The following is a 115,343-nucleotide window of genomic DNA, read 5'->3' on the forward strand; positions in this document are numbered from 1 at the left end:
CACCAATGATTTACTTCTAGAATTCATAATTTCCAAGTAATAAAAGTGATAACCGATAAGATTAAACGATATTGTTGTTTTATAATTTGGTTGGATTGATGGGCAAAGATGTGCACATTCGGCACTTAATGAATATAACGTATGGAATAAACGCAAAGTAATAACAATAATATTTTTTGATTCCAAGTCTACTGACAAATTGTGGTTAGACTCAGAAGCTATCATTAATCAAAATATCTAAACATACAATTCCGACAGATACAACAAAATTTGCATTTAAAATTAGAAATATGCGCTTAACAGAGTAAAGTTTTCAAAGAACCAACCTCTTTGCCCTAGGTTACAATTAACATGAATCACAAATCGATAACTATATAGTTAATCCTTAAGAATGTCCCATGTTGTTGATAATCAGCATTTAATTGTGAATAACCTTTGTTTTAAGAGTAGTTTAATTGCAAGGTTATTAGTAAATTGGGTAAAAATCTTGCAGTAATAATGAAAGGAACATTACCTAATCAGAATCAACGGAACTTATTCCGACCTATTCTAAAAGATATTATTAACCCTAATCATGAACTGATAATTTTATCAAAGCGTATTGATTGGCAATATTTTGAAGATAGCTTTAGTCCATTGTATTCACATACAGGTCAACCAGGTATTCCAATACGCACCATGGTTGGTCTGTTGTTACTAAAAAGGATCTATAATTTAGGTGATGAAACGGTTATGGTACAATGGGTTCAAAATCCATATTACCAGTACTTTTGTGGAGAAGCAGAGTTTCAATGGGAACCACCATGTGATCCTTCAGACATGGTTCATTTTCGAAAACGTATCGGAGAAGAGGGAGCAGAAAAAATATTGGAAGTATCTATTCACACCAGAAAAGATGAAATCAGAAGTACCAATGACGTTCTGATAGACACAACAGCCCAGGAAAAAAACAAAAGTAACCGTTGCACAACCAAGTAATATTTCTAAAAAATAAGATAAAAGCCATAAAAGTATGCGGATTTGCAAGCTTTTAAGGCTTTGTTTTTTCTGTGTTTTTTGCTTGTGCTTTAAATTATTAAGTGCTTAAATTAACTCTAATTAAGCCAATACACTTCTTCAGGGAATGAAACAGAACAATGGCCTGATTTGTCATTGTTTCAGCTGTTTTATTCATAAATTTCATTAGTTTTTTAAGGTTATAGGCTGTTGCAGACATGTGCATTACCTTATTGGCCTGGGCAATTCCTATAGTGTTGATTTTTCGAAGTCCCATAAATTGTGTTAAGGTTCCGAATACAGGCTCGACTGTAGATTGCCGTTTGCCTTTCATGTATCTGCCGAACTTGCTCTGCACTCTTTTGTTGTTGCGTTTATACTGTTCTACATACACAGTTATTGCGATACGTTTTTCATGGCTTTTGCCCAGGCATTTCTTCTTGATAGGACAGTTTTTGCAATCGCTTCGTTTGGTCAGATAATGATTCTGAAGAGAGTTGGTTACCATTTTTGTTTTTCGAAAAGTAACTTTCTTTCCCATGGGACAAATCCAGTAGTTTTCCTCTTTACAGAAAGTAAATCCTTCGGGACCGCCCTTGTAAGTTCCGTGTGGAGGTATGTAGCTGATAATGTTTTCCTTTTCCAGAAAAGCATAGTTTTCTCCGCTACTGTAACCGGCATCGGCAAGAAGGGTTGTCCACAACAAGCCTTGATTTTAAGTCTTCGCTTTAAACGCTTTGTGGCATCCTGCAAGTATTGATTGTCTTTTTTATCAGCATGGTAGGCTTTTACATCGGTGATCACATGATTGGCAGTATCAACACTGATATTATTTAGATAATTCAGCTTTCTGGCTTTGCCAGGTTTTACGCTGATTCTTGCATCGGGATCGGTTGGACTGTAATGGGTTTTGTTACTGGTATATTTGGCTCCTTTGTTGGCAGCTCCCGGACGTTGATCCTGATTCTTTTGCCAATTACGATTGCGGGATTTTATTTCCTGCAATTCTCTTTTATCGGCTGTAATGATTTGCTGATTGCGAGAAGCCTTATTCTTTTTAGGCTTTCTATCTTCTCTACTCTGGTAGCGAGCTTTTTGAAGATAAGCCTCCAGCTGTTCTTCAGGAACTTTCAGTTCCAAACTATCCATGCTGGCATTGGCTTTTATTGGTGCTGAATCCATGGCCTGAGTATGACCTGCAACCATTCCCTTGTCTACACACATGCTTAAAATATGAGTAAAAACCTCTTCAAATATCTTTTCGGGAAACAGTTGTCTTGTTCTGCTTAAAGTACTGTGCCATGGCAATTGCTCATCGATATCAAATCCTAAGAAAAATAGGATATCCAATCGCATGGAGCAGTGTTCAATTAACTGTCTGTCACTTATGATATTTTCTAAATACCCAACTAAACAGAGTTTATAAAAAACAACAGGATCAATGCTCTTCTGTCCACATTTCCCGTAGTAAGCTTGAGCCTTTTTGTATAAAAAGGATAAATATAAAACTGATCTTAATCTTCGATAGAAATTATTTTCAGGAACTCTTCCGGAGAGTTGAAAGCTGGAAAATAACTTCTCTTGGTAAAGTTTCTTTCCTTGCATTTTTATTTACAAGTTAAGCTATTATCATTGCTAAGTAAAGTTATTATTGTTAGTTTTATAAACAAGTTATCAAGAGTTGTGCAACAGGCACACGAGCGAAAAATAATATGCGATTTAAAAGAATGTATTCCAGTTCGGTTGACAAATCAACCGGAGTAAAATACGATCAAATCGGTAAGCTGGAATCCTACTACCCAAGCAGGGACTACCCAGAAAAGCTTCGGCGAATCAAGTACTATGATTGTGAAACGGATAAGGAGCTAATTTTCCTTACCAACAACATGGAACTTGAACCTACTGAAGTCGCTTATCTGTATAAAAAACGCTGGGAGGTAGAGCTGTTTTTCAAGTGGATGAAACAACACCTTAAGATAAAATCCTTTTGGGGAACAACTATTAATGCTGTAAAAATCCAAATGTATTGTGCGATCATCGCCTACTGTCTTGTTGCCATAATTGGTAACAGATTGAAAGTTGACCGCTCAATCTACGAAATACTACAAATCCTTAGCATATCTCTACTCGACAAAACTCCTGTAAGAGAGGTGCTTACCAAATACGATTGCAAAAATGTCAAAGAACTAAATAATAAACAATTAATAATCAGTGGGTTTTAATCGCCCACCAATGACAATTTGTATATGCTTAAAAGTGAAAAAGACTTTTTAGTTGAACTTGAGGACACTTCTAAAGTACAAAATCAACTATCTAATCATGAAGTAGCAATTAAATTAAAACAGTTAATAGCAAATATTGGTTATTAGCATAAGAAATTAAATATTTAGCTTAGTTCTTCAGCCTAATGTTTCTAGAAATCTAATCGCTTTTCCTTTTTCCAAAGCCTTAATGAAGGCTGTTCCAATAATGGCACCATTTGAAAAGCTTGATACAAGTTGGAAACTTGCCTTGTCTTGAATTCCAAAACCAACTAATGATGGAATATCAAGAGCTGCAATTTTCTTGAAATAAGCCTCACGTTCTTTGCTGACGTGCAAAGCTCCTCCTGTTGTGGCAGCCGCTGAAACCATGTAAAGAAACCCTCTTGCAGATTTCCGGATTGTAGCCAAACGTTTATCAGTGGTTTGTGGTGTTACCAGCAAAATATTGTGAATTCCGGCTGCTTCGAATTTTGCTTTGTAGTCTTCCTCGTATTCCTCCAAAGGCAAATCAGGCAAGATAAGGCCATCAATTCCTACTTTTTGACAGTGCTCCAAAAAAGCATCAACACCAAACTTAAATACGGTATTCCAGTAGCCCATTAATATCAAAGGAATTGTAATGGTTTTTCGAACATCTTTTAGCTGATCAAACAAAAGCTGTAAGTTCATACCATTATCCAAAGCTTGTTTAGCTGCTATTTGAATTACTGGTCCATCGGCCAAAGGATCTGAAAATGGAATACCAATCTCAACCAAGTCAACAGCTTTATTTTGTAAAAGTTGTAAGCAAGGAATGGTGTCTTCCAGTTTAGGATATCCGGCAGGAAAATAGATTGATAGGATATCCTTTTGTTTATTTTGAAATAATTGATCGATTCGATTCATATCTTAAATTGCATTTTTTTATAATTTTGAATAGTTCTAACCTTAAGCCCACTTTAAGGATCTTTTCTAAACGCAACTTTTAAGAGGCTTAAACGGATTCCATAAAAAGAGAGATTTAAAATGGATATATTTCTTAAAACGTTATTAAGCTAGTTGTTTCATGTAAGTTTCCATGTCCTTATCTCCTCTTCCCGATAGATTGACAACAACAACATCCCCTTTCTTGAACTGCAATTTTTCCAATACTGCCAATGCATGCGCCGATTCAAGAGCAGGGATAATGCCTTCTGATTCTGCCAATAATTTTGCGGCATTCAGTGCTTCTTCATCGGTGGCGGACAAAAACTGTGCTCTTCCCGAAACTGCCAAATGAGCGTGTAAGGGTCCGACACCAGGATAATCTAAACCTGCCGAAATGGAATATGGTTCGGTAATTTGCCCGTCATCATCCTGCATTAACATGGTTTTACTTCCGTGGATAAAACCGATATCACCAATGGTAATGGTTGCAGACGTTTCACCACTTTCAACACCCAAACCTGACGCTTCAACAGCCACAAGTTTCACCTTTTTCTCATTTAAGTAATGATAGAAAGCTCCGGCAGCATTGCTTCCGCCACCTACACAAGCAATTACATAATTTGGATTGAAATTTCCTGTCTCTTTTAGCAACTGCTCACGAATTTCCTCTGAAATAATCGATTGTAAGCGAGTTACCAAATCAGGATAAGGATGCGGGCCAACAACAGAGCCAATCAGATAAAAGGATGCTGGATTCGCAATCCAATCCCGAATAGCTTCGTTGGTAGCATCTTTCAAGGTTTGATTGCCCGAAGTGGCCGGAATAACCTTTGCTCCCAACATTTTCATTCGAGCCACATTGGGAGCTTGTCGTTTAACATCCAATGCTCCCATATATACTACACATTGCAGCCCGAACAAAGCACAAACCGTAGCGGTGGCCACACCATGCTGCCCAGCTCCGGTTTCAGCAATAATTCTTTTCTTACCCATGTGCTTTGCCAACAAAATCTGACCAATGGTATTGTTTATTTTGTGCGCACCCGTATGGGTTAAATCTTCTCGCTTCAGGTAGATATTGGTTCCGTATCTCTTCGAAAGATTTCCTGCTTTTGTCAAAGGCGTAGGACGGCCAACATAGTTATTCAACAAGCGGGCGTAATCCTTCTTAAATTGCTCCGAAGATAATATCTTTAAGTAATTCTCTTGCAGTTCATTTACATTCTTTCGCAATAACTCGGGGATATAAGCTCCTCCGAACTCACCGTAATATCCTCTTTCGTCAACTGCATATTCATTTTTGTTCATATCATTCAATTCTAATTTATTAAGAAATACCTCCAACTGATCGGCATTTTTCTTCGCCGGTTGCAACTCGAAGCAAGAGTTCAGATCCAACGCATAAAGCCTTTCGTGAAATAATTGCTTGATTTGCTCTGCATCTTGCCCTCCTATTCCACCGCTCAGAAAAAATGGTGTAATACCTTTATAGTTTTTCAAAATCTCCCAATTGAATTTTCTTCCACTGCCTCCGTAGTTTCTTGTTTTGGTATCGAACAAAAAGTAATCACAAACTGTTTCGTATTCTTTAAAAGTATTAAACTGAAAGCCATTATTCATCTGAAAGGCTTTTAGCACCTCATAACCTGCATCTTTTACTTTTTTGCAGTATTCAACCGATTCACCGCCATGTAACTGCATGGCATCCAGCTTGTACTTCTCTCCTTTTTCCAATAAAGATTCCAATTCTTCGTTCACAAAAACCCCAACTTTACGAATACTTTTTGGAAGTGTGGCAGGGATAGAGGTATCAAATTCTGCTCCTACATATCTTGGTGATTTTGGATAGAAGATAAAACCTGCATAATCGATTGGCAAGTGTGCCAACTCCTTAATATTATTGCTATATTTTAATCCACAAACTTTGATTTTCATTGCTCTTTAATTTTTTATTGAGGAACATTTGTCGAACACCTATGGAGTAACACTAAAACGATATTTCGTTGATGAATTCATGACATGCATCTCCGGGCGAAGTTTGTTTCATGAAGTATTCACCCATCAGGAATGCTTGAAATCCTTTCTCTCTCATTTTTTTCACGATATCGGAACTGCCCAAACCGCTTTCGGCCACACGAATCACATCTTCGGGCAGCTTATCGGCCAATTGAATAGATTTATTAATATCCACAACAAAAGTCTTTAGGTTTCGGTTGTTGATCCCAACCAAATCAACAAATTTATTTACATGCTCCAATTCCGATTCGTCCTGGAGTTCAAGCAGCACTTCCATGCCCAATTCCTTTGCAAGGAATGCAAAATCCTTACATCGCTGCAGTGTGAGAATGGCAGCAATCAGAAGAATCACATCTGCTCCCATGGCTTTCGATTGATAAATCTGGTAAGGATCTACGATAAACTCCTTACGCAATAGAGGAATTTGCAGGGTTTTTCTTGCCGTTTCAAAATCTTCTGTTTTCGCTCCAAAGAAACTTTCATCGGTTAAAACAGAAACCATTGAAACTCCTGCTGCCTGATATTTCCCAAATACTTCATTGGGAGTAACATTACCATTAATCACACCTCTTGAAGGTGACCGACGCTTAAATTCAGCTATTACACCAGAAGCTCCAATTTTCGTGATCGATTCTTTAGCCGAATAACACTTACGCTTGAAATTCTCCTCGCTCATAATTTGGTAAATGGGCTGTTTCATTTTCTGAAGAGCCACCTCTGCCAGCTTTTTCTGAACAATTCGATCTAATATATTCCCTTTTGTGCTCATTTTCTAATTTGTTAATTTCTTCAACACCTTGTATGCTTTTCGCGACTCCAAGGACTCAACTGCTCTTGTTATAGCATCTTCCCTGCTTAATTCAGGATGCAAACAATGAATTGCCAAACCAGCATTCCTGGTCACCACAGCATTCTGCGCCTCTGTCCCTTCTCCTTTCAGTATATTGGTAAAAATTTGAGCTGCCTGTTCTACCGTCTCTCCTCCGTACAATTCTGCAGGTTCCAACTTTCTATGTTTGAAATCTGCAGGTTCCAATAATTCCTCCAAACCATTACCAATCAATTTTACCTTATCTGTTAAGGAAATCTCATCATAACCGTCAATACCATGAATGATGGTATATTTTGAATCTGTTTGCTGTAACAAATACTGGTATAGTCGAGCCAATTCCAAATCGAACACCCCCACAATCTGATGTTTAGGTCTTGAAGGATTCACTAGTGGACCCAACATATTAAAGAACGTACGCACTCCTAGGTTACGACGAATGGGGGCAATATTCTTCATAGCAGGATTAAATAAAGGAGCATGCAAAAAGCAAATTCCAGCTTTATCCAAGTCTCTTTTCAAATCTTCCTCCTTACTTTTAAATTCGTAACCCAAATACTCTATAACATTAGATGATCCACAGAAGGAAGACACACCATAGTTCCCATGCTTGGTTACCATTTCACCTGCTCCAGCTACAATAAACGAAGCCAATGTTGAGATGTTGAAAGTATTTTTGCCATCGCCACCTGTTCCGCACAAATCTACTCCCTTATATTCCGATAAGTCAACAGGAATAACGAGTTCAAGCAATGCCTCACGAAAACCAGTCAGTTCTTCAACCGTAATGCTTCGCATCATAAACACAGTGAGGAAAGAAGTAATTTGAAACTCATTAAACTCCCCTTTTGCAATCTGTATCAAAACCTCCTTAGCTTCTTCTCTTTTTAAGCTTTTGTGTTCGAAAAGATATTGTAGTATATTTTTCATTTTTATAGACATGAGATGTAAGACTTGAGATTAAGAATTGATCCAATTTGCGATCATTTTCATACCATCTGGTGTGAGTACCGATTCAGGGTGAAATTGTACTCCCTCAACATCATATTCTTTATGGCGGATTCCCATAATTGCACCCTCCGAATCACGGCATGTAACCTTTAAACAGTCTGGTAAATCTTTTTCCACTACATTCCAAGAGTGATATCTTCCTGCCTGAAATTCTTTGTCAATTCCCTTCAGCACTACTCCATCAACATCTGTGCGAAAAACCGAAGTCGACACCCCATGATACACAATATTCAGATTCTCGATGCTACCACCAAACACTTCAGCAATGGCCTGCTCTCCCAAACAAACACCCAAAATAGATTTACTTCCCGCATATTCAGTAATCAAATCTTTTAAAATCCCAGCCTCATCAGGTATTCCCGGACCAGGTGACAACAAAATCTTATCGTATTTGTCCACATCCTTTAATTCAATTTCTCTGTTACGATACACATCAATATCTTCAGCACCAAGCTTTCGCAGATATTCTACCAAATTGTAGGTGAACGAATCGTAATTATCTAATACCAATATCTTCATAACTTATATGTTTTGAGCCAATTCCATTGCTTTACGCAAAGCTGCCAGCTTGTTACCTACCTCGTTTAACTCATTCTCCTCGCTTGATTTCTCAACTACTCCCGCTCCAGCTTGATAATAAAGCGTGTTATTCTTACTTAGGAAACTACGAATCATGATGGCCTGATTTACTTCTCCATTAAAGCCAAGCGCACCAATGCAACCACCATAAAAACCTCGTGCTGTTGGTTCATAATCATCAATCAATTGCATGGCACGATATTTTGGTGCTCCTGATAAAGTTCCTGCAGGGAAAGTATCGCCCATCAAGCGGAATGCATTATAATCATCAGGCAATTCCCCGGATACTTTCGACACTAGGTGAATTACATGCGAAAAATATTGCACCTCGCAAAAGGTTTCTACTTTAATGTTTTGCGCATTACGACTCAAGTCGTTTCGAGCAAGGTCTACCAACATCACATGTTCACTCTTCTCTTTTTCATCCTTAATCAATTCCTCAGCCAAAGCTGCATCTTTTATCGAATCTCCAGTTCTTCTAAAAGTTCCGGCAATTGGATGGATGTAAGCTTTCTTGTTTTGGATCTCAATTTGAGCTTCAGGTGAAGAACCCATAATACGGTATGATCCATAGTCGAAATAAAACAAATAAGGTGACGGATTAATAGATCGTAAGGCACGATACAAATTAAAATCATCACCTTTATAGTCTTGAGAAAACTGTCTTGACAAAACAATCTGAAAAACATCGCCTCTTCTGCAATGCTGTTTTCCCTTACTTACCATATTTTTGTAGGCCTGATCAGTCATATTCGACCGTTCTTCTCCTTCCAACGAAAACCGAAAAGCTGGTAAATTCCTGTTTCTCAACAAGTCTGAAACTTCTCTCAATCTAGACTCATTTCCATTCTCCACTAACTCAACAAGTTTTAAAGTGTTGTTAAAATGATTTACTTCGATGATGAAACGATATAGAGAATATCTCATCTGTGGAATTCCAGACTGTTTCTTATTTAAATTAAACTCTAAATCTTCGAAAAAAGGGACTGAATCGTAAGCATTGTAACCAAACAGTGCATTTGCTTTGCTTACATTTTCACTGTCTTCCAAATCGAATTGATTCACAAATGCCTTCAATCGATCTGAAACAAATCTTTTGCCTTTTCCTCTGGCATCAATTTGTTGCTTGTTTCCGAAAACCTCTTCAATCAGATCTCCATCATTTAATTGAATGTTTGCAATTGGTTCTAAAGCAATAAATGAACTTGCATTCTCAGGGATATGATAATCAGAGCTCTCTAAAAGAATGGCTCCAGGAAAACGATCTCGAAGCTTTAGATACATACTTACAGGAGTGATAACATCGGCAAGCATTTCTTTTTTTAGGTACTTAAATCTTATCATGACTAATAGTTATTTACAAATTGATACAAAAAAAGCGACCTACTGAGTTTCAGTAGGCCGCTTGCTTTATCTTTTCCTTCTATTGAATTTAGCACATACGGAGGACACTTCTGCTCATGATATTTGAGAGATTACAGATGTGCCACCACCAATATTTATTATTCAATCCGAACATTTTTTCTGTTTTTGTCTTCACAAATCTAATGAATTATTTTTTCAATATCCAAACGCTAGTTTTCAATTTTTTTTAATTTTATACCCATAAAAACCCCTGCATAGCCTATAAGTGTTGCACTTTAAAACAAATGTGTCTTTTTTATTAATTTTTTATTCCTAATCCCACTTTTATATTATTTACCCAACACCTTATCCTAAAAGGGATAAAGTAATAAAAAGCACTTTTTTTTCATTACCACCCCCAATATCCAATAATACTATTCCTAGAAAACTATTTTTTCCTATCGAAGGCTACACCCCTGTTTTTACAGGCAAAAGAATGAGCTAGATTCATCCAACCAAACGTTAACATTACATTAAGCGATTGATTTAAATTTGCAAGTAAAAAATTAATTCCTACATTTGACAGAGAATAAACGTTCAAAACAGTAATGAAAACAGTATCTACATACACTTCTAACTATTTCTATTTTTGGTTTTACTTTTATCCAACAAGATAAGGGCAAGAATTGATATGTAATAATACGAAAAAAATAAATCAAAGGTCTTGCCCAACAGGTAAGACCTTTTTTTAAATATATTGAAGAATGAGTAACAAAGCATTTACATACCGATTTTACTTTTATTATTTCTGGTTTATCACAAATCGGGCGGGATGCCTTATACCATAACTCAAATAAAAAAGTATAAAAAATCCTGCCTGAAAAGAGCAGGATTTTTTTTGAATATGCAAAACCAAAATTTTAACAAACAATTGAAATGATTCAACCAGCTAACAGAACCCATGTTATTAAAGAGTATTACTTTTCGATAAAACTAAAGGAGATTGCTCGCATGAACAAGGGTGAAGTAAAAGTTTTAAACCTTGGCATTGGTGATCCTGACATGACTCCCTCGGAAGACACCTGGAATACATTGAAAGAAGCCTGTATTCATCCCAAAAGTCATGGATACCAAAGCTACCAAGGAATTCCTGCACTGCGCCAAGGATTTTCGGAATGGTATAAAACTTACTTTGATGCAGATATCAATCCGGATAATGAAGTTCTTCCTCTTATGGGTTCAAAAGAAGGCATCATGATCACCTCTTTGGCCTACCTGAACGAAGGTGATGAAGTTTTAATTGCAGATCCTTCCTATCCCACCTATAAGTCGGTAACAAATTTACTAGGAGGTAAAATCATTTCTTATCCACTTAGTGAAGAACAAAACTGGCAACCAGATCTTGATGAATTGGAAAAAAGAGATTTAACGAAGGTAAAAATGATGTGGATCAATTATCCACATATGCCAACAGGAGCAAGAGCGAGTAAAGAATTGTTGGAAAAGATTGTTGCATTTGGCAGAAAGCACGAAGTATTGATTGTAAATGATAATCCGTACAGTTTTATACTCAATGATCAACCTGTGAGCATCATGAGCGTAGAAGGTGCTAAAGATTGTTGCCTTGAGTTAAACTCTTTAAGCAAGTCACACAATATGCCAGGATGGAGAGTAGGAATGATCTGCGGAAGCAAAGAGCTTCTTGCACCTGTTTTAAAGGTAAAAACCAATATGGATTCAGGAATGTTCTATCCGGTTCAGAAAGCTGCTATTAAAGCATTAAGCCATGACAAAAGCTGGTACGAATCCATCAATCAGGTTTATAAAAACAGAAGAGAACTGGTGTTTTCATTAATGAACTTGATTAATTGTAAGCCAAGTGCCAATCAGACTGGAATGTTTGTTTGGGCTTCAATTCCCGATCAATGCAGCGATTGTTACGAATTGAGTGATGAAATATTAAAACAAGCGAAGGTATTTATTACTCCTGGAGGAATTTTTGGAGAACAGGGAAAAAGATATATCAGAATTTCTTTATGCAGCAGTGAATCTGTAATTAATGACGCAATTCAACGTATCAAAAAATTAAGAAAAAAATAAAACAATGATAGTTTCAGTAATAGGGTTAGGATTAATTGGAGGGTCGATTGCTTTAGACCTAAAGCAACGAGGATTTGCCAGCAAGATAATTGGGGTTGATAATAATCCTATGCATGCGCATCAGGCAAAAAAGCTAGGTTTGACAGATGAGATTCAGGATTTGAAAACGGCCGTTGAATCATCGCATTTGGTTATTCTTGCCATACCTGTAAATGCGTGCATTAAAGCAATGCCTCAAATCATGGATATGGTAGATCAGCAAATTGTAACCGATTTGGGATCGACCAAGGAACAATTGATAGAATCAATAGCAGATCATCCCAAAAGAAAGCAGTATGTTCCGGCTCACCCAATGGCAGGAACCGAATTCTCTGGTCCGAAAGCAGCACATGCAGGACTGTTTGATGGCAAATGTTCTATTATTTGTAATCCTGAAGACTCGGATAAAGATGCCGTTAACATGATTACTGACATGTTTCATACCTTACAAATGCGATGTGTGTACATGGATGCAGAGGTACATGACAGACAAGCAGCCTATGTTTCTCATCTTTCGCACATCAGTGCATTTGCACTTTCCATTACCGTATTGCAAAAGGAAAAGAAAGACAAACACATTTTTGAATTGGCAAGTGGTGGTTTCGACTCCACGGTTCGATTGGCAAAAAGTTCGGCCGAAATGTGGACTCCTATTTTCAACCAGAACAAGAAAAATCTTAGCAAAGTTCTTCAAAAATACATTGATACATTGCAAGAATTTAAAGACAAAATTGAAGCTGATGATTTGGCTGGTGTCGACAATTTAATCCATGAAGCAAACGATATTAGCAGAGTTTTGGATGAAAAAGAACGCAATGAAGCTGAAACCATAAAAAAGGCAAAAAAGAAAAGAAGAGCATAGAAAAAAAGCAAAAGAAATCAATTAAAGCCTTTAACTAATCATTTAAAATACATTAACAGAATACAATCTGAAATTAATATTACACCAAATTTTTAATCACTCGAAAAGAGTTAACACCAGAACAGCATGAACAAGACAATTGAAGTTGCAGACCTTAGCACTTGGCCAATCAAAAATGCAGACAGGCCATTAATTATTGGGGGACCATGTAGTGCAGAAACAGAAGAACAAGTATTGGAAACGGCAAAAGGAATAAAAGCAGCAGGTATTCCAATTTTCCGTGCAGGCATATGGAAACCCAGAACACGTCCGAACAGTTTCGAAGGAATTGGAGCACAGGGTTTAATATGGTTGCAAAAAGTTAAAGCAGAAACAGGAATGTTGACTGCAACCGAAGTTGCCAATGCAAAGCATGTAGAATTGGCGCTTGGTGCCGGAGTTGATATTCTTTGGATTGGAGCCAGAACAACGGTAAATCCTTTCGCAGTGCAGGAAATTGCCGATGCATTGCGCGGAAAAGACATTCCGGTATTGGTAAAAAATCCTATTAATCCCGATTTGGAATTATGGATTGGTGCAATTGAACGATTAAGCGCTGCAGGCATTACCAAATTGGCTGCCATTCACCGTGGATTCTCGACCTACCAAAAATTAAAATACCGAAACGATCCTCAATGGCAAATTCCTATTGAGTTAAAAAGAAGAATGCCAAACTTGCCTATTTTCTGTGATCCTAGTCATATTACCGGAGACAGAAATTTATTGGATGTTGTAACTCAGAAAGCCATGGATCTGAATTATGAAGGTTTAATTATTGAATCGCACTGTAAACCTGAAGAAGCCTGGAGTGATGCAAAACAACAATTGACCCCCAAATCACTTGAAGAACTTTTAGCTAACTTAGTGCTTCGTGATCCTGAAGCTGACAATGAAGTAATCAATAATACATTGGGCGAACTTAGACATCTGATTGATGATTTCGATCAGAAACTTTTGGAATTACTGGAAAATAGAATGCAGGTTGCAAAAACAATTGGTCATTACAAAAAGGAAAACAATATTACTGTATTGCAAAATAAACGTTGGGGACAGATTTTGGAGAAAAGTCTGGAAAATGGAAAGAAAAAAGGATTCAGTGAACAGTTCATCAACAACCTGTTCAAAGCAATTCACCAGGAATCCATCAACCAGCAGGAAGACATCATGAATTCGTAAACCAAGATTAAAGATTTTAGATATGAGAAATTGTTCAAATCAATTCTCATATCTAAAATCTAAAATCTAAGATCTATTTAAATAATGAAAAGCATACACATCGATAATCAAAACAGTACAATTTTGATTGGTGAATCCTATCTTAACACTAGAAAATACTTGCCTGAAAAGAAGTGCTTTTTAATTTGCGATGAAAACATCTATGCTCATTACAAAAGTTTTGTTGATGAGTTTGAGCACATTATTATCGGCTGTGGTGAAGGAATAAAGACTTGGTCATCGGTAGAGAAAATTGTGGAAGAACTGCTTGCTGGTGGTGCAGACCGAAACTCGTACTTATTGGGAATGGGTGGCGGTTTGGTTTGTGATGTCACAGGCTTCGTAGCTTCAGTTTTCATGAGAGGATTGCAGTTCGGATTCATCTCCACTTCTCTCCTATCCCAGGTTGATGCCAGTGTTGGCGGCAAAAATGGAATTAATTTTGGCAAACTCAAGAATATGGTTGGTGTTTTTAATCCTCCACAGTTTGTGATATGCGATACGCAACTCTTAAAAACATTGCCTGAACGAGAAGTGAGAAGTGGCTTTGGAGAGGTAATCAAACATGCTCTTATTAAGGATAAAGATCTTTTTAAGTTTTTGAAAGATAATCAGAATGCACTTCTGAACCTGGATTCTGAACTGATGGAAGATTTGATTTACCGTGCAGTCTCTATCAAAACCGATGTGGTAAACAAGGATCCATTCGAGAAAGGTGAACGCAAGAAACTGAATTTTGGACACACCATTGGTCATGCCATCGAAAACAATTCTGGTTTAACACATGGCGAGGCGGTGTCAGTAGGAATGACTCTTGCAACCAAACTGTCAGAAGAAATGTGTGGGTTAGATATTGAAGAAAGCTCAGAGGTTATTGCACTTCTCAGAAAGTTCAGACTACCCGTTGATCATGAAGTTCCTGCAGAAACCATTAATGAATTTCTGATTAAAGACAAGAAAAAGAATCGATCATCAATCGATTTTATCTTACTAAACGGCATAGGAGAAGCTTGCATAAAGGCAATTCCGATTGAAGATTTAAAAAACAAAGTACATCAATTGTGTGAATCGAAAGTAAAGTGATTGAAACGAGCATGATTAAAATAACGATTAAACACATAGGATAATGATTATTTTGATTTTGCGGCTTCCTTCTGATAACGGAAAAAAATATAAACAGAAATGATAATTGTTAGCTCCTGTTTGGCAGGCATAAAATGCAGGTACGATGGTCATCACAACTTGGTACCCGAAATCAGGGAACTGGTTTTATCGGGAAAAGCCATCCCTTTGTGTCCCGAAGAATTAGGAGGCTTACCTACTCCTCGAATCCCCTGCGAAATTGTAAAAGTTGAAAATCAGTTAAAGGTAATGACAAAAGAACAAACTGATTACTCAAAACATTTCTTAATGGGAGCACAAAAAGTTGCCGATATTGCCAGAACTCTGGATTGCAAACTAGCCATTTTAAAAGCCAATAGTCCGTCGTGCGAGTATGGAACGGTTTACGATGGCAGATTTACCGAAAAGAAAATCAAAGGAAATGGACTAACTGCCGAACAATTACTAAAGCAAGGTGTTGAAATTAAAAATGAATCAAACTTTAAATTGTAAAATCAAAAAACAGCAATGAAAATCGAAGCCTCTGCACACCTAAGCAAATCCGGCAAAGAAATCACGCTTCGTGAAGCAAGAATTTCAGATGCTCATTCCTTAAGAAAGTGCATTCTATCCTATATCAATGGACTTACCATTCCGTTTACAAGAGAGGAGTTTGATAAGTCTGATACCGAAATTGAAAACTGGATTAATGAGTTAAATTCTGCTCCAAACTGTTTATTACTAATTGCTGAATATGAGGATAGGATTATTGGCAATATTGATGTAACATCAAGCAGAAGAAGCATGCTTAAGCACACAGGATACATTAGTATGGGTGTGCATAAAAATTGGCAAAACCAAGGTATTGGCTCCCTTCTGTTTCGGAAAATGATTAATGAGTATGAAAGAAATCAAGAAATTGAACTTTTATGGCTACAAGCATTTGGAACCAACTTGTCGGGTCTACACATGTACAGAAAATTTGGTTTTAACGAAAATGGCAGGCAAAAGAAATTCATAAAAACACATGATAACAAATACATCGACAATGTTATCATGACGAAAGCATTAATTTAAAGTACACAAGATTAACAAGCATAAAATATGAACAATTTCGGAAGAATATTCAGATTAAGCATATTTGGGGAATCACATGGTAAAGGAGTTGGAATAACCATTGATGGTTGTCCGGCAGGAATTCCTCTTACTGAAGAAGATTTAATGAACGATCTGGGTCGAAGAAAATCAGGTGCAAGAGGAACCACTCCACGTATCGAGAAAGACTTACCAGCCATTTTAAGTGGAACTTTTGATGGCAAGACCACGGGAGCTCCTCTCATTATATTATTCAGAAACAAGAACACCCAGTCGAAAGATTACAGCAACTTATTAGATAGTCCACGACCCGGACATGCCGACTTTGTTGCGCAACACAAGTTTGGAAAGAACAACGATTATACCGGCGGAGGACACTTTTCTGGTAGAATAACACTAGGAATTGTTGCTGCTGGAGTTGTTGCCAAAAAGATTTTAGGAGATGTTAGCATTAATGCCAAACTATCCGAAATAGGCGGTAGAACCGATTTTGATGCTGCCATAGAGGAAGCTTTATTGGAACACGATTCGATTGGAGGAATTGTAGAGTGTAAAGCAAACAATCTTCCTATAGGATATGGAGAACCATTCTTCGATTCTGTTGAATCATTGATTTCGCATCTGATATTTGCCATTCCAGCCACCAAAGGAATTGAATTCGGTTCGGGTTTCGAAGCCGCAAAAATGAAAGGTTCGGAGCATAATGACAACTTTATCGATGAAACTGGTAAAACGGAAACCAACCATGCAGGAGGTATCAATGGTGGAATTACCAATGGAAATGAACTGGTTTTTCGTGTGGCCATTAAGCCAACATCATCAATCGGGAAAGTTCAGAATACCATGAATTTTGCCAAAGGAAAAGTTGAAGAACTGCTGATTGAGGGTCGTCATGATGCTTGTATTGCATTACGTATACCTGTAATTATTGAAGCCGCCGCTGCCATTGCATTGGCAGACCTAAAAATGATTAGTCAAGCTAGAAAATAATAGGTCGCTGCATGTTATAATTAAGACCTATGTTTCAATCAATGAAAAGAGATGCCTTTGGGTGTCTCTTTTATTTATATTATCGGGTTAACACCCTGGCAAAGAATAAAAGAAATACCTCCAATTCACTCCGCTTTACAAGTTCCTCAAATTTCCGTAAATTACTTTATCTGTTGACTTTTAGAATATTAACTAAACTTAAACCAAAATGAAAACATACGGAAATCTTATCAGGATTTACACCCTGCTTGTCTTATTTTCTTTTGCAGCTTTTAAAGTAACAGCACAACAACCACAAATTAAAAAGCGAATTGCTGTTTTTGTATTCGAAGATAAAACCGACAAGAGTTGGAGATGGTGGAACAACAAAGGTGTTGGTGATGGTGTTAGCGACATGCTTACCACTGCTTTGGTAAAGTCGGGAAATTACAGAGTTATGGAACGTGCCGAAATTGATCGCATTCTTAACGAGCAAGATTTTGGACAAAGTGGAAGAGTTACGCAACAAAGCGCAGCAAAAATTGGCCAGGTTTTGGGGGTTGAGATTGCTGTAATTGGTTCTGTTTCCGAATTTGGATACAAAAAAGGAGAAACAGGAGGTGCAATTAGAGGCTTGGGAATTGGCGTTTCGAACCAGCAAGCAGTTGTTGGTGTTGATGTAAGAATGGTAAATACCAACACAGGAGAAATTATTACTGCTGAGAATGTGCGAAAAAAGAAATCGGCAAAAGGCCTAAAGCTAAGAACCAACAAATTAAATTTTAGAGATCGTAAAGATTTTGATGAATCACTTGTCGGAAAGGCAGCTCGCGAAGCCATAGAGGATGTTGTTTCGATGATTGATAACAACGCCAATAACATTCCCTGGCAAGCCAAAGTTATCACCGAAAAAGGAGGAATTGTTTTTATCAACTCGGGAAAAGCAGATGGACTTAAAGTTGGCGATGTGTTTGCTGTTTATAGCAAAGGTGAAGATTTGATTGATCCGGACACGGGAATTTCATTAGGAAGTGTTGATAGCAAAATAGGCGAAATAAAAATTACAGATGCCAGCATAGGAAACGGAAAAGCATCTAAGTGTTCTATCCTAAATGGATCGGGATTTACCAAAGGGAATTTTGTGAGGGTGAAATAATTTATTCTTATTAAGAAAGCATATTAAAGTATAAGCCCACTTACAGATTAAATTGTCGGTGGGCTTTCTTAAATGAAACCAATTTATTATTACATTGAATTTCTAATACAAAAGCACATCAATAAACAATCCATGAAAAAACTCATTCTAATTACATCATTCTTTCCAAAAGAAGAGCATGTGATGCCGATTTTGTTACTACCCTTGTCATTGCTTGATTTTTGTGACAGACATAAGTTGCTAATAAATAGCAAGCATAATAAGATTAGTATGATTTTCATTTATTTAGATATTATGAGTTTTTGTAGCTACCACGGTTTTGCTAAAATTTGAGGGCGATTTAAAACTGCCGACTTAGCATGTACCACTTGTGTTTATTTTTACAATTCGTTTTTCCATTTCTTTTTAATAAAGGATCTAATTCCCACACCATAAAAACCAATAATTATTAACAGAAGTGCAAAGACTTCTAATTTTAAGAACAGGTTATGGCTATAGTACTCTAAATTGCTTCCTATTATATTTAATACAAATAATGCTACTCCCAAGTATCCTACAAATTTAATTTGGTTGTAAATACTCCATTCCTTATTGGAGTCATACCACTTTCTATACAAATCATTATCTGGATCAATTAGTACCAATTGTGAAAAATAACTTTGTGATTCTTCAAACTTCTCAAGTCGCTGGCTTATCACACCATTTGCAAACATGTATTTTTCATTAATCTTTGAGTAAAATTCAGATCCTTTTAAACGTTTAACCAGAATGTCCAATTCTTTCAAGTTTTCGCCTGCCTTAGTATAATGTTTCTTGTTATCAAGTGCCAGTATATAGGATAGTTTTATGTCTGCAATCTCTTCTATAGCTTCCAAATCTTCTTTCTCATCGTAGTTTCTAAAGTAAATAAGATTTCTCTCGTACATGTCAATTACAGATTCTGAATCATTCCAATCGACATCTAATATTTCATTATGCAGCTTATTATTCATCCTTTTGTACAATATTTCCTATAGGGCTTGTAACTTGTATCTAAAATAAATTAATGCACTTTCCTCCCCTTCAAATGGCTTATAAGATGCGCTAATTTGTTTTTCGGTAGTAAAGTACAAAACAATAATCCCTCAACATAGTATTCCAATGATTAATTTATCGGCATTTATCCAGCGGATGTCTGGGAGATCAGATTAGTTACGCTTATCAGGTTTTTCTTTCTTACATATGGCTATGCGCTTATTAAAACGAACACTTTCAAGCTTATCAATTCAGTTTTTGACACCACCAAATGGATACACAAAGTTTGAGACACTACCACCAAATGAGTTATCAATGTTATTTCTTGTGCTTTTTACCTTAACACCCGAACTTTTAACGTAAAAAACTGAGGTTTGCGCACTAAAACCTAAGCTTTGAACGTATTTAGCTGAAGTTTGCGCACTAAAACCTGAGCTTTGAACGTATTTAGCTGAGATTTGCACATTAAAACCTGAGCTTTGAACGTATTGAGCTGAGGTTTGCACATTAAAACCTGAGATTGCAACGTTAAATGCTCAACTTTTAATAAAAAACCACGCTTTACATACCTAAAAAGACAGCAAAAAACATAAAAACTTAAGCTTGCAACGTAAAAAGCTGAGGTTTTTACGTTACCAGTTCTCTTTTTAATGTTAACGGCTCAAGTTTTTACGTTCAAAGCTCAGGTTTTCATGTAAAAAGCTCAGGTTTTTACGTTAAATATTGAACTATTTATGCATTTCAATTCACATTCACCATACATTTTTCTCTTATCTTAAATAAGATATTACGACAAAATTACCCATCGCATGATATATAAACCTTTCATCAACTCAATGACACAGACCTCATTACATTACAACCAACATATAAATATTAATAATCATACTAATTTAAATCGAATTTAAATTTCAAATTAACTTTATCATTACAATTAATTAACGCAATTTCTTTGGTAAATTGACATCTCATAAAAATTTATAAAGTTATGGCTCGTATAAAAATCAAAAGTAATGCTAGTTCATTAGCAGATTTATTCGCCAAGATTAAACAAAAACATGAATCGGATGGCGAAACTAGTTTGTTAAATTCGGTAATCGACTTTACTGCATTAGAAGGTAGAGTAAACAACATGATTGATTATCAGAACAAAGCAGATGCAGCAAATCGATTAAAAGAAGAAATGAATGAACAAAAATCGAAATTGGCAAAGGAAATCTCTCATGATATTGCTCAAATTCGTGACTTGTTAAAAGTTCATTACCCTAATGATATCAAAAAGCTTGGTGCTTGGGGATTCATAATCGATGAAGTAAGCAAGAAAAAAGTGGAAGGTCCAGAATAGGAATTTGCACTTTTACAAAACACAGGGATGGTAGAAAAAATCTATCATCCCTTTGTTATACCAGCATGATATCCTAAAGAATCAGAATACCTGTATTCCATAAATCTATTTTCTATTAATTTGATTTGCACTAAGTGCAGCACCAATAATGCCAGCACCATTTTGGAACTCAGCAACCAACACCGGAACCTCTACATCAATTTCCTCTTCGAATCGGTTAAGTTTTTTGCTCGCTCCTCCTCCAATGATAAAATAATCGGGAGCACAAATCAAATTCACATGGTGTAAAAACTCGTTGAATCGCTTCCCCCATTCCTGAAAGCTTAGCTCTTCGTTTTTGCGTACCGAATCGGCTGCATATTTTTCAATAATCTTGCCATCTGTATGGTTCAGCTGTCCCAATTCAAAATTTGGCAACAATTGGCCATTGAAGAATACGCCTGAGCCCAATCCTGTGCCAATGGTAATCATGGCAACCAATCCATCCTTATCCTTACCTACTCCATATCGCATTTCAGCCAAACCGGCAGCATCGGCATCGTTCACCACACTAACCGCCAAGCCTGTTTTTTTACTAAACAGTTCATCAACCTGAACCCCTACCCACGAAGCATCCATATTGCCATGTGCCATGGCCTTGCCATGAGAAATAATAGTAGGAAAACCACAACCCACCGGGCCTGTCCAATTAAAATGATCAACAATTTGTTTTATCACATCTGCTACAGCTTCTGGAGTTGATGGCTGAGGTGTTAGAATTCGAAATCTTTCCGCCAACTGTTCACCCCTTAAAACATTTACAGGAGCGCCCTTAATTCCCGAACCTCCTATATCTATTCCTAATATTTCCATAAATTTTGTTTGTGGATGATTAATGATGCCCAAAAATACAAAAATCAAAGAAAACAAGAAGAGAAAGCAATATTATGAACAGGCCAAGATAGTTCTTGCTGATATGCAAAAGTCTTTCGCCAATTCCAGCAAAACATCAATGCAATCTCCATGTCATGCTCTGACTATAAGCAAGCTGCAAATGTCAGGGTATGACTAATTCAAATCGTTTCTATTAAAAGATTTGTGTGTATTTTCAGATTCCTTTTACAAATCTTCATTTTTCGGATTAAAAATCCTTAGCTCCTATAGCCCTGATTAAAAATCAGGACTAGTGATAGCCGGAACTACGATGCGGACATGATTCCATTACAAGATGGGTGTTCTCAAGATAAGTGAAGCTATACATCGTAAAAATCCACATCATTATCGAATTTGTAACGATTTCTTATTATTATTTCGCCCTCTTCCTTACTTTTATGCACTCAACTGCATTATTGCACAAAACAACAATTAGCAATCATGAATAAAAATTTATTGACTTTCCTGTTTTTACTATTCGGAATTGGTGTTTTTGCTCAGAAAATACCTGTTAATAAGGCAAATTATGAATTACCTGCAAAATTTTCTCCAACCAAACTGAGATCTATGGTATTCTCAACCAAAGTAAATCCACACTGGTTAAAAAGTGGTCAAAAGTTCTGGTATACCTACAAAACTTCGGACGGGTTGAACTACTATTTGGTTGATCCGGTAAGAAATTCGAAAACAAAACTTTTTGATCCGGTAAAAATGGCTGCTGATATGAGTCGTTTGACTGGCGACCCGTTCGATGCCAAACACAAAGACATTAAAAAACTGAAATTTATTAAGAATGAACGATTTATTCAGTTCGAAGTAAAGAGTAAGCTTGCCGAAGAGGAAGAAAAGGACGAAGAAGAAGACGGCGATAAGCAGGAAGAAGAGAAGGACGGAAAGAAAAAGGATAAAAAGAAGAAAATGGTTGCTAAGGTTTGGCATTTCGAGTACGAATTGGCAAGCCGCAAACTGCGTCTTTTAGATGATTTTGAAAAACCGTTGGAACAAAAAAAATGGGCTTCGGTTGCTCCGAATGAAGAGTATGTAATTTTCGCAAAGCATCATAACCTATATTGGATGGATGCTGAGAACTACAAGAAAGCTCAGAAAAATGAAAAAGATACAACTATTGTAGAGCACCAGTTAACAACTGATGGGATAAAGGATTATGCCTATGGCGATACTGGCTATGGCAAAACAAATACTGAAAAAGAGAAAGAAAAAGACGACAGAAAAGCTGCTTATGTAACTTTCTCTCATGATTCGAAGAAGTTTGCACTTATCCGCGAAGACGAAAGAAAAGTGAAAGATCTTTGGGTATTAAATTCGGTTGCCAAAGGTCGTCCAACACTGGAAACCTACAAATATCATATGGCTGGCGAAAAAGATGCTCCGCAATATGAAATGCTGGTATTCGATTTTGATACAAAAGAATCGGTAAAAATAAAAACGGATGCCTGGAAAGACCAGGCTCTTCGTATTTTAAGAACACCAAGAAAAAAATCGAATGCTGATGATGATTTGAAATTTTCGAAATGGCTTTCGAAAACCAGTGATGTAATTTATTTTGTGCGCCAGAGTCGTGATATGAAACGTGTTGACATCTGCTCAGCAAATACCAATACAGGAGATGTAAAGGTAATTATCGAAGAAAGATTGAACACTTACATCGATACTCGCAACCTGGTTACCATTAACGATGGCAAAGAATTTATTCACTGGTCGGAACGCGATGGTTGGGCTCATTTCTATCTTTACGATGCCGAAGGCAATCTGAAAAACCAAATTACATCCGGTCCATGGCATACCGATGAAATTCAAGGCGTTGACGAAAAGAACCGAGTGCTTTATTTTACGGCAAATGGCAAAGAAAATGGAGAAGATCCATACTATTTTCACTTGTACCGTGTAAACTTCGACGGAACAGGTTTGAAGTTGTTAAACAAAGGAGATTTCAACCACGAAATCAGCTTGAATGATCAGAACAATTACTTTGTGAACAATTCATCGAGAGTGAATACTGTTCCCGAATCGAAATTATACGACTCACGAGGTAATAAACTTATGGATTTGGAAACCGCTGATCTTTCCTTGCTATTTGAATCTGGTTACAAGTTCCCTGAGATATTTACAGTAAAAGCCGGTGATGGAATTACCGATCTTTATGGTGTAATGTACAAGCCTTTTGATTTCGACGAAAACAAAAAATATCCAATCTTAACATACGTGTATCCGGGTCCACAAACCGAAGCTGTATACAAGAGCTTCTCAACTCGCATGGATCGTGCAGACCGAATGGCACAATTTGGGTTTGTTGTTGTAACTGTTGGTCACCGTGGTGGTCACCCCGATCGTTCAAAATGGTATCACAACTACGGATATCAAAATATGCGAGATTATCCTCTTTTAGATAAGAAAGTTGCATTGGAACGCTTGGCGAATCGTTACGACTTTATTGATATCAACAGAGTTGGTATTTTTGGGCACTCAGGAGGTGGATTTATGTCGACGGCAGCCATGTTTGTATATCCCGATTTCTTTAAAGTAGCTGTATCGGCTGCTGGTAATCACGATAACAACATTTACAACCGTTGGTGGAGCGAAAAACACCACGGAGTAAAAGAGGTAGTTACCGAAAAAGACACCACTTTCCAATACAAGATTGCAACCAATCCAAGTTTAGCTAAGAATTTAAAAGGAAAACTTCTGTTGGTAACTGGCGACATCGACAACAATGTGCACCCAGCCAACACAATAAGAGTTGCTAATGCTTTAATTAAAGCGAATAAGAGATTCGATTTCTTTATCTATCCAGGTCAACGTCACGGATTTGGAAATATGAGCGAATATTCGTTCTGGCTAAGAGGTGAGTATTTCTGTAAACACTTGTTGGGAGATCATCGCGAAGGAGCCGATTTTATTGAAATGCAGAATGAAAAGCCAAAAACTTATTAAGGTATTTAACGTGAGTTCGACGTAAAATTCTATCCACAGAAAGTTATATTTGCGATAGATTTGCATTAAAAATTTGGAAAGAATAGCGGGCTATTTTGAGGAATTTTTAATGTGAAGATGTCGTAAAGAGAACTTTCCATTAGGTGTTTGCCTGCTTTCGGCATAAATTTCCTCAAATCTTCTTGAAATATCCCGATATTCCTTCGAAAATTTGAGAAAATTTCTACTCAAAATCAGATCAAACTCTGAACGAATTTTACGTCGAACTCACGTTATTTACAAAATAATTTTGATCCCGATTTGCAATGCAAATCGGGATTTTTTTTATGCCTCGAGTTCGATTAATAATATTCGCCAAAGAAAGTCAGGTTTATTCATGATTTGCTTTAAACAATCTGAAAGAATATCGGGATATGTTGAAATTTTTATAATAAAAATTGGGTGAATATGACTTTTCAAAGAATTTAACTGCTTTTGAGTGGAATTCAAGTTTGATGAGTCTTGAACACCAAACCACACATTAAAAACTTATTACAATAGTCTTTTATTCTACGCATTTTTTTAATGAAAATCTACCAGAAATATAACTTTTAGAGCATAGCTCTTCACTTTAAACTCACGTTATTTATTAAACACATAAAACAACTAAAACTATTGTAATGAAAATGCAGAAATTTAATCTAATTTGGGCAATTCCTTTATGGTTTGCCCTTTTTTTTACCAGCTGTCAATCGACGATTGGCAAAGACAATTTTTCGTTTGTATTTATTACTGATGCGCATGTTCAACCTGAGTTTAGTGCAGATAAAGGATTGGCAAAAGCAGTAAAAAAAATAAACGAATTACAACCTGAATTTGTACTTACCGGAGGAGATGAGATTCGCGATGCATTAAGAGTCAATTTCAATAGAGCTGATAGTTTGTACAATTTATACGATAGCATAATGGGTCGTCTTGAAATGCCATTGTATAGAACCATAGGCAACCATGATGTTTTTGGATTGTATGAAGTAAGCAAAGTTGACCCTTCTCACGAATTCTATGGCAAAAAGATGTTTGAAGCAAGAGTTGGCAAAACTTACTATTCGTTTAAGCACAATAACTGGCATTTTATTGTGCTCGACGCTATTGGTTTTACCGAAGATCGCCATTATTACGGCAAAATAGATTCAACCCAAATGCTCTGGTTGAAAAACGAGTTAGACCAAAACAAAACCAAACCAATAGTTATTAGCACACATATTCCTATTTTAAGCATTGGACAACAAATTATGGGAAAACCGACTAGTCCATTTCGCCCCAACGAGGTTGTTACCAATGCTGATGAAGTAAGAAGTTTACTCGAGCAGTATAATGTAAAAATAGTGCTTCAGGGACACCTTCATATTCTGGAAGATATATATTACAATGGTATTCACTACATAACAGGAGGAGCTGTTTCGGCAAAATGGTGGTATGGTCCCCGATATGGAATGCAGGAGGGTTTTCTAAAAATTGATGTGTCAGGTGAAAACTTTACATGGGAATATATCGATTATGCTTGGGATGCAAAAGCTCCTAATCAATCCAAAATTTAATCAATTAAAATCATTCAAAAATCAGAGCCATGAAAGAAAAAAGCATTATCAGGATTTTGATTAAGAAACTGTTATTGTTTGTAATTGGTGTAGTAATCGTAACAAGTGCATTTGCCAAGGTTATAACACCTGTAGAAGACTCGCCAATTGTTGTAACAGGTATTGTTTCAAATGAGAGTGGAATAAGAGTCCCTGGAGTTAATGTTGTGGAAAAAGGGACTTTTAATGGAGTTATAACCGATAAGGAAGGGAAGTTTACCATACATCTTAAGAATGAATATTCAAGTTTGATTTTCTCTTTTATAGGTTACCAAACTCAAATAGTAGAAGTTAGAGGAAACTCACAATTAAATGTAATTTTGAAAATTGAATCGGAGATTTTGGCTGACATTGTTATTACTGGACAAGGAATCGGACAGGACAAAAAACGATTAACTTCTAAAGCTGCTATTGTTAGCGAAGCAACATTAGAAAAGAATGTAAATACTCGAATCGACCAAATTTTACAATCCGAAATTCCCAACCTTCAGATTTCTATGATAGGTGGCCAACCTGGTTCATCTTCCAATATTAGAGCACGTGGGGTTTCTTCAGGCTTTACCAATACCACACCAATAATTTATGTTGACGGAGTTAGAATGGATAATTTGAATGGGCCTTCAGCATTAGGTGCAATTACAGGTTATAGTAATGCTGCCAACAGTTCGGTTGCTAATATACCTGTGGAAAACATTGAACGTATTGAATTTGTAAATGGTGGTGCAGCAACAACCCTATATGGGGCTGATGCAGCAAATGGTGTTATCCAAATTTTTACTAAAAAAGGCACACCTCACAAAATGCATGCTTTTGCAAAAGTAGAAACTGGATTCGAAAAAGCAACCGCTGATTTTTATCATTTTGATGCAACAGAGGATCTTCTAAACCAAAACGGATTTATACAAAAATACAGCCTTGGTATTAAAGGTGGTGGCGAAGCGGTAACATTTAGCTTTACCGGGGGGATGGAGCACAACACTGGTACACGTATTCATAACCAGAATGAGAATAAAAGGTATTTTTTGAGTTTGGGTACTAATGCATATTTATCAAAAAACATTAGATATTCAGGGTCGATGAATTACAACAGCTTCAACTATAACCGAATTCGCAGTGGTAATCTTGGTGGATATACTGGCTTATGGTCGCTTGAAGGAGGAGCAATAAAATCGTTCAGCTTTGACAATAAGCTTGACGAAATGGAACCTGAAGAATATGCACAGCTAAAAGATTTTGTTAGCGAAGCAGAACGCCTTCAAGATCGCACTGCCAAAAACAGACGCTTCCAAATGTCACATTCTTTCGTTTACTCCCCAAACGATAATTTTAATCTTAAAATGCTGGTTGGAATCGATCATTTTACTCAAAGAGAATCTGATATAATTTCAAACGAATACTTGACAGCAACCAATTCTTCAAATGAAAGTTCAATCACGAATACAAAACGTGATTTTCTTGGTTTAACTCTGGAAGCAATTGCAGGTTACAATTTCGAAATTGGTGATTTTAGCTTTAATAATCAGCTAGGATTACAGGGCTTTAGAAACGATGAAGAGCAAGTAGAATATAAAGGAACAAACATTCCTAACGGAGCGGTATCTATCGAAAATGCAGCGAACACAAGTGCTGATCAACGAATTATTGAGTTGGCCAATTATGGTATTTTCTTTAATACCAATATCAATTACTTAGATAAATATACATTTGAGTTTGGCTTAAGAGGAGATAAAAGTGAGGCGTTTGGCGACCAAATCGGCATGCAGTATTATCCTCGTTTAGGTCTTTCTTACCTAATTTCTGAAGAAGACTTTATAGCCGCTAGTAATATGATTAGCAATTGGAAAATCCGCGCTAATTATGGTGAAGCAGGTAATCTACCCCCCGCTTATGCACACGAAAGAACCATAAATTATAGTGGTTACAATGGAGATATTGCAGTTGGCTTTGGTCAGCCTGGTAACTCTTCATTAAAGCCAGAAAAAATTCAATCATTTGAAATTGGAACTGAACTTGAGCTGTTTAATTCCTACCTTACTTTAGGAATAGATTACTACACCTCGAAAACCGTTGATGCATTAATGTATGCACCACAAATTCCATCTACAGGTTCTTCCAGTTTTGCAATTCAAAATATTGGCGAAATTAGTAACAATGGTTTTGAATTCAGTCTTAAGGGAGATATTATCCGCAGCCGAAAATTAACCCTTTCTGCTTTTGCTACTTTAAATACCCTGGAGAATGAAGTTAAAGAACTAAATGGCTTGCCACCTTTTGCCATCAATGGTTTTAGCGAACGAACAATTCAGATTGTAGTGATGGAAGGTGAAAGTGTTGGTGTTTTAAGAGGAAATAAAGCTATTTGGGAAAATAATGTGATAACAGGTTACGATGCTCTTTCTGTACTAGGGAAAACAACTCCAGATATTTATGGAAATTTTGGTATATCATTAAACGTTAGCAATTTCAATTTTTTTATAAATGCCGATTACCAGAAGGGAGCTGCTGCACATAGTTTTGATCGCCAATTCCGTTACGTTTATGGAGCATCCGATGAAGGAATACCACAGGAAGAAATTGAAGCAAATGGCAGGTCGAACTGGCTGGCAATGACCGATCAGTTTGTTGAAAAAACGGATTTTATAAAAGTAAGAACCATTGCAGCAACTTATGCGCTTAATTTGCACAAATATGGACTGAATCAAATAGTGTTTAGTGCAAATGTTATTAATCCATTTAACTTCTCATCAAGTAGTTTCGATCCGGAGGTTTCTCAAGCCGGGAGTAAACTTGGACAAGGATCTTTATCAACGGGTGGTATTGCATACGCAATTGAATCCACTCCGCGTCAGTTTTTATTCGGAGTTAATTTCAAATTTTAAAAATTAAAAATCATGAAACGAATATATTTCTATTGTTTATCTATTGTAATTGCATTATTGCTTCAGAACTGTGATTTGGTAGATTTTACAGATGTTAATAATCCAAATGTTACCGAAGATGTATTCATCGGGCTTGAAAGTGCGCCGGAAGAAACATTAGCTGGACTGGAACGTCAGATGGCGCAAACTTTAAACAGAAACATAGAGTTTGGTGAAATTCTATCAGATAATTATTTTAATAACCGATCGCTAAGCAGTAAAGTTTTCGATAAGCTAACTATCTTAGATTCTGATCAGGATGTAAGATACTTTCAGCAACAAATACATGCACTAAGGGAATTGGCTCTGTTGGGTATTGAAAAAGTACTACCGGCTCATCCTACAACAGACGAAAACATTGTAGGAGAATATTATTTCTTTAAGGGTATGTCAGAATTATTTGCTGGCGAATATTTCACCTATTTTCCTGTTTCTGTTAGTGGTGAGATTGTATCTTCGCAACAAATCCTTCAATTGGCTATTGAAGATTTTGATATTGCCATTAGTAAATCTTCTGACGATGAAAAGTTAACTTCATATAAAATAGCAAAACTAAGAGCTTTATACAACTTGGGAAATACGAATAAAGCTCTAGAACTTGCAAATGAATTGGCATCAAAAAATATGAACTTTTACCGTTCCGCAGCATACGACGGTTTAAATGGATTAAACAATTCATTTCAGTTTTATCTTTTCGATTCGGAACAGGACGAATTTGCTCCGCTTCCTTCTTTAGATTTTTTAGACCCAAAGTTTTTTAACTTGGGATCGCCAACTACAGAACAGCATGAAGTTGCCTATCTGAAAATGGAAGAAGTTTATTTGGTTAAGGCAGAAGCTGAGTTGGCATCTTCAAACATACCAGAAGCTAAAACGGTATTAAAAACACTCCTGAAAATCGTTGATGCACGACCTAAAGTTAATCTTGACGATTCAAGGGAAACAAGAAGCGGTGGAAACAGAGAATCCTTCTTCTCAACAGATCGCGGATCATATCCTTTAACTGCCGATTACGTAGTTAGTTTTGCAGGAGACGATAAAGAATATACGAACCTGATTTTAGATCGCCAAGAAGGTGATATTATTGCTCACCCAATCTCGGGAACATCTGTTTCTGATGCTGTTATTGATGAAGCTCTTTCTGAAGACGAAGTACTTTACTTGATTTATAAAATGCGCCAGGAAATTTTCATTTCCGAAGCTCGCAGAGTTATTGACCTTGGAATTAAATTACCCATTGCCGATTTTGAAGCAATTAGCAATACCAATGTAACTTCTGAACATCTGGTAGCACAAATTCCTGATTTTATCTCAAACTTGGATTTATCTGGTTATCCTCTAGATAATTTTACTAATGATTTAATCAACAAGAAGATTACTATTGACTATGATTTTAACAAATTTCTGGTGAACAACAAGAACACCTCCGAAGTGGTTCCGTTTTTTTAATTTGGCCGAATATTTTATATCAGTATTATAATGAAACTAGCATGATCAAAATAACCAATACCGTGTAAGTTTAATAATTATTTTAATCATGCTAGTTTCAAAAATTTACCTTATTACCCTTCTTTTTGCATCTGAAAAAATTCTAAAAACAAAGTCTAAACGGTTTCTTAATAGCCTGTATCTTAGCTAATGCCATCAACAAAATAGGATATTGTCTTCTCATAAGTATTGGAAAATACTATCTTGCAATATGAAACTAATTCTCGCCATCATTTTAACATCACTCGCTTTAAACAATCCAAGTTCCTTCAAATTTCTACAACTCAAATATCCAAGGGTACGTAATGCTTACGCTGAAAAAGAGCAAGGAATGCTTAAAATTCTCGAAAGCAAAAACATAAAGACCAATCAATTGGAGGTGTATTTGCGTGCCTTTAAATTCGGACAAAAAATTCAGCTTTGGGGCAAAAATAAATCTGACACTAAATTCAAGCTGCTCAAGGAATACAAGGTGTGCCGAAAATCCGGTAAGCTAGGTCCTAAAAGAAAGCAAGGCGATCTTCAGGTTCCTGAAGGTTTTTATTACATCGATAGATTCAACCCGGCAAGTAATTTTCATCTTTCTTTAGGAATTAATTATCCCAACAAATCAGATTTGGTATTTGCTGATAAAAGCCATCCGGGAGGAGATATTTTCATTCATGGAGCTTGTGTAACGGTTGGATGCTTGCCAATTACCGATGATAAAATCAAAGAATTGTATATTTTCTGTGTAGAAGCCAAAAACAACGGACAAAACAAGATTCCTGTTCACATTTTTCCAGTAAAGCTTTCTGATAAAAATTTGAAGATACTTCTCTCCAAATACAGGAACGATACAGATAAGGTTAATCTATGGAAAGCATTAAAACTTGCCTACGATGGTTTTAACCATTCAAAGCAAGTTCCTAAAATCAAATTTCTGAGCAATGGAAGGCATCAATTTGAGGCTCTCAAAAGTAACTAGTGAAACCCCAGTGATATAACATCAAACTTCTATGACATATCAAACTCGTTCCCATTACAAGATTTGTGTGTATTTGTTGATTCCCTTTACAAATCTAAATTGTTCGGATTAAAATCCGTAGCTCCAAAAGCCCTGATTGCAAATCAGGACTAGCAATGTGATTCTGGCTGAATATCACAAAACAATCTACTTTCTGCGTGAATCTGCGCATATTTATCTGCCTCCATCAGCGATGAAAAATGATAATTCCAATCAAGTGAAGAAATACAAATGCCAAGGAAAGAAAGGGACGCTAGCCTAATATCTTATTAGAAAAACAAGCGTTGGTAGAAGAAAAGGGGCACTAGCCCTGCCATCTTCAAAATGCAGCTCGGCCTAGGAAACCATTGAAACCCTCACCCGCGTATCAGCATCAAAGAGCTTTGACATGCCAAACAAGTTCCAGTTACAAGGCAGGTGATTAAGAGGAATAAATAAAGATTTATTAACAAAAAAAACAGTTGTCGACTTCCAATACACCTAAGAATATTTTATTTTCGAATTTTAGTACTGACCATTTACCCACTATATATGTTTTTTATCCTCGGAATATGCATTGCCATTTTTTTGGTTCTCCTTCTCTTGTTCAAAAAAAATAAATCCAGAGCAGACAGGATCTTAAGTTTATGGCTAGTTTTAATGGCAGTTCATCAAGCTATTTTCTACCACCTAATAAGTGGGCAAACTTATGAGTATCCACACCTTTTAGGGATTAATTTACCCCTTCCTGTTCTACATGGAGTGTTACTTTACTTTTATGTATTGGAAGCTACTGGCAAAGGAAATATCAAAGTGAAATATAAACTCATTCACTTAACTCCATCAATATTTCTAGCGATATTGGCCATTCCTTTTTTTATTCTATCAGCTGAAGAAAAAATATATGTCTTCAAAAATGATGGAGTTGGTTTTGAATGGTATCTTTTGATTCATCAGTTTCTAATGATTACTTGCGGAATAACATATTGTATTTGGGCACTCATTCTAATAAAAAAACATCAAAAAAACCTTAAAGACAATTTCTCAAATACCGATAAAAAAGAATTGCAATGGTTAAGATATTTAACCTTCGGACTTAGTTTAATATGGATTTTAGCTATTTTTTTTGATGAAAAAGTTGTATTTGCAAGTATAGTGGTTTTTATTTTGTTTATTGGAATATTTGGAATCAATCAAACAAATATTTTCAAGGCTGAGATAAAAGAATTCGAATCTGAAAATGGATCACAAGCTAAACCCCAATCCAAGACTCTATCTGCAAACGAAATTAAAAAAAGATATGCAAAATCAGGACTAAGTAGTGTCATGTCTGATAAAATCTATCAGCAATTAAAAGAAATAATGAGGCAAGAAGCCATTTACAAAAATGATAACTTAACTCTGAATGAACTGGCTAAATATCTCTCAGTTCATCCAAATCATTTATCCCAGGTAATCAACGAAAAAGAACAAAAGAACTTTTACAATTACATCAATACACTCCGAATCGAGGAGTTTATTAAATTGGCATCATTGCCCGAAAACAAAAAATACACCATGATTTCATTGGCATTTGATTGCGGATTTAACTCAAAATCGACCTTTAATAAGCATTTTAAAGCATTTACATCCAAAACACCAACAGAATACTTTAAAACAGACAAGACTAATAATTAAACAATTACAAATACTAACCTATAGGCACGCACTTCTAATATGTCCGTACTTATAAGCACAGCCTTTAAATGGTTTTTAATTATAGAGTTTTGTCAGAGCTTAAAAATTAAACTTTAATAGGGGAAATTGAAATGAAGAAAATCTTAACGACAGTCTTAATTGTTGTATCTGTTTTAACCGGGAGATCTTATGCCCAAGAAAATTTCACGCTTAGCGGTACCATAAAAGATGCAAAAAACGGAGAAACACTTTTGGGTGCTTCGGTTTATTTTAAAGATACCAACATTGGAGTAATGAGCAATGAATATGGCTTTTATTCATTAACCGTTCCCAAAGGCAAATACACGCTTTGCGTATCTTATCTTGGATATTCCGAATCGAAAAAGGAAATACTCCTTAACAGAAATCAGATCGTAAATTTTGAAATTAATGAGAGTAGCACCGAACTACAGGAAATTGTGGTTAGCGGTGAAGAAACAGAACGAGCGAACATCAGCATTCCACAAATGAGTGTTGCCAAATTGAAATCGGCCACCATAAAGCAAATGCCTGTAGTTCTGGGTGAAACCGATGTGCTTAAATCTTTACAAGTACTGCCGGGAGTAACCAATAGCGGTGAGGCTTCGAGTGGTTTTAATGTAAGAGGTGGTGCAGTTGACCAGAATTTGGTGATGCTCGACGAGGCAATTATCTATAACACCTCTCACCTTTTGGGATTCTTTTCGGTTTTTAATGCTGATGCCATTAAAGATGTAAAACTTTACAAAGGAGGAATACCTGCAAAGTTTGGCGGCAGAGTATCCTCTGTTCTGGATATTCGGCAGAAAGATGGTAATAGCAAAAAATTTAGCATGAATGGAGGTATTGGAGCCATTTCGAGCAGGCTGGCAATGGAAGGCCCCACTTTTAAGAACAAAGGTTCTTTCCTGGTTGCAGGGCGTGGTTCATATGCCCACTTGTTTTTAAAGTTAACAGATAATGACAACAGCGCCTCTTTCTACGATTTGAACCTAAAAACTCATTACGAAATTGATAAAAAGAACAAGCTATTTCTTTCGGGATATTTTGGCCGCGATAATTTCAATATTTCGGATGCTTTTAAATACAGTTATGGAAATTTATCGGGCAATTTACGATGGAATCACATTTTCAACGATCGGCTATTCTCTAATCTATCGCTGATTTATAGCAAGTATGATTATGAACTCTCGTTAAATTTCATGGAATTTGATTGGTGGTCGGATATCAAGAACTACAATTTAAAGTATGATTTTAAATATTATGCGAGCAACAAATTTAAGCTTGATTTTGGAATCAGTGGAATTGCCTATGATTTTAATCCTGGTGAGATCAGTCCAACTTCAGAGACTTCGGCCATTAATTACGACATTTTGGAGCAAAAAAAGGCGCTGGAAAGTGCAGCTTATATTAATGCAGAGCACAAACTTACTTCAAGCTTAACTCTTCAATACGGCTTGCGTTATTCATACTTCGCAAGGTTGGGAGGACAATTCTTATACAATTACCAAAATGACCTTCCTGTTGTTTACAACGAAACTTTAGGCATTTACGAGAGAGGAATAGAAACAGGTACTACGAATTACGATGATTCTGATATCATAGCAGATTTTGACAATTGGGAGCCCAGATTGGCATTGTTATTCAAGTTAAACGAATCAGCATCCATCAAGTCGGCCTACTCCAGAACCACGCAGTACATTCACTTGTTATCCAATACCACATCTGCAACTCCATTAGATGTTTGGACTCCAAGTGGTAAATTCATAAAACCTCAATTGTCCGATCAATATTCCATTGGCTACTTTAAAGATTTTAAGGACAATATCTACTCATTGGAAGTAGAAGCATATTACAAAACTGTTGACAATAGAATTGATTATATCGATGGATCTGATCTGATTGGAAATGATCATATCGAGACGGAAATCTTAAATGGAGAATTAAAATCCTATGGCCTTGAATTCATGCTTAGAAAAAATGAAGGTAGATTTACTGGCTGGTTGGCTTATACTTGGTCAAAATCTGAGCAAAGAACCCCAGGAGGAAGATCTGGAGGACTAGGTATTAACGACGGAGAATGGTACAATTCGGGTCACGATAGAACCCATGATATTTCGTTAACCGGAACATATAAGATTAATGACAAATTGACTTTTAGCTCAAATCTGATATTCCAAACAGGAAGGCCGGTAACCTATCCGAATGGACAGTATCAGTACGAGGATCTTTCAATAGCTAATTATGCCGCTAGAAATTCTAACCGATTGCCTGCATACCATCGTTTAGATGTGGCATTGAGCTACAAACCCAATCGCAAGCCTAACAACAGGTGGAAAGGAGAATGGGTTTTCGGAATTTACAACCTATACAATCGTCACAATGCTGCTTCAATTTCATTTGGACAGAATATCGACACAGGAATTAATGAGGCAACCCGAACGGCTATTTTTGGAATTGTTCCATCAGTTACTTACAACTTTAAATTTTAAGATCATGTTCAAATATATATTCATCCCAATAGCAATTAGTCTTTTACTGTCAACTTCGTGTACAAAAGTGATAGATGTTGATGTACCGGAAGCTGAGCCCAGACTTGTAATTGAAGCATCTATTAATTGGAAAAAAGGAACAACAGGTGAAACACAAACAATTAAACTTAGCAAGTCAACACCTTATTTTTCAGAAAATCAAAATATTGAAGTTACTAATGCCATTGTTAGTGTTACCGATAATACTACCAATCAAGTTTTTGATTTTGTGGATCAAAATAATGGTGACTATATATGCGAAAACTTTGTTCCCATTATTAACCGATCTTACACCCTAAATATCAATGCAGAAGGAGAAAACTACACTGCCGAGGAAAGGTTAAAATCGGTGAGTGGAATAGCAAGAATTGACCAATCGGTTGATGGAGGTTTCGATGATGAAGCAATAGAACTCAATCTTTACATTCAAGATCCACCAAATGAAGTCAACTTTTACATGATTAAAACTTTCGAACGAGGCGATCTACTTCCCGAGGTATTTGATGTGAAAGATGAATTCTTCGATGGCAATGAAATAAAGCTTTTCTGGGAAAAAATGGATGATGATGATACCAATGAAGAAGAGTTTGAGCCTGGTGATATTGTTGATATCGAATTGTATGGTATATCAGAAGCCTTTTACAACTACATTAAAATCTTGGTTGAACAAACTCAATCGGGTGATCCATTTAGTACAGTTCCTGTTGCCTTAAAAGGAAATTGTATCAATTCCTCAAATCCTGATAAAGCACCTTATGGATTTTTCAGATTATCGCAATATGATGAAATGAATTATACAGTTCAGTAAAAATTAAAATCCTGGCCTAAGTGTCAGGATTTTTTCTTATTATTGCAGTTCATGAATAGAACAAGTATTTCTACATATCATTCGGAGTCCGCATACTAGGCAAGTCTTCTGGTTTACCACAAATCAACTTGCCGCAACTTCACTCATAGCATCATATAACTTGATGCCTAAATTTTTATACATTAAATTTCAGTGAAATTAATTCAGCTAACACTTATTAGTTGATGACTAATGCGAACACAATGAATACTTTAAATAAATTGGGATGGTCAGATTTTTTTGAATCATCTCTAAACAATATCGACCATCAGAAAATGACAATTGGTAGGGTATCAACAGTAAATAAATCGAATTGTATTGTAATCCACGAAAGTGGCAGTAAAACTTGCGAGTTAGCAGGGAATCTTCTGTTTGGAATGGAGGAGAATGAAAAGCCAAAAACCGGCGATTGGGTATTGTTTCTAGATTATGGCGATTTAGGCATTATATCACATGTGCTTCCCAGAAAAACCTATCTTTCTCGAAAAAAGGCAGGCAAAGAAATCGCAGAGCAAATTATTGCCACAAATATTGATTATGCCATAGTGGTTCAATGCCTCGAAATTGGTTTAAACCTGCGCAGGTTGGAGCGTACTTTGGTTCAGCTACAAAACTGCAATATTGAACCTATCATTCTGATTAATAAAATTGATTTGCAAATTACTCCTGATCAGAGGGAAATCATGAATTTTATGGAGAACACTTATGGTGCAATTCCAATAAGTGCCGCTAGTCAATTCAATTTGAAATTGATTCAAAGTAAAATTCATTCTGGTAAATCCTATGTTTTTATAGGAGCATCCGGTGTTGGAAAATCATCCATTATCAATGCTTTTCATAAGGAAAGTGATCTAAAAACAGGAGCGATTAGCCAAGCAACAAACAAGGGAGCACATACCACTACTTCCAGAGAATTGTATGTTCTAAACAATGGAGGTATTGTTATTGACACCCCTGGAACCCGTGAATTTGGACTTACAAGTTCAAATGCAGAATCCAGCACATCAGGATTTCATGGCATTGATGATTTGGCAAAAGATTGTAAGTTTCAGAACTGCACACATACAAACGAGAGAGGGTGTAAAGTGTTAAAAGCTGTGGAGAATGGGCATATTTCGGATGAAGAATATGAAAATTTTATGCGACTTAACAGAGAAATGGAACATTATGCCAGTAGTACACAGGACAGAAAACAAAAAGGCAAGAATCTTTCGAAAATCATTAAAAACATGAAGAAATTGGGTTACAAAAGCCGATAAACGATTTGAGACTGTTTCTTTTACAGAGACAGTCTCATTTTTATAGTATTGGCACTGTATTTTCTTTGACAATCTATTAAACTATACTCGTGCCATTGAGAGAAAACCTTCGAATATCAATTCCTTTATCGAGTATGTAATTTCTGTTTACAAGTGAGTACAGCATTTCTCGTGCAAAATATGGTGCCAAAATTACCCCTTTCGTTCCCAATCCATTAAAAACTGCTATATGTTGATTATCTGGATGACAACCCAATACAGGACGACGATCGGAAATCGCCGGGCGAATTCCTGACCAATGATTTAGAATTTTGAAAGGCTGATCAATCAGTTGTTCCAAATGTGAAAGCAAATCAGCTTTTGTATCTAAAACTGTTTTACAATTTTGTTTTGAATAATCGTAAGTGGCTCCTACTTTAAAATGAGAATCACCCATTGGCATCACAAACAGATTCTTGTCTATGATATAATCCTCGGCCAAATTATCGCATTCAATTTCGATTAACTCACCTTTGGTTGGAGTAAAAGGAATATTCTTAAAATAAGGATTTTTAGTTGCATGATGCCCTTCGCAGAAAACAATGGTTTTGGCTGTTACTCCTCGCCAGGTTATATGACCGTTGATGAAACCAATATCCTGATACTTAAAATTGGCTTCAATTAAATTTCCATTTGTCTTGAAAAAGCTTTTTAATTCAGATAACAGCTTAGCCAAATCAACGTATCCCGATTTACTTAGCCTATCGAACAAATTAAAATTATCAATTCCACGCTTTATCCAACTTGTGTCGGCACTTTCCATGTAGTCCGAGAAATCACCATCAAAAATACGTTCGTTCCAAACTCGTATTTCATTTTCGCTAAGAGGTTCAGTAAAATCAATTGGGAAAAGAAACTGTTGTCCAAGTTCCTCCTCTATATCTTTATAAAGATTGGTCATTACAGGCAATAGCTCGTCAACATTCCAATGCTTTGCAAGCTTATCAAAAATGGCTGGATTGTATCTTCTGGTTGCCATATCCGAAGCCATACTTTCATCAGGACTTGATACAATTTTAAACTTTAATCCTGCTTTATACATGTCATAAGCTAACAAAGAACCTGCGATTCCTTGTCCAACAATTAGGAATTGATTTTCCATAAATAGTTTGTAGTTTAAGTCGATTGTTTTTTATTTACGCCTTAATAGCCTAAATGTTTCTTTTTAGTTACAAAGCATACAACAAGCTCCTACACTCCTAATTATTTTAACGTGAGTTCGACGTAAAATTCTATCCATAGAAAGTTATATTTGGGATAGATTTGCATTAAAAATTTGGAAAGAATAGCGGGCTATTTTGAGGAATTTTTAATGTGAAAATGTCGTAAAGAGAACTTTCCATTATGTGTTTGCCTGCTTTCGGCATAAATTTCCTCAAATCTTCTTGAAATATCCCGATATTCCTTCGAAAATTTGAGAAAATTTCTACTCAAAATCAGATCAAACTGTGAACGAATTTTACGTCGAACTCACGTTATTTTAAGAATCTCTTAATATCAATTTCTTCTGATAAAGGATAATCACTTACCGATAAAAATCTTGACATTTCGCGGGCAAAATAAGGAGCCAGCATTACCCCTTTCGTGCCTAAACCATTAAAAATGGCAATGCGCTCATGTAATGGATGTATGCCTAATATGGGTCGTCGATCTGATACCGTTGGGCGAACTCCTGCCCATTGGTTAAGAACCTTGTACGGCAAATCAATTAACTCCTCTAATTTGCTTAACAAATTGCTTTTTGCCTCTTCTGTTACTTCTTCATTCAACTTATCCCAATCGTAGGTAGCACCTACTTTAAAGCGATGATCACCAACAGGCATTACAAACATGTTTTTGTTCAGGATATATTCTTCCTGTAAACCTTCGCAGTATATCTCAAGCAACTCACCTTTGGTAGGCCTAAAGCCCAAATCACCAAAATATGGATTATCAACTGCTCTGTATCCTTCGCAAAACACGATTGTTTGGGCCATAAGACCATGCCATGATATCTGATCATCGATAAATCCCAAATCTTTATAATCAAAATAGGAATCGATTATTAAACCTTCCTTCTTGAAAAACTTTCGAAGCTTCTTCAACAACTTTGGCACGTCAACATATCCCGAATTTGTAATCTTGCCATAGGAATACTCTCCCTTAATTCCTTTGCCCACATTATTTATACCGATATCAGCAATGTAATTGGCTAAATTATCTTCCCCTCTCCGCTCCTGCCACATTTGTTTTTCTTGCTCGGTAAGTGGTTTTATAATGTTCTTCTCATACACAAATTTATGTCCAAGCAATTTCTCCAGTTCCCTATACGTATCAAACATTACCGGCAAACAATCATCCACCATCCAACTCTTTGTTAATCGTTTAAATACAATTGGATTGAACAAACCCGCAGCAATATCCGAAGCCTTTCTAAGTTCAAGACTTGATATGATTTTAAAGTTTATTCCAGTCTTATACATGTTATATGCAAGCAAAGAACCAGCTATTCCTTGTCCAACGATTAAAAACTGTTTGTTCATCTTAAAGTGTGAATTACTTTGGGTGTAATAAGTCGATAAAATAATGAATTCATCAATAAACCTAAACATTTTCGATTAAATAAAGACTCAAAACTCCTTTTTTATTCGCATTTGCTTTGTGATTTATCCAAATGAACTATTTTTGCAATATTTATTTATTCTAAATAGCAATAAAACAAAGCTTCAAATCCCAAAACACAAACTACAGAGCACTTAATTAGTTTAATAAGCATGAGCTTGGGCATTTAAAGCTGGAATACTTGACATTTAAAACATGCAACTGTACAATAAGCTAAGCAAAGAAGTACTAATAAAGGAAATGGAAGCCGAAAACTTTCAGCGCAAAACCATTTCATTTTATAGATATGTGGATTTTGAAAATCCACAGGAATACAGAGATGAATTATTTAAGAAATGGTTTGATTTAAATTGTAAAGGTCGAATTTACATTGCCAAAGAAGGAATTAATGCTCAAATGAGTGTGCCTGAGCACAATTTGGATTCCTTTTTTGAAGATATGAATAGTAGAAAAGAGCTTGCCGAAATGCCAATTAAATGGGCAGTTGAGGATGATGGCAAATCATTCTATAAACTTACAATAAAGGTACGTTCTAAAATTGTGGCCGATGGTTTAGACGATAATGCTTTCGATACAACCAATGTGGGCAAACACCTCTCTCCTGTTGAGTTTCATGATGAACTAAGCAATCCAAACAATATTGTTATTGATATGCGCAATCATTACGAAAGTGAGGTTGGTCATTTCGAAAATGCGGTGTGCCCGGATGTTGATACCTTCCGCGAAGAAATCGACATGGTGGTTAAAGACTTTGCAAAAGATAAGGACAAGAAGTTTTTATTGTACTGTACTGGTGGAGTTCGTTGCGAAAAAGCCAGTGCTTATTTAAAACATCATGGTTTCGAAGATGTTAACCAACTGCATGGTGGTATTATTGCTTATGCACAAAAAATCAAACAACTGGGTTTAAAATCGAAATTCAAGGGAAAGAATTTTGTGTTTGATGAACGCTTGGGAGAAAGCATTAACAACGAAGTAATTGCCAAGTGTCATCAATGTGGCAAGCCTTGCGATACGCATACCAATTGTGCCAACGACGATTGTCATTTGCTATTTATTCAATGCGACGAATGCCGCGAAAAATATAGTGGTTGCTGTTGCGATGAGTGCAAAGAGATTATAGAACTACCAAAAGAAGAAAGGGTAAAACTGCGTGAAAAATTTCAAGATAAATACAGCAAAAGCCAAATTTACAGACAACGAATAAGACCTAAGCTAAAAGATATTGCAAAAGACTAGAATCAATTCGTAAATTCCGATTAGTAAGCTTATACTTGTAAGATGAATCAAAATTGTGAATTTAATACAGAAAGGCTTTTCGTAAAAGACTGGCTTTATAAGAATGATGAAGCTGCAGATCGAATGGATTTTGCAAAAAAAGTAATCAGAATATTAACACCAAAAGTGACCAAATCATTACCTAATGAATGGAAAAAAATAAACACTGTTGCAAAAGCAAACAAGTGGATATTTGACAGGGCTAGTGAAAGCAGTTTTTTATCGGTTTATCTTGAATCAAACCATACTCTAGCAGGCTTCATTTTTCTTTATGAGTCTGAGTCAAAAAACCAAACAATCGATTTGCGATTTGGATATCTTTTGGCTGAATCGGCTTGGAATAAAGGTTTTGGAACGGAACTGATTAACGGATTGGTAAATTGGTGCGAAAAGAATGGTCATGTCAATTCTCTTTCTGGTGGTGTTGAACGAAATAACATTGCTTCCATAAAAGTGATGGAGAAAACAGGATTTTCCATCTCGAAAGAGAGTAAAACCAAGGATGATGTGATTTTTTTCGAACGATTATTTCATTAGTAAATAACGTGAGTTCGACGTAAAACAACACCTCATAAAACAAAGCAGAACAGAATGTCCAATTTTTGGCACAACATACAAACACCTAATTTCTCGTTGGCTCCTATGGAGGATGTTACAGATACATCCTTTCGTGAGTTGATATTGCAAAGCTCTGAAACCAATAAATTACATCTTTTGTTTTCAGAGTTTACTTCGGTAGAAGGCATGTGCCATCCTGTTGGTCGCGGCAAGGTAAAACATCGCTTACAGATTAACGAATCGGAAAAAAAACTTCTGAAAGAAAAAAATGTGAAGCTCATTGCCCAGATTTGGGGTAAAGATCCTGAAAAATATTACAAAACCGCACAATACATTACCAACGAGACTGATTTCGATGGTATTGATATTAATATGGGATGCCCGGTAAAGAATGTTGTGAAAAATGGCTGCTGTTCTGCTTTGATCGATCAGCCCAATCTTGCCAAAGAAATTATATTGGCCACCAAAGAGTCCACCAACTTACCTTTGAGCGTTAAAACACGAATTGGCTTTAAGCAGGTGGTAACCGAATCGTGGATTTCTCATTTGTTAACAACACCTATCGATGCATTTACCATTCATGGCAGGATTCAAAAACAAATGTCGGAAGGATTGGCAGACTGGAACGAAATTGCGAAAGCAGTACAATTGCGAAATGAATTGGCTCCACAGATTAAAATCATTGGCAATGGCGATGTGGATTCGTACCAAGAAGGATTGGATAAATGCAAGAAGTACGGCGTTGATGGTGTGATGATTGGTCGGGGTATTTTTAAAAATCCATGGTTCTTTCAGCCCGATAAAACCAACATGGCTATGGAAGAAAAGCTCGCTTTGCTTCAGGAACACACTCGCTTGTTTGACAAAACCTGGGGCAATTCGAAGAACTTTGCCATTTTGCGTAGATTCTTTAAAATCTACACCAATGAATTTAGAGGAGCTTCGAGCCTTCGCAACAATTTAATGAACACAAGCAATGCAGATGAAGTGTATAATGCAGTGAGACTATTTGTGCAGAACAGTGAATTGTCGCATATGTCTCAACAAAATACATTTCCCGATTAAAAGCATCTGCCAGACTTATATCAAAAAATGAAACGAGTATGGTTAAAATAATTACTTAAACATACACGATAATGATTATTTTGATCTTGCGGCTTACATCTGGCAATAAAATGGAAATTATAAACAGATGTGATTGTACCCATTAGCTCGAGGATCTTAAATGCGTAATAAATCTGCTGTAATCAGACAATAAATTCATTGAAATCGCAGATTGAACACCAATACATAAAACTATTTGCATTATAGGTAAACTTTAGTAGCTTGCTAAGCGCAAATTCTCGTTTCACGCTTCTGCCTTATTGAATTGGAATGCCTTCAGAAATCAGCATCAAAAGTATGTGGCATCGATTTAGAGCAAAACAATAACGAAACTGCGAACAAAAAAATTAAGCTATGATTTTTAACTATATTAACTGGAACCCTAATCCGGAGATCATTAATATTTTCGGATTCTCATTAAGATATTATGGTCTTCTCTTTGTGGGTGGATTGATTGCAAGCATCTACCTCTTAGGATTGATATTCAAAAAAGAAAACATCCCATCGGAGAATTTGGAGAAATTAGCCACTTACGGCATAATTGGTATTTTAATCGGAGCAAGGTTGGGACATTGCTTATTTTATGAGCCATCGTATTACTTATCTCATCCTATGGAAATGATTCTGCCATTTTCTTTTCCTGCCGAAGGTGGAATTGAGTTTACAGGATATCAAGGATTAGCCAGTCATGGCGGTGTGCTGGGTGTACTAATTGCCTTATACATATACTCGCGCAAAACAAAACATTCGATGATTGATACACTTGATTTGATTGCTGTTGTAGCAGGCATAAGCTTGGGTGCAATTCGACTAGGAAACTTTATGAACTCTGAGATTATTGGAATGCCGACTTCAAAGGCTTGGGGTGTGATTTTTGAACAAGTTGATCATGTTCCAAGACATCCTGCTCAATTGTATGAGGCAATCTCCTATTTTCTAATTTTTCGATTATGATATTTTTTTACAATAAAATGCGTGATCGACTCAAAAATGGTCTCCTCTTTGGAATCGCAACAATTTTGTTTTTCACAGCAAGATTTCTAATTGAATTTGTCAAGGAAAATCAGGTAGAATTTGAAGATGGTTTGACTTTTAATATGGGACAACTTTTAAGTTTACCTTATATTGCTGTAGGAATCGGATTCATAATTTACGGACGATTGAAGACCAGGCAAAGCATAAATCCAAAAATATAATTCCTATGATTTTTGGAGGTTTTACACAAGCAAGCAAGAGCTCATGGTCATTAACCTAGCCTATTGCTTTGCAAGGAGTTTCGCCAACTTGCCAACAAGTAACTTTCATCACCAAAAAATACTCACCTCCTGTTAGCTCATTTCAGCAAATATTAGCATATTTAAATTTTTCAAACACTTACTATATTGTACTCACAAAAGCAAGGGACACAAAGCTTGTTTGCTAATGATTCATTTCTGTTTTGATATCCCGTTTTTGATGCTCTCTCTTTAAGTTGAGGGTATCAATATTAAAAGCACAAAGAAATATACCAACAAGGAATATGATAGGATTTTTGATGCTCTGTCTTTAAAAAGCACAAAGAAAAATTTACCACTAAGGAATAAGGAAGGATCTCACCAAGGAACACAAAGCTTTTTTGCTAATGATTCATTTGTTTTTGATGCTCTCTAAGTTGAGGGTATCAATATTAAAAGCACAAAGAAATATACCAACAAGGAATATGATAGGATTTTTGATGCTCTGGCTTTAAAAAGCACAAAGAAATAATTTACCACTCAGGAATAAGGAAGGAACTCAACAAGGCTCACAAAGCTTGTTTGCTAATGATTCATTTCTGTTTTGATGCTCTCACTCTAAGTTGAGGGTATCAATAATTTACCACTAAGGGATACAACAAGGACTCAAAGCTTGTCTGTTTTAGAAACTAATCTGTCTAACAAATTTATTAACTGCCTTGATCGATTAACAATGGCATATTAAAATTCTCTAGGAGCGTTGATCGAAAGGAAAAAGGCCTTTTGAATTTAAAAACGCACTTTGATCGACTGACAATGCCAAAATTAAATTCAAAATGGCCATTGTTCAAGTGACAATGGCCATTTTAAAATTCATACAGACATTGTTTAAGTGACAATCCGCTTTTTTAAATTCAAAAACCGCTTTTCTCAAAAGTCAAAGCCCTAAAAGATTTAAAAGCCCTTTTTCCTTTCGAACAATGGCTCTAGGGAATTTCATAGGGCGTTGTCTTTTGAACAATGCGCCTAGAGAATTTCATAGGGCATTGTCTTTTGAACAACGCCCCTAGAGAATTTCATAGGGCATTGTCTTTTGAACAACGCCCCTAGGGAATTTCATAGGGCGTTGTCTTTTGAACAATGTGCCTAGAGAATTTCTACAGTCATTTTCTCCGACAATGCTTTTTTGTTCTGTTTTCAATTGCCATACTGTTGCAAACCATCCAGACCTAAAGGTATGATATGTTTATTTTGATGCATCAAAATGGCATTGATCCATATTCAACAAACCCAATGCGAATTGTTGCCTGTTGAATCGTGATAATATTGATTATAATTCTTAGATTTGGAATCGTGAATCAAAAATAAGTGCACAATACATACCAATATGGCGTGTATTGTGCACCTTTTTACTCTGAGATAAGAAAAATAAGTGCACCAGTGCACAAATTAATAGTTAGCAACAACCAAAAAGATACAAGAATGGCAGAAGGAATTGGAAAAAGTTTAAAACAAGTAATTGTTGCATTTAAAAATGTTTTAGGAAGACTGATTAGGCAGCATCCTGTGATATTTCTAACATTTATGGCAATAATCACTTATGGTCTTATAATGTTCACAAAGTCAGAACAAAGAATGACTTTTGGACTTTGTATCTTGATATCTTTCGTTTCAATTTTAATTTACACACGAAATAAAAATTATGCGGAGACACTCCTTTCATTTATGTTGGGAGTTTTGACAATTTTTACAATAAAATGGGACACATATACATCAAGATTATTTATTGGATTTTATGTTGCTGTTAATATTATTATCTTTTTCCTTACTTCAATTCGACTTGCAATGAAAGTTGAGACTGAACTTACAGCTGCTGCTTCATATATTGATTTGAATAATTTTAAAAACACTTACAAGAAATTACAGAGAATATCAAAAGTAGATACGCAATATAACGCATTGGGTGGAATTGAAAGAGCAGAAACGATTAAGCATTTAGCATATACTAAAGTTCCAATTGAGGAAATAGAAGAATCGGTTAGAAATATTGAATTAATCAAGGTTGTTTTTCAAACTGACTTAAAAGAGTCCTGTGATTTCTTTAAGACATTATTTTACATTAAGGAAAGAACAGATTCTTATTTTAGCATAACAAATTTATTAGATTTGATAGTAGCTAAACGATTACCATTGACTCCAGAAGAATTCTTGACCATTCTTAATCAGACAAAAAAAGTGATTATAAATAATGTCCTTACTATTGACATGTACTTAAATCTTATTGACGAGTCTGTTTTTGATGGTGAAGATGTTGATGGCATTATTAATAGAATTAAGAAAGAAATGGCAGTTGCTAACAATAGTAACCGTTGCACAACCAAGTAATATTTCTAAAAAATAAGATAAAAGCCATAAAAGTATGCGGATTTGCAAGCTTTTAAGGCTTTGTTTTTTCTGTGTTTTTAGCTTGTGCTTTAAATTATTAAGTGCTTAAATTAACTCTAATTAAGCCAATACACTTCTTCAGGGAATGAAACAGAACAATGGCCTGATTTGTCATTGTTTCAGCTGTTTTATTCATAAATTTCATTAGTTTTTTAAGGTTATAGGCTGTTGCAGACATGTGCATTACCTTATTGGCCTGGGCAATTCCTATAGTGTTGATTTTTCGAAGTCCCATAAATTGTGTTAAGGTTCCGAATACAGGCTCGACTGTAGATTGCCGTTTGCCTTTCATGTATCTGCCGAACTTGCTCTGCACTCTTTTGTTGTTGCGTTTATACTGTTCTACATACACAGTTATTGCGATACGTTTTTCATGGCTTTTGCCCAGGCATTTCTTCTTGATAGGACAGTTTTTGCAATCGCTTCGTTTGGTCAGATAATGATTCTGAAGAGAGTTGGTTACCATTTTTGTTTTTCGAAAAGTAACTTTCTTTCCCATGGGACAAATCCAGTAGTTTTCCTCTTTGCAGAAGGTAAATCCTTCGGGTCCTCCCTTGTAAGTTCCGTGTGGAGGAATGTAGCTGATAATGTTTTCCTTTTCCAGAAAAGCATAGTTTTCTCCGCTACTGTAACCGGCATCGGCAAGAAGGGTTGTCCACAACAAGCCTTGATTTTTAAGTCTTCGCTTTAAACGCTTTGTGGCATCCTGCAAGTATTGATTGTCTTTTTTATCAGCATGGTAGGCTTTTACATCGGTGATCACATGATTGGCAGTATCAACACTGATATTATTTAGATAATTCAGCTTTCTGGCTTTGCCAGGTTTTACGCTGATTCTTGCATCGGGATCGGTTGGGCTGTAATGGGTTTTGTTACTGGTATACTTGGCTCCTTTGTTGGCAGCTCCCGGACGTTGATCCTGATTCTTTTGCCAATTACGATTGCGGGATTTTATTTCCTGCAATTCTCTTTTATCGGCTGTAATGATTTGCTGATTGCGAGAAGCCTTATTCTTTTTAGGCTTCCTGTCTTCTCTACTCTGGTAGCGAGCTTTTTGAAGATAAGCCTCCAGCTGTTCTTCAGGAACTTTCAGTTCCAAACTATCCATGCTGGCATTGGCTTTTATTGGTGCTGAATCCATGGCCTGAGTATGACCTGCAACCATTCCCTTGTCTACACACATGCTTAAAATATGAGTAAAAACCTCTTCAAATATCTTTTCGGGAAACAGTTGTCTTGTTCTGCTTAAAGTACTGTGCCATGGCAATTGCTCATCGATATCAAATCCTAAGAAAAATAGGATATCCAATCGCATGGAGCAGTGTTCAATTAACTGTCTGTCACTTATGATATTTTCTAAATACCCAACTAAACAGAGTTTATAAAAAACAACAGGATCAATGCTCTTCTGTCCACATTTCCCGTAGTAAGCTTGAGTCTTTTTGTATAAAAAGGATAAATCTAAAACGGATCTTAATCTTCGATAGAAATTATTTTCAGGAACTCTTCCGGAGAGTTGAAAGCTGGAAAATAACTTCTCTTGGTAAAGTTTCTTTCCTTGCATTTTTATTTACAAGTTAAGCTATTATCATTGCTAAGTAAAGTTATTATTGTTAGTTTTATTAACAAGTTATCAAGAGTTGTGCAACAGGCACAAAAATTAAAATTAAAGGGCGGTGACGCCCAACTAGATAATGTAATAAAATAACAAACGCAGTACGGTTTTGATAAGGCGGTAGTTGAAAATCACCCTCTAATTTTAGCAAAACCGTTGTGTACAAGCAGGAGAGCCGACTAGACTAGATTAGGAATTGATAAATAAAAACTAATTAGAAAAATAATAAGAATCATGAGAAAAACGATTTTAACTGGATTAATATTAATCACAGTACAATTATTAAATGCCCAAATTAATGCCATAACTGACACAGGAGATGAAGTGATTTTGTATAATGACGGCACATGGAAATACCTAAATGATAGTATTATTAATAATGTTGCTATTCCAGTAAATGAAAAGGAATTTTCGAAAGGAAAAAAGTCAACATTTTTAGTTAAGAGCAAAAAACTAAATGTGGGGATTTGGATTAATCCTAAAAGCTGGAATTTTACGAAAGGTACAGAAAATGATGCTTTTGAATTCCAATTTCAGAAGAAAGGGGATGATTTATATGCAATGTTGATTTCTGAGAAAATGCAGATTCCAATTGAAACCTTGAAAGGTATTGCGATTGAAAATGCAAAAAGTGCAGCACCTGACATTAATGTTATAAAGGAAGAATATAGAAACGTAAATGGAATTCAAGTTTTAATGATGCAAATGGCAGGAACAATTCAAGGTATGAGATTCACTTATTATGGTTATTATTATTCAAATTCAAATGGGACGATTCAATTATTAACCTATACGGGTGAAAACTTATTTAATAATTATCTGGATGACATAGAGGAATTTCTTAATGGATTAGTTGAGATTTAAACAATGCCAGCACACAATCGAGTAGATGGCCAGTGAGCTAACAGCCCACTGGTACACCTCTCACACCACCGTACGTACGGGTCTCGTATACGGCGGTTCGTTAGGTATCAGTGTCATCGCTCTTTACACCAACAACACCTTTGCCCGATTTTAGAATAAGGCTAGACTCAAATAAATGAGAGCTTCCTTATTGAATTTAAGACAACCTAACGTTCAGCCCTTCGCTACTTTGTGAGACCTCCACAGTTTCTATTTGTGGCTCATTTCCCGTAACTACTATGGCTTCTGCTGACTTCTTGTCATAACCAACTCGTGGTTGACAAGATCTCCCCTGGTAAGAGCATTTTCCTTCCTCCAATTCCTGCCTGATCTACTACTTTGGTGTTTCTCTAAAAAAGAGTTAGGACGTCGACATGATGTGCTGCCTTATCCAACCTCATAGCCTCATATCAGGTTCCTGTTCGTCAGTACCGGATTTTGTAGTCTCGCTTCCTTCAGTGCATACCTCACGGTAAACCACCTTGCGACTTACTAATGCTTCCCAGAGTCACCTCGGCACATAAGGGACTTACACCCTCTGGAAAATTAACATACTTATTGTTAGCTCTTTTGACTAAATATTTGCATATTTAAACTTTTTCAAGAGCTTACAAATAAGTGTGCTCTTGCTCATGCAGGGCACACACACGCGGTCATAAAATATTGCGCGGATAGTGATATATTTGAACGAAATAACATTTAATCAACGGTTTAGCGGGCTGATAAGTTTGTGTTTCAAAATGCGCAACGTTTCATACCGCCATCCGTTGTGCTTCATGCAAAAACAGACATACAATGAATAAATGTATAACAGTATTATTACTCGTTCTTTTAAGTTCTTGTTGTAAAGAAGGAGTGGAAGTAAATAGATACCTTCTGACTGAAATAGAGAAAGAATGCATTCCATATCAAAATAGTGAAACGATAGGGTTTATTCACTCCAATGGCTATGAATTTGATGTTACTGTATCAAATAGACATGTGAGAATGGAAAGGACTAAAGTCCATCATTGCGGTGAAAATTATTCAACATATGAATCCTTGAAAGTTGAATTGTTTAGTAATACACCAGAGCTATATGTTAATTTAGAAATGGTTCCTAAAGAATACAATCCACTTATGACTATTTCAATTAATAGCAATAATTTTTATTTAAATATATCCCCTGAGCCAGACTTTGATACACTCACAGTAAATGGGAAAAAGTATCATAATATATATTTCAGCGAATCCTTTGTTGCTGACACATTGACTATTTTACCCAAAGAGATTTTGTACAACAAAGAATATGGTATAATCCAAATCCTAATGACAAATAATGAAAAATTTTCAATTAACGAGTAGTATAGTTTTATTCACGATTTCAATACTTATCTATGGTTGTGTAAACGAACCTTGCTTAGATATTAAAGAATTAGATAGGCAAAGTGCTATAACTAAAGAATGGTATGTGAATGATAGTATTGGCAATCAGATTATAGTTGATAAAAATGAAATTAGTCAAACTTTAACTATCAGCTCACGCCATCAGCATAAATGGGATGATATTGTTGAGGATGATTGTGGAAATGTTTATGGTAGCTTCTATTTTACGATTCAATATAACACATCTCTTTCCCCTTTGCATTTTATGGTTGATATACATGGTTCAGGATTGTCAGAAGATGGCTTTTACTTAAAACTAACTGTAACGGACACAAAATCAGTAGGACATAAGTCAACTACATATGATTTTGTTAAGGGCAATTGTAGAGAAAATAATGCAAACATAGAAATTATCAATGGTACTTTGATAGATAATAAATTTGATAGTGAGGTTTTGATGATAGATTTTAAGAATACGAATACACCTAATGATATAAAGACTGTTTATTATGCAAAGGGCTATGGGATAATTAAATTTGTTGAGGAAAATGGTAATGAATTTGAGGTTCAATAAAAGCACGAAAGCACAATCGAGTAGGCAGCCGCTAGGCCATTAGCCTAGCGGAGAACCTCTCACACCACTGTACACACGGGTCTCGTATATAGCGGTTCGTTAAGTTGTGGGGAAATTTTCTTGTAAATGTCAAGCATTGATTCGTAGCCACGCTTCTTCAATCGATCAAGGGTTATTGTAGTTCCAAGTATTGGACTTTGAGCAATTGCCCAACCTCCCATTCGAGAACGAGACCATGCATAGGCTTGACCCTGTTCTACTCCTAAACGAATCAGGTTTTTCCTTTTTCGTTCAGGCTTTTTCCAATGATGCCAGATACAATATCTGAGCCTGTTACGAACCCATCCATCAACATCTTGAAGTTTAACCAGCATACTAGCCATTCGGAAGTTGTTTACCCAACCTCTTTGAACCTCAGCAAGTTTTTGAATACGTTCTTCAAAACTCATAGGAGTCGTTTTGCGGGTGATGGTTTTTAGCTTTTGCTTTAAGTTTTTCCAACTCTTTTTGGAAACTACCAATTGATATTTGCCTCGTTCCCCTTTCTTGTAGGTTGGTACAAAGCCAAACCCTAAAAGGATGAAGTGAACTGGTCGGCGAATTCCACTCTTTTCCCTGTTGATTTTTAATTTTAGCTTGTCTCTTAAAAACTTGTAAATCGAATTCCCAACTTGTCGGGCTTGCGATTTTGTTTTAAAATAAATGCTAAAATCATCCGCATAGCGTACAAAGCGTAAGTTCTGGAGTTCCAGTTCTCTGTCCAGTTCATGCAAAATGATATTGGACAAAAGAGGACTTAGTGGACTACCTTGTGGTACTCCTTTTCTTCGTTTGACCAGTTTGCCTTCAATTAAAATCAGGGCTCGCAGCCATTTACGAATCAGGCGCATTGTTTCTCTGCATTTTATCTTTCGATAAAGTAACTGCAATAGGTAGCAGTGATCCACTTCATCAAAGAAAGTTTGCAGGTCGATATCTACAATATGCTGAAAGCCATCGTTAATATATCCCTGTGCTTTCATGACTGCCTGATGCAGACTTCGCTTTGGTCGAAATCCAAAACTATTGTCTGAGAATTCAAACTCGAATTTTGCCGTGATTATCTGCAATACCGCTTGCTGAAGCAAACGATCGGTTACGGTCGGAATACCCAATAAGCGCATCTTTCCGTTCCCTTTTGGAATCTCCACACCTAAAATCGCATGGGGCAAATACTTTCCTGTACGAACCTTTTCAGTCAGCTCATCCCGATTAATCGACATGAGGTCTGTAAGTTTGGTTACAGGCATATGATCAACACCTGCAGAACCGTGGTTCTTTTGAACCCCGTACATGGCTCGTAATAAGTTCTTGCCTGTTAGTATTTGCTCAATCATTTTAATTACTTTTTCCCTGTTCCGCTTAATGCAAGGCTAGAATCATAAGAAAGCTTCCTTGCAACATTTGGAACAACTTAACGTTCAACCCTTCACTATTTTGTGAGACCTCCATGGTTTCTATTCATGGCTCGTTACCAATAGCTAATATGGTATCTGCTGACTTCTCAGTACAACTAACCCGTAGTTCCTGAGATATCCCCCGGTAAGAGCATTTTCCTTCCTCCAATTCCTGCCTGATCTACTACTTTGGTGTTTCTCTAAAAAAGAGTTAGGACGTCGACATGATGTGCTGCCTTATCCAACCTCATAGCCTCATATCAGGTTCCTGTTCGTCAGTACCGGATTTTGTAGTCTCGCTTCCTTCAGTGCATACCTCACGGTAAACCACCTTGCGACTTACTAATGCTTCCCAGAGTCACCTCGGCACATAAGGGACTTACACCCTCTGGAAAATTAACATACTTATTGTTAGCTCTTTTGACTAAATATTTGCATATTTAAACTTTTTCAAGAGCTTACAAATAAGTGTGCTCTTGCTCATGCAGGGCACACACAAATTGTATATGGCAGGCGGGGTGCTTGGCGGTCTGACAAGTCAGACCTTGCGCCCACTTTCCTGCGGGTCTGACAGGATTTATATCGAAAATCCCGCCCGACCACATACAAGTGACCGTTGGTGGCAAGGCAAAAAATACCGTACAAATAGGTAAACTAAAATTCGATTAACAAATGAAAATTGTCTTTATAATAATTGGCATAGCTATTCTAGCAGTAGTGACTTTTCTTATTTATAGACTCATAGTCGTTAAACTTCAGAACAGAAAAATAAACGCATTAAGATTTGAGAGGGTCAAAGATTTATATGATAAACTTGAGAATGAAGAAACATTAACAAACGAAGATGTTTTTCCTTTCGCAAAAAACATTTTGACAAGAGAAGCAACTTACCAGTTACTAAATGACTACGACAAAACAGACCTTTTTCCTAAAGACTTATATACCATCATAAATGCTGCTGAAAGTAATTTAGCTAATTGGTTAGAATTTCCGACAGAACTAGACGCCTGCCCTGATGAGATTGAATATATGAAAAGAGTAACTTTTGACCTAAATGGGCAGAATGATTGTGTTCATTATGAAGTTTTTAAATACAAAGTTAATGAACCTCATTGGGCAGCAAAGGATGGTTGGTGCGTTGGTGTTGTTGGACCATATTTTGATGACAGCAAACCATTTGATTTCCCTAATGCAACTTTTAGTAGAATAGATAGCACATTAGATAACGTGACTCCAGACGAAGAAGCAAAATGGGTTCATGAAAATATTACAATAAGAAGATTAAAAGCCCAGCCACCAATCGAGTAGGCAGCCGCTAGGCCATTAGCCTAGCGGAGAACCTCTCACACCACTGTACGTACGGGTCTCGTATACAGCGGTTCGTTAAGTTGTGGGGAAATTTTCTTGTAAATGTCAAGCATTGATTCGTAGCCACGCTTCTTCAATCGATCAAGAGTAATTGTAGTTCCAAGTATTGGACTTCGAGCAATTGCCCAACCTCCCATTCGAGAACGAGACCATGCATAGGCTTGGTAGGGAAAAATAGAATTCTTATTGTTAGCTCGTTCAACTAAATATTTGCTTATTTTAGCTTTTTCAACAGCTTACAAGATAAGTGTGCTCTTGCTCATGCGGGGCACACGCAAGCGGTCATAAAACATTGCGCGGATAGTGCTATATTTGAGCGCAATAACATTTAACGAGTGGCTTAGCGGTTTGATAAGTTTGTGTTTCAAAAAGCGCAACGATTTTATACCGCCAACCGCTAGGGCTAATGATTCCTCTATGTGCTCTCTCTTTAAGTCTACTCTTTATACACATCTTTTATGGTTTGATTAATTGCAGAGGCTCATGAGATATCCATCAAATTTATTTTGAAGTATATCCAGACCATTTTTAATAGTTATGTAACCAGGAGGGTCATGAAATTTGTAACCACTCCATTCACTTAAACGAGCGATTCCCCATGCACTCCATGCAATGGATTTTTCTGTTTTTCGATTTTACCTTCCAGCTAAACCATTAATATTTTCAAAAATTCAATCTCTTCAGCTTTTATCTCATGTTCAATATTCGTAGATAGTTTTAAAGTCAATATTTTCAATGCAACTTGCAAACTCATGACAAGCAGTTTTTTCAGAGTCGCTCCTGTTTCAAGTTGTGAGGATTCAATTTCCGGAACTTTACAACTCTTCAATTCATCCAAACACTCTAATGCTTTAGATACATCATTTATCTGATGGGTTGTTAATAATCTCCACAAAATTGGCTCTTGTCTCAATTCTGGTATCTGAGAGAAATCCATGAAAGAAACCTTCAAAACTCTTGCGTATCATCACATTAAGACACTAAAAAAACACACATCTTAAGCAATGATACAACTCACATTATTAATGAATTAATGAAGTCTTTACTGTCTGGAAATTAAATCAGATTTGTGTATTAAAGAGTAATTTCGATTGAGACCCTCAGGTCTTAACTTCTAATTCTTTCTGTGCTTGTTTTTAGATAGTTGATCCTTAAGAATGTCCCATATTATTGATAATCAGCATTTAATTGCGAATAACCTTTGTTTTAAGAATAGTTTAATTGCAAGGTTATTAGTAAATTGGGTAAAAATCTTGCAGAAATAATGAAAGGAACATTACCTAATCAGAATCAACGGAACTTATTCCGCCCTATTCTAAAAGATATTATTAACCCTAATCATGAACTGATAATTTTATCAAAGCGTATTGATTGGCAATATTTTGAAGATAGCTTTAGTCCATTGTATTCACATACAGGTCAACCAGGTATTCCAATACGCACCATGGTTGGTCTGTTGTTACTAAAAAGGATCTATAATTTAGGTGATGAAACGGTTATGGTACAATGGGTTCAAAATCCATATTACCAGTACTTTTGTGGAGAAGCAGAGTTTCAATGGGAACCACCATGTGATCCTTCAGACATGGTTCATTTTCGAAAACGTATCGGAGAAGAGGGAGCAGAAAAAATATTGGAAGTATCTATTCACACCAGAAAAGATGAAATCAGAAGTACCAATGACGTTCTGATAGACACAACAGCCCAGGAAAAAAACATAAGCTATCCAACGGATGCCAAACTACTGATAAAAGTGATTAAACGATGCAACAAAATTGCCAAAGAGCAGGGAATTGATCAACGTCAGAATTACAAAAGAACAATGAAAAAACTGTTGCTAAAACAACGCTTTGCTCATCATCCAAAACGTAAGAAAGAAGCAACAGCTGCGCTACGAAAATTGCGAACTATAGCAGGACGATTGGTTCGGGAACTGGAACGAAAACTCAGTGAAGATGCTTTGAAACAATACCAGGAGATTCTAAAGAATTGTAACAAAATTGTAGTTCAAAAGAGAAATGACAAGAACAAAATTTACAGTTTACATGAACCCGAAACGGCTTGCATAGCAAAAGGAAAAGCTCATAAAAAGTTTGAATTTGGATCAAAAGTATCTTTCGCTGTAGTGCCGGGAGTAAATATTATAGTTGGCATCAAAAATTTTAATGGTAATCCCAATGACACATCAACACTTGAACCTGCATTGGAAAATATTGAGAAGATAAGTAAGATAAAGTTTAAAAATGCTATTGTGGATCGAGGTTACAAAGGAAAAAAGATGGTACGTGGCACCTGTATTGTAACGCCAAGACCACCTTCTTCAAGGCAGCATTATTCAAAAGACACAATGCGTAAGAAGTGCAGATCCAGAGCTGCTGTTGAACCTGTAATTGGACATACAAAACATGGTAACCGAATGATCAGAAATTATCTGAAAGGAATTGTTGGTAACTCTGTTAATGCAAACTTGGCTGCTGCAGGATATAACTTCAAAGGATTACTGCGAAGAATCAAAGAGCAGATTCTTTGGACATTAATTTTTCTGGGAAGTAAGTACAAAATCCCAGAAAAATTAATTTATAAATTGACTTAGTAAGGATCGACTAGATAAAAAAATTGTCAAATCAATTACACAACTTGAAACTTTAACAGGGTACACATCGAAACTTTTGGCTTATAATTGGTACAATATATTCATAATTGATTAAGGTCTTCCCCCCTCAACTCATCTATCAATTGTGTTTCTTTCAAAAACTGAGGCCAATATCTCGAAAGATTTTCGCTCAGCATATAGCGCTCGCACTCTTTAAATTGATCAATTACAGATGTTGGGATTTGCTTCTTTTCTGCCCAATCGTAGAATTTTTGATATTCGGCAACAACTTCCTGCTTTTTTGCTACTGGTAGAATCTTGCTGTTGTAATACAGCGGCCTATCGAGCATATTAATGTAAAGTCCATCAGCTTTAATAATCTGTTCCAATAAGCAAATTCTGTAGAGTTCAGGCAGGTTTTTTATGGATAAAACCGATATGGTGGGGGAAATTACAAAGCGAACGTGCTGTAATGAACGAATAGCATCTCTGTTCTTCTGAAACTGCTGCCAATCGAATCCTTTACGAATGTATTCCCCCAACTTTACATGAGCATCTATACTTGCTAAAATATCCACTTCATAAAAATGTTTCCAGTATTCAAGCACATCATATTCTCCGAATTTAAGAATCGAGAAATTGGTATTGTAGCGCAAACGCATTTGGTTGGCATTGTTCTCTAACAACCAATCCAAAAGCAAATAATGCTCTTTGGTGACCAATGGCTCACCTCCGGCAAAGTAAATTTCTTTAGCTTGTAATAATGCCTGTCCGGTTTCTGCAATAAAGCGATCAAAATCTGTAATATTTTGCATCAAGGCTACATTACCCAAGTTTCGTTTCAGTTGTTTGGCTTCGGAAAACCATGCCGAACTTGCTCCGTGCCAACAGGTTCGACAAGCAAAATTGCAAGCGTTCGAGAAGCGAATGTCAAAGTATAAGGGTAGTTGGTCTTGATTCTCGTTATAGTAACTCCCAAATTTCTCATAGGTTTCTTGTCGAATGCTTTTTCCTCCTGCTTCTTCCAATCTCTTGCAGACACCACACCGATTATCCGCTTCACCTTTTAAGAAATTATTACGAATTTGATTGATGACTTCTCCATTCCAAATTTCATCGAATGATTGCATATTACAATCCCCGTAAGGGATATTGGCTAGGCAACAAGCTTTTACTTTTCCGGTATTTCCTACGTGGTAATGCAGCCAAGGCATTAAGCAGTATGGTTTTTGTTTTAACATGTTAAAATGATTTGAACCACAAACTAAACAAACTTAAAAAAGAGGTACTCATGCACCTCTCTATATTTTAGTAATTGATACTAATCAATTGGCTTTAGTCTGCCATTAAAACTGATAAGGCAATACAGTAAAATTTCGATTTCTCACTCTCGCTTCTCGACATCACAACTACTGGCTTGCTTGTTCCTTGAATTAAACCTCCCAATTCGCCACCTCCAAATAGCATCAATCCTTTGTAGAAAGAGTTGCAAGCCTCCAAGGATGGAAAAATCAAACAATCTGCTTCGCCATTAATTGGAGTTGGAATGCCTTTGATTTCAACCGAAGCCGGATCACAAGCAAGGAATACATCTAAAGGCCCATCAACAATACAGTCTTTGATCTGACCACGATCAGCCATTTTGCAGATGATTGAATCATCAACCGATCCCTGAAAAGTAGGATTAGGTTTCTCGGTAGCCGAAATCAAGGCAACTTTGGGTTTTTCGATACCAAATTTCCTGGCCATTTTCACTGAATAATTTACCATAGCAATCTTCTGATTCAAATCAGGATAAGGCAATACTGCGGTATCTGATACGAACAAAAGCTTGTCATATTTTGGTAAATCCAATGCACACACATAGCTCATTACAGCTTTCGGAGGCAGCAAACCTTTTTCCTTGTTTAAAACTGCTTTCAGGAATTTATCTGTTCCAACCAAGCCTTTCATCACAACATCCGCCTCATCTTCTCGTGCCATTCGCACCGCCTCGGCTGTAGCCTCTACATCATTTAAAATGTGAACAATGGTAAAGATTTCAGGGTTGATTCCTTCGGCTTCGGCTTTCGATCGAATTTCATCCTGATCGCCAATCATTACAGCTTCAACAAAGCCTTCATTTATTGCCTTGGCAATTGCTCCTATTGTATTTGTATCTTGTGCGTAAGCAACAGCAATTTTCTTTTTCTTTCCGCTTTCGCGGAGATGATAGACCATTTGGTCAAGGGAACGAATTGCGCACATGTATTTTGAATTTTTATGAATAGAGACGCACGACTGCGCACCTCTAAGATGAATATATTATTTTGAAGCCACCAAAGCAGCCAATGCAATAGAATACAATTTGGTTTTAACACTATCACCACGTGATGACAGAATTGCCGGACATTTTGCTCCAACAACCATTGCAGCCAATTCGGCATTGGCCAATTTTGTATTTGTTTTATAGAATACGTTACCCGCATCAATATTTGGAAAAACCAAACAGTCGGCATCACCAGCAACTTTTGAATCCAGTTTCTTTATCTCTGCGGATTCTTTATCGATAGCAACATCAATAGCCAAAGGCCCATCAACATAAGCATTTTTAATCTGACCCCGATCAGCCATTTTAGAAATTATTGAAGCATCAACACAAGCTTCCATTTTAGGAAGAACCTGCTCTGAAGCGGCAACCAAGGCTACTTTTGGAGTATTGATATCAAGAGCTCTGGCTACCTTTATTACATAGTTTGTTAAGGCAATTTTTTGGATCAAGTCTGGTTGGGGAATAACTGCCACATCACTACACACCAATAACTTATGGTAGTTAGGATTTTCCATCACTGTTACATGACTCAAAACAGCTTTTGGTGGCATTAAACCAGTTTCTTTATTTAAGATAGCCTTCATATACTTGTCAGTACTTACCAAACCTTTCATGATCATATCCCCTTCACCACTGCGAATTAATTCTACTGCTTTCTGTGCAGCTTTCAACTCAATTGGCTCATGAACAATAATAAATTTGGCAATGTCTATATTGAGCGCTTCGCAAGTTTTCTCAACGGTTTCTTTGTCCCCCACCAATGTTGCTTCAACAATACCTTTTTCTACTGCATTGTTTACGGCTTCAATTGTGTGAGCATCATTGGCATATGCGGCAACCAAGCGCTTTTTTTCATTGTTTTTAAGAACGTCAATAATTTGCTCTAAACGTGTAATCATCTTCTTTGTATGTTTTAGTGTTGTTTTTCGGGAATAAATCTCGGATGATATAGTTGTAAGGCAAAAATATGAAATAATAACGAATCACATTCAAGCCCAAGGATAAAACTTACGATTAACTACAAATATTAGATTTATTATTACAATATGATATTTTAGAAGTAGCAAATGATAAATCAACTTACAATCGTACAATATATATTCTCAGCTGATAACTAACTGCTGAATTTATGCTTTCTTTAATGGAATTGAGAAATAAAAAGAGGTGCCTTTTCCTTTCACACTGCTCACACGAATCTGTCCACCATTCATTTCAACAAACTCTTTGCTCAACAATAAACCAAAACCAGTACCTGTTTCATTTGATGTTCCTTCACTAGTAAGCACTGTGTCAATTTTAAACAGCTGGTTCACTTGATTCTCGGTCATGCCAATCCCCTCATCTTTAACCTGAACAACAGCATAGTCTTCTTTTTGAGTTGCTCGTAATAAAATGGTTTGGTTTGCATATGAATATTTAATCGCATTCGACAATAAGTTTCTAATAATGGTATCAATCATTGCTTTGTCGGCATTCACTTGTAGATCTTTAAAATTCCCTTCAACCCTGACATCTTTTAACGAAGCCAAATTCCTATGCAGCTCAAGATTTGATTGCATTACTTCTGCCAAGTTAAACTCTTCTCTGTTAAGCTTCAAATTTCCTTTTTGAACATTGGCCCATTCCAATAAACTTTCCAGTAGTTTAAAAGTATCATCAGAGCTCTTGTATATCATTTCGGTAAGCTCAATTTTCTCTTTTTCCGATAACATTTCGGCATCATGCAGTAGCATATTCGAGAATCCTCGAATGGCATTAAACGGATTTCTTAAATCATGGCCAATTATCGATAAGAATCTATCTTTCGCCTTATTAGCCATTAACAAATTTTGGTTTGCATCCTGCAACTGAACCGTTCTTTCGGAGACTTGTTTTTCTAACTCGATCATGTACTTTTGGGCTCTTTGCTTACTGTACTCACTCGAAAAATAAACAATCAACAAAATCACAATTAGAGCTGATAGCAAGGTATACCAGCGCAAATACCACACCTGATTAACCCTTAGCGGAATAATTCGATGCTCGCTCCAAGCATAATTTCCCTCATGCTTACAACGAATACACACCTTATAATCCCCAGGTGGCATATCCGATACAATCACTTGGTTTTTATTTGATAATTCTTTCCAATCTGTTATTTTTTTACTTCCCTTAACAATACAATATTGAAATTTATTTTGCTTTTGCGGATAAATTGTTGCTGTAACATCTAACAACAGCATTGATCCGGTATTTACTTCAAGAAATCGATTAGGCTTTATAAATTGTGATTCTTCTTTAGCGATATGAACAATTGGTTTAGGTGTTCTTGGAATAGAATTCTTAATCCGGGCGTAAGCCAATCCATTAGATGTACCCACCCATAAAAATCCATTGTCATCAATCAGTAAGTTACCTATAGTAAACGTTTTGGATGGCAGGCCTTGATCAGAATTGAAAAGAGAGATATCTTCCTTTCGTTTTCGAATAACACCTTTGCTGGTTGTAATCCATATCGAATTATACTGATCAATTTCAATCGCACTAATCTCATTATTACTGTATTCACCCAAATCAACTAATTCAACTTTTGAATCGTAATACTTATACAATCCCACAGAACTAGCTATGAATATTGTATCTTCAATTGATTCAAGGTCACGAACCCAAATATCATTTAGCCCATTAGCTGGTATTTTTTGGTTTATATTCACACATTTATCAGATTCTCTATCATACCTAAACAGATAGGAATGCTTATATTCTCCACCAATATATAAAGTTCCTTTTTTGGTCATACATAAAGACTGTGCAATTTTATACTTGTCAAAATCTTCTATATAACTTTTTTTGGTACCATCCTCCAAGTTAACCTTAAACAACTCTTTATCCGAAACAACCCAAACTGTACCCAAGGATTCAAACTCTATATGAGTAATACTTTGAGAGCCAATTTGTATGCTTTTAAGCAACTCATTTTTTAAATACAACAGTAACTGACCTTGCTCTGTACCAATTAAGGTATACTCGCCATATTGTTTGAAAACATTTAATGATCCTTCAAATGAGATGTCAATATTCTCAATCTGATTTTCCTTTACTATTTTAAACAAATGGCTTCTGCCAGCACACAGTAACCCTCCACAAGGAGTTCTTACCATACTGGCAACATATTCCGCATTGGGTTTTAGAAATTGTGAACTAAAGAATTTCTTTTCCATTACAATAACACCAGTGTTCGTAGAAACCCAGTATTTCCCATAATCATCCTGAAATATATCGTTAATCGTATAATATGGAAATCCTCCAACATGGTAGAATTTATGCTCTTCATTTAATTCTACCTCTACTAATCCCTGAAACCAGGTTCCTGCTAGTACTCTATTCTCGTCTATTTTTTCGAAGCATGAAGCCAAAATATCCTTTGAGATTATTTCGGTATGAACTACTTGCCCTTTAAAATCGAATATTATTTTTTCTATTCCATTTGATGTTCCCAGTAAAAATTCATTGGGTCCGATTTTAAATGAAGAATGAACCAATAAACCAAGTTGGTAATTTGATTCAACAAATGAGTTGGTTTTGGAATCGTAATTATAGAACCACCCTTTTTGCGATACAACAATAAGTTTTCCATTGTCGCATTCCAAAAACTGAAAAGACCTTGCATAAGAACTGGTAAGGTTTCTAGAACTCATTGAATACTTTTCCAACGTACCATTATTTAATCTGTAAATATGATTGAAGTCTGTAATCCAAATCCTTTTTTTACTATCCTCAAAAGCATGCTTTGGATACCTGGGAGCCGATAGATCCGAATTGCATTCTATGATCAATTCAATATTATTAGATTCTAAGGAAGGATCAATATTATAGATCGCATCATCAGATATGGCCAACAATTTTCCGCTACTTAATTTAAGTAATTTCTTAAAGTATCTCGATTTTCCTTCTGGTAGTTGATACAAGTTAAAATTGTCGTTTACTAGAGAGTATACCCCTCCATCAGTAGCAAAATAGTGAATTCCGATAGAATCCTGACAGGTTGATTTTACAAGTTCGTTACTTAGATTATTCTTTTTACTGTGTTCGTGAATCAGGAAATCAGTTCTCTGTGCTAAAGTATTTGCAGCAATAATAAGGAAAAACACCAAAAGAGTACACTTATGTAAATATAGTAGTTTGGTCATAATGCAATTTTAATAAAACCTCATGAAAATGAGCGGTCAACCTTCTTAACGATATAACTATATATTTGTTTCAAAAAATACACCAAAAAAACTATTAATCCAATCAATAGTGCTATTTATATTGAAATTCCAGTCATTTACCATTACAAACCTCTTTCAATTAATCTAGACTTGTTTTATATAAAATTTATTGGCCAGATAAGAATTATTCCTATTATGAACCAATAAGATAATAACCCAGGTTCGATTTAAAATATTTTCACAGTTTGCACTGATTTTGAGTAGAGTCGATCTCAAATTTTCCATGGAACATCGGAATAATTCGATAGTTTATCAAGCAAATTTTGAATAAATCTGACTTTTTATGACATCTATTTTTTATGAAGAATTAAACTCAAAAGGACAAAAGAATGAGATTGATCTTTTGCTAATACTAACGTGAGTTCGACGTAAAATTCTATCCACAGAAAGTTATATTTGCGATAGATTTGCATTAAAAATTTGGAAAGAATAGCGAGCTATTTTGAGGAATTTTTAATGTGAAGATGTCGTAAAGAGAACTTTCCATTATGTGTTTGCCTGCTTTCGGCATAAATTTCCTCAAATCTTCTTGAAATATCCCGATATTCCTTCGAAAATTTGAGAAAATTTCTACTCAAAATCAGTGCAAACTGTGAACGAATTTTACCTCGAACTCACGTTAATACTAGAATATCTGCTTTATTCTAAACAAAAAAAGCCTGGCTATTGACCAGACTTTGAAATATTGTTTATGAATGAATTAATTTAATCCACTTAAAATTCTCTGAGTATCTGAAGCAATTACCAGCTCTTCGTTAGTAGTAACAACCATTGCTGTTACTTTTGATCCTTCTTTAGAGATTAAAGCATCTTTGCCTCTTAAGCCATTGTTTTTTTCTGCATCGAAATCAAGACCTAAATAGCCAAAATCTTTAATAATTTTCTCACGAGAAACTGAATCATTTTCTCCAATACCACCAGTAAACAGCACCAAATCAACACCACCCATCGAAGCTGAATAAGAACCTACAAATCTCTTTACACGGTATGCGAACATATCCAATGCCAATTGAGCTCTTTCATTTCCACCTTCAGCAGCAATTTCAAGATCCCTCATGTCAGAAGAAATTCCTGAAATACCTGCCAAACCTGATTGTTTGTTAATTAACTTATTTGTCTCATCGATAGAAAGATTTTTCTTCTCTGCAATGTAAAGAAGTGCACCTAAATCAAGGTTACCTGTACGAGTCCCCATTAATAGTCCTTCATTTGGAGTAAATCCCATCGAAGTTTCAACTGATTTACCACCATCGATAGCACAAACAGAAGCACCATTTCCTAAATGACAGCTAACAATTTTCTTGTCGCTAATGTTCCATCCCAAGAATTCACAAGCTTTGTTTGCAACATACTTGTGGCTTGTTCCGTGAAAACCATATTTGCGAACTCTATATTTATCGTAGCATTCGTATGGTAAGCCATACATAAATGCTTCGGCAGGAAGAGTTTGGTGGAATGATGTATCGAATACTGCAACTTGCGGTAAACCTGGAAGTAATTTTTCCATGGAAAGGATTCCTTCAAGGTTAGCTGGGTTATGAAGCGGAGCCAATTCACAACAAGCTGCAATGTTTTCTTTAGCTTTTTCGTCGATTAATGCACTGTCTTTAAAAAACTCACCACCATGAGCTACACGGTGACCTGCCGCATTAATTTCTTTTAGATCAGAAATAACACCATACTCCGGATTCACCAAAGCTTTAAGAACCAAATCAATACCTACGCTATGATTAGGAATATCCTGCACCAACTCAAATTTATCTTTTTCTTCCGGCTTGTGAGTCAATACTCCTTCTTTTAAACCAATTCTCTCTACAAGACCTTTTGCCAACAATGTAGCTTCTTCACCCATATTCAACAACTGATACTTTAAAGAAGAGCTACCACAATTAAAAACTAGAACGTTCATTTGATTTTGTTTATTTTTTAGTTTGGATTTTATTTACTTGAGTTGATATCATTTACATCCCTGCGGCTTGGTTTGCAGTAATGGCAACAAGATTTACAATATCGCTTACCGAGCAACCTCTCGATAAATCGTTGATTGGAGCTGCCATACCTTGAAGAACAGGACCAATTGCTTCGGCACCGGCCAAACGTTGTACCAATTTGTATCCGATGTTACCCACTTCGAGGCTTGGGAAAACCAGCACATTTGCTTTTCCTGCCACATCGCTACCTGGAGCTTTCTTCGCACCAATCGCTTCCACAATGGCAGCATCAGCTTGCATTTCACCATCAATTTGGAATTCAGGAGCCATTTCTTTAGCCAAACGAGTAGCCTCTGTAACTTTATCAACCATTTCGTGTTTTGCTGATCCCATAGTAGAGAAGCTCAACATGGCAACACGTGGTTCCATCTCGGCAATAGCCTTAGTTGTTTTAGCTGTAGCAACAGCAATTTCAGCCAACTCGCTCGCTGTTGGATTCGGATGCACAGCGCAATCGGCAAACACCATCATTCCATCATCCCCATAATTTTTATCTTTCAAAATCATGATGAAAGCACCAGAAACCACAGAAATACCTGGCATGGTTTTAACAATTTGGAAAGCCGGACGCAACACATCTCCAGTTGCATTCTGAGCTCCTGCTACTTCTCCGTCAGCATCACCAGCCTTAATCATTAAAGTTGCCAAGTAAAGAGGATCTTGAACTAATTCCATAGCCTGCTCCATGGTCATCCCTTTTTTCTTTCTCAGTTCAACCAAAATTTCAGCATATGCTTCCATTTTTTCGTGATTTTTAGGATCAATGATAATTGCCTTATCCATATTTTTTAACCCTAAACGATCAGCTTCTCCTTTAATTGTTTCTGGAGTACCTACCAAAATAATTTGAGCGATACCTTCCTCTAATAAGATATCTGCAGCTTGTAAAGTTCTTTCTTCTGTTCCTTCAGGAAGAACAATTCTCTTGTTGTGTAGTTTGGCGTTTTTCTTAATCTTTTGCAATAAGTCCATTGTAGGTCAATATATTAATCAGTTTTGTAATCTCGACATTGCAAATTTAGGAATAAAACGTAAACTTTAGATTTCTAAAATCATAATTTTAATCACATTTTGCGCTTATTATTTAATAAATATTCATTCTTGATAAGGGCATGTTCAAAAATAAAAATGTAACTTCAATTTTGGAGGTTTTCACCTGCTCAATGAACTCTTAAAACTTGCTTATTTACTATGAAAATCGATAATTTTTCTAAGCGATTTGATCAATTGCAAAAACAAATTTCCGGAGAAGTTTTTACAGATCATACCAGTAGAATTTTATATGCTACAGATGCTTCGGCTTATAAAGTAATGCCATTGGCTGTTGTTTATCCTAAAAATGAGAATGATATCAGCACACTTATAAAATTTGCCAATAAAGAATCTCTTTCATTAATCCCAAGAGCAGCAGGAACATCTTTGGCAGGACAAGTTGTTGGGAACGGAATTGTTGTAGATGTATCAAAACATTTTACCAAAATATTAGAATTAAATGTCGAAGAAAAATGGGTTAGGGTACAAGCTGGAGTCGTATTAGATGAACTGAATTATAACCTTAAGAAATTTGATCTGTTCTTTGGCCCCGAAACTTCAACATCAAGTCGATGTATGATGGGCGGTATGCTTGGGAATAACTCTTGTGGCTCCCATTCTATAATATATGGAAGTACCCGGGATCACACCATAGAAGTTTCTACCATATTAAGTGATGGAAGTAAAGCTGTATTCAAAGACCTTAACAAAGATGAGTTTGAACAAAAATGTGCCGGCTCCAATTTAGAATCTAAACTATATAATAAAGTACATTCCATTCTTTCAAATAAAGAAAATCAGAAAAGCATTCGAAAAGAATACCCCGATCCTAAAATAAAAAGACGCAATACAGGTTATGCTATTGATCTTTTGCTGGAATCTAATTTGTATACCAAAGGTGGTAACAATTTTAACTTTAGCAAGCTGTTGGCTGGCTCGGAGGGAACTTTGGCTTTTACCACCGAAATAAAGTTGAATCTGGTATCTGCTCCTCCTAAAGAAAAAGCACTTATTTGTGCGCATTTCGAAAGCTTAGAAGAGGCTATTCATGGAAATTTAATTGCTCTTAAATACAAACCTGGTGCAGTAGAATTAATGGATGATCAAATTCTAAAGCTTACCGAAGGAAACATTCTACAAGCTAAAAACAGATTTTTCCTTAAAGGAAATCCAGGAGCTTTGCTGATTATAGAATTTGCACGGGAAACAAGGGATGAAATAGAAAAGATTGCGAATAAAATGGAAGATGATTTCAGAACCAGTGCACTGGGATATCATTATCCTTTGGTTACAGGTGTCGAAAACATTGCAAGAGTTTGGGATTTAAGGAAATCGGCTCTCGGCGTTCTCTCCAATATGGCAGGCGATGCCAAACCCGTTTCTCTTATCGAGGATACTTCGGTAATGCCAGAGGTTTTATATGAATACATTGCTGAATTTAAACAGCTGATGAAAAAACACGATATTAGCTGTGTATTTCATGCTCATATTGGTAGTGGAGAAATTCACCTGCGACCAGTATTAAACCTTAAAGACCAAAGCGATCGGGAAAAATTCCATGCCATTGGCCTGGATTCAGCAAAACTTGTAAAGAAGTACAAAGGATCTTTAAGTGGAGAGCATGGTGATGGTAGATTGAGAGGTGAATTTATTCCTGTAATGATTGGTGAAAAAAATTATGAACTTCTCAGGGAAATTAAGCACTGCTGGGATCCATACAACATTTTCAATCCTGGAAAAATTGTTGATACGCCTAAAATGAATACTCATTTGCGCTATGAAGCAAATCAGGAAACCAAAGAAATAAACACTTATTTCGATTTCTCGGCCGATATGGGAATTGTTCGTGCAGCAGAACGTTGCAATGGTTCTGGCGATTGCAGGAACACGCATCTAACAGGAAATGCCATGTGTCCTAGCTATCAAGCCAGCTTAAATGAAAATCTAAGTACACGAGCCAGGGCAAATCTTTTTAGAGAATTCATAAGCTATTCTGAGCAGAAAAATCCATTCAATCACAAAGAATTGTACGATATTTTAGATTTGTGTCTTTCCTGCAAAGCCTGTAAATCGGAATGTCCTTCGAATGTTGACATGACGAAGCTGAAAGCAGAATTCCTGCAACACTATTACGATTCGAATCCTGTTCCCTTAAGAAGTAGATTGATTGCTAATATCAGTGCCATAAATAAATTGGGCAGTTATGCTCCTTCCCTTTTTAATTTTGTAAATCAACATCCCTTACTTGGTAAATGGGTCAAAAAGAATTTGGGCTTTGCAGAAGAGAGAAGTATCCCAAAGTTGCATAAAACAAGCTTAAAAAAGTGGTATTCCAATGCAGACAATACCGAAGCCAAAAGAAAAGTGTATCTGTTTGCAGATGAATTTACCGATTATAACGATACACCCATAGGAATCAAAGCCATTGAGTTGCTTCATAAACTAGGGTATGATGTGATTATACCCAAGCACAGCGAAAGCGGCAGAACTTACCTATCGAAAGGATTGGTGAAAAAGGCTAAATTCCTTGCCATTAAAAATGTAAATCTTTTGCAAGATATCATTAGCGATGAAACACCTTTAATTGGGATCGAACCGTCTGCCATTCTTACTTTCAGAGATGAATACATCGATTTGGTTCCCGAAAGCATGCGCAAATCGGCAAAACAATTGGCTCGTCATGTATTTATGATTGAAGAGTTTTTGCACAATGAGATGAAAAAAGGAAACATCAATCAAAATCAATTCACCACAGATACCAAAGAGATCAAATTCCATGCTCATTGCTACCAAAAATCATTGGCCTCTTCACTTCCTGTTAAAGAGATTTTAAGTTTTCCGGTAAACTACACCGTGGAAGAGATCAAGTCGGGTTGCTGCGGTATGGCTGGCTCATTTGGCTACGAAAAAGAACATTACGACTTAAGCAAAAAGGTAGGTGAGTTAATTCTACTACCAGAAGTTCGTAAAACACCTCAATCTGTATTACTAGCAGCTTCAGGAACATCCTGTCGTCATCAAATTAAAGATGAAACAGAGCGTGAAGCACAACATCCTATTGAGATTTTATGGGAGGCTTTAAGAAGGTAACTTCTTCCTCAATTGGAATCATTGTTCCAAACTATTTAGAAAGGGTATTCCATAGTCTTTGGAAAGATGGGTCCAAATTACCTAAGCTGCCCCAATAAGTCTGACATAGTAATCACCTGTGCAAACTCTCCGTGCAAACTAGCCAAAGCGGTGTCATGAATGAGTTGTGCCGGATATTTTTCTCCATTTACACCTATTTTATCGAAGGTGGCTATGGCATCTTCGATTAAATAGGTTTCGAAACCCAGGTTGCCTGCCATTCGGGTTGTGGTTGAAATGCAATGATCGGTGGTTAAACCAACAATCACCAATTTTGTGATTCCCTTTTCTTCGAGTTGGTTTTTTAAATCGGTGCCAATAAAAGCAGAATTTACATTCTTCTGAATGATGGGTTCATTTTCGATTGGTTTTGTTAATTCAATAAACTCATGTCCAGGCATATTAGGTTCTAAAGGTGAACCTTTGGTAGTGGAACAATGCTGAATATGATACAGAGGTAATTTTTTATCGCGCCAAGCTTTTAGAATTATTGAAGCATTCTGTTCTGCTTCCAGATTGTTTCTTCCTCCACCCCAGTACGCAATATCTTCGAATCCTTTTTGAAGATCGATTAATAACAATGCTGTTTTATGGTCTACTTTCATATTTCCCTAATTTAGAGCAATATCGTAAGATTCTTCGAAAACAGCCAATTCATGCCTACAAGCTTCAATAAAAACTTCTTTCATTTGTTCTTGATATTGAGAATTTGCAGAACTGCGTTCCACAAGTTCGATAAATTTATGAGTGTAGTATTGGTACTCATCCCCGGCATAGGTATCTATAAATTTCTGATAAGGATTATTGCCAATGTTCTTATGAATAATGCTATCCGCCACAGCGCCATACATCCAAAAACAAGGCAGCAATGCGGCATATGCTATTTCAAGAGGAGAATTTTTCGCATGATTCACCAAGAAATTAGAATAATCGGCGAAAGCCTTGGATTGCATTTTTGCTTCTTGCAAATTGAAATGCTGTAGGTATTCATTTCTTAATACAAATTCCACTTCTAAGCCATCTTTTTCGAGACTTTTAAAGTAGTCTCTGTAAGTATCATTTTTACTTCTTTTAGCTAACATTCCAAGGGCTTCGGCATCCTTATTCAAATAAAGAATATCCTGAGTTAAATAATGTGCAAAACTTTCTTTGGCTAAAGTACCTGCCGATAATTCAGTAACAAATCGGCAAGAAACTAATTGTTGATATACTGGAAAAGCAGATTCCCAAAGTTCCCTTGTAAATTTTCCTATAGCTTGCATGTTTCCGAAAGCTGGTAAAAGTGATTTACAGGTCCGTGCCCTTCTCCTATCTCGTAATCGGCTCCTGTAACAATTGCTTTACTGATATAGTTTTTGGCCTTTTTAGCAGATTCCTGAAGATTGTATCCTTGCGAAAGAAAGGCAGCAAATGCCGATGACAGAGTACATCCGGTTCCATGGGTATTTTTAGTTGATAAACGATTTGATTTCATCTCTATGCTTTCCTGTTTTTCGAAATCGTAAAACACATCAATCAACTCATCTTCATTCAAATGTCCTGCCTTAAGCAATACCGAAACCTTGTATTGATCCGCCAACTCGGCAGCACATTCAAACACATCTTCCTGTGTTGGGATTTGTCGGCCCAATAGAATTTCCGCTTCAGGAATGTTTGGAGTTATTACCTTCACCATTGGTATTAACACCTCTTTTAATGTTGTAATGGCCTCATCCAACAATAACTTATCGCCTGAGGTAGCTACCATTACAGGATCAAGAACCACATTTTCGATTTGATATTTTTTTAAAGCATCAGCCACCACATGAATGGTTTCCGAAGAATGCAACATTCCAATTTTTATGGCATCGGCTCCAATATCACTCAAAACTGCATCAATTTGCTCTGCCAATATTTGATTGGGAACCGCATGCACATTGCTTACGCCCACTGTATTTTGTACTGTTATTGCAGTGATGGCAGTAGCTGCATAAGAACCACATGCCGAAATGGCTTTAATATCTGCCTGTATTCCTGCACCACCACCCGAATCGCTTCCCGCAATGCTAAGTACTTTATTGTATTTCATTCTTTTATTTTTTATCAATTGACTTCGGTAAGAAAAAATGCTATTGAAAACAAATTGTTTAATATGAGGGTGTTCACACTTAGGCTGTGAGACTATCTCATACTTAAACTCCCATTTCTTCCAACATCTTATTAATTTTACGTAGAACTCACGTTAATTTAAACCGGCCACGTTTCCCTTTTGTAAGCACTATCCCAAAACATCCACTCCATTTTAGATGCTTTAACAAAAGAATTCCACATTTTCTTTCTTTTTTCAATGGAAGTATGAACTGCCAGATCATCACAAATTTCAATGGCCTTTTCAACTGCATGAGCAAACTCTTCACCTCCGTAGGTATCAATCCAATTTTGGTATGGATTGTCTTTTTTATCCTGATTTTCCAGAATATAATCTCCCACTTTTTTGTAGATCCAAAAGCAAGGCAAAACAGCTGCTACGGCTTCTTCAAGCGAGGCAGTAGCCAATTGCTTGTGAATAAATGAGGTGTACAACAAACAAGAAGGCGATACATTGCCATTTTGGTTTTGATCTTTCAGATAAAACTGATGCAGGGCTTGTTCTACTGCCACAGTATCATTTGCGAATGTCAGAAAATCTTTCCTTTTGGCAGAATTTTCCAGTTTAACCGCTATTCCAGCCAAGACCTTTCCAAACTCGGCCAGGTAAAGCGAGTCCTGGGTCAAATAAAATTTAAATTTTTCTTTGTCGAGCTCGCCACTCATCAGTTCAATAATAAAAGGATGCTCTAATATATGTGTATAAATTCCTTCAATCCTTCTCCATGCCTCTTCAGACCATTTCATGTATCCGTTGCTTTATGTGATAAACTCATATTAACGATTTGCTTTAGTTTATTTGCCGCTTTGCAAGGGTCTGGTGAACAAACAATTGCCGAAACCACAGCAATTCCATCGGCTCCAGCCTTAATCAGATCAGCTGCATTTTCCGAATTAATTCCACCAATAGCCACTGCCGCATGCTTCGAAAAGCTCATAATTTCCTTCACCCCCTCTAATTCCAATGGTTTGGCGATATCATTTTTGGTTTGGGTTGAAAATACCGGCGATAATCCAATGTAATCTACATCAAGTTGGTTTGCCTCTTTAGCTTGTTCAGTACTCTCAACCGAAAGTCCAATAATTTTGTTTGGTCCTAAAATCTTACGAGCCACATGATACGGCAAATCGCTCTGACCAATGTGCAAGCCATCGGCATCAACTGCTAAAGCAATGTCTAATCTATCATTAATAATTAAAGGCACTTTATATTTTTCAAGCACCTTTTTAATGGAAGCCGCCAATTGGTAAAAATCTTTCGAGCATGCCTCTTTTTCGCGAATTTGAACCATGCTAACACCTCCTTTTACTGCTTCCTCAACAACATCTTCAAGCGCTTTATCCTTAGCCAGCTCCTTATCTGTTACCAGATATAAACTCAAATCTTTCCTATTCATTCTGCAATACAAATGCTTGTTCAATTTCCACTTCGCTTAGGTGATACAAACAATCCAGGAAATGCATTTGCATGCTGCCGGGTCCGTTTGCTTTTGCCTTGGCCAATTCACCAGTAATTCCCATTACCATCATGCCATTTACTGCAGCCTCGAACAAGTTCGAATTGGTTGCTACAAAAGCTCCCAACAAAGCAGTTGAGGTACACCCCATTCCTGTTATTTTTTCCATCATCGAAGATCCAAAAGTCACTTTTTCCAAACGATTTCCATCTGTGATATAGTCTACTTCTCCACTAACAACAACAATACACTCGTGCAATTGAGCCAAATATTTGGCTGAATCGATTGCCGAATTAGTAGAAACAATACTATCAACTCCCTTGGTTATCATTTCCTGATTAACCAAAGCCATAATTTCAGATGCATTTCCTCTAATAATTTCGGGATTGCAATTGTTAATTATTCTGGTTGCTATTTGGCTGCGGTAAGCCGTAGCTCCTGCACCAACCGGATCGAACACAATGGGAATCTTTTTTTCGTTGGCTCGCAGACCGGCAATAATCATGGATTCCACCCATTCTTTTGATAGAGTTCCCATATTTATTACCAATGCCGAAGCAATGCCAACCATATCCTTAACCTCTTCCTGAGCATGAGCCATAACCGGCGATGCACCAATGGCAAGAAGTGCATTTGCTGTATTATTCATTACCACATAATTTGTGATATTGTGCACCAAAGGTGAATGTGCTTTAATTGCTTTCAGGTTTTCTGTAATGATTTTTGGAGTCATAATGTTTAATTTTTCACTGCACAAATCGCCACATAATCACCACAATCATATCCTTCAATTGGTTCTTCGGCCACATGATTTGAATAAAGAGGATGCTTAGTAAGAGTTTGTGCAAATTGCAGATTCTTAAAGTTAGCACTTTTTATCATTTCAATTTTCTCGGAAGTGGTTCTCCACTTTGCAACTTTCACCAATTCTATTGGGTAAGGATCGCGAGGATGAACACCACCTAACAATTCATGATCCCAAGTACCAACAGCTTTGGCCAAATTATAAAGAACACCATACGAACTTTCTTTAGGAACATCTATCATTACAATTTTACCCCCCGGGCGTAAAGCCTTATAAGCTTTATCAACAGCCTTTTGTAAATCGGTAATATAACTAGGTGTACCGTTAAACAGAATTGTATCAAAATTCTCCTCTCCCAACTCCATCTCTTCGGCTGTGGTGATTTCAACATTTAAACCTCGCTCCTTCGCAATAGCAGCCATTCCTTCCGATGGTTCAATACCATTCTTAATACGAATGCCAAATTCATTGCCCAGAATGCTTTCGAATAATCCACTTCCACAACCTACCGAAAAAACTTCTCCCGCGTTTTTCAAGAAATGCGCCACCAATTTTACTTCCGAATAAAGAACATTTTCATTCTCTAAAAACCACGCATCATAATCCGATGCATACTGATTAAATTTTGATCCCATTTTATACTCTTATTTTAATTACCGCATGCATTATCAGTAAACAAAAAACCGTTTCACCAAAGCGAAACGGCTGTATCTATACGGTAAACTATACATTAGATAAATCGTTTCCCTACGCTACTATTATGCAGATCAGGTAAAGGGTTAAATCTCAGCCCGAATAGATTACTCAAGCACCCCTAACGTTTTGGCAAAGGTAAAATTATTTTACAAAAATTCTTCTATTTATTGTAATAAGCCCGAATAAAATATCTATCAGGATCTTTATCTATTCGTTTGTTGTATTGAGCATTCTCATACAACTCAGCAGTAATATTTAACGTGAGTTCGACGTAAAATTACCATGTTTGGATTTTCAATCCAACACAGGTTTATATTTAAAATAGGACAAAACTCGATTGACAATGGCATATTAAAATTCTCTAGGAGCGTTGATCGAAAGGAAAAAGGTCTTTTGAATTTAAAAACGCACATTGATCGACTGACAATGCCAAAATTAAATTCAAAATGGCCATTGTTCAAGTGACAATGGCCATTTTAAAATTCATACAGACATTGTTTAAGTGACAATCCGCTTTTTTAAGTTCAAAAACCGTTTTTCTCAAAAGTCAAAGCCCTAAAAGTTTTAAAAGCCCTTTTTCCTTTCGAACAATGGCCCTAGGGAATTTCATAGGGCCTTGTCTTTTGAACAATGCGCCTAGAGAATTTCATAGGGCATTGTCTTTTGAACAATGCTCCTAGAGAATTTCATAGGGCGTTGTCTTTTGAACAATGCCCCTAGGGAATTTCATAGGGCATTGTCTTTTGAACAATGCCCCTAGAGAATTTCATAGGGCATTGTCTTTTGAACAACGCCCCTAGAGAATTTCATAAGGCGGTTGCCTTTTGAACAATGCGCCTAGAGAATTTCATAGGGCATTGTCTTTTGAACAACGCTCCTAGAGAATTTCATAGGGCATTGTCTTTTGAACAACGCGCCTAGGGAATTTCATAGGGCATTGTCTTTTGAACAATGCCCCTAGAGAATTTCATAGAGCCTTGTCTTTTGAACAATGGCCCTAGGGAATTTCATAAGGCATTGTCTTTTGAACAATGGCCCTAGGGAATTTCATAGGGCATTGTCTTTTGAACAATGCCCCTAGGGAATTTCATAGGGCATTGTCTTTTGAACAATGCGCCTAGGGAATTTCTACAGTCATTTTCTCTGACAATGCTTTTTTGTTCTGTTTTCAATTGCCATACGGTTGCAAATCATCCAGACCTAAAGGTATGATATGTTTATTTTGATGCATCAAAATGGCATTGATCCGTGTTCAACAAACCCAATGCGAATTGTTACCTGTTGAATCGTGATAATATTGATTATAATTCTTAGATTTGGAATCGTGAATCAAAAAAAAGTGCACAATACATACCAATATGGCGTGTATTGTGCACCTTTTTACTCTGAGATAAGAAAAATAAGTGCACCAGTGCACAAATTAATAGTTAGCGGTCATTCTAATATAAACACATTAAAAATGAACAGACAGAAAATGAAATATTTAAAAAATTTAATCATTATAGGCATTTTATTTACCTTGACAAGTTGCGCTAACAAAACAACTGACAAAATCATAGACAACAGGCACCATCAATTACTTGAGCAAAAGGACTATTTTAAACTTCGTGAGCTTTTAGAAAGTAATGAAGATAAACTCACAGAAGATAGACTATTATATTATAAGGCTTTTGTTACAAATGCTTTTGGAGAAAAAAAACAGTCGAATGAACACATCAATGGTTTATTGGAGAAGTATAAAAATGAATTTAACGACTCGACACTAATAAGCCTATTGGACTTAAAAGCATCCAATTACTTGTATAACTATGATTACAAGCAAGCATCAGACATTTATGCAAAAATACTTAATGACTATCCAAACGTGTTAGACAGTGCGGAGGCACCCAATTACAAGAATGTGAAAAATCTCTTCGAGACGTTTTCAAACGTAAAGCCACAAATTATACACAAAAAAAATTGGGTAAAAATAGCTTCTTACAGAAACAAATTCAATCACATAATGACACCCGTTAAATCAAATGGTGTTTCCGAAGACTTTATTTTTGATACAGGAGCGAACTTATCAACCATTGCAGAAAGTCAGGCTAAGAAAATGAACTTAACCTTATTTGAGCAAAATATTGACGTTGGTTCCTCTACTAAAATTAATGTTCAATCAAAATTAGCAGTTGCCGACAGTTTCTATGTTGGTGATATTCTTTTTGAAAATGTGGTGTTTTTAGTTATGCCAGACGACCAGCTTACTTTTCCTAAAGTTAACTATCAGATACACGGCATTATTGGTTTTCCTGTTATTCATCAATTAGAGGAAGTTCATTTGCATAAAAATGGAAATATAACTGTTCCAAAATCCCCAAAAGAAAAAAAACTAACAAATATGGTTATAGAAGGACTTTATCCAGTTGTGAAAGTAATCTCTGACAATGACACTTTACTTTTCACTTTCGACACAGGTGCAAAAAAATCAGAACTTTCTTTTAAATATTTCAATGAACATAAAGACGAAATAGAAAATCGAGGAGAATTACAAACAATTGAAAGAGGTGGCGCTGGCGGACAAACAACAGTTAAAGAATATTTGCTCAAGAACTTTCCAATGGAAATTGGCACAAAAAAGACAACACTAACAGAGATTCCTGTAACGCTTGAAGAATATAATTTTAACAAATATTTTGACGGTAATTTAGGCCAAGATGTTTTTACTCAATTCAATACATTAATCATTAACTTCAAATATATGTATGTTGACTTTGAGTAGAAAAGAAGAACGAACCGCTAATCGAGTAGATGGCCAGTGAGCTAACAGCCCACTGGTACACCTCTCACACCACCGTACGTACGGGTCTCGTATACGGCGGTTCGTTAGGTATCAGTGTCATCGCTCTTTACACCAACAACACCTTTGCCCGATTTTAGAATAAGGCTAGACTCAAATAAATGAGAGCTTCCTTATTGAATTTAAGACAACCTAACGTTCAGCCCTTCGCTACTTTGTGAGACCTCCACAGTTTCTATTTGTGGCTCATTTCCCGTAACTACTATGGCTTCTGCTGACTTCTTGTCATAACCAACTCGTGGTTGACAAGATCTCCCCTGGTAAGAGCATTTTCCTTCCTCCAATTCCTGCCTGATCTACTACTTTGGTGTTTCTCTAAAAAAGAGTTAGGACGTCGACATGATGTGCTGCCTTATCCAACCTCATAGCCTCATATCAGGTTCCTGTTCGTCAGTACCGGATTTTGTAGTCTCGCTTCCTTCAGTGCATACCTCACGGTAAACCACCTTGCGACTTACTAATGCTTCCCAGAGTCACCTCGGCACATAAGGGACTTGCACCCTCTGGAAAATTAACATACTTATTGTTAGCTCGTTTGATCAAATATTTGCATATTTAAACTTTTTCAAGAGCTTACAAATAAGTGTGCTCTTGCTCATGCAGGGCACACATCGAGTAGATGGCCAGTGAGCTAACAGCCCACTGGTACACCTCTCACACCACCGTACGTACGGGTCTCGTATACGGCGGTTCGTTAGGTATCAGTGTCATCGCTCTTTACACCAACAACACCTTTGCCCGATTTTAGAATAAGGCTAGACTCAAATAAATGAGAGCTTCCTTATTGAATTTAAGGCAACCTAACGTTCAGCCCTTCGCTACTTTGTGAGACCTCCACAGTTTCTATTTGTGGCTCATTTCCCGTAACTACTATGGCTTCTGCTGACTTCTTGTCATAACCAACTCGTGGTTGACAAGATCTCCCCTGGTAAGAGCATTTTCCTTCCTCCAATTCCTGCCTGATCTACTACTTTGGTGTTTCTCTAAAAAAGAGTTAGGACGTCGACATGATGTGCTGCCTTATCCAACCTCATAGCCTCATATCAGGTTCCTGTTCGTCAGTACCGGATTTTGTAGTCTCGCTTCCTTCAGTGCATACCTCACGGTAAACCACCTTGCGACTTACTAATGCTTCCCAGAGTCACCTCGGCACATAAGGGACTTACACCCTCTGGAAAATTAACATACTTATTGTTAGCTCTTTTGACTAAATATTTGCATATTTAAACTTTTTCAAGAGCTTACAAATAAGTGTGCTCTTGCTCATGCAGGGCACACACAATAAATATACGTAATGCGGGGCAATTTGGTAGATTTGAACATTAAACCATTTAATAAACAGCATAGCGGTTTGATAGTAAAGTGCCTTGAAATCCCGCACTACGCATATTCGAGCCGTTGGCAACAATAACGAATGACAAAATTGAAATTCATATATATAATTGCATTTAGTAGCTTGCTAATTGGTTGTGAATATTTTCAGGACAAGAGAATCTATACTCTTGAAAAGAGTCAAACTGCCAAAATTGTGAGATATGATTTTGATTATAAACCAACAAAAACAGACATTTCATTCTTAGAAATAAGAAGTAATAAAGATAGTATTCAGTTTACTTATAAAGTGAAGGAAGACTTTAAGGATAGTGCCATTTTTGAGTTCTGTAAATATTACTATAATCGCGATACCATTCTGTATTTTCAAGGCAAATTCTGTCCATTAATTGACACAAAAGAATTTACTATAAATGAGAAAAAAATAAAATTGAAAAAGTACTACTATGATGATGAGTTGTCATATGACGAGGAAACAACCATTTATTTCAATGACTCAATAGGTATAGTAAATCTTTACAATGATGGATGGATGTCTATTATTGGAGCTTTTGAAACAGGATATTGTTCTATGAAACTAAATGAAAAACTATTAAATGACACAACTGGATTTTATCCTAGAAAACCTGAACATCCTGCAATTCCTGAGAGTTCAATTAAAGAAATTTTGAAAGTTTTGGAAAAGGAAAACTAAAAGTTACAGTTGCCAACAAAAGTAACCGTTGCACAACCAAGTAATATTTCTAAAAAATAAGATAAAAGCGATAAAAGTATGCGGATTTGCAAGCTTTTAAGGCTTTGTTTTTTCTGTGTTTTTTGCTTGTGCTTTAAATTATTAAGTGCTTAAATTAACTCTAATTAAGCCAATACACTTCTTCAGGGAATGAAACAGAACAATGGCCTGATTTGTCATTGTTTCAGCTGTTTTATTCATAAATTTCATTAGTTTTTTAAGGTTATAGGCTGTTGCAGACATGTGCATTACCTTATTGGCCTGGGCAATTCCTATAGTGTTGATTTTTCGAAGTCCCATAAATTGTGTTAAGGTTCCGAATACAGGCTCGACTGTAGATTGCCGTTTGCCTTTCATGTATCTGCCGAACTTGCTCTTCACCCTTTTGTTGTTGCGTTTATACTGTTCTACATACACAGTTATTGCGATGCGTTTTTCGTGACTTTTGCCCAGGCATTTCTTCTTGATAGGACAGTTTTTGCAATCGCTTCGTTTGGTCAGATAATGATTCTGAAGAGAGTTGGTTACCATTTTTGTTTTTCGAAAAGTAACTTTCTTTCCCATGGGACAAATCCAGTAGTTTTCCTCTTTACAGAAAGTAAATCCTTCGGGACCGCCCTTGTAAGTTCCGTGTGGAGGTATGTAGCTGATAATGTTTTCCTTTTCCAGAAAAGCATAGTTTTCTCCGCTACTGTAACCGGCATCGGCAAGAAGGGTTGTCCACAACAAACCTTGATTTTTAAGTCTTCGCTTTAAACGCTTTGTGGCATCCTGCAAGTATTGATTGTCTTTTTTATCAGCATGGTAGGCTTTTACATCGGTGATCACATGATTGGCAGTATCAACACTGATATTATTTAGATAATTCAGCTTTCTGGCTTTGCCAGGTTTTACGCTGATTCTTGCATCGGGATCGGTTGGGCTGTAATGGGTTTTGTTACTGGTATACTTGGCTCCTTTGTTGGCAGCTCCCGGACGTTGATCCTGATTCTTTTGCCAATTACGATTGCGGGATTTTATTTCCTGCAATTCTCTTTTATCGGCTGTAATGATTTGCTGATTGCGAGAAGCCTTATTCTTTTTAGGCTTCCTGTCTTCTCTACTCTGGTAGCGAGCTTTTTGAAGATAAGCCTCCAGCTGTTCTTCAGGAACTTTCAGTTCCAAACTATCCATGCTGGCATTGGCTTTTATTGGTGCTGAATCCATGGCCTGAGTATGACCTGCAACCATTCCCTTGTCTACACACATGCTTAAAATATGAGTAAAAACCTCTTCAAATATCTTTTCGGGAAACAGTTGTCTTGTTCTGCTTAAAGTACTGTGCCATGGCAATTGCTCATCGATATCAAATCCTAAGAAAAATAGGATATCCAATCGCATGGAGCAGTGTTCAATTAACTGTCTGTCACTTATGATATTTTCTAAATACCCAACTAAACAGAGTTTATAAAAAACAACAGGATCAATGCTCTTCTGTCCACATTTCCCGTAGTAAGCTTGAGTCTTTTTGTATAAAAAGGATAAATCTAAAACGGATCTTAATCTTCGATAGAAATTATTTTCAGGAACTCTTCCGGAGAGTTGAAAGCTGGAAAATAACTTCTCTTGGTAAAGTTTCTTTCCTTGCATTTTTATTTACAAGTTAAGCTATTATCATTGCTAAGTAAAGTTATTATTGTTAGTTTTATTAACAAGTTATCAAGAGTTGTGCAACAGGCACAAAAATTAAAATTAAAGGGCGGTGATGCTCAACTAGAAAATGTAACAAAAACAATAAACGCAAGCGGTGTTTGATAAGGTGGTGGTTGTATATCGCCCTCAAATTTTAGCAAAACCGTTAGGGGTAATATAGTGGTACTATAGCAAAGGAAATTTAAATGAAACAAAAAGAGACAACTACAAAAATAGCATTACAAGTAATAGGGTTATCCATAGTATTATTTGCAATTGTGACTGTTCCATATTATCTGAATTTTCATAATAGTAACATCTCAAGCAATACACAAGACTGGGGAGCATTTGGAAGTATGATTGCAGGAATTGTAGGAGTTATTAATGTTTCTGTCTTTATTATTCTTACCATTTATATTTCCAAACTAAGTTCTGAAAGTACGGAAAGACAAATATCTGTTCAAAAAAAGAATTTAATAACAGAGTTTAGGCAACGAGAGCTAAATAATATAGACAATAAGCTTGATAAAGCTGTTATTTTCAATGGTTATGAGCAGAAAGGGGAAATTATAAATGTTTATTCTCAAGTCTCAATTCACTTGACAAATTTTCAGAATCAACAAAAATTTCTATTTCCAATTTTAACAGAAAAGTTATTGAAAAATAGGGTTGATGTATTATTGGAAAACTATGACGTTATTTCATCATTAGTTGATAAATACCATGAAAAAGGAATGATGATGCCTAAAGACAAAGAAACTCTTGAACAAGCTCTTTCAATGATTATCACTTTGAAAAGTGAGTTTATAGAAGAGTTGCAGAAATTTATAATTGCTGAGATTGAAAAATAAAATACTACCCCTAATCGAGTAGATGGCCAGTGAGCTAACAGCCCACTGGTACACCTCTCACACCACTGTACGTACGGGTCTCGTATACGGCGGTTCGTTAGGTATCAGTGTCATCGCTCTTTACACCAACAACACCTTTGCCCGATTTTAGAATAAGGCTAGACTCAAATAAATGAGAGCTTCCTTATTGAATTTAAGACAACCTAACGTTCAGCCCTTCGCTACTTTGTGAGACCTCCACAGTTTCTATTTGTGGCTCATTTCCCGTAACTACTATGGCTTCTGCTGACTTCTTGTCATAACCAACTCGTGGTTGACAAGATATCCCCTGGTAAGAGCACTTTCCTTCCTCCAATTCCTGCCTGATCTACTACTTTGGTGTTTCTCTAAAAAAGAGTTAGGACGTCGACATGATGTGCTGCCTTATCCAACCTCATAGCCTCATATCAGGTTCCTGTTCGTCAGTACCAGATTTTGTAGTCTCGCTTCCTTCAGTGCATACCTCACGGTAAACCACCTTGCGACTTACTAATGCTTCCGAGAGTCACCTCGGCACATAAGGGACTTGCACCCTCTGGAAAATTAACATACTTATTGTTAGCTCGTTTGATCAAATATTTGCATATTTAAACTTTTTCAAGAGCTTACAAATAAGTGTGCTCTTGCTCATGCAGGGCACACATCGAGTAGATGGCCAGTGAGCTAACAGCCCACTGGTACACCTCTCACACCACCGTACGTACGGGTCTCGTATACGGCGGTTCGTTAGGTATCAGTGTCATCGCTCTTTACACCAACAACACCTTTGCCCGATTTTAGAATAAGGCTAGACTCAAATAAATGAGAGCTTCCTTATTGAATTTAAGACAACCTAACGTTCAGCCCTTCGCTACATTGTGAGACCTCCACAGTTTCTATTTGTGGCTCATTTCCCGTAACTACTATGGCTTCTGCTGACTTCTTGCCATAACCAACTCGTGGTTGACAAGATCTCCCCTGGTAAGAGCATTTTCCTTCCTCCAATTCCTGCCTGATCTACTACTTTGGTGTTTCTCTAAAAAAGAGTTAGGACGTCGACATGATGTGCTGCCTTATCCAAGCTCATAGCCTCATATCAGGTTCCTGTTCGTCAGTACCGGATTTTGTAGTCTCGCTTCCTTCAGTGCATACCTCACGGTAAACCACCTTGCGACTTACTAATGCTTCCGAGAGTCACCTCGGCACATAAGGGACTTGCACCCTCTGGAAAATTAACATACTTATTGTTAGCTCGTTTGATCAAATATTTGCATATTTAAACTTTTTCAAGAGCTTACAGATAAGTGTACTCTTGCTCATGCAGGGCACACACAATGGCTAATAAAGCATAAGTGAGCAGGCTAATTTTGGTCGGTTCGCAGTTTCGGCAAGCATCGCCAAATCGTTGATTTGGCTTTTGTAATGAAAAAGATAAAAACAAATACAACGCTTTGGCTTTGTGAAATTTGGAAGTGAGTACAGTTAATATCACTTACGCTTCATAGCCTGAACGTTAGGCACAAGCAAGGATGATGACGAAACGAAACCAACATATTGATAACTTAAATCAGTCAACTAATTGGATTGATTATTTGAAAGAAAATTCAGGACTTCCTGGAAAAAGAGCAAATCTTGAATTATTAAAAATTGTTACTGATTTAGGAGATGAGGACTTTTTTATGTCGTGTATTAAGTACGATGAGAATATTGCTCCAACAAATACTCAAGGGGAATTTGTTGCAATGTGCGGTGTGACAGGATTAGGGAAATTAATAAATGCTGGAAAACTTGACAATTTTCAATTAATGAGAGAATTTGCAAGTGATAGCAGGTGGAGAGTACGAGAAGGTGTCGCCTTTGGATTACAAATAATTGGAGAAAAAAACTTCGATATTTTAATTCAAGGGATTAAAGAATGGACTAAAGGGAATGATTATGAAAAACGAGCTGTAGTGGCTGGACTGTGTGAACCAAAATTGTTGAAAGACCGAAATAACGCTAAAAGAGTTCTTGAGATATTAAATGAAATTATCGAATCAATTAAGTTTATTTCTGACAGAAAAAGCGAATCGTTTCGAGTCCTTCGAAAAGGATTAGGATATGGACTAAGTGTTGCAATAGTTGGTTATCCCGAAATTGGTAAAAATATTTTTGAGAAATTGAGAGATATAGTTGATAAGGACATTACTTGGATTTTACATGAAAATTTGAAAAAGAATAGATTAGAAAAAATGGATAAGAATTGGACTGATAAAATGAAGAATGCCAGTGCCTAATCGAGTAGGCAGCCGCTAGGCCATTAGCCTAGCGGAGAACCTCTCACACCACTGTACGTACGGGTCTCGTATACAGCGGTTCGTTAAGTTGTGGGGAAATTTTCTTGTAAATGTCAAGCATTGATTCGTAGCCACGCTTCTTCAATCGATCAAGAGTAATTGTAGTTCCAAGTATTGGACTTCGAGCAATTGCCCAACCTCCCATTCGAGAACGAGACCATGCATAGGCTTGACCCTGTTCTATTCCTAAACGAATCAGGTTTTTCCTTTTTCGTTCAGGCTTTTTCCAATGATGCCAGATACAATATCTGAGCCTGTTACGAACCCATCCATCAACATCTTGAAGTTTAACCAGCATACTAGCCATTCGGAAGTTGTTTACCCAACCTCTTTGAACCTCAGCAAGTTTTTGAATACGTTCTTCAAAACTCATAGGAGTCGTTTTGCGGGTGATGGTTTTTAGCTTTTGCTTTAAGTTTTTCCAACTCTTTTTGGAAACTACCAATTGATATTTGCCTCGTTCCCCTTTCTTGTAGGTTGGTACAAAGCCAAACCCTAAAAGGATGAAGTGAACTGGTCGGCGAATTCCACTCTTTTCCCTGTTGATTTTTAATTTTAGCTTGTCTCTTAAAAACTTGTAAATCGAATTCCCAACTTGTCGGGCTTGCGATTTTGTTTTAAAATAAATGCTAAAATCATCCGCATAGCGTACAAAGCGTAAGTTCTGGCGTTCCAGTTCTCTGTCCAGTTCATGCAACATGATATTGGACAAAAGAGGACTTAGTGGACTACCTTGTGGTACTCCTTTTCTTCGTTTGACCAGTTTGCCTTCAATTAAAATCGGGGCTCGCAGCCATTTACGAATCAGGCGCATTGTTTCTCTGCATTTTATCTTTCGATAAAGTAACTGCAATAGGTAGCAGTGATCCACTTCATCAAAGAAAGTTTGCAGGTCGATATCTACAATATGCTGAAAGCCATCGTTAATATATCCCTGTGCTTTCATGACTGCCTGATGCAGACTTCGCTTTGGTCGAAATCCAAAACTATTGTCTGAGAATTCAAACTCGAATTTTGCCGTGATGATCTGCAATACCGCTTGCTGAAGCAAACGATCGGTTACGGTCGGAATACCCAATAAGCGCATCTTTCCGTTCCCTTTTGGAATCTCCACACCTAAAATCGCATGGGGCAAATACTTTCCTGTACGAACCTTTTCAGTCAGCTCATCCCGATTAATCGACATGAGGTCTGTAAGTTTGGTTACAGGCATATGATCAACACCTGCAGAACCGTGGTTCTTTTGAACCCCGTACATGGCTCGTAATAAGTTCTTGCCTGTTAGTATTTGCTCAATCATTTTAATTACTTTTTCCCTGTTCCGCTTAATGCAAGGCTAGAATCATAAGAAAGCTTCCTTGCAACATTTGGAACAACTTAACGTTCAACCCTTCACTATTTTGTGAGACCTCCATGGTTTCTATTCATGGCTCGTTACCAATAGCTAATATGGTATCTGCTGACTTCTCAGTACAACTAACCCGTAGTTCCTGAGATATCCCCCGGTAAGAGCATTTTCCTTCCTCCAATTCCTGCCTGATCTACTACTTTGGTGTTTCTCTAAAAAAGAGTTAGGACGTCGACATGATGTGCTGCCTTATCCAACCTCATAGCCTCATATCAGGTTCCTGTTCGTCAGTACCGGATTTTGTAGTCTCGCTTCCTTCAGTGCATACCTCACGGTAAACCACCTTGCGACTTACTAATGCTTCCCAGAGTCACCTCGGCACATAAGGGACTTACACCCTCTGGAAAATTAACATACTTATTGTTAGCTCTTTTGACTAAATATTTGCATATTTAAACTTTTTCAAGAGCTTACAAATAAGTGTGCTCTTGCTCATGCAGGGCACACACACGCGGTCATAAAACATTGCGCAGATAGTGCTATATTTGGACGAAATAGCATTTAATCAACGGTTTAGCGGGCAGACAAGTTTGTGCTTCGAAATCCTCAACGATTTTATACCGCCATCCGTTGTAGCCAATTAATACAGATCTATCGATGGAATTATTACTAAAATTAGGAGATGAAAAATATATCAATGATATGTATGACAAGGAATATTTGTTTTTTAATAATCTGTCCGCTTTTAGAAATAAAGAAAAAGATACAGCTGGAAGGTTAGATCCAAGAGAAGCAAATATTAATTTAATACAAGGAGATTGGATAAAAATAACACTTCCTGATGGCAAAGAAGTAGAATTTAATAAAGGAAACAATCTATTAAATTGCCAAATAAATGAATTTTACTCGACTATTCCTGGTAATATTTGTTGTCTGTATAGACTTGAAATAGATGAGGAATACAGACCTAAAAAGCTAAATTCAAGAATATATGAACTTGGCAATAAGGCTATTCTCATACTAGATAAGGTTAAATTTTTCCAAATCCTCGACAAATCAATAGAAGATTTAGGCTATGGATATACAAGAAAAAAAGTCGAATACTATAATCCAAAAATCTTTAATGGTGAATTGTCTTTTCACCATAAAGACAAAGCTTATTCTTTTCAAAATGAATATCGAGTATTAATAAAATCAAATGGAAAAGAACCAATTTCAGTACCAATGAAAGGTCTAAAAGACATTTCATGCATCTTAAATGTAGAACATATTAAAAACCTAAGAATAGAAAAGATTGGGTAACTGGCTACAATCGAGTAGATGGCCAGTGAGCTAACAGCCCACTGGTACACCTCTCACACCACCGTACGTACGGGTCTCGTATACAGCGGTTCGTTAAGTTGTGGGGAAATTTTCTTGTAAATGTCAAGCATTGATTCGTAGCCACGCTTCTTCAATCGGTCAAGAGTAATTGTAGTTCCAAGTATTGGACTTTGAGCAATTGCCCAACCTCCCATTCGAGAACGAGACCATGCATAGGCTTGACCCTGTTCTATTCCTAAACGAATCAGGTTTTTCCTTTTTCGTTCAGGCTTTTTCCAATGATGCCAGATACAATATCTGAGCCTGTTACGAATCCATCCATCAACATCTTGAAGTTTAACCAGCATACTAGCCATTCGGAAGTTGTTTACCCAACCTCTTTGAACCTCAGCAAGTTTTTGAATACGTTCTTCAAAACTCATAGGAGTCGTTTTTCGGGTGATGGCTTTAAACTACCAAGCAATCTGTCACTACTCAAGCAAAAACGAACGTCTGCGGAGAAAATCATTATCATTTAGAGCATATTTTGCGGAGAATATTTGAAATGCGGAGAATAGATAGTATATTTACCGCATAATTTGCGGAGATATGGCGTTTTACATTCACAACAGAGATAATTGGACTGATTTCAATTGGAATGACAAGAAAGTTCTACTGAAACTAAGTGAAACTAGGAACTTACAAGGAAAACTGCTAGGACGGATGGAGTCGCTTGGATTTGATTTACAAAATGAAGCGATACTGAATACACTGACACTAGAAATCGTTAAGTCATCTGAAATTGAAGGAGAAATCTTAGAGACAGAACAAGTGCGTTCTTCCATTGCACGTAGACTTGGGATTGACATTGCAGGTGCAATCGAATCTGAAAGGCATATTGATGGTATCGTAGAAATGATGTTAGATGCAACGCAGCGATATGACTTACCTCTTACAAAAGAACGATTATTTGGATGGCATTCGGCATTGTTTCCTACTGGTTGGAGTAACATGTTTAAAATAACAGTAGCTGATTGGAGAAAGGACATAAAAGGTTCAATGCAAGTTGTGTCAGGACCATTGGGAAGAGAAAAGGTTCATTTTGAAGCTCCAGCAGCAGAACGGATAGACTCTGAAATGGAGAAACTTCTTGATTGGATTGAAACAGAAAAAGAAGTTGACCCTGTTCTAAAAGCTTCAATATCGCATTTATGGTTTGTAACAATACATCCATTTGAAGATGGAAACGGTAGGATAACAAGGGCAATAACTGAAATGATATTGGCTCGCTCAGACAATAGTGTTAAAAGATTTTATAGTATGTCAGCTCAGATAAGAGTTGAGCGGAAACAATACTATGAAGTATTAGAAAGAACGCAGAAAGGAGATTCTGATATATCTGAATGGATTTTGTGGTTTTTAGAATGTTTGCAAGAAGCTATAAATTCAACTTACGAAGTACTTCAAATAGTTTTGCAAAAAGCGGAATTCTGGAAAACTCATTCATCTACTATTTTAAATGAACGACAGCAAAAAATGATTAATAGATTACTTGACGGATTTACAGGTAAGCTCACAACTACAAAGTGGGGGAAAATTTGTAAATGTTCTCAAGACACTGCTCTAAGAGATATTCAAGACTTAATTAAAAAGGATATTTTACAAAAAGAACCCAGTGGTGGAAGAAGTACAAATTACCAATTAGTAGAAATGCCAGTCGGTAATCGAGTAGGCAGCCGCTAGGCCATTAGCCTAGCGGAGAACCTCTCACACCACTGTACACACGGGTCTCGTATACAGCGGTTCGTTAAATTGTGGGGAAATTTTCTTGTAAATGTCAAGCATTGATTCGTAGCCACGCTTCTTCAATCGATCAAGGGTTATTGTAGTTCCAAGTATTAGACTTTGAGCAATTGACAAAGCCGATTGATACAGCTCCCATCCAAAACACTGAAATGTTCAAATTGAATCTTGCAATGAGCTAGATGGAGTTTGTGCTTTTTGGTACATTTGGAATAAAGCGTTTTGCCTTAACTTGAACGCTGCTAGTTTAATTTTAAATAAGTGAGTATATGTATCAAAGGGACTATGTTTTAAGAATGATTGAGATGATTGGTGAATTGATCACTAAAGTTTTAGGTTTATTAAAAAAAAGAACACAAAAAAAGCAGATCAAGTTCTTGAGAATGCATATCGCGAATTTTTGAAAGAAGATGCATCTTTTTTTAGGGGCTTACCAAAAAAAAACTTACCAGCAGTCTGTTACAAGAACACAACTATACCGATGAACATCTGCAGGTATTAGCAGAGTTATTTTATGCTGAAGCTGAAATACAAAAAGAAAAAAAAACAAGTAACTCTTGCAAACGAATATTATGAGAAATCTTTAATTCTGTTTCGCTTTGTTGAAAACAATTCAGAAAACTTTTCAATGCATTTACAAAAAAGAATAGAACTGATTCAAAACAATTTTGAAAATGAATAAAATCATGACAAAGTTCATGTTCTAAAAGACCTTTATTTATTGGTGTTTAAAATGGGAAACTACTACATTTGCAAGCAACCAATGTAAATTGTTGAAATGAGTTTTTTTAATCCGAAATCAAAAGCAGATATTGCTCTAAAATATTTCCATAAACCTCCTGGATACTACAATTGTGCGCAAGCAATTTACAAAACTTTTCAGGAGGAATATCAAATTACAAACGAAGAGATTGTTGATTTTGCCAAATATGGTAATGGTAAAGCTCAGGATGGTTTTTGCGGTGCGTACTTTGCTGCTCTTGATCTTTTAAAGGACAAACCACAATTGGCTGAAGATTTTAAAAGCAGGTTTAGAGAAAAAACAGATTATCTAAGCTGTTTTGATATCAGGTTCAATGACACCATGTCATGCAAAAACCTTGTAAAATTGGCTGCCCACCTATTGGACGAGATTGATCCTGTTAAAAAGGAAACTGAATGAAACCGATTCTTGTTAGTGCCGCAATTATCAGAAAAGGTGACTCAATTCTGGTTGCTCAAAGAAATCATCAAGACGAATTGGGTTTGAAATGGGAGTTGCCAGGAGGAAAAGTAGAGCCGGGTGAAAGTGTTGAAGAATGTATAGTTCGTGAATTATTCGAAGAATTTGGTATCCAATCTAAAGTTAGAGGATACCTAGGCGAAAACATTCACAACTATGGAAATAAATTGGTTTGGTTAAAAGCATTTTTCGTGGATCACGTATCAGGAGAATTTGAATTAAGAGTCCATCAAAATATCCAATGGGTAAAATTTTCAGAATTAAAAGATATAGATTGGGCACCTGCTGATGTCGCACTTATTAAAATGCTATTGCAGAATTATCAATCCATTAACTGATTTACCGAATCTCGCAAAAAATCACGAGTGTGATAATCCTCATCTATAATTTTGCTATTCCAGACAACAATATCCAAATCGATCACCCTAGGACCAAATTTGGGTAAAGATCTGTCTCTTCCCATCCTGTCTTCAAGCCTTTTAATATAATTTCTGAACTCATCAATATCATGGTGCGTATCAACTTTAACAGCACCATTAATAAAATCATCCTGATCGGTAATTCCTATTGGAGCAGTCTTTATCCAGGAAGAGTGTCTGCCAACCCTATGATCCTTTGCAAGCAAACACAACACCTTTTTAATGTTATCTATAGGATTAATATTTGATCCTATTCCAATGATACACGAGTTCATAGTAGGTAATTTAAGTTTTACGTTTAGCTTCTAATTCTATTGAAACTGATTCTGCAAACCTCAATGCGTGTGGTTTGTCTACTTCCACTCTTGCCCATTCTACTTTTGGATTCAGCATAATTAAATCCAGAATTTGCTGCGTCAGGTTTTCAAGCATTCTAAACTTTCCATCCTGTACCAAGGCAATTACTTTTTTTGTAATTACTTTATAGTTGTATGAGTTGTCAACATCGTCTCTTTTTATGGCTACATTAACATCTGTATCAATTGTCATGTTAATTACAACATCCTGTTTGTTACGCAGCTCTTCAGGATTAAAGCCAATATATGTTCTTATTAATAAATTTTTAATTCGAATTATTGCCATAAGTTATTTTTATAAGAGTTGTTCTCCTCCATCGCAGTATAAAATCTGTCCGGTTAAATTTCCATTACTTAACACATAATCTACAGATAGTAGGATCGGCTTTAAACCACCAGGAATCTTCATAGGAGTTTTCTTTGCCAAATTGTCTAGATAATCCTGTCCTTTTCCTTCTGGAGGCAGGCTAGCACCTGGAGCGATTCCGTTTACTCTAATGTTGGGGCCACATTCCAAAGCCATCATTTTTGTAAGATGCGCTAATCCTACTTTAGAAATACAATATGCCGCATGAGAGCTCGAATAACCAGATATTCTTGTATCTAAAAAATTAATAATTAAACCTTTCTTATTATTCAAAACAAAATCTCTCGATAGTATAAACGGAGCTTTTAAATTCACATCCATTTGCTGATTATATAGGTTAACGTCGGTTTCCCTAATGATACCGGGATCAAAAACGGATGCATTATTTACCAACACATCCAATCTTTCAAAACAGTTCATTACTTTGTCAATAAACTGCTCAAGTTCAAACTCATTACTTAAATCGCAATGAAATATTTTAAATTTCTGTAACGGATAGGAGTTAATCAATTTTGCTTGTAATTCAAGAGCTTCTTTTTTAGATGAATTGTAGTGCAAAGCAATATTAAACCCCTTAGAAGCTAAATGTTCAGAAATCTCCTTTCCTATTCTTTTAACTGCTCCGGTTATAAGCACATTTTTTGAAATCATTTTCTTTGATATTAACACTTTACCCTAAATTTAGTCAATATTCAAACTTCAATAAAATTTATTATAAGATAATTTAAAGATTCACAGAAAATATAATTTTATAATCACTATTTTTGATGCTCATATTAATTATTTTAAAAACCATTTAGATCAAATGACAAATATTAGAATAGAAACTGATCTTAAGGGAAAATGTCCTGAGCTTAAGCTCGGTATTATTCAATGCGAGCTTGATACAACTGAAGATTGCCCAGAACTTTGGAAAGAAATAAATGAGTGCATTAAAAGAAGGGAAAAAGAATTAGATCCTGAAAAAATAAGACAGCTAAGTGGCATAAAAAGTACAAAAGCGGCTTATCGAAAAGTTGGAAAAGAACCGAGTAGGTACAGACCTTCAGCCGAAGCCCTACTAAGAAGGGTTGTAAGTGGCAAAGGATTATACAAAATTAATAATGTAGTTGATCTGTTAAATCTTGTTTCAATAAAAAGCGGATTCTCAATTGGAGGCTATGATGTAGATAAAATTGCTGGAGAAATACGATTTGGTATTGGCAAAAAAAATGAGGAATACAATGGAATTGGACGTGGAGAATTGAATATTGAATGTTTACCTATTTTTAGAGATGACAAAGGTGCTTTTGGAAGTCCCACCAGTGATTCTATTCGCACTTCTATCACCATCAACTGCTCTAATTTCCTGATGATAATCATTAGTTTTCAGGGAGACAATGATTTGCTAAAAGCTATGAACCTAGCTTTAGCATTACTTCAAAAACATGCTAAAGCACACAATATTGAGACTCAAATCATATAATATCACTATTATCATAAAATTAGACTCATTCTTTTATTCTATTATGTTTATTCTTCGTAAAAAAATATCGCCATAGTTATTAGCGTGCAGCTCGTTTCATCATATAACTGATATAAAATCGTAAGATTCGAAAACAATTTTCGAATCTTACGTTTCAAGTTTGTGAAGTATTGTTATTGCAGTACAAATTTAATCACAGAAGTGTAAGCTACTTTTACCGGCTTACCTCGTTGCTTTCCCGGCGAAAAATTAGGTAAATTCTGAATTACTCGAATTGCTTCCTTATCTAATGAAGGATCAACTCCTCGTAAAATTTCAACATCATAAATACCTCCATCTTTACCAACTACGAATTTTACAAACACTCTACCTGTAATCCCATTTTCCTGTGCGATTATAGGATATTTTATGCTTTTATAAATGTGTCGATAAAGTTCAATATCCCCTTCTTTTCGGCTTTTACAGATATCCGGGCGAAAAATTGGCATTTCTTCTACAACTACAAAAATTTGAGCTTCATCCAGCTCCTCCTCTTCAGAGACTACTTCACGAATAGGTTGGATATCAATTTCAGTTTCCTGATTAATATCATCCTCTGCAATTTCTAGCTCTTCTTCTAGTTCGACATCATCATCCACAATGGTAATCACATCCGCAACTTTGATTTTAGGAGGTGGTTTGGGTACAGCCTTTATTTCTTCCTGCCTGGTAATTGGAACCATTTCCTCATCGATTGTAAATTCACTGTCAGACTTAAAACTAAGCGTTTCTTTTACATTCGATTTCCATTCAAATGAAACAAAGGTAACCGCCAAAGCCACGACCATCCCAATTTCAAAGAACAAGGATTTTCGTTTTTCCAAATCGGCCTTTGGATTCTTTTTAGGAATCATAGCTGTTCATTTTAAATGGTAACAAGATGTTAACAACAATAGCCATTCTTCAAGTACGAATCATTTAGAAATCATACTAAAATACTGACCAAATGAGAGGGTGAATCAAAGAACGTTTTACTTCTTTATGGTACGAATTTTAGTTTTTATTGTTTCAGTCATTCAATTAAATAAAGACTGATTATCAACTCATTGCAACTTAAAATTTACAAAAGCAGAATAATAAACCGGAACAGGCTTCAATCTTTGCATACCAGGTTTAAATTTTGGCAAGTTTTGTAACACCCTAATCACTTCATTATCCAGCAAAGGATCAACAGATCGGGTTATTTGAATATCGGAAATATCACCAGTTTTAGTGACAACAAATCGAACAAAAACTCTACCTTGAATTGATGATTCTTGTGCGGCAATCGGATACCTAACTGATTTCTGCAAAGTCATAAACAAGTCAAGATTGCCTTCTTTGTAAGTACTATTCTTATCAGGATTAAAAATTGGCATATCTTCAACAATTGGAAATGGTGCTTCCTCAACATCCTCTTCAACTTGTTCCCAAACAGTTTCTAAAACCACTTCATCATCAATACCACTCATATTATCGAGAGGATCGTACGAATCTGTCTCGTCATTATTATCAATTAGTAAAGGTTTTATAAATTCTATTTTCTTTACTTTAGGAGCTTTCTTAGGTTTTTCCGGCTCACGATAAGTAATCGGGATTAACATTTCCACGTCACCTAATACATCTAGAACCACATCTTTGGGATCATCATACGGTACTTTATATTCGAATGCCATTAAAACTAGCATAAAACTGAAAATAAGTCCAAACTGTATGAACATGATTCTATTTTTCTCTAAATTATATTTTGGATCTTTCTTTTCTTTCATAGCTTTTCATTTAATAATTCAACAATTAACCGTTAAACTATCTTTTTAGTTATTGTAGATAAAAAAATTATTGCAGCACAAATGAAATATATCCACTAAACCATACATTCACTGGTTTATTCCGTTGCATTCCAGGTTTAAATTTTGGTAAACTCCTCACCACCCTAATAGCTTCCTCATCCAGAGAAGGATCAGCCGATCGAACAACCTCAATATTGGATATTTCTCCTGTTCTGGTAACCACAAATCTTACATATACCTTACCTTGAATACCATTCTCTTGCGCAAGGATAGGATAACGGGTCATTTTCTGCATGGTAATAAACAAATCGCGCTGTCCTTGTTCGTAAGTTTTGTTTTTCTTTGGATTAAAAATTGGCATTTGCTCTACCTTAACATACGGTATACTTTCATCAACTAATTCATCATCTTCAGCAACATCACGAATATCATAATCATCATCCTCTGATAATTCAGAATCCTCAATCTCCAGATCTTCAATTTCCTCATCATCTTCAGTTAATAACAGTTCCGATAACTCCATTAATTTAATCTTAGGCTGCTCCTTTGGTTTGGGTTTATCTTGAACAGTAACCGGAACCATTTCTTCTATTTCATCAATAATATCAATAGCTAATTCATCGGAATATGTTACTTGTGATCGATACTCAAATGCAGCTAAAACAATTAAAAAACTTAATAAAAATCCGATTTGTAAGAAAATTCCTCTTTTCTTTTCTAAATCGTAACGGGGATTCTTTTTCACTTCCATAACATTGAATTTTGGTTAGACAATAAATTGATTTTAGTCTTATTCCTAAAAAATAAGTTGACACAACTATCTTTTTAGTTATTATGAATAAAAAAATATTAATTCAACGTAAAACGAATAGGAATTGTATAACTAACTTTTACTTTTACACCGTACTGCTCTCCCGGAATCCAATAAGGCATACTATTAATTACACGCAAAGCTTCCTGATTCAACTCAATATTAGCTCCTTTAATTATTCTTGCATGAGACACACTACCATCCTTATTTACATTGAACCTTACAAAAACTTTTCCTTCATATCCTTGTTCAACAGCTAATACGGGATATTTTATATTTCTTGCCACCCATTTCCTCAAATTTTTACTTCCTCCTGGGAATTGTGGCATTTTTTCAACCACGGTATAGGAACTACTATAAGTTTCTAAATTCACTAAATTCTCCGAATGATAATCCGAAGCATTCTTAATCTTTTCGAATACAGAGTTTCTGGCTACAATTGGCTGTTCTATGTCAAAACCTTCCAATTTGAAATCAATTGGCAATGTATAAGCAACATTTACCAAATTCCCCTTGTGTTTACCTGGAGTCCATTTTTTTAGACTCGAAACCACTCTTAAAGCTTCTTTATCAAGCTCAGGCGATACTCCTCTATTAATATATACGCTTTTTACATCACCTGATTTACCCACAACAAAGCTTACATATACCTTCCCTTCAGTTTTATTTATCTGTGCTTTTTTAGGGTAGTGAATCTCATTAGCAATATAATCTTTCAATACATTGATTCCTCCGGGATATTCCGGCATTATATCTGCAATGCGATAAATCTGATTTGGATTAACCTTCTCTTTATAGGTTAATGTAGACATTCCACTTTTAAAATTTCCATGTACAAAATTCACATCATCATCTGGAAAGTTCGCAGGTTGCAGGTCAGTAAAGGAATATAACTGCCTTAATCCTCCAGGAATAATTTCATTGAAAGAAATGTTATTGGATAGCTTTTCCTCTTCCTCTATGGTAAAAGCAAAGGCTGATAACAACAAAAGAACTATGGGAATCAAAAGAATTAACTTCACTAGGGCTACTTTTGGAGTTTTTATTTTCCCTAGCATCGAAATTCTCTTCTTTAAAGTGGATTGTCCAAAGTTGTTTGCTAATCTAAACAAATCCCCTCCAGCAAATTGATTTACAATGTGCATTTTATACTCGCTCGGGTTTACATCTCCGCTAACAACCTTATCATCTGCCAAATATTCATGCACTTCCTGTATAGAATACTTATACATCCACACCAATGGATTAATCCAAAAAACAACTGTTAAAATTTCCAATACCAATAAATCAAAAGTATGCAATTGATCAACATGAACTCGCTCATGCTCAAATATAGCTGCAAAGCCGGGCTTTTGATAATCTTTATCACTTACGAATATTGAGTTTAAAAATGAAAAGGGCGGATAATCCTCATTCATTACAATCAATTTCATTCCATTTTCATTAATTCTTTTGTTGGTTCTCATCCAAATCAACAACTGAATTAAATTTTTAAAAAATCGAAGAGCCAATAAGAATAAACCTATCAGGTAAACGATTCCGATATACTGATACCAATTGATGCGTTTATCTGCAGTAATCACAACTTCCTGTAGCACATTTGCACTTAAATACTGTTGAGAAGTTAGCACTACAGCATTTAACATTGAGTAATCAGACGAAACCGGATCCACTGCTGGCTGGAATGGAATTTTAAGGGAAGGTATAAGCAAGGATGCTCCTAATGTCAGCATTAAAAAAACTCGATTGATCCTGAAGAAGGTATCCCTCTTCAAGAACAACCAATACAAAGCATAAAAAAATGCCATGCATATTGCTGACTGCAAAAAATATAGAATAATGCTTGTTACCATTCCCTAAATTAATTTACGAGCTTTGCTTTTTAATTTGCTCTTCTACCATTTTTTTAACTTCTTCTAGTTCTGATAAACTAACTTGCTCTTCTTTAGCAAAGAAAGATACCATATCACGATATGAGTTAGAAAAATAGTTTCGAACAAATCCTTTCATAAACTTACGCGTGTACTCTTTTTTAGTAATCAATGGATGATATCTATGACTCTTTCCAAATGCAACATGCCCTACAAATCCTTTTTTCTCCAGAATTCGCACAATTGTTGAAATGGTATTATAAGCTGGTTTTGGCTCAGGTATGCGTTCTATAACTTCCTTTACAAAGGCACTTTCAAGTTCCCAAAGTATTTGCATCACCTGTTCTTCAGCTCTGGTTAATTCTTTCATTATTAAATGTTTTATGTAAAGTGGGACAAATTGTTTTGCTTTATTGATAGTATCATTTAAACTTCAGACATAAATATATAACTATATTTTTAGTTTTACAACCCTTATAAATAATTTGCAATGACTGCACTTTAATACACCATTACTTATACCGGTTTTATTTGTAAAATGAGATTTAGATTGTTTTTGAGAATCTTGAGTTTAGTCAAGGCTAAAAATAGAGGCATAGCAATAGTTTTTAACGAAGAATAAACTTATTCAGACAAAAGAATGAGACTTATTTCAAGCTAATACTTGTATTACTCAACCAAAAATGATCTACTTTCTGACAAACTCAAATTCAGAAATCCATAAAATAAGCTAGAGTTTGATATCAAATGAGTCGGCATCAAGATATACTGGAAACTTTTCTCTAAAATCATTCAATTGTCGCAAATCAATTGTAAATGTTTTATTTTCCGATTTGTAGTCTTCACATTTGCCCACTACTTTTCCTCTGGCATCAATAAGACAAGAATTTCCTGAATAGCTAATATTCATTCCATCTTCTCCAACTCGGTTAACACCAACAGCATAAGCTTGGTTCTCTATCGCTCTAGCTTTTAGCAATACATTCCAAACGTCTTTGCGAGCCTCAGGCCAATTGGCAACATATAGTAAAAGATCATACTCGTTGTTTCCACGACTCCAAACAGGAAATCGCAAATCGTAACACACCAAAGGACAAATGCGCCATTTTCCTATTCTAAAAATGCTTCGTTCATTCCCGGGATGAAAATGTTTGTCCTCCTCTCCCATTCGAAACAGATGGCGTTTATCGTATTTTGCAACAAAACCATCTTTATCAACACATAACAAGCGATTATAACAACTACCATCCCCCCTAACAATAATACTTCCCACAATTACTGCATCCAGCTCCTTTGCATTTTTTTGCATCCATTTAAATGTCTCATAAGCCCTATCAGCTATACGTTCTTTATCATCCATCATAAAACCGGAGCTAAACATTTCTGGCAAGATCACAAGGTCTGAACTACCTTTTAACTCTTGAAGTTTCTTTGTAAATCGATTTAGGTTCTCGTTTACATCCCCCCAAACCAAATCGGATTGCACCAAACTAACACGAAGTAGATCTCTCATGATAAAAATAATTTATAATCCTGTCGAAAATCTTTCAGGATGCTTAGGTTTCGAATTTGTATAATTGCCTTTAATCTTCTTTAAATCCTCCTCTACATTACCTGTCGGATAAAAAGGCTCACCACAAGATAAGGTTTTGTTTTCATAGTTAATTTCGGCTAGATAAATAGGAACATTTGCTTTTAGTGCTATAAAGTAAAAACCTTTTTTCCAGTCACTCCTCATACTTCTGCTCCCTTCTGGCGCTATTGAAATATAAAGCGAATCTCTTTTAGAAAATTCTTCAGCTAACTGATCGGTCATATTTCCCTTTTTGCTGCGATCCACTGGTATTACACCCCATGATTTTAAAAGATACTTTAATGGAAAAACATACAATTCCTTTTTCATTAAAATGGTGGTTTTTACATTGTGTGATAGAAAAGCCAACTTTCCCCAAACAAAATCCCAATTAGATGTGTGAGGTACCGCAATAATTACTGCTTTTTTAACTTCAGGAACTTCTCCAATAAAATTCCAGCCGAACATTTTCATAATCAGGCTACTTATTCTTGCTCTCATATATATTTGATTAAATCAAATGCAAAACAATTAATTCTTTATCGGTAAAACAACCCATATTCGAATAAATTCTCTGAAAATAGCGCAGAATGGGGTAAATATTCCTTTAAAAATTATTTACTTTTGCAAAATCATATTATTCTAACATTTATTAAGACTTACACTAAAAACAGATTCACCTTGGCTTTTATACAGAAAGACACAATTTTCTCAGGAAAGTGGTTTTATAATTATTCATTGGTTATTACCGGAGCATTTATTATGGCTGCGGGCTTTGTATTTTTTATTGTTCCTCACAATTTGGTTCCAGGTAGTATTTACGGAATTGGAATTGTGATCAACAAATTAACTCAGGGACTATTTCCTCAAGGTTTGTTTGGTGTTTTAAATCCTGATGATTATTCCGGATTGTTTTCTTCTATTCTGTATCATTTTATGGATTACTCGAATGACTTGTTTCGAAAATTTGGGGGAGGAATACCAGTAGGAATTGCCAGTTTACTCATTAATGTGCCGATAAGTCTTATCGGAATTAAAGTATTAGGACCTCGTTTTGGTATCAAAACCTTTCTGTCGTTTATTTTATGTGCATTATTTATAGATACAATTACAGCTTGGTGGGGAGTAATTCCATTGGTTGATGATGTTTTGCTATCTTGTATTTTTGGAGGAATTTTAATTGGATTTGGGTTAGGATTAATACTTAAAGCAAGAGCCACTTCTGCTGGTTCGGATATTTTGGCAATGATTGTTGCTAAACTTTCAAAAACACCTCTTGGGCAAACTGTTATCTATATTGATTTTTTAATTGTTTTAAGTTGCTTATACATTAAAGCCGATTGGCAAATCCCACTATACTCGTTGGTTGTTTTATATATTACCGGAAAGGTTACTGATATTACCTTACAAGGATCTTCGTACGAAAAAGCACTCTTTATCATTTCGGACAAATACGAAGAAATTAAAACCAAGGTTATTGGTGATTTAAACCGAGGCGGTACATTTCTAAAAGGAACAGGAATGTACGATGGAGAAGAAAAAAATATGATCTTCATGGTTGTTAACCGCCGCGAATTATCGATGCTACAGGACTATATTCATTCAATCGATCCTAATGCATTTGTTACCGTGATGGAAACCAATGAAATTCTGGGAAAAGGCTTTAAATCACTAAAGGACAAGCCTGCTTAAGCAATATTGTTAAGATTGTTTTTTGAACTTAGAAAATATCTTTCGGGATTTGTCCGACTGCAATTCTTTAACTTGTTTTAATAGGAAATCGGAGCCTGAAATCGGAATATCTGCATTTCCAATTTTAAGAAACATCCTTAGTAAATCTCCATCCGTTTTAGGGATCTCGGTCAAATCCATTCGCGATAAGAAAAGTCGCAACTGCTCTTCTTCCTCAATGGTGGTAGTGCCTAAGTAATACTTAGATAGTAATTCATGACAACTAAATTCGTTCAAACACCCTAACGGGTCTACCTTATTGCGCATTAGTTTACGAGAACTTGAAAGAATCGAAATCACATTACTAATTCCAACTTCTACGATCACGGATATCTCTTCGATACTCAACCGTGCCAGTGATCTAAGGCATATTACTTCGGATTCTAAAGAGCTTAAATCTTTAAGAAGCAAACAAAATTTCTTTAACAAAGGATCCACCTCTTCTGATTGTTCAAAATCTGCAACAGAACACTGTGAAGACTGATTGCTCAAAGCCTTTATTCTGGCCAAAGAACCTGCAATTTTAAAAGCCTGATACAAATCTGTTAGATCCATATCTGATCTTTTCTCCCAACACTCTTCCATAGTTTTAGAAACAACCATCAGGGTTTCTTCATGGTTCTTTAAAATACAAAATACGTAGTAGTATATCTTATTCGCATTGGAAAAGATAAAAGCATTAAAATAAGATTTGTCCATTAGTCAAGTAGTAGTTTTTGTATCAAAGCGATACCTTTTTATAATTGGCGGTTATACCTCAAAATTTGGCAAATGTTACAAATACAGGGCAAAATTTTCTTGATAAAATAAAAAGGACAAAAGAAGGAATCTTATTTTGTGGTAATACTGATAAAATATCCAGGCATGAACATCTGATTTTTTGTATCAGATTTTTTTTCGAAATCAGATCAATAGAATTACGAGTTTAGGGCTTTTAGATTTTCAGAAAAAAGCGAGCATTATTATACTCGCTTAACAATGTGTTTTCTATTTCAAAGGTGAATTTGGTTCCTTAGCCATATGCTTATAGGTTAGTTTCTCTAACAAACTTGGGAACCATTTTTTCAACCAAACAGTTAGTTTGCCTTCCATAAAGGTCATAATCAGTTCTCTTTTTCTTTTCACCACGGCATTGGCTATTAATCTTGCACACTCCTCAGCACTCATCATTTTGTCCTCATCTCTGGGAGTTTCGCCTTGAGAAGAACCATCTGCCGTTAAAGCAACATTTCTTACGTTTGATGCAGTAAAACCTGGGGCTGCAACCAATACATGTACTCCTGTTTTTAGATTTTCAACTCGCAATGTGTCTAAAAACCCTCTAATTGCATATTTCGATGCTGAATATCCGGTACGTGCCGGCAATCCAATATATCCTGCAATTGAAATTACTCCAACCACCGAACCCATTGTTCTTGTAATGTGTGGCATGGCATATTTGGTACAATACACAGTCCCCCAAAAATTCACGTCCATTAATTGTTTAATCACCGATAAATCCAAATCGGCAAACATCGCTCGCATCGAAATGCCTGCATTATTAATCAATACATCAACAGCACCAAACCTTTCAACCGCTTTCTCAATCAAATTCTTACAATCACCCTCGATGCTTACATCCGTTTTTACCGATAGTACTTCGTTTCCTTTTACAAGGATTTCCTTTTCCACTTCTTTTAATTTTTCAGTATTTCTTGCGGCAAGTACAATTTTAGATCCGCGCGAAGCAAACTCGAATGCCAATGCTTTACCAATACCAGATGAAGCTCCGGTGATTACAACAATTTTATCATTCATAAGGAGTAACTATTAAGCAATTTTTTTTGTCCTAAAATGTGGACTTAAATAATGAATGACAAAATTAGAATTATTTTTTTACTGATATTGGCGAATAGGTAGATTTTTACACAATGAAACATCTATGTTTTTTCACTTGTTTTCGCATTAAAGTCAGACATTATCATAAGCAAAGAAAGAAGTTTTTAAGTGATTGTAATTTTTTTTCATTTTTTTTTCGGTTTTATATCAATTTACCAACCAATGATATAAAGTAAATAGCGCTTATTTCATGGCTTAAAAACCTAAAAATTCCGCCAAATTGAGTTTGCGATTTTAATTTAATCGCTCTATATTTGCATCGCTTTAAAAAACAAAGCACACAAGTTGATTCCTTAGCTCAGCTGGTAGAGCACAACACTTTTAATGTTGGGGTCCTGGGTTCGAACCCCAGAGGGATCACAAAAAGACAAGCAAAGTCTTTACAAAAAATCAGCACGATTCCTTAGCTCAGCTGGTAGAGCACAACACTTTTAATGTTGGGGTCCTGGGTTCGAACCCCAGAGGGATCACAAAAAGACAAGCAAAGTCTTCACAAAAAAATCAGCACGATTCCTTAGCTCAGCTGGTAGAGCACAACACTTTTAATGTTGGGGTCCTGGGTTCGAACCCCAGAGGGATCACAAAAAGACAAGCAAAGTCTTCACAAAAAAATCAGCACGATTCCTTAGCTCAGCTGGTAGAGCACAACACTTTTAATGTTGGGGTCCTGGGTTCGAACCCCAGAGGGATCACGAAAAGACAAGCAAAGTCTTTACAAAAAATCAGCACGATTCCTTAGCTCAGCTGGTAGAGCACAACACTTTTAATGTTGGGGTCCTGGGTTCGAACCCCAGAGGGATCACGAAAAGACAAGCAAAGTCTTTACAAAAAATCAGCACGATTCCTTAGCTCAGCTGGTAGAGCACAACACTTTTAATGTTGGGGTCCTGGGTTCGAACCCCAGAGGGATCACAAAAAGACAAGCAAAGTCTTTACAAAAAATCAGCACGATTCCTTAGCTCAGCTGGTAGAGCACAACACTTTTAATGTTGGGGTCCTGGGTTCGAACCCCAGAGGGATCACAAAAAAATGAGGTCGTCTCAAAATAAGATTTGAGGTGGCTTTTTTTTATTTGATTATTTTCTGTTTTGTTCCCAAATATTAGGTTCCCAAGAAGTCTTTGCAGTTTTTTAAACTGATCTGCGCCAAAATCACATCCTCCTTCGCATTTTATTGTCATACATTGACATTTTTAAGCTGATCTGCGCCAAAACATGCCAAATCTGCTCACTTTTAAGCTGTCCTGCGCGTTTTTTGTGCAATTCTTCGGACTTTTAACCCGTCCTGCGCGTTTTTATGTAGCCTGCGCGGGGGTTACAGAACTTTTTTCAGAAAACATGAGGTTACTGGTTGAGAACATTTATCATCTAAAAATCTCAGCCAACTTCTTCTCCAACTGGAAAAATGTTTGGGGCAAAGCAATGGTTTTTAGCGAAGAATCGATTAGGAACAAACTTGGAGTAACAAAGATATTGAGCTGATTGGCAACGCTGCCTTGCAATCCTTCGGTATCGCAGGAGTTAATCCAAGGATAATCGCCCATTAAAACGGTACTTTTCCAATAGTTTAAATTGCTATCAAGAGAAACAGCTACCACTTCCAAACCCATTTCTTTATAGAGGTAATACAATTCGGTAATTTGCGATAACATATCAATGCTGTGCTCACAACTGCCCGACCACACTATTAATAATGTAAGTTCGCTATTTACGTTGGTAAGGTTCTGGATTCGCTCATCCTGGGTATGATATAAAGGTATGTCGGGAACCTGCCAACCCTTTTTAATTGATTTAAAATTATTGATTCTTCTTTTTATTGTTTTGCTGTTAAGCATATACTCGCAGGTATTTAGCACACGATAGGCATCGCTAACAATGTGATATACCTCGCTGTAATCTTCCTCAGGAAATCGATTCATTAAATAGTTGGCCATATACTTTTGCGAGCCTGGATCGAGTTCGGTCAACCAAAACAAATTTCCGATTACTTCCTTTATCTTTCCATAGTTTTGATTCTCGATCAACTTATCCAGTTTATGAGCCTTTAAATATTTCGCAAATTTCTCATAATAAACAGGCGTTCCTGATAATAATGAATCTGAAAAAGCAAAATAGTCGAAAAAGTGCTTCAGGTAATACTCATCAGCCTTCTTGCCTTTTAGTTTAATGTCGGGAATCAACTCTTGTTGAGCCAGAGCAAAACGAGCCGACCAGGAATCGATATGTCCTCCCCATAAATCTTTTAATAAATTGCGTTTTGCTTTCTTTAGCTTTTTAAATTCTGAATATTTTTCCTTATACAGCGAATCTTTTTCGCTTAAAGCAATAAGCTCATCCCTCAGTGTAAGTATGGATTCATTCAATATCGAGAACTCGGATAAATAATACTGATACTCGTAGTTTTCGTCATTGTCGACAAACTGCAAATCGCCATTTTTTATATCTCCTGCCAATGCAAAAGAAAAGCTTCTTTTATGTATTCTTATATCTATACTCTCGCCTTTGTTTACCATTCTGTAAAAACCCGGCGATCCCTCCCAAGTAAACTCAACGATTCCATCCGAGTTTACTGTGGCACTATCAACAATAAAAACTCCACCATTATCGCCGGTTAGCAGCAAAAACTGCTCTCCAGTATAATCCGACATTTCTCCTTTAAGTGTCATTTTATCCTGTGCAAAGCTTATGCTTGTGCATAATAAAAATATGATTGTAAGTAGATTTTTATTCATCTGCTTGTAATTTCTTTCCATTTGTATGATTAGCGTGTAGGTTTAATAATTATTTTAATCTTGCTCGTTTCGTATTATACCATTTTTTATGAAATGATTTAAGTGCAAACACCGCGAGGGTAAAAAACCACCAACGGGGTTTAGCAAAATTATTAATAGGCTGCAATATTAAACGAAATCAGAAAATCGGCAAACATACTTTTCGATTGATTTTCGTATCCTATACGAACACCGAAATCAACCGGTGCCGAAAATCTTAAAACATGAAGATCTGTTTTTAACTCCAGGCCGCCCGATAGGTAATTGTCTTTAAACTGGAAAACATTCTCATCAATTTCTACTCTTAAATCTTGATGTCCATAATCGACAAAGGCATTCATTTTTATTCGCTTAAAATAAGCCAATGGGCCTAGGTTCCAATCGGGATAAAACAGTGGCATTGCATAATCGGCGCCTAATGTAACAATGTGCTTTCCGTATAAGTCGAACATCCCTCTGGGACTTTTAATCATATTAGAAAATCGGGAATTATTTAAGGATCTATATTGATATCCCCCATATAATTTAATGCCATGATGTTTTACCAAACCCGGAAAATACAAGTGTCCTTCGGCCGACCAGGTGTTTCCCAAATCTGTATCTCCAAAAGGAGTATTTCTGTAGTTGAGTTCGAGAATTTGAGCCCATTGGTATTGCACATCTCTGGGTGCTGTTTTTGCGATGTTATATCCAAAAAGTTGGTATTCCATTACCTCTTGAGTAAATGATTCGTCAGCAAACTTATAATCGCCCAAGCCAAGAGAATTATTTTGAGTTGTTGCCAGAGCTTTGGTATTTAAATCAGCAAATTTTACAATGTTGTATGTAAATTTTGGTATTAACATTCGAGTATACTGTCCCGATGACAAATTAAATGGCAAACTAATACTATTCTCCCATTCCCACTGTTTCCAATCGGTATCAACCAAAACCGTGTCTGTTTGAACGGGTTCGATTCTTTGGGCCAAAGTTGCATACCTATTGCTTCTATCACCTATTGTAAATTTTGAATCAAAAACCGGAAACCATCCCTGATAGGAAATATTTGCATAAAACTGCCCGTTATCGAATCCTTCCTCTTTTTTGTATCCAACCGTAGTCATTAAGGTGCTCAACTTGTTCTGACTTGCAAATGAAATTCCAACATCTGTTTTTTCATCAATCCCATCGATAAACACTGGAGCCCAAGAGTGAAAATTAAACAGGTGAGTCAGCTTCGAGTAGTTTTTCACTTCGAATCGATCCAATTGGGTAGTATCAGGATTCAACTCTCCTTCCTGTTGTTTTGATAATTCTTCTGCCAAAGGATATTTGTAAAATTCACCACTCCATTCCTTCCATTTTTTGCTGTCAATTTTAGTTTTTGCAATAAGATATCCATCGGAGGTATAATCGGAATAATACAAGTTTTGATTTGCGTCGACCGAAGCATCTCTGGCTCCAAATCTTGATGAAGTAACTTGATATATTTTATTTGATTTTATGTGCAAGGTAAAAACATTATCAATTCCTGTAAAGGAAGCATTAAAATAAATAAAATCATCGCTTACCATTGGACAAGACATATCAGCATATCCTGAACTAAAAAGTACTTCCTTTTGTTGATTTTTGAGATTTAGTTTTATCAAATGTTTGCCTTTGCTGTTAAGCTGTATCAAAACAATGTTTTCCTTATCAATAAACTTAGGCGTTTGGTAATACTCTAATTTAGTGGATAAAATTCTTTGTTCGATTTTACCTGATTTTGCATCTATCACCACCAAGCTATTATCGCCTTTATTATCGGTAGCTACAGCAACAATTTTTGTAGCGTTTTGGTTAAATGATGGCGAAAACATTGACTTTTTAAAATGAAAAACCCTCTTTTTATTTGTCTCAACATTATAGCTTACAATAACACTCTTGTCTGCGTGATCCCAACGAACATTTTGCTTAAACTCTGCCCATAAAAGTTGATCCTGATTAAAATCAAAATATGTATTCGGCAGAAATCCGGGAGTAAATAGCTTTTGTGTTGTTCCATTTGGATCAATCCTTTCGAAAAGTAATGCATCTGATAATCCTTGTTTTAAATATATGACTTCTCCGCTCATCGTGCTTTTGGGAAATCGCTTGTTGGTATAGTATTTCTCTCGTTTGCTTAGCAATTGAAAAGCTGATTTTTCGAGCTTGGCATCCTCTTCATTCCAATTCCAAATCAACTCTTGCATTGTGTCGTAATATAGCATCAGTTTACCATCAGCATATTTATTTGCTTTTTTTACAGCTTCGAAATCAATGTTTTCAGAATTGTACTTTTCCTCTAGTTCTTTATAAACCTGATTTCTTTTTGCATTCAAGCTTTTTTTAATTCCATTAGAAAAAGGAACAATTCCCATTGGATTTCGAGCCACCTTATTTAGTGTATTATTCCAGATTTCATCTCCATAATTAATTCTGGCCTTACCAACCAAATAATATCCCAATTTGTATCTATCGGTAACATAATCTTTGTAAGATCCATTTACAGCTTTATCGTATGAATACTTGCCTTTCTCAATCAGTTGAGCTTTTAACTCTTGCTGAAACTGCGGCAATCTTCCTCTACCCGATTGTCCCATAGCAGTTTCCATACTCACAGCATCACCCTCTAAAAACCAGGGAGGCAGATATAAACCAACTACAATTGCAGTAGCCTGCTGCCCAAAGATGTAATTTAATACTCTGGTAAATCCTTGCTCCAGTTTATCCAATTGTACAACATGTCGGTATTCATGAGTTGAAAGATGATCGAACCATAGCTGAGCATCATTATCTTGCGCAGATGTTGTATACAATTCCACTCGTTTGGGAGCCCAGGCCACCATTCCATTGGATGTTGCACTATGAGAATGAAGTATTACCGAAAATTTCTTTGGTTTCCTTTTAAGACTTTGTCCACCTTTTTTTAGCAGATCTTCGAATAGAGTGGCCACATAACGTGCGTTAAACTCTGCTTCTTCCGGAAAGATAATTTGAAAATCTTTGGTATTAATCTGCTTCCATTTTATAGAAGTCGGATCCTGACCTGTATTGAAATATTGAGTATATCCTGATAGAAACAATAGAATTAAAATTACCGATAATGCCAACTTTTTAATCATGAGCCATCTTTTTAAATTAAACGCCTTAAAATACCAAACTAATACAGTCTAAACAAAATTAATTTAAGCTTGTTTATAGTTAGTGCTTATATCAGCATTAAGAGAAACTGCGATAAGTGCTTGTTCTCTAACTTTCTTATCAAGCACTTGTAAGAATAAGTACTTTTATTTTATAGACTAATTTGAATAGCCATTATTCTATTTGCAAAAGTCGTTTTCAATACAGACCTTTGCCCCCTTAATGAAATTGATTAATTGAATCTGAATAGATTTTAAATTATGGGTAAAATTAAAATCAAAACACCAGAGCAGATTGAAGGAATAAGAAAAAGTTCTCAATTGGCCGGTAACACATTAAAATATATAAGCAATTACGTAGAGGAAGGTGTATCAACACTGAAACTTGATCAATTGATTGAAGAGTACATTCGCGACAATGGAGCAATTCCGGCGCCATTAAATTACCACGGCTTTCCAAAATCATGTTGTATCTCGTTAAACGATGTCATCTGCCATGGGATTCCTGATGAAAAAACCATTTTAAAGGAAGGTGATATTCTAAATATTGATGTTACTACCATTTTAGATGGTTATTATGGTGATACCAGTACCATGTTTACCATTGGTGATATTACCGACGAGGCAGCCAAATTGGTTGAAGATACGGAGCATGCCATGTATTTAGGTATTGAACAAGTTCGTCCGGGCAACTACTTCGGAAATATTGGTTTTATGATTGGGCGATATGCTCAAGCAAAGAAATACAGCGTTGTTTATGAATTCTGTGGACATGGTATTGGTATTGATTTTCATGAAGATCCGCAAGTTGAGCACATTGCTCCAAAAAATTCAGGCCCAAAAATGAAGGAAGGCATGATTTTTACCATTGAACCAATGATCAACCTTGGTAAGGCGCGAGCTATTGTTGATGAAAAAGATGGCTGGACTGCCAGAACTGTTGACAACAAACTATCAGCTCAGTTCGAACATACCATTTTGGTAACAAAAGATGGATATGATATTTTAACTGATGTTGGTGATTACGAAATCTTCAGATAAAGATAATTTTCCACTTATTGGAATATTAACCGTCTTCAATAAAATTTGAGACGGTTATTTTTTTCAGTTTCGCAAGGAAAAAATTTGTATTAATTTAGCTCATCACTAAACTTAAAACTATGAAAAAGGTTGCAGTTCTATTGGCAGGTGGAAGCGGAAAAAGAATGGGAAGTACTCTCCCAAAGCAATTCCTTACAATTGGAGATAAACCAATTATTCAACATAGCATCGAAGCATTCGATAATCACGAAGGTATAGATGAGATTTGTGTAGTAATTCATGCCGACTACCATGAGGAAATTAATGATTTAATCTCAGAAAACAATTATTCAAAAGTACGGTACATATTAAGTGGTGGCAAGGAAAGAAGTGATTCTAGTTTGGCTGCAATTAAGGCTTATGAACGCGAACAAAACGTATACCTTATATTTCATGATGCAGTACGACCATTTGTTTCCAGTCGTATTATTAGTGATGTGATTGCTGAATTAAAATCAGGAAAATCTGTTGCAGTTGCAATTCCAACAACAGATACAATATTCTTTTTAAACCAGAACGAAACCATAGAATCTGTTCCTGATCGTAATTTATTACGACGTGCACAAACCCCTCAGGCATTCTCATACAAAATCATTAAAAGCGCTTACGATGTGGCAACAAGCGATCCTGATTTTGTTGCAACGGATGATTGCGGCGTGGTATTGAAATATCTACCGCAGGAACCCATTCATATTGTGGAAGGTGATGAATCAAACATTAAAATTACCTTTGAACAGGATTTGTTGCAAGGGGCGCAGATTGTTGAGAAGAAGTAAAGATGATCTAAAACCTTAGACATTGCTTTTACCAAAATAATGTACCTTTGCACGCGATAAGAAATAGCTATTCATAAAAGCGTGCTTCAAAATGACTTCTATAGCTGAGTTTTTTTTATTACAATGAAATGTCATTTTATAAGCTTCTGTTTATATGCGAAAAAAAGACAATATTAAATTGATAACAGATACTAACATGAAGAATACCAAAATAGCTCTTCTTATCACTACTTACAACAGCCCTAACTTTTTAGACTTGGTTTATAGAAGATTAGACAATATGCTACAACTACATTTCTAGAATTGTAATAAATAAAAAGATAAAATAATATGAAAGTATGCGGTTTTACCATTGTGAAAAATGCTATTAAATTTGATTATCCTGTTGTTGAAGCAATAAAATCGGCTTTACCTTTGGTTGATAAATTTATTGTTGCCTTAGGTGATAGTGATGACAATACTGAAGAGTTAATTCGAAGTATAAACTCTGATAAAATTGAATACCAACATTCAATTTGGCCTACAAATAATAAAAATGGAAATTTTCTTGGTGATGAAACAAATAAAGCTTTAGATCAAATTAGTGATGAGTATACATGGTGTTTGTATCTTCAATCAGATGAAGTTTTACACGAAGAAGATTATCCTGTTATTAAAGCAGCCATGGAGAAATACGAAGATAATCTTGAAGTAGATGGATTTCTATTTAATTGGAAGCACTTTTGGGGAAATTACAATTATTTGGCATATGGTCGGAAATGGTATCGCAGAGATATGCGCATTATAAGGAATAATAAAAAAGTGCGTTCATGGCATGATGCACAAGGCTTTCGTAAATCGGATGGAGAAAAACCTACTGGAGTTCCTTTAGATGCTTTTATATATCATTATGGCTGGGTACGTTCTCCCAATCTAATGAAAAAGAAAGTTAATAATTCTTTATGGAATAAGAGATTTTGGGGTAAAGGTGAAGTGCAAGAAGATGAGTTCGATTTTGGAAGAGATTATGATTGTGTTGTGCCTTACAAAGGACATCATCCTAAAGTTATGAGAGAGAGAATGAAGCATATAAATTGGGATGTTTCTATTAATCCTCGCATTAAAAATTATAAGCTTAAAGAGAGAGTGTTAATGTGGTTTGAAAGACTTACAGGGCATCGACTTTTTGAAAATCAACACTTTCATGTTTTTGGAAAAGGGAAAAGATCTTCTAATTTTTGGGATGAGCCTATATTCTAACCCAAGTTACTAATTGCGAAGAAGGCTGTCCACATAACATTTTGGACAGTCTATTTAATTGGCATAAATACTTTTTCGAAATAATTATATTTAAACAAGCTGTAAATCCTTTTTAAATAGTGATAGGTGATAATGGCTCTATGGAAGACACCTAGGAGTTAATTGATTCTTATCGAGATAAATTCCCATTTAAAATCAAACATGTTTGGCAAGAAGATGACGGCTTTCAAAGATGTAGAATTTTAAATAAAGTAATTGTAAAAGGAAGTGCAGATCATATGTATACCCTTCGGCTGCTATCAAACATAGATCGTATTCTTTTTAATAATTAACGTGAGTTCGAATTAGCATCTAATCATTCATTAAATACCCTACCCTAATGATTTGCCTGTTTCACCTAATCGGTGACAGTAGTATCTTCTTTATAGTCTGTTTAACTCAAACCTCTTCTACTGAAGCATTAACTCCAGTTGATCTATAATTGCGTCGGGCTTAATCTGACCAATAAACTCATCATCATTAATTAAGTTATTTTCATTCTTAAGATACCGTCCGAAATTAACTTTGGGTTGAACGGTGCAGAATGGACTTGTAGATTTTCCAAGAAGAACAATAAATGGCACATTACAAGTAGCTGCAATATGCATCCCCGAAGAGTCAATTGTTATTAAAATCTTGGCGGATTTAATTAAACCAACATGTGTAGCTATATCTGTTTTACCAGAAAAATTTCTGATGTAACTTTTGTCTCGATCGGATAGTTTTGAGAAATACTCCTTATTCCTTTCAGCATCCTTATCATCTCCAACTAAAATTAAGTTGTAAGTTCTTCGCTCTATTAATTTCTGAATAAGCTCCCATGATAAATCTTTCGGATAAGCGCGATTCTTTTGAGTATCATTCCCCAGACTTAAAGCTATAAGTGGTAGGTTATTTTCGAAATCGGTGATTTCCTTTACTTCATCACCCCATATTTTCATAGAAGGTAGCTTTCGAAACTTATTATCTAAATAATGATTTACCAAACCTGCGAACCGATTTACGTAATGAATACTTCTGTCCAGTTTTATTGAATGATTAAGCAGAATACCTCGTAAATCATTTTTATAACCAACCAAAGATCGTATTCTGCATGCTCTATAAATGATAGCATTTGCCAAACTATTCTGAAACAAAAAACCCAAATCGTATTTTTCTTTTCTAATTTCTCTTATTAACTGCGCTGTTTTTAACAACCTATTCCCACCATTTTTTGTATGATCAATCACTATTTTCTCGAGATTAGGAAAATTTATGAATATATCTTTAGCAGGATCTTTACAAACAAAAGTAAACTTTGCATTAGGATAATTCGTCAACAACAGTTGAATGGCCGGTGTGGCCATTATTGAATCACCCAAAAAATTTGGCATTCTAATAATAATCTTATTTATATTATTTCGTGGTTTACCCCTAATCATTGTTCTTTTTTGAATTTCTTAACTTGGCTTTTAATTCAAGCTTTCTGTTAATTTTGGCCTTGTGCTCCTTATCAAATTGAATTAATAAGCTTGCAGCCTCATCTTCATCTTTATTATTTAATCGAGCATATTCTCTTGCTACCACATCCAGTTCATCTTCCTTAGCCCATATTTGAGAAAAATTCCTGAGTCCTTTTAAATAAGGCATTTTTTCAAATCTCATGCGATTGATATCTACAACACTAAAACCATATCCATCTTTTTCCTTAGAGATTAAAATGTTTCCTCGTGAATAATCCAGATGATGAATGCCATTTTTATGCAATTTGTGATAAGTGTATTCTGCAAATTTTCTGAGTATATTGTCCTTATCGTTAAAATCAAATCCGATTAAATCGCGGATGGTAAAGTCATAATCGTGATGAATACTTACATAGAAGCTACTATTGAATAAACCATTTTTAAGTGTTTCAACACAAGCAACAGGTTCGGGCGTATCAGCTCCTAAATCGATCATTCTCATTGCATATTGGAACGAATGCTTTGCTTTTGAGCCTCGCAACCATGCATAGGCTATTTTATTAATTAAATGCGGAATTTTAAAGGACTTGACATTCAATTTAATTCCTTCGCAATTGAATACTTTTATTTCATTTCTACCCTTGTAAATAGATTCGCCCGACTTATCGAAATTTTGTGGCAGATTTCTAACAAAGCTTTCTATTTTGCTATACTTTGGATTGATTAATACTCTCATTGTTGATTTAATTTTACAAAAGCTTTTACGATTTCCTTCATCGAATCGGATCCTATCTCGTTCATCGGAATGGCTTCCTGTTTAAAAAACTCGAAGTTGGAAATGTCATCTCTTGCAAGTATACTTTGAAAAGAATCAATTTGGCAGATGAAAGCCAAATCGGTTGTAAAAACCGACAATCCTCCAAAAATGTATTCATTAGGAAATGACATGAAATATTTCATCTCCTTAATTTCCAGATTTAATTCCTCATTTATTTCTCTTTGCATGGCACACTCTGCCGTTTCCATTACATCAACAAACCCTCCGGGTAAATCGAGCATTCCGGATTGCGGCTCAATTGCTCTTCTGGTTAGTAATAACTCTCCTTTTTGATTTACAATTAAAGCTGCTACAGCTGCTGCCGAATTAATGTACAAATGAAACTTGCATCTGTCGCATAAAAATGAATTATCCAACTGGTAATGAAAATCGACGCTACCACACTTGGGACAATACTTTATAACTTTTTGCGGAAATGTTGGACTCATAATTGGATTAATTACTATAAAACAACTTGTTATTAATATCATTCAGCTGTTGGTTGCACAAGCTTGCTTGAACGAAGGAAAACAAAGAATTGCAAAACTAACATATTATTGTTTGATTAGCAATAATAGGTGTTTAATTTTGAATAAAATCAGTGATCAAAACTCATAAAGAATTACGGTCAAGTTTATTTGGATTAATCCCAAATTAAAACTTAAATCGTTTGCGGTGCTTTGTATATATCAAAAACTTATTACTTTTAGTGCCGAAGCAAATAACAATGGGTAAGGCCAAGCTCAATAGTTGTATTTCCTGACTGCAGAAAGCAGCTTGTATCTTATTCAGATGAATAGTCGCTAATTTTACTTGAAAAAGGTATTTAGGCCTCCCATTACTTTTGATTCTAACCCAACTACCATATATAGAAAGAGGAAATCCGTATAAAGATTTGCCTCTTTTTTTTGTGCCCTGCTTATCGATTGAATCCAAAAAGGGAATGATGCCAGTATTATGACTTAAGACATTCTGCGACAGCTCCATTTACCGGCAAATGCGCTTCCCAATTTATTTTTACATGGTTTACATCGCTAGTCCTGATTTGCAATCAAGGCTTTAGGAGCTTAGGATTTTTGATCCGAAAAGTTCCAGAGTAGAATACCAATATTACTCCGACCAAATTTTACTCTCCTGATTAATGTACCAGGTTTTTCCTGTTTGTCCTTTTATAGAAATTAAGAATTGCCTGCCGGTAGTTTCTATACCAACAGGATATTCAGAACTAATCCGATTAAAATACCTGCCATATCTCGAGTACATTTTCTTTTCCATCTTGTACAATCGAATCAGTTCTATCTTAACAGGGTAATCCAAATCTTTTTTAGGAAT

Annotated in this window: 91 protein-coding genes, 7 tRNA genes, 3 pseudogenes and 1 riboswitch (1 of these 102 cut by a window edge); of the genes and pseudogenes, 51 read left to right on the forward strand and 50 right to left on the reverse strand. The window is 36.1% G+C overall.

Annotated elements, in window-relative coordinates:
• The first annotated feature begins 498 nt into the window (after nucleotides 1-498).
• Nucleotides 499-978: a transposase gene (locus ACO05S_RS00420; protein WP_421919581.1), complete on the forward strand. Its 480-nt coding sequence runs from the start codon at nucleotides 499-501 to the stop codon at nucleotides 976-978.
• A gap of 97 nt (nucleotides 979-1,075) precedes the next feature.
• Here the strand turns inward: ACO05S_RS00420 and ACO05S_RS00425 are convergent, their stop codons facing one another.
• Both ACO05S_RS00425 and ACO05S_RS00430 read right to left on the reverse strand, forming a co-directional pair.
• Nucleotides 1,076-1,702, reverse strand: coding sequence for a transposase (locus ACO05S_RS00425; RefSeq protein WP_421919582.1), 627 nt, complete (start codon nucleotides 1,700-1,702; stop codon nucleotides 1,076-1,078).
• A gap of 539 nt (nucleotides 1,703-2,241) precedes the next feature.
• A pseudogene (locus tag ACO05S_RS00430) lies at nucleotides 2,242-2,601 on the reverse strand (transposase); the annotation flags it as partial.
• A gap of 68 nt (nucleotides 2,602-2,669) precedes the next feature.
• Between ACO05S_RS00430 and ACO05S_RS00435 the strand changes: the two are divergent.
• Nucleotides 2,670-3,218, forward strand: coding sequence for a transposase (locus ACO05S_RS00435; protein ID WP_421921264.1), 549 nt, complete (start codon nucleotides 2,670-2,672; stop codon nucleotides 3,216-3,218).
• Between the two features lie 177 nt (nucleotides 3,219-3,395).
• Here the strand turns inward: ACO05S_RS00435 and trpA are convergent, their stop codons facing one another.
• From trpA to ACO05S_RS00470, 7 genes and pseudogenes are all read right to left on the reverse strand, one after another.
• Complete coding sequence (trpA, locus tag ACO05S_RS00440) at nucleotides 3,396-4,145, reverse strand: tryptophan synthase subunit alpha (RefSeq protein ID WP_421919583.1); 750 nt, start codon at nucleotides 4,143-4,145, stop codon at nucleotides 3,396-3,398.
• Between the two features lie 144 nt (nucleotides 4,146-4,289).
• On the reverse strand, nucleotides 4,290-5,474 hold the full coding sequence (gene trpB / locus ACO05S_RS00445; RefSeq protein WP_421921265.1) for a tryptophan synthase subunit beta: 1,185 nt from the start codon (nucleotides 5,472-5,474) through the stop codon (nucleotides 4,290-4,292).
• A 30-nt stretch (nucleotides 5,475-5,504) separates the two neighbouring features.
• Nucleotides 5,505-6,101: pseudogene (locus ACO05S_RS00450) on the reverse strand (phosphoribosylanthranilate isomerase); the annotation flags it as partial.
• 52 nt (nucleotides 6,102-6,153) lie between these two features.
• Nucleotides 6,154-6,951 carry an indole-3-glycerol phosphate synthase TrpC gene (gene trpC, locus ACO05S_RS00455; protein WP_421919584.1) on the reverse strand — a complete coding sequence of 266 codons (798 nt, stop codon included), beginning with the start codon at nucleotides 6,949-6,951 and terminating at the stop codon, nucleotides 6,154-6,156.
• 3 nt (nucleotides 6,952-6,954) lie between these two features.
• Nucleotides 6,955-7,941 (reverse strand): anthranilate phosphoribosyltransferase, encoded by a 987-nt coding sequence (gene trpD / locus ACO05S_RS00460; protein ID WP_421919585.1) that lies wholly within the window; start codon nucleotides 7,939-7,941, stop codon nucleotides 6,955-6,957.
• A 30-nt stretch (nucleotides 7,942-7,971) separates the two neighbouring features.
• A complete protein-coding gene (locus ACO05S_RS00465) occupies nucleotides 7,972-8,541 on the reverse strand; it encodes an anthranilate synthase component II (protein WP_421919586.1) in 570 nt (189 codons plus the stop codon).
• A 3-nt stretch (nucleotides 8,542-8,544) separates the two neighbouring features.
• The gene (locus ACO05S_RS00470) at nucleotides 8,545-9,945 is read right to left on the reverse strand and encodes an anthranilate synthase component I family protein (RefSeq protein WP_421919587.1); all 1,401 of its coding nucleotides are present in this window, start codon (nucleotides 9,943-9,945) and stop codon (nucleotides 8,545-8,547) included.
• A gap of 936 nt (nucleotides 9,946-10,881) precedes the next feature.
• Between ACO05S_RS00470 and ACO05S_RS00475 the strand changes: the two genes are divergently transcribed.
• The 8 genes from ACO05S_RS00475 (at nucleotide 10,882) to ACO05S_RS00510 (ending at nucleotide 18,521) form a co-directional block, all read left to right on the forward strand.
• The gene (locus ACO05S_RS00475) at nucleotides 10,882-12,045 is read left to right on the forward strand and encodes a pyridoxal phosphate-dependent aminotransferase (RefSeq protein WP_421919588.1); all 1,164 of its coding nucleotides are present in this window, start codon (nucleotides 10,882-10,884) and stop codon (nucleotides 12,043-12,045) included.
• Between the two features lie 4 nt (nucleotides 12,046-12,049).
• Nucleotides 12,050-12,946, forward strand: a complete 897-nt coding sequence (locus ACO05S_RS00480) for a prephenate dehydrogenase (protein WP_421919589.1) — start codon at nucleotides 12,050-12,052, stop codon at nucleotides 12,944-12,946.
• Between the two features lie 126 nt (nucleotides 12,947-13,072).
• Nucleotides 13,073-14,161: a chorismate mutase gene (locus ACO05S_RS00485; protein WP_421919590.1), complete on the forward strand. Its 1,089-nt coding sequence runs from the start codon at nucleotides 13,073-13,075 to the stop codon at nucleotides 14,159-14,161.
• Nucleotides 14,162-14,245: 84 nt separating this feature from the next.
• Nucleotides 14,246-15,283 carry a 3-dehydroquinate synthase gene (gene aroB, locus ACO05S_RS00490; protein WP_421919591.1) on the forward strand — a complete coding sequence of 346 codons (1,038 nt, stop codon included), beginning with the start codon at nucleotides 14,246-14,248 and terminating at the stop codon, nucleotides 15,281-15,283.
• Nucleotides 15,284-15,382: 99 nt separating this feature from the next.
• Nucleotides 15,383-15,814 (forward strand): DUF523 domain-containing protein, encoded by a 432-nt coding sequence (locus tag ACO05S_RS00495; protein WP_421919592.1) that lies wholly within the window; start codon nucleotides 15,383-15,385, stop codon nucleotides 15,812-15,814.
• Nucleotides 15,815-15,829: 15 nt separating this feature from the next.
• Nucleotides 15,830-16,378 (forward strand): GNAT family N-acetyltransferase, encoded by a 549-nt coding sequence (locus tag ACO05S_RS00500; RefSeq protein ID WP_421919593.1) that lies wholly within the window; start codon nucleotides 15,830-15,832, stop codon nucleotides 16,376-16,378.
• Nucleotides 16,379-16,405: 27 nt separating this feature from the next.
• Nucleotides 16,406-17,386 carry a chorismate synthase gene (locus ACO05S_RS00505; RefSeq protein ID WP_421919594.1) on the forward strand — a complete coding sequence of 327 codons (981 nt, stop codon included), beginning with the start codon at nucleotides 16,406-16,408 and terminating at the stop codon, nucleotides 17,384-17,386.
• Nucleotides 17,387-17,594: 208 nt separating this feature from the next.
• Nucleotides 17,595-18,521 (forward strand): CsgG/HfaB family protein, encoded by a 927-nt coding sequence (locus tag ACO05S_RS00510; protein WP_421919595.1) that lies wholly within the window; start codon nucleotides 17,595-17,597, stop codon nucleotides 18,519-18,521.
• 380 nt (nucleotides 18,522-18,901) lie between these two features.
• On the opposite strand, the gene ACO05S_RS00515 is transcribed toward ACO05S_RS00510, so the two are convergent.
• Nucleotides 18,902-19,513, reverse strand: a complete 612-nt coding sequence (locus tag ACO05S_RS00515; protein WP_421919596.1) for a hypothetical protein — start codon at nucleotides 19,511-19,513, stop codon at nucleotides 18,902-18,904.
• A 1,010-nt stretch (nucleotides 19,514-20,523) separates the two neighbouring features.
• Between ACO05S_RS00515 and ACO05S_RS00520 the strand changes: the two genes are divergently transcribed.
• Nucleotides 20,524-20,880, forward strand: a complete 357-nt coding sequence (locus ACO05S_RS00520) for a hypothetical protein (RefSeq protein WP_421919597.1) — start codon at nucleotides 20,524-20,526, stop codon at nucleotides 20,878-20,880.
• Between the two features lie 105 nt (nucleotides 20,881-20,985).
• Here ACO05S_RS00520 and ppgK read toward each other — a convergent pair whose 3' ends face one another.
• Complete coding sequence (ppgK, locus tag ACO05S_RS00525) at nucleotides 20,986-21,732, reverse strand: polyphosphate--glucose phosphotransferase (RefSeq protein WP_421919598.1); 747 nt, start codon at nucleotides 21,730-21,732, stop codon at nucleotides 20,986-20,988.
• Nucleotides 21,733-22,233: 501 nt separating this feature from the next.
• Between ppgK and ACO05S_RS00530 the strand changes: the two genes are divergently transcribed.
• The 9 genes from ACO05S_RS00530 (at nucleotide 22,234) to rsgA (ending at nucleotide 38,083) form a co-directional block, all read left to right on the forward strand.
• On the forward strand, nucleotides 22,234-24,744 hold the full coding sequence (locus ACO05S_RS00530; protein ID WP_421919599.1) for a DPP IV N-terminal domain-containing protein: 2,511 nt from the start codon (nucleotides 22,234-22,236) through the stop codon (nucleotides 24,742-24,744).
• A 659-nt stretch (nucleotides 24,745-25,403) separates the two neighbouring features.
• On the forward strand, nucleotides 25,404-26,321 hold the full coding sequence (locus ACO05S_RS00535; protein WP_421919600.1) for a metallophosphoesterase family protein: 918 nt from the start codon (nucleotides 25,404-25,406) through the stop codon (nucleotides 26,319-26,321).
• 29 nt (nucleotides 26,322-26,350) lie between these two features.
• Nucleotides 26,351-29,239, forward strand: coding sequence for a TonB-dependent receptor domain-containing protein (locus ACO05S_RS00540; RefSeq protein ID WP_421919601.1), 2,889 nt, complete (start codon nucleotides 26,351-26,353; stop codon nucleotides 29,237-29,239).
• 12 nt (nucleotides 29,240-29,251) lie between these two features.
• The gene (locus tag ACO05S_RS00545) at nucleotides 29,252-30,727 is read left to right on the forward strand and encodes a hypothetical protein (RefSeq protein WP_421919602.1); all 1,476 of its coding nucleotides are present in this window, start codon (nucleotides 29,252-29,254) and stop codon (nucleotides 30,725-30,727) included.
• A 250-nt stretch (nucleotides 30,728-30,977) separates the two neighbouring features.
• Nucleotides 30,978-31,733 carry a L,D-transpeptidase family protein gene (locus ACO05S_RS00550; RefSeq protein WP_421919603.1) on the forward strand — a complete coding sequence of 252 codons (756 nt, stop codon included), beginning with the start codon at nucleotides 30,978-30,980 and terminating at the stop codon, nucleotides 31,731-31,733.
• 678 nt (nucleotides 31,734-32,411) lie between these two features.
• Nucleotides 32,412-33,428 carry a helix-turn-helix domain-containing protein gene (locus ACO05S_RS00555; RefSeq protein ID WP_421919604.1) on the forward strand — a complete coding sequence of 339 codons (1,017 nt, stop codon included), beginning with the start codon at nucleotides 32,412-32,414 and terminating at the stop codon, nucleotides 33,426-33,428.
• Nucleotides 33,429-33,559: 131 nt separating this feature from the next.
• Nucleotides 33,560-35,938, forward strand: coding sequence for a TonB-dependent receptor (locus tag ACO05S_RS00560; protein WP_421919605.1), 2,379 nt, complete (start codon nucleotides 33,560-33,562; stop codon nucleotides 35,936-35,938).
• A gap of 4 nt (nucleotides 35,939-35,942) precedes the next feature.
• The gene (locus ACO05S_RS00565) at nucleotides 35,943-36,785 is read left to right on the forward strand and encodes a DUF4249 domain-containing protein (protein WP_421919606.1); all 843 of its coding nucleotides are present in this window, start codon (nucleotides 35,943-35,945) and stop codon (nucleotides 36,783-36,785) included.
• Between the two features lie 242 nt (nucleotides 36,786-37,027).
• Nucleotides 37,028-38,083 (forward strand): ribosome small subunit-dependent GTPase A, encoded by a 1,056-nt coding sequence (gene rsgA, locus ACO05S_RS00570; protein ID WP_421919607.1) that lies wholly within the window; start codon nucleotides 37,028-37,030, stop codon nucleotides 38,081-38,083.
• Between the two features lie 76 nt (nucleotides 38,084-38,159).
• Here rsgA and ACO05S_RS00575 read toward each other — a convergent pair whose 3' ends face one another.
• Both ACO05S_RS00575 and ACO05S_RS00580 read right to left on the reverse strand, forming a co-directional pair.
• Nucleotides 38,160-39,224 (reverse strand): NAD(P)/FAD-dependent oxidoreductase, encoded by a 1,065-nt coding sequence (locus ACO05S_RS00575; protein WP_421919608.1) that lies wholly within the window; start codon nucleotides 39,222-39,224, stop codon nucleotides 38,160-38,162.
• A 373-nt stretch (nucleotides 39,225-39,597) separates the two neighbouring features.
• Nucleotides 39,598-40,644, reverse strand: a complete 1,047-nt coding sequence (locus tag ACO05S_RS00580; RefSeq protein WP_421919609.1) for an NAD(P)/FAD-dependent oxidoreductase — start codon at nucleotides 40,642-40,644, stop codon at nucleotides 39,598-39,600.
• 274 nt (nucleotides 40,645-40,918) lie between these two features.
• Between ACO05S_RS00580 and ACO05S_RS00585 the strand changes: the two genes are divergently transcribed.
• From ACO05S_RS00585 to ACO05S_RS00605, 5 genes and pseudogenes are all read left to right on the forward strand, one after another.
• On the forward strand, nucleotides 40,919-41,962 hold the full coding sequence (locus ACO05S_RS00585; protein ID WP_421919610.1) for a rhodanese-related sulfurtransferase: 1,044 nt from the start codon (nucleotides 40,919-40,921) through the stop codon (nucleotides 41,960-41,962).
• A gap of 42 nt (nucleotides 41,963-42,004) precedes the next feature.
• Nucleotides 42,005-42,538, forward strand: a complete 534-nt coding sequence (locus tag ACO05S_RS00590) for a GNAT family N-acetyltransferase (RefSeq protein ID WP_421919611.1) — start codon at nucleotides 42,005-42,007, stop codon at nucleotides 42,536-42,538.
• 54 nt (nucleotides 42,539-42,592) lie between these two features.
• Nucleotides 42,593-43,624, forward strand: a complete 1,032-nt coding sequence (locus ACO05S_RS00595) for a tRNA dihydrouridine synthase (protein ID WP_421919612.1) — start codon at nucleotides 42,593-42,595, stop codon at nucleotides 43,622-43,624.
• A gap of 393 nt (nucleotides 43,625-44,017) precedes the next feature.
• A pseudogene (gene lgt / locus ACO05S_RS00600) lies at nucleotides 44,018-44,859 on the forward strand (prolipoprotein diacylglyceryl transferase).
• A gap of 1,500 nt (nucleotides 44,860-46,359) precedes the next feature.
• Nucleotides 46,360-47,262 (forward strand): hypothetical protein, encoded by a 903-nt coding sequence (locus ACO05S_RS00605; protein WP_421919613.1) that lies wholly within the window; start codon nucleotides 46,360-46,362, stop codon nucleotides 47,260-47,262.
• 97 nt (nucleotides 47,263-47,359) lie between these two features.
• On the opposite strand, the gene ACO05S_RS00610 is transcribed toward ACO05S_RS00605, so the two are convergent.
• Complete coding sequence (locus ACO05S_RS00610) at nucleotides 47,360-48,886, reverse strand: IS1182 family transposase (RefSeq protein WP_421919614.1); 1,527 nt, start codon at nucleotides 48,884-48,886, stop codon at nucleotides 47,360-47,362.
• A 285-nt stretch (nucleotides 48,887-49,171) separates the two neighbouring features.
• Here ACO05S_RS00610 and ACO05S_RS00615 point away from each other — a divergent pair, with 285 nt between their 5' ends.
• The 3 genes from ACO05S_RS00615 to ACO05S_RS00625 all read left to right on the forward strand — a co-directional run bounded on the left by ACO05S_RS00615 (nucleotide 49,172) and on the right by ACO05S_RS00625 (nucleotide 51,779).
• The gene (locus ACO05S_RS00615) at nucleotides 49,172-49,801 is read left to right on the forward strand and encodes a hypothetical protein (protein ID WP_421919615.1); all 630 of its coding nucleotides are present in this window, start codon (nucleotides 49,172-49,174) and stop codon (nucleotides 49,799-49,801) included.
• Nucleotides 49,802-50,635: 834 nt separating this feature from the next.
• The gene (locus ACO05S_RS00620; protein WP_421919616.1) at nucleotides 50,636-51,184 is read left to right on the forward strand and encodes a hypothetical protein; all 549 of its coding nucleotides are present in this window, start codon (nucleotides 50,636-50,638) and stop codon (nucleotides 51,182-51,184) included.
• Nucleotides 51,159-51,779 carry a hypothetical protein gene (locus ACO05S_RS00625; RefSeq protein WP_421919617.1) on the forward strand — a complete coding sequence of 207 codons (621 nt, stop codon included), beginning with the start codon at nucleotides 51,159-51,161 and terminating at the stop codon, nucleotides 51,777-51,779. Before ACO05S_RS00620 ends, ACO05S_RS00625 begins: the two co-directional genes overlap by 26 nt.
• Nucleotides 51,780-51,838: 59 nt before the next feature.
• Here ACO05S_RS00625 and ltrA (ACO05S_RS00630) read toward each other — a convergent pair whose 3' ends face one another.
• A complete protein-coding gene (gene ltrA, locus ACO05S_RS00630; protein ID WP_421919618.1) occupies nucleotides 51,839-53,155 on the reverse strand; it encodes a group II intron reverse transcriptase/maturase in 1,317 nt (438 codons plus the stop codon).
• Nucleotides 53,156-53,887: 732 nt separating this feature from the next.
• Between ltrA (ACO05S_RS00630) and ACO05S_RS00635 the strand changes: the two genes are divergently transcribed.
• On the forward strand, nucleotides 53,888-54,523 hold the full coding sequence (locus tag ACO05S_RS00635) for a hypothetical protein (protein WP_421919619.1): 636 nt from the start codon (nucleotides 53,888-53,890) through the stop codon (nucleotides 54,521-54,523).
• A gap of 706 nt (nucleotides 54,524-55,229) precedes the next feature.
• Here ACO05S_RS00635 and ACO05S_RS00640 read toward each other — a convergent pair.
• Nucleotides 55,230-55,520, reverse strand: a complete 291-nt coding sequence (locus ACO05S_RS00640; protein WP_421919620.1) for a hypothetical protein — start codon at nucleotides 55,518-55,520, stop codon at nucleotides 55,230-55,232.
• Nucleotides 55,521-55,847: 327 nt separating this feature from the next.
• On the opposite strand from ACO05S_RS00640, the gene ACO05S_RS00645 reads away from it, so the two are divergent.
• Complete coding sequence (locus ACO05S_RS00645) at nucleotides 55,848-57,176, forward strand: IS5 family transposase (protein WP_421919621.1); 1,329 nt, start codon at nucleotides 55,848-55,850, stop codon at nucleotides 57,174-57,176.
• A 101-nt stretch (nucleotides 57,177-57,277) separates the two neighbouring features.
• Here the strand turns inward: ACO05S_RS00645 and ACO05S_RS00650 are convergent, their stop codons facing one another.
• The 6 genes from ACO05S_RS00650 to pta all read right to left on the reverse strand — a co-directional run bounded on the left by ACO05S_RS00650 (nucleotide 57,278) and on the right by pta (nucleotide 66,700).
• The gene (locus ACO05S_RS00650) at nucleotides 57,278-58,417 is read right to left on the reverse strand and encodes a twitch domain-containing radical SAM protein (protein WP_421919622.1); all 1,140 of its coding nucleotides are present in this window, start codon (nucleotides 58,415-58,417) and stop codon (nucleotides 57,278-57,280) included.
• A 94-nt stretch (nucleotides 58,418-58,511) separates the two neighbouring features.
• Entirely contained in the window at nucleotides 58,512-59,423 is a 912-nt protein-coding gene (locus ACO05S_RS00655; RefSeq protein ID WP_421919623.1) for a phosphate acyltransferase, read from the reverse strand.
• A gap of 57 nt (nucleotides 59,424-59,480) precedes the next feature.
• A complete protein-coding gene (locus ACO05S_RS00660; RefSeq protein ID WP_421919624.1) occupies nucleotides 59,481-60,386 on the reverse strand; it encodes a phosphate acyltransferase in 906 nt (301 codons plus the stop codon).
• 228 nt (nucleotides 60,387-60,614) lie between these two features.
• Nucleotides 60,615-63,656, reverse strand: a complete 3,042-nt coding sequence (locus ACO05S_RS00665; RefSeq protein WP_421919625.1) for a sensor histidine kinase — start codon at nucleotides 63,654-63,656, stop codon at nucleotides 60,615-60,617.
• A gap of 781 nt (nucleotides 63,657-64,437) precedes the next feature.
• Nucleotides 64,438-65,646, reverse strand: coding sequence for an acetate/propionate family kinase (locus tag ACO05S_RS00670; RefSeq protein ID WP_421919626.1), 1,209 nt, complete (start codon nucleotides 65,644-65,646; stop codon nucleotides 64,438-64,440).
• A gap of 52 nt (nucleotides 65,647-65,698) precedes the next feature.
• Nucleotides 65,699-66,700, reverse strand: coding sequence for a phosphate acetyltransferase (gene pta / locus ACO05S_RS00675; RefSeq protein ID WP_421919627.1), 1,002 nt, complete (start codon nucleotides 66,698-66,700; stop codon nucleotides 65,699-65,701).
• A 219-nt stretch (nucleotides 66,701-66,919) separates the two neighbouring features.
• On the opposite strand from pta, the gene ACO05S_RS00680 reads away from it, so the two are divergent.
• Nucleotides 66,920-69,850, forward strand: a complete 2,931-nt coding sequence (locus ACO05S_RS00680; RefSeq protein ID WP_421919628.1) for an FAD-binding and (Fe-S)-binding domain-containing protein — start codon at nucleotides 66,920-66,922, stop codon at nucleotides 69,848-69,850.
• 77 nt (nucleotides 69,851-69,927) lie between these two features.
• Here the strand turns inward: ACO05S_RS00680 and ACO05S_RS00685 are convergent, their stop codons facing one another.
• The 7 genes from ACO05S_RS00685 to ACO05S_RS00715 all read right to left on the reverse strand — a co-directional run bounded on the left by ACO05S_RS00685 (nucleotide 69,928) and on the right by ACO05S_RS00715 (nucleotide 74,913).
• Complete coding sequence (locus ACO05S_RS00685; protein ID WP_421919629.1) at nucleotides 69,928-70,494, reverse strand: cysteine hydrolase family protein; 567 nt, start codon at nucleotides 70,492-70,494, stop codon at nucleotides 69,928-69,930.
• A 6-nt stretch (nucleotides 70,495-70,500) separates the two neighbouring features.
• Complete coding sequence (locus ACO05S_RS00690; protein WP_421919630.1) at nucleotides 70,501-71,151, reverse strand: TenA family protein; 651 nt, start codon at nucleotides 71,149-71,151, stop codon at nucleotides 70,501-70,503.
• Entirely contained in the window at nucleotides 71,139-71,957 is an 819-nt protein-coding gene (gene thiD / locus ACO05S_RS00695) for a bifunctional hydroxymethylpyrimidine kinase/phosphomethylpyrimidine kinase (protein WP_421919631.1), read from the reverse strand. Before thiD ends, ACO05S_RS00690 begins: the two co-directional genes overlap by 13 nt.
• A 158-nt stretch (nucleotides 71,958-72,115) precedes the next feature.
• On the reverse strand, nucleotides 72,116-72,763 hold the full coding sequence (gene tenA, locus ACO05S_RS00700; protein ID WP_421919632.1) for a thiaminase II: 648 nt from the start codon (nucleotides 72,761-72,763) through the stop codon (nucleotides 72,116-72,118).
• Nucleotides 72,760-73,413, reverse strand: a complete 654-nt coding sequence (thiE, locus tag ACO05S_RS00705) for a thiamine phosphate synthase (RefSeq protein ID WP_421919633.1) — start codon at nucleotides 73,411-73,413, stop codon at nucleotides 72,760-72,762. The genes tenA and thiE overlap by 4 nt, the downstream gene beginning before the upstream one ends.
• Nucleotides 73,406-74,206, reverse strand: a complete 801-nt coding sequence (thiM, locus tag ACO05S_RS00710) for a hydroxyethylthiazole kinase (protein ID WP_421919634.1) — start codon at nucleotides 74,204-74,206, stop codon at nucleotides 73,406-73,408. Before thiM ends, thiE begins: the two co-directional genes overlap by 8 nt.
• Before the next feature lie 5 nt (nucleotides 74,207-74,211).
• Nucleotides 74,212-74,913: a class I SAM-dependent DNA methyltransferase gene (locus tag ACO05S_RS00715; RefSeq protein WP_421919635.1), complete on the reverse strand. Its 702-nt coding sequence runs from the start codon at nucleotides 74,911-74,913 to the stop codon at nucleotides 74,212-74,214.
• A gap of 92 nt (nucleotides 74,914-75,005) precedes the next feature.
• A riboswitch (TPP riboswitch) is annotated at nucleotides 75,006-75,104 on the reverse strand.
• A gap of 1,329 nt (nucleotides 75,105-76,433) precedes the next feature.
• Here ACO05S_RS00715 and ACO05S_RS00720 point away from each other — a divergent pair.
• Together ACO05S_RS00720 and ACO05S_RS00725 are read left to right on the forward strand one after the other, a co-directional pair.
• Nucleotides 76,434-77,735, forward strand: coding sequence for a retropepsin-like aspartic protease family protein (locus ACO05S_RS00720; RefSeq protein WP_421919636.1), 1,302 nt, complete (start codon nucleotides 76,434-76,436; stop codon nucleotides 77,733-77,735).
• Between the two features lie 1,492 nt (nucleotides 77,736-79,227).
• The gene (locus tag ACO05S_RS00725; RefSeq protein ID WP_421919637.1) at nucleotides 79,228-79,839 is read left to right on the forward strand and encodes a hypothetical protein; all 612 of its coding nucleotides are present in this window, start codon (nucleotides 79,228-79,230) and stop codon (nucleotides 79,837-79,839) included.
• A 141-nt stretch (nucleotides 79,840-79,980) separates the two neighbouring features.
• Here the strand turns inward: ACO05S_RS00725 and ACO05S_RS00730 are convergent, their stop codons facing one another.
• Entirely contained in the window at nucleotides 79,981-81,507 is a 1,527-nt protein-coding gene (locus tag ACO05S_RS00730) for an IS1182 family transposase (protein ID WP_421918671.1), read from the reverse strand.
• 248 nt (nucleotides 81,508-81,755) lie between these two features.
• Here ACO05S_RS00730 and ACO05S_RS00735 point away from each other — a divergent pair, with 248 nt between their 5' ends.
• Both ACO05S_RS00735 and ACO05S_RS00740 read left to right on the forward strand, forming a co-directional pair.
• Nucleotides 81,756-82,400 carry a hypothetical protein gene (locus ACO05S_RS00735; RefSeq protein ID WP_421919638.1) on the forward strand — a complete coding sequence of 215 codons (645 nt, stop codon included), beginning with the start codon at nucleotides 81,756-81,758 and terminating at the stop codon, nucleotides 82,398-82,400.
• 1,610 nt (nucleotides 82,401-84,010) lie between these two features.
• A complete protein-coding gene (locus tag ACO05S_RS00740; protein ID WP_421919639.1) occupies nucleotides 84,011-84,694 on the forward strand; it encodes a hypothetical protein in 684 nt (227 codons plus the stop codon).
• A 43-nt stretch (nucleotides 84,695-84,737) separates the two neighbouring features.
• On the opposite strand, the gene ltrA (ACO05S_RS00745) is transcribed toward ACO05S_RS00740, so the two are convergent.
• Nucleotides 84,738-86,054, reverse strand: coding sequence for a group II intron reverse transcriptase/maturase (gene ltrA / locus ACO05S_RS00745; RefSeq protein WP_421919640.1), 1,317 nt, complete (start codon nucleotides 86,052-86,054; stop codon nucleotides 84,738-84,740).
• A gap of 705 nt (nucleotides 86,055-86,759) precedes the next feature.
• Here ltrA (ACO05S_RS00745) and ACO05S_RS00750 point away from each other — a divergent pair.
• Nucleotides 86,760-87,404 carry a hypothetical protein gene (locus ACO05S_RS00750; RefSeq protein ID WP_421919641.1) on the forward strand — a complete coding sequence of 215 codons (645 nt, stop codon included), beginning with the start codon at nucleotides 86,760-86,762 and terminating at the stop codon, nucleotides 87,402-87,404.
• 53 nt (nucleotides 87,405-87,457) lie between these two features.
• Here ACO05S_RS00750 and ACO05S_RS00755 read toward each other — a convergent pair whose 3' ends face one another.
• Nucleotides 87,458-87,868 (reverse strand): group II intron maturase-specific domain-containing protein, encoded by a 411-nt coding sequence (locus ACO05S_RS00755; RefSeq protein WP_421921266.1) that lies wholly within the window; start codon nucleotides 87,866-87,868, stop codon nucleotides 87,458-87,460.
• Nucleotides 87,869-88,013: 145 nt separating this feature from the next.
• On the opposite strand from ACO05S_RS00755, the gene ACO05S_RS00760 reads away from it, so the two are divergent.
• The 3 genes from ACO05S_RS00760 to ACO05S_RS00770 all read left to right on the forward strand — a co-directional run bounded on the left by ACO05S_RS00760 (nucleotide 88,014) and on the right by ACO05S_RS00770 (nucleotide 90,767).
• Nucleotides 88,014-89,147 carry a Fic family protein gene (locus tag ACO05S_RS00760; RefSeq protein ID WP_421919642.1) on the forward strand — a complete coding sequence of 378 codons (1,134 nt, stop codon included), beginning with the start codon at nucleotides 88,014-88,016 and terminating at the stop codon, nucleotides 89,145-89,147.
• An 838-nt stretch (nucleotides 89,148-89,985) separates the two neighbouring features.
• Nucleotides 89,986-90,369, forward strand: a complete 384-nt coding sequence (locus ACO05S_RS00765; RefSeq protein WP_421919643.1) for a C-GCAxxG-C-C family (seleno)protein — start codon at nucleotides 89,986-89,988, stop codon at nucleotides 90,367-90,369.
• Nucleotides 90,366-90,767, forward strand: coding sequence for a (deoxy)nucleoside triphosphate pyrophosphohydrolase (locus ACO05S_RS00770; RefSeq protein ID WP_421919644.1), 402 nt, complete (start codon nucleotides 90,366-90,368; stop codon nucleotides 90,765-90,767). The genes ACO05S_RS00765 and ACO05S_RS00770 overlap by 4 nt, the downstream gene beginning before the upstream one ends.
• Here the strand turns inward: ACO05S_RS00770 and folK are convergent.
• From folK to ACO05S_RS00785, 3 genes are read right to left on the reverse strand one after another with little or no spacing between them, the layout of a single operon-like run.
• Complete coding sequence (gene folK / locus ACO05S_RS00775; RefSeq protein WP_421919645.1) at nucleotides 90,752-91,123, reverse strand: 2-amino-4-hydroxy-6-hydroxymethyldihydropteridine diphosphokinase; 372 nt, start codon at nucleotides 91,121-91,123, stop codon at nucleotides 90,752-90,754. The two genes, ACO05S_RS00770 and folK, sit on opposite strands and share 16 nt — an antisense overlap.
• Before the next feature lie 10 nt (nucleotides 91,124-91,133).
• Nucleotides 91,134-91,490 (reverse strand): dihydroneopterin triphosphate 2'-epimerase, encoded by a 357-nt coding sequence (gene folX, locus ACO05S_RS00780; RefSeq protein WP_421919646.1) that lies wholly within the window; start codon nucleotides 91,488-91,490, stop codon nucleotides 91,134-91,136.
• 9 nt (nucleotides 91,491-91,499) lie between these two features.
• A complete protein-coding gene (locus tag ACO05S_RS00785; protein ID WP_421919647.1) occupies nucleotides 91,500-92,222 on the reverse strand; it encodes an SDR family NAD(P)-dependent oxidoreductase in 723 nt (240 codons plus the stop codon).
• Nucleotides 92,223-92,376: 154 nt separating this feature from the next.
• Here ACO05S_RS00785 and ACO05S_RS00790 point away from each other — a divergent pair, with 154 nt between their 5' ends.
• Nucleotides 92,377-93,036 (forward strand): B3/4 domain-containing protein, encoded by a 660-nt coding sequence (locus tag ACO05S_RS00790; protein ID WP_421919648.1) that lies wholly within the window; start codon nucleotides 92,377-92,379, stop codon nucleotides 93,034-93,036.
• 173 nt (nucleotides 93,037-93,209) lie between these two features.
• On the opposite strand, the gene ACO05S_RS00795 is transcribed toward ACO05S_RS00790, so the two are convergent.
• The 7 genes from ACO05S_RS00795 to ACO05S_RS00825 form a co-directional block, all read right to left on the reverse strand.
• Entirely contained in the window at nucleotides 93,210-93,929 is a 720-nt protein-coding gene (locus ACO05S_RS00795; RefSeq protein ID WP_421919649.1) for an energy transducer TonB, read from the reverse strand.
• Between the two features lie 189 nt (nucleotides 93,930-94,118).
• Nucleotides 94,119-94,823 (reverse strand): energy transducer TonB, encoded by a 705-nt coding sequence (locus tag ACO05S_RS00800; RefSeq protein WP_421919650.1) that lies wholly within the window; start codon nucleotides 94,821-94,823, stop codon nucleotides 94,119-94,121.
• 67 nt (nucleotides 94,824-94,890) lie between these two features.
• Complete coding sequence (locus ACO05S_RS00805) at nucleotides 94,891-95,595, reverse strand: energy transducer TonB (RefSeq protein ID WP_421919651.1); 705 nt, start codon at nucleotides 95,593-95,595, stop codon at nucleotides 94,891-94,893.
• 98 nt (nucleotides 95,596-95,693) lie between these two features.
• Nucleotides 95,694-97,388, reverse strand: a complete 1,695-nt coding sequence (locus ACO05S_RS00810) for a TonB family protein (protein WP_421919652.1) — start codon at nucleotides 97,386-97,388, stop codon at nucleotides 95,694-95,696.
• 133 nt (nucleotides 97,389-97,521) lie between these two features.
• A complete protein-coding gene (locus tag ACO05S_RS00815; RefSeq protein ID WP_421919653.1) occupies nucleotides 97,522-97,896 on the reverse strand; it encodes a BlaI/MecI/CopY family transcriptional regulator in 375 nt (124 codons plus the stop codon).
• A 360-nt stretch (nucleotides 97,897-98,256) separates the two neighbouring features.
• Nucleotides 98,257-99,039 (reverse strand): amidohydrolase, encoded by a 783-nt coding sequence (locus tag ACO05S_RS00820; protein ID WP_421919654.1) that lies wholly within the window; start codon nucleotides 99,037-99,039, stop codon nucleotides 98,257-98,259.
• Between the two features lie 12 nt (nucleotides 99,040-99,051).
• Nucleotides 99,052-99,600 (reverse strand): 1-acyl-sn-glycerol-3-phosphate acyltransferase, encoded by a 549-nt coding sequence (locus ACO05S_RS00825; RefSeq protein ID WP_421919655.1) that lies wholly within the window; start codon nucleotides 99,598-99,600, stop codon nucleotides 99,052-99,054.
• Nucleotides 99,601-99,780: 180 nt separating this feature from the next.
• Between ACO05S_RS00825 and ACO05S_RS00830 the strand changes: the two genes are divergently transcribed.
• A complete protein-coding gene (locus tag ACO05S_RS00830; RefSeq protein ID WP_421919656.1) occupies nucleotides 99,781-100,791 on the forward strand; it encodes a YitT family protein in 1,011 nt (336 codons plus the stop codon).
• A gap of 9 nt (nucleotides 100,792-100,800) precedes the next feature.
• Here ACO05S_RS00830 and ACO05S_RS00835 read toward each other — a convergent pair whose 3' ends face one another.
• Both ACO05S_RS00835 and ACO05S_RS00840 read right to left on the reverse strand, forming a co-directional pair.
• Nucleotides 100,801-101,529 (reverse strand): hypothetical protein, encoded by a 729-nt coding sequence (locus tag ACO05S_RS00835; RefSeq protein ID WP_421919657.1) that lies wholly within the window; start codon nucleotides 101,527-101,529, stop codon nucleotides 100,801-100,803.
• Nucleotides 101,530-101,817: 288 nt separating this feature from the next.
• Nucleotides 101,818-102,627 carry an SDR family oxidoreductase gene (locus ACO05S_RS00840; protein ID WP_421919658.1) on the reverse strand — a complete coding sequence of 270 codons (810 nt, stop codon included), beginning with the start codon at nucleotides 102,625-102,627 and terminating at the stop codon, nucleotides 101,818-101,820.
• A gap of 368 nt (nucleotides 102,628-102,995) precedes the next feature.
• Here ACO05S_RS00840 and ACO05S_RS00845 point away from each other — a divergent pair.
• From ACO05S_RS00845 to ACO05S_RS00875, 7 genes are all read left to right on the forward strand, one after another.
• Nucleotides 102,996-103,068: transfer RNA gene (locus ACO05S_RS00845), tRNA-Lys, on the forward strand.
• Nucleotides 103,069-103,105: 37 nt separating this feature from the next.
• A tRNA-Lys gene (locus tag ACO05S_RS00850) sits at nucleotides 103,106-103,178 on the forward strand.
• Between the two features lie 38 nt (nucleotides 103,179-103,216).
• Nucleotides 103,217-103,289: transfer RNA gene (locus ACO05S_RS00855), tRNA-Lys, on the forward strand.
• A gap of 38 nt (nucleotides 103,290-103,327) precedes the next feature.
• Nucleotides 103,328-103,400 (forward strand) — tRNA-Lys (locus ACO05S_RS00860).
• Nucleotides 103,401-103,437: 37 nt separating this feature from the next.
• Nucleotides 103,438-103,510, forward strand: a tRNA-Lys gene (locus tag ACO05S_RS00865).
• A 37-nt stretch (nucleotides 103,511-103,547) separates the two neighbouring features.
• Nucleotides 103,548-103,620 (forward strand) — tRNA-Lys (locus ACO05S_RS00870).
• A 37-nt stretch (nucleotides 103,621-103,657) separates the two neighbouring features.
• Nucleotides 103,658-103,730 (forward strand) — tRNA-Lys (locus ACO05S_RS00875).
• A 341-nt stretch (nucleotides 103,731-104,071) separates the two neighbouring features.
• On the opposite strand, the gene ACO05S_RS00880 is transcribed toward ACO05S_RS00875, so the two are convergent.
• Together ACO05S_RS00880 and ACO05S_RS00885 are read right to left on the reverse strand one after the other, a co-directional pair.
• Nucleotides 104,072-105,439, reverse strand: coding sequence for a thioredoxin-like domain-containing protein (locus tag ACO05S_RS00880; RefSeq protein ID WP_421919659.1), 1,368 nt, complete (start codon nucleotides 105,437-105,439; stop codon nucleotides 104,072-104,074).
• 152 nt (nucleotides 105,440-105,591) lie between these two features.
• Nucleotides 105,592-108,600 carry a hypothetical protein gene (locus tag ACO05S_RS00885; RefSeq protein ID WP_421919660.1) on the reverse strand — a complete coding sequence of 1,003 codons (3,009 nt, stop codon included), beginning with the start codon at nucleotides 108,598-108,600 and terminating at the stop codon, nucleotides 105,592-105,594.
• 279 nt (nucleotides 108,601-108,879) lie between these two features.
• Here ACO05S_RS00885 and map point away from each other — a divergent pair, with 279 nt between their 5' ends.
• The 3 genes from map (at nucleotide 108,880) to ACO05S_RS00900 (ending at nucleotide 111,713) form a co-directional block, all read left to right on the forward strand.
• The gene (gene map, locus ACO05S_RS00890; protein WP_421919661.1) at nucleotides 108,880-109,659 is read left to right on the forward strand and encodes a type I methionyl aminopeptidase; all 780 of its coding nucleotides are present in this window, start codon (nucleotides 108,880-108,882) and stop codon (nucleotides 109,657-109,659) included.
• A 119-nt stretch (nucleotides 109,660-109,778) separates the two neighbouring features.
• Nucleotides 109,779-110,474 carry a 2-C-methyl-D-erythritol 4-phosphate cytidylyltransferase gene (gene ispD / locus ACO05S_RS00895; protein ID WP_421919662.1) on the forward strand — a complete coding sequence of 232 codons (696 nt, stop codon included), beginning with the start codon at nucleotides 109,779-109,781 and terminating at the stop codon, nucleotides 110,472-110,474.
• Nucleotides 110,475-110,804: 330 nt separating this feature from the next.
• Nucleotides 110,805-111,713 (forward strand): hypothetical protein, encoded by a 909-nt coding sequence (locus ACO05S_RS00900; protein ID WP_421919663.1) that lies wholly within the window; start codon nucleotides 110,805-110,807, stop codon nucleotides 111,711-111,713.
• Nucleotides 111,714-112,162: 449 nt separating this feature from the next.
• On the opposite strand, the gene ACO05S_RS00905 is transcribed toward ACO05S_RS00900, so the two are convergent.
• The 4 genes from ACO05S_RS00905 to ACO05S_RS00920 form a co-directional block, all read right to left on the reverse strand.
• Entirely contained in the window at nucleotides 112,163-113,125 is a 963-nt protein-coding gene (locus tag ACO05S_RS00905; RefSeq protein ID WP_421919664.1) for a glycosyltransferase family 9 protein, read from the reverse strand.
• A 40-nt stretch (nucleotides 113,126-113,165) separates the two neighbouring features.
• On the reverse strand, nucleotides 113,166-113,930 hold the full coding sequence (locus ACO05S_RS00910; protein WP_421919665.1) for a hypothetical protein: 765 nt from the start codon (nucleotides 113,928-113,930) through the stop codon (nucleotides 113,166-113,168).
• The gene (locus tag ACO05S_RS00915; RefSeq protein WP_421919666.1) at nucleotides 113,927-114,460 is read right to left on the reverse strand and encodes an NUDIX hydrolase; all 534 of its coding nucleotides are present in this window, start codon (nucleotides 114,458-114,460) and stop codon (nucleotides 113,927-113,929) included. Before ACO05S_RS00915 ends, ACO05S_RS00910 begins: the two co-directional genes overlap by 4 nt.
• Before the next feature lie 661 nt (nucleotides 114,461-115,121).
• Nucleotides 115,122-115,343, reverse strand: partial view of a carbohydrate-binding family 9-like protein gene (locus ACO05S_RS00920; RefSeq protein WP_421919667.1) — the end only. 810 nt of this gene lie beyond the right edge of the window; the window shows 222 of its 1,032 coding nt (coding positions 811-1,032); its start codon lies beyond the right edge, outside the window — the gene reads right to left on this strand; the stop codon is at nucleotides 115,122-115,124.

Origin of the sequence: Marinifilum sp. (assembly GCF_965230805.1) — a bacterium.
GTDB lineage: Bacteria > Bacteroidota > Bacteroidia > Bacteroidales > Marinifilaceae > Marinifilum.

Excerpts from the sequence above, each read along its gene's own strand:
- ACO05S_RS00420 (WP_421919581.1), top strand. The coding sequence starts at position 499 with ATGAAAGGAACATTACCTAATCAGAATCAACGGAACTTATTCCGACCT.
- trpA (WP_421919583.1), bottom strand. The coding sequence starts at position 4,145 with ATGAATCGAATCGATCAATTATTTCAAAATAAACAAAAGGATATCCTA.
- trpB (WP_421921265.1), bottom strand. The coding sequence starts at position 5,474 with ATGAACAAAAATGAATATGCAGTTGACGAAAGAGGATATTACGGTGAG.
- trpC (WP_421919584.1), bottom strand. The coding sequence starts at position 6,951 with ATGAGCACAAAAGGGAATATATTAGATCGAATTGTTCAGAAAAAGCTG.
- trpD (WP_421919585.1), bottom strand. The coding sequence starts at position 7,941 with ATGAAAAATATACTACAATATCTTTTCGAACACAAAAGCTTAAAAAGA.
- ACO05S_RS00465 (WP_421919586.1), bottom strand. The coding sequence starts at position 8,541 with ATGAAGATATTGGTATTAGATAATTACGATTCGTTCACCTACAATTTG.
- ACO05S_RS00470 (WP_421919587.1), bottom strand. The coding sequence starts at position 9,945 with ATGATAAGATTTAAGTACCTAAAAAAAGAAATGCTTGCCGATGTTATC.
- ACO05S_RS00475 (WP_421919588.1), top strand. The coding sequence starts at position 10,882 with ATGATTCAACCAGCTAACAGAACCCATGTTATTAAAGAGTATTACTTT.
- ACO05S_RS00480 (WP_421919589.1), top strand. The coding sequence starts at position 12,050 with ATGATAGTTTCAGTAATAGGGTTAGGATTAATTGGAGGGTCGATTGCT.
- ACO05S_RS00485 (WP_421919590.1), top strand. The coding sequence starts at position 13,073 with ATGAACAAGACAATTGAAGTTGCAGACCTTAGCACTTGGCCAATCAAA.
- aroB (WP_421919591.1), top strand. The coding sequence starts at position 14,246 with ATGAAAAGCATACACATCGATAATCAAAACAGTACAATTTTGATTGGT.
- ACO05S_RS00495 (WP_421919592.1), top strand. The coding sequence starts at position 15,383 with ATGATAATTGTTAGCTCCTGTTTGGCAGGCATAAAATGCAGGTACGAT.
- ACO05S_RS00500 (WP_421919593.1), top strand. The coding sequence starts at position 15,830 with ATGAAAATCGAAGCCTCTGCACACCTAAGCAAATCCGGCAAAGAAATC.
- ACO05S_RS00505 (WP_421919594.1), top strand. The coding sequence starts at position 16,406 with ATGAACAATTTCGGAAGAATATTCAGATTAAGCATATTTGGGGAATCA.
- ACO05S_RS00510 (WP_421919595.1), top strand. The coding sequence starts at position 17,595 with ATGAAAACATACGGAAATCTTATCAGGATTTACACCCTGCTTGTCTTA.
- ACO05S_RS00515 (WP_421919596.1), bottom strand. The coding sequence starts at position 19,513 with ATGAATAATAAGCTGCATAATGAAATATTAGATGTCGATTGGAATGAT.
- ACO05S_RS00520 (WP_421919597.1), top strand. The coding sequence starts at position 20,524 with ATGGCTCGTATAAAAATCAAAAGTAATGCTAGTTCATTAGCAGATTTA.
- ppgK (WP_421919598.1), bottom strand. The coding sequence starts at position 21,732 with ATGGAAATATTAGGAATAGATATAGGAGGTTCGGGAATTAAGGGCGCT.
- ACO05S_RS00530 (WP_421919599.1), top strand. The coding sequence starts at position 22,234 with ATGAATAAAAATTTATTGACTTTCCTGTTTTTACTATTCGGAATTGGT.
- ACO05S_RS00535 (WP_421919600.1), top strand. The coding sequence starts at position 25,404 with ATGAAAATGCAGAAATTTAATCTAATTTGGGCAATTCCTTTATGGTTT.
- ACO05S_RS00540 (WP_421919601.1), top strand. The coding sequence starts at position 26,351 with ATGAAAGAAAAAAGCATTATCAGGATTTTGATTAAGAAACTGTTATTG.
- ACO05S_RS00545 (WP_421919602.1), top strand. The coding sequence starts at position 29,252 with ATGAAACGAATATATTTCTATTGTTTATCTATTGTAATTGCATTATTG.
- ACO05S_RS00550 (WP_421919603.1), top strand. The coding sequence starts at position 30,978 with ATGAAACTAATTCTCGCCATCATTTTAACATCACTCGCTTTAAACAAT.
- ACO05S_RS00555 (WP_421919604.1), top strand. The coding sequence starts at position 32,412 with ATGGCAGTTCATCAAGCTATTTTCTACCACCTAATAAGTGGGCAAACT.
- ACO05S_RS00560 (WP_421919605.1), top strand. The coding sequence starts at position 33,560 with ATGAAGAAAATCTTAACGACAGTCTTAATTGTTGTATCTGTTTTAACC.
- ACO05S_RS00565 (WP_421919606.1), top strand. The coding sequence starts at position 35,943 with ATGTTCAAATATATATTCATCCCAATAGCAATTAGTCTTTTACTGTCA.
- rsgA (WP_421919607.1), top strand. The coding sequence starts at position 37,028 with ATGAATACTTTAAATAAATTGGGATGGTCAGATTTTTTTGAATCATCT.
- ACO05S_RS00575 (WP_421919608.1), bottom strand. The coding sequence starts at position 39,224 with ATGGAAAATCAATTCCTAATTGTTGGACAAGGAATCGCAGGTTCTTTG.
- ACO05S_RS00580 (WP_421919609.1), bottom strand. The coding sequence starts at position 40,644 with ATGAACAAACAGTTTTTAATCGTTGGACAAGGAATAGCTGGTTCTTTG.
- ACO05S_RS00585 (WP_421919610.1), top strand. The coding sequence starts at position 40,919 with ATGCAACTGTACAATAAGCTAAGCAAAGAAGTACTAATAAAGGAAATG.
- ACO05S_RS00590 (WP_421919611.1), top strand. The coding sequence starts at position 42,005 with ATGAATCAAAATTGTGAATTTAATACAGAAAGGCTTTTCGTAAAAGAC.
- ACO05S_RS00595 (WP_421919612.1), top strand. The coding sequence starts at position 42,593 with ATGTCCAATTTTTGGCACAACATACAAACACCTAATTTCTCGTTGGCT.
- ACO05S_RS00605 (WP_421919613.1), top strand. The coding sequence starts at position 46,360 with ATGGCAGAAGGAATTGGAAAAAGTTTAAAACAAGTAATTGTTGCATTT.
- ACO05S_RS00610 (WP_421919614.1), bottom strand. The coding sequence starts at position 48,886 with ATGCAAGGAAAGAAACTTTACCAAGAGAAGTTATTTTCCAGCTTTCAA.
- ACO05S_RS00615 (WP_421919615.1), top strand. The coding sequence starts at position 49,172 with ATGAGAAAAACGATTTTAACTGGATTAATATTAATCACAGTACAATTA.
- ACO05S_RS00620 (WP_421919616.1), top strand. The coding sequence starts at position 50,636 with ATGAATAAATGTATAACAGTATTATTACTCGTTCTTTTAAGTTCTTGT.
- ACO05S_RS00625 (WP_421919617.1), top strand. The coding sequence starts at position 51,159 with ATGAAAAATTTTCAATTAACGAGTAGTATAGTTTTATTCACGATTTCA.
- ltrA (WP_421919618.1), bottom strand. The coding sequence starts at position 53,155 with ATGATTGAGCAAATACTAACAGGCAAGAACTTATTACGAGCCATGTAC.
- ACO05S_RS00635 (WP_421919619.1), top strand. The coding sequence starts at position 53,888 with ATGAAAATTGTCTTTATAATAATTGGCATAGCTATTCTAGCAGTAGTG.
- ACO05S_RS00640 (WP_421919620.1), bottom strand. The coding sequence starts at position 55,520 with ATGGATTTCTCTCAGATACCAGAATTGAGACAAGAGCCAATTTTGTGG.
- ACO05S_RS00645 (WP_421919621.1), top strand. The coding sequence starts at position 55,848 with ATGAAAGGAACATTACCTAATCAGAATCAACGGAACTTATTCCGCCCT.
- ACO05S_RS00650 (WP_421919622.1), bottom strand. The coding sequence starts at position 58,417 with ATGTTAAAACAAAAACCATACTGCTTAATGCCTTGGCTGCATTACCAC.
- ACO05S_RS00655 (WP_421919623.1), bottom strand. The coding sequence starts at position 59,423 with ATGTGCGCAATTCGTTCCCTTGACCAAATGGTCTATCATCTCCGCGAA.
- ACO05S_RS00660 (WP_421919624.1), bottom strand. The coding sequence starts at position 60,386 with ATGATTACACGTTTAGAGCAAATTATTGACGTTCTTAAAAACAATGAA.
- ACO05S_RS00665 (WP_421919625.1), bottom strand. The coding sequence starts at position 63,656 with ATGACCAAACTACTATATTTACATAAGTGTACTCTTTTGGTGTTTTTC.
- ACO05S_RS00670 (WP_421919626.1), bottom strand. The coding sequence starts at position 65,646 with ATGAACGTTCTAGTTTTTAATTGTGGTAGCTCTTCTTTAAAGTATCAG.
- pta (WP_421919627.1), bottom strand. The coding sequence starts at position 66,700 with ATGGACTTATTGCAAAAGATTAAGAAAAACGCCAAACTACACAACAAG.
- ACO05S_RS00680 (WP_421919628.1), top strand. The coding sequence starts at position 66,920 with ATGAAAATCGATAATTTTTCTAAGCGATTTGATCAATTGCAAAAACAA.
- ACO05S_RS00685 (WP_421919629.1), bottom strand. The coding sequence starts at position 70,494 with ATGAAAGTAGACCATAAAACAGCATTGTTATTAATCGATCTTCAAAAA.
- ACO05S_RS00690 (WP_421919630.1), bottom strand. The coding sequence starts at position 71,151 with ATGCAAGCTATAGGAAAATTTACAAGGGAACTTTGGGAATCTGCTTTT.
- thiD (WP_421919631.1), bottom strand. The coding sequence starts at position 71,957 with ATGAAATACAATAAAGTACTTAGCATTGCGGGAAGCGATTCGGGTGGT.
- tenA (WP_421919632.1), bottom strand. The coding sequence starts at position 72,763 with ATGAAATGGTCTGAAGAGGCATGGAGAAGGATTGAAGGAATTTATACA.
- thiE (WP_421919633.1), bottom strand. The coding sequence starts at position 73,413 with ATGAATAGGAAAGATTTGAGTTTATATCTGGTAACAGATAAGGAGCTG.
- thiM (WP_421919634.1), bottom strand. The coding sequence starts at position 74,206 with ATGACTCCAAAAATCATTACAGAAAACCTGAAAGCAATTAAAGCACAT.
- ACO05S_RS00715 (WP_421919635.1), bottom strand. The coding sequence starts at position 74,913 with ATGGGATCAAAATTTAATCAGTATGCATCGGATTATGATGCGTGGTTT.
- ACO05S_RS00720 (WP_421919636.1), top strand. The coding sequence starts at position 76,434 with ATGAACAGACAGAAAATGAAATATTTAAAAAATTTAATCATTATAGGC.
- ACO05S_RS00725 (WP_421919637.1), top strand. The coding sequence starts at position 79,228 with ATGACAAAATTGAAATTCATATATATAATTGCATTTAGTAGCTTGCTA.
- ACO05S_RS00730 (WP_421918671.1), bottom strand. The coding sequence starts at position 81,507 with ATGCAAGGAAAGAAACTTTACCAAGAGAAGTTATTTTCCAGCTTTCAA.
- ACO05S_RS00735 (WP_421919638.1), top strand. The coding sequence starts at position 81,756 with ATGAAACAAAAAGAGACAACTACAAAAATAGCATTACAAGTAATAGGG.
- ltrA (WP_421919640.1), bottom strand. The coding sequence starts at position 86,054 with ATGATTGAGCAAATACTAACAGGCAAGAACTTATTACGAGCCATGTAC.
- ACO05S_RS00750 (WP_421919641.1), top strand. The coding sequence starts at position 86,760 with ATGGAATTATTACTAAAATTAGGAGATGAAAAATATATCAATGATATG.
- ACO05S_RS00760 (WP_421919642.1), top strand. The coding sequence starts at position 88,014 with ATGGCGTTTTACATTCACAACAGAGATAATTGGACTGATTTCAATTGG.
- ACO05S_RS00765 (WP_421919643.1), top strand. The coding sequence starts at position 89,986 with ATGAGTTTTTTTAATCCGAAATCAAAAGCAGATATTGCTCTAAAATAT.
- ACO05S_RS00770 (WP_421919644.1), top strand. The coding sequence starts at position 90,366 with ATGAAACCGATTCTTGTTAGTGCCGCAATTATCAGAAAAGGTGACTCA.
- folK (WP_421919645.1), bottom strand. The coding sequence starts at position 91,123 with ATGAACTCGTGTATCATTGGAATAGGATCAAATATTAATCCTATAGAT.
- folX (WP_421919646.1), bottom strand. The coding sequence starts at position 91,490 with ATGGCAATAATTCGAATTAAAAATTTATTAATAAGAACATATATTGGC.
- ACO05S_RS00785 (WP_421919647.1), bottom strand. The coding sequence starts at position 92,222 with ATGATTTCAAAAAATGTGCTTATAACCGGAGCAGTTAAAAGAATAGGA.
- ACO05S_RS00790 (WP_421919648.1), top strand. The coding sequence starts at position 92,377 with ATGACAAATATTAGAATAGAAACTGATCTTAAGGGAAAATGTCCTGAG.
- ACO05S_RS00795 (WP_421919649.1), bottom strand. The coding sequence starts at position 93,929 with ATGATTCCTAAAAAGAATCCAAAGGCCGATTTGGAAAAACGAAAATCC.
- ACO05S_RS00800 (WP_421919650.1), bottom strand. The coding sequence starts at position 94,823 with ATGAAAGAAAAGAAAGATCCAAAATATAATTTAGAGAAAAATAGAATC.
- ACO05S_RS00805 (WP_421919651.1), bottom strand. The coding sequence starts at position 95,595 with ATGGAAGTGAAAAAGAATCCCCGTTACGATTTAGAAAAGAAAAGAGGA.
- ACO05S_RS00810 (WP_421919652.1), bottom strand. The coding sequence starts at position 97,388 with ATGCTGACATTAGGAGCATCCTTGCTTATACCTTCCCTTAAAATTCCA.
- ACO05S_RS00815 (WP_421919653.1), bottom strand. The coding sequence starts at position 97,896 with ATGAAAGAATTAACCAGAGCTGAAGAACAGGTGATGCAAATACTTTGG.
- ACO05S_RS00820 (WP_421919654.1), bottom strand. The coding sequence starts at position 99,039 with ATGAGAGATCTACTTCGTGTTAGTTTGGTGCAATCCGATTTGGTTTGG.
- ACO05S_RS00825 (WP_421919655.1), bottom strand. The coding sequence starts at position 99,600 with ATGAGAGCAAGAATAAGTAGCCTGATTATGAAAATGTTCGGCTGGAAT.
- ACO05S_RS00835 (WP_421919657.1), bottom strand. The coding sequence starts at position 101,529 with ATGGACAAATCTTATTTTAATGCTTTTATCTTTTCCAATGCGAATAAG.
- ACO05S_RS00840 (WP_421919658.1), bottom strand. The coding sequence starts at position 102,627 with ATGAATGATAAAATTGTTGTAATCACCGGAGCTTCATCTGGTATTGGT.
- ACO05S_RS00880 (WP_421919659.1), bottom strand. The coding sequence starts at position 105,439 with ATGAATAAAAATCTACTTACAATCATATTTTTATTATGCACAAGCATA.
- ACO05S_RS00885 (WP_421919660.1), bottom strand. The coding sequence starts at position 108,600 with ATGATTAAAAAGTTGGCATTATCGGTAATTTTAATTCTATTGTTTCTA.
- map (WP_421919661.1), top strand. The coding sequence starts at position 108,880 with ATGGGTAAAATTAAAATCAAAACACCAGAGCAGATTGAAGGAATAAGA.
- ispD (WP_421919662.1), top strand. The coding sequence starts at position 109,779 with ATGAAAAAGGTTGCAGTTCTATTGGCAGGTGGAAGCGGAAAAAGAATG.
- ACO05S_RS00900 (WP_421919663.1), top strand. The coding sequence starts at position 110,805 with ATGAAAGTATGCGGTTTTACCATTGTGAAAAATGCTATTAAATTTGAT.
- ACO05S_RS00905 (WP_421919664.1), bottom strand. The coding sequence starts at position 113,125 with ATGCCAAATTTTTTGGGTGATTCAATAATGGCCACACCGGCCATTCAA.
- ACO05S_RS00910 (WP_421919665.1), bottom strand. The coding sequence starts at position 113,930 with ATGAGAGTATTAATCAATCCAAAGTATAGCAAAATAGAAAGCTTTGTT.
- ACO05S_RS00915 (WP_421919666.1), bottom strand. The coding sequence starts at position 114,460 with ATGAGTCCAACATTTCCGCAAAAAGTTATAAAGTATTGTCCCAAGTGT.